This window comes from Pseudooceanicola marinus (genome assembly GCF_002786295.1).
GTDB classification, from domain to species: domain Bacteria; phylum Pseudomonadota; class Alphaproteobacteria; order Rhodobacterales; family Rhodobacteraceae; genus Pseudooceanicola; species Pseudooceanicola marinus.
Genome location: NZ_PGTC01000017.1, coordinates 341644 through 454860, shown reverse-complemented (window position 1 = coordinate 454860; position 113217 = coordinate 341644). Strand labels below are relative to the sequence as shown.

Below are 113217 nucleotides of genomic sequence, written 5' to 3'. Positions count from 1 at the left end.
GGATCGAGCAGGATCAGGATCACGAGACGAAGCGGGACCGGGTGCGCCGGCTGTTGCTGGGACCGCTGGAGGGGATCGGCTTCCGCTTCCCGAAGACGATGGACCCGGAGGAGGGCCGCAAGCGGCTGGACCGTCTGGCGGATGAACTGTCCTACATGAGCGACGCCAACCTGCGGCGGCTCTTCGAGGCGATGCGCTCGAAGGGCGAGGGGAGGGCGCGGGACTTCTGGCCCAGCCACGCGGCCTTCGTGGCCCTGGCGCAGGTGGCGCAGCCCCGTCCGCTGGAGGAGATGCCGGGCCTCGCCTCCTGGTTCGGCAGTGCAGCTGGCAGAGCGGCCCTGGCCGAGGGGCGCCTGGTCGAGGAATACCGCTGGTGGCTGGCGAAGCACCGCCCGCCGCTGAACCCGCAGGAACGCCGGATCATCGCGGACCGGGCAGGAGCGGCACAGTCGAAGGTCGCCCGCCTGCGTGAGCGTATCGGCCTGCGCCTGCCGGTGGATGCCACGGACCGGGAGTGGCTCCACGCTTATGAGACGCACCAGGAGGCCGCGCGTGAACTGGTGCGCAGAGGGCAGGCACAGGGAGAGGCAGCATGACCATGGCGCTCCGACACAGGCCCCGGGGCCTGAGCAGCGCGTCCCCGCGTGAAGTCAGCATCCTGCAGCTCCTCGACTGGGCGTTTCAGAAGGAGAAGATCCGCATCGACTTCGACCAGGGCGCCAACGAACGACCGCAAGGCGCGCTGAAGGGCTATGGCATGGAACACATCCTGATGCGGCAGGCGGAGCTCGGCTGTCGCGTGCAGGGCGGTGGCACCTCGGAGCCGCATCCCGACGCGGATGCGGTGGCCGATGCCTTGGCGCAGCTGCCCGAAGGCGTTGGTGGCCGGCGCATGGCGCTGGTCATCGCGGATCTCTGCCGCGCGGGCGAAACCCTGGGCTGGGGCTCGGATCTCGCGCCGCAGGTCCAGCCGGTGGACTGGAAGCAAACGAAGCACGGGCGGTTCGCCGTCACCGAGGCCTGCGGCAAGGCGCGCTACACGAGTCGGGGCAAGGTCCGCGAGGTGGACCTGCGCTGCTGCCCGATCACGATCGAGAACCACCCCCGCGACCAGGCGCGGGCGCGGCGGGACTACCTGCTGTGGTGGGCGGCGCTCATGACCCTGCGCAATCATTTCCGCATCTATGGAGGGCTGACGGCGCACCAGGTCACCGAGGCGCTGCCGCCGATGAAGCCATGGGAGGGGGAGAGAGCTGCGAAATTGCCCTAACGACGCCATAGACAAGAGTGTGCTGTAGATGCGATGGTGGCTAAGTGCCTGTCAAAAAAATAAAAAATGACGGCGCTTGTCTTCACTGAGTTAGGTAGCTCTTAGATGTCGCAGAATGCAAAGCTTCTCTCCCTTACAATACGCATGCTCGCTATCTCTGCAGCTTTCGTAATGTTTAGTCCAACGGGCAAGGCACAGACTGTCGATACTCTCGTTGTTCCGTGGACCGAGTGGCCGGGTTCCTATGAGCTCGATGAGCGTGGTCGCCTCACAGGATTTTATGCAGAACTGGCTCGTTCTATTGCGAAGGAGGCCGGATACAGTATTCGTTTTGTAGAGTATGCAACTGCGCAATCAGCACTGGTCGCACAGAGGACTGGCGTTAGCGACATTTTAGCAGGCGTTATGCGCAGTCCATCGTTAGCAGGAAATGATTTTTCAGAACCGGTCGGACGCACTTCAGTCTACCTGTTTGTACGAGAAGAGGATGGTAGCCCGTCTTCTGTCGGACAGATGGTGGGGGCAACAATAGGAGTTATCTCAGAGACTTCGGGTAGTCGATATGGAAGATTAAACGGGCACGCTGCAGAAGTCATAGAGTTCCCAGATGCCCGTTTGGCTTTTGGGGCTCTCATTCTTGGCCGGGTGGATGGTGTGGTTACAACGTATAATTTGGCTGCCGATTTGCTTGAAGATACTAAGCTAGACTATCGTGTACGACGTGTAAGCCCTCCCTTAGCGAAAGCCGACATGCATGTCGCTATTTCGCCTTTGTCAAAAATCAGTTTGGACGACGTCAATGGCGCTATTGAAAGGTTGCAGCAAGCAGGGAAGATAGATGAACTGATCTCGTCCTGGAATATTGAGCCTCCGGCGCCTGCGCCTTCAGTTTTAACAGTTGGTGTAGCTGATTTTCCACCATATCAATTCGTTGAAGCGGGCGGGGAGTTCACTGGCTTCGGCGTAGAGGCTCTTCGAGAATTAGCGCGTAGAGCGAATCTAAGTATCGACTTTAAGAAGATAACCCTCGAGGAATGGGCGCTCGGACCCAACTCAGGGATTTATGACATCTTGCCTCCCTTGAGCGTGACGGATGCGCGAAGCTCGCACATGCAGTTCGGCCTCTCCTTGCAAGAGTCTTCTTACTCCATCTTCGTTCTGAGCGAGAAACAAGGGGTCAACGATTTAGATGACCTGGTTGCCGCACGCGTCGGTCTCGTTGGGACGAATTGGGCCTACCAGTCGGTGGATGAAGAGAAGCTCGGAGAAAGGATAGTTTTTGATGACCCACGTTCGATGGCAGGTGCATTGGTAAGGGGCGAAGTGGAAGCTGTGCTATATGAGACGTCTGCTTTCTCTGAGATTTTGAGCGAGTTGGGTTTAGAGCGAGATGTGCAAAAGGTTGAGCCGCCTTTCGGAACTTCTCGACGTGCAATCGCATTCAGAGACGGTCTCGCGACTGTTCGAGAAAAAATAAACTCTGTGACTCCGGGATATCTATCTTCGGATGAGTATCAAAAGCTTAAATCAGATTGGCTGGGAGCCCCTCATTTTTGGACGCCTGATCGTGTTAGGTTTTTTGTGTTTGTTTCGGCTTTGCTTGTCGTTCTCGTCTTGGTGTCTCTTTTGTTTGTTCTCGGTGTTGGGCGCAGGAACGCGAGGCGGGCGAGTAAGCGATCAGATGATCTGAATTCGAGATTGACTGCAATTTTGGAAACTGCAAGTTGCGGCGTCCTAGCTATCAATCGGGATGGAGCTATTGCGGAGGCAAACTCTAGCGCGATGAAGATTCTCGGGATAAATGCGGATGAGGTCGAATGGCCTTTGGCTTGGCCTAGTTCAGTTAAGTTTTTGGACCCCAAAGAGGGGGGAGCACTAGATTTCTCTGCAAGCCCAATAAATCGCGCTAGAGCTGGGGTCTTGCTTCGCGCTGAAAGAGTTGTTCTGCAGTCTTCAGGGGCCGAAGATCTAGTCCACGTTAACGTTTCCAGTACTCCAGTTCACTCAAGGTTGAGGACAGAACTCTCGGCGGTTGTTGTCCTTGACGATGTGACTGAGCAAGAGTTGGCTAGAATTAATGAACAGCGAGCTACTAGGCTTGACGCACTTGGGCAGCTTACGGGGGGTATTGCGCATGATTTCAATAATATTCTCGGAACTGTTGATTACTCTATTGCCTTAATTGAGCGGGGCGCGACGGACGAGCAAAAGAGATTTATTCATGTATGTTCTCTTGCCGTCCGTAGAGGGTCTGAACTTACCCGGCGACTTTTAACCTTTGCGAGAGAGTCTGTCGGGGTCGTCAAAACTGTCCAGGTTTCTTCCGCATTCGAAGACCTGAAGGCTTTGGTTAGGCCTGCGGTCGAATCTTCGATCGACGTATTGTTCTCGGCTGGGATCAAAAATACTGCTTTGCGCTGTGATCCGTCACAGTTTGAAAATGTTATTCTTAACCTTTGCTTGAACTCTCGAAACGCTATTATCGAGTCGGGAGTCGGTACCACAATCTCTGTAACTGCTGATTTCAAGGATGGTCAAGTAGCCATTGTGGTGGCTGACGATGGGCCTGGTATGAGCAAGTCTGTGCTGTCCAAGGCTGTGAACCCCTTTTTCTCCACTAGAAAAAATGTTGGGGGTACGGGGCTTGGTTTGGCCATGGCGCAAGGGTTCACTGAACAGATCGGCGGCCGCATGGAGATCGATAGTAGTGTGGGCGTTGGCACGAGCGTTCAGCTGTTTCTTCCTGCGTTTATCTCTGACGCCGATCCGGAAGGGGAAACTGGCCCTGAAATTACTTTTGGGTCCGGTCAGAGTGTGTTGTTGGTTGAGGATCAAGATAGTTTGCGAGAGGTTGCCGCCGGTGTGTTGAAGGGGTTGGGCTACAATGTCTTTCAGGCTCACAATGGTGAAAGTGCTTTGAGTGAGATTCGTTCAGGTTTAAAGGTTGATCTTCTTTTGACGGATATAGTTATGCCGGGCGAAATAGGTGGTTATGAGCTTGCAGACATTGTGCGCAAGATGGTTCCAAGTATTGGAGTTTTGTATATGTCTGGGTACACAGGTGATGAAGCGACGCACTACCCTCTCTACGGTGAGAGAATTGGCAAGCCATGCTCGCCTGGGGAGTTGTCGCAGGCCGTGGCGAGAGCGCTCTCTGCTAGTTAGATGCTCGATGAGGTGCCGTTCTTCTTTCCATGTGACCTGTGGCGAGAAGTTGATCAGTGAGACCTTTAGGTGCCCATACCCGGGGGTACTCTGAAAATCTGGGTCAAATGCTCCTGACCGGTGAGGGGACCGCCGTTTTCGTGCGCGGCTAATTGGAGAAAAAAGCCCACTCGGTAGAGTTCGGATCGGGGCCATGAGGTCTTAAAGCGGGGTCTGATCTGCGTGTCTGACAGAAGGCCGCAATGAAGTTTCGGTGCCGCTGCCTTGCGTCGGCAGGCTCTACTCTGCCTGGTCAACATCATACCGCTTGAGATGCTCGCGCAGGACCTCGACCACACGCTCGGTGGCTTGCGAAGGCGGGCGCGAGGCGGGCAGCAGGATCCAGACATTCATCGTCGTCAGCGGGACCACCGGGCGGCGCACCAGCTTGTCCTCCTCATAGCCCAGACCGACGAAGGGAGGGAGGATCGACACGCCGGCGCCCCCGGCGACAAAGTCGCAGGCGGTTTCCGACATCGGCACCTCGACGATTGACCGCTTCTGTACCCCGCGCAACTGGAAAGCGCGGTCGATGGTCATGATCGAACAGTCATCCCGCGCCAGGCCGATGAAGGGCTCATCCTTCAGGTCTTCCACTCGGATCAGTCGTTTCTCTGCCAGCGGGTGCCCCGCCGGCAGGGCGCAGACCATGGCGAAGCGCATCGCCAGCTCCGACGTAACGTTCGGATGCTCGAAAGGCTGCACCGACAGGCCAATGTCGATCTGCTGCCCCTCGACCAGTTCCGCGACCCTGGGACTGGAATGGCTGGCGATCGAGATGTGCATTTTCGACTGGTTCGCCATCAGCGGGCCCAAGGCATGCGCCAGAAAACGGGCAGAGAGAGCGGGGGGCGCTGCAATTGTCACCTCCCCCCACTCTCGATCGCGCACCGCGCGAGCAAGCTTCTGGATGCGGTCCGTCCCGGAGAAAAGCCGTGACACCTCGGAGGCCAAAAGCTGCGCATCAGACGTCGGCAACATCCGACCACCACTGCGCGTGAACAACCGAAAGCCGCAGCTTTCCGAGAATGATTTCAATAGCTTGCTGACGGCGGGCTGGGAAATGCCCAAACGTTCGCCAGCCAGGGTTACGGAGCCCGTCTCCATGACCGCGTGGAAGGCTTCGAGCTGTCTGATGTTCACGGAAGGGGCCTCCGGCAATGAGAGCGATATGAGATTTAGTTATGATGTGACGACAAATAGGGATTTGACAATCATGTTATGCGTCGGCTCGCATGGCGTCATCCGGAAATCTCCCCACAGCAAGCCAAGGCTGCCCGAAAAAGCGATACAGGAAGGTACTGAAATGAATAAATTCGCATATCTCTGCGGGGCGGCGGCGCTGGCGCTGTCGGCGCCCGCCGTCCAGGCTCAGGTCCTGACCGTCTGTCTGGAAGGCGCCCCCGAGACCTTCAATCCAGAGCTGACCAGCAACGGCACCACCGCCTATGTGCTTGGCCAGATCTACGACGGCCTGGTGTCGGTCGAAAGGGGCGGTTCGGAGATCGAGCCTGCCCTGGCCGAAAGCTGGGAGGTCTCTGAAGACGGGCTGACCTACACCTTTGCCCTGCGGCAGGATGTAGCCTGGCAGTCGAACGATTCCTTCACGCCCTCGCGCCCCTTTAATGCCGATGATGTCGTTTTCACCTTCCACAGGATGATGGACAGCGAAGACCCGTTCTATGAGGTCTCGGGCGGCAACTATCCGACGTTCAACGCGAAACTGGCGGACAACTTGGCCTCGGTCGAGAAGGTGGATGACTACACCGTCGCCTTCACCCTGAACAAGCCGATGGCCGCCTTCATCGGCACGGTGGCGCATGGATCGCTCGGCATGACCTCTGCGGAATATGCCAAGGCGATGATGGACGCGGGCACGCCCGAACAGCTGGACCTGGCGCCCATCGGGACCGGTCCGTTCCAGCTTCAGGCCTATCAAACCGACGCCATGGTGCGCCTGTTGCCCTTCGCAGGCACCTGGGGCGCGGAGATGGGCGACGACCTGCGGACGCCGATGGTCGATGCGGTGGTCATGGCGATTTCGGGCGACGCGACCGTGCGCCTGCAGCGTGCCTTGGCGGGCGAATGCCTGATCGGCCTCTACCCAAACCTGGCCGACAAGGAGACGATCGAGGCCTCCGACACGGTCGAGGCCGTGCAGACGCCGGTGCCCTCGACCGGGATGCTGCACTTCAACTTCGCCGAGGAGCCGTTCCAAGATCAACGGGTGCGCCAGGCCCTGGCCCAGGCCATCGACATGGAGAACTTCGTCGAGGTGATCTATTCCGGCATGGGCCATCTAACCGGCGCCGTAGTGCCGCCCGCGCTGTGGGGCACCGCCTCGGACATCGGCCCGTGGGAGTATGATCCCGAAGAGGCCAAGCGCCTGCTGGCCGAGGCTGGCTACGAGGATGGGTTCGAGACCGAGGTCTGGGCAATTCCAGTGTCGCGTCCCTACATGCCCAACGGACGCCGCGCGGCAGAGATCGTTCAGGCCGACTGGGCCGAGGTGGGCGTGGACGTGTCCATCGTGACCTACGAATGGGCAGAATACATCCAGCGCGCCCGCGCTGGCGAGGCCAAGGTGGGCATGTTCGGCGGCATCTACGACTTCCCTGATCCCAGCCAGATTCCCAACAACTACCTGACCTGCGAGCCCGACGGTTCCACCGCCCCGTCCAACATCGGGGACTGGTGCGACGACCGCTTCAATGAGGTGATGACCGAAGCCGGATCGATCACCGACCAGGAGGAGCGGATCGCGCTTTACCATGAGGCGCAGCAGATCGTGCATGACGAGGTGCCGGTCATCGTGCTGGGCGGGGCCGATACCATCACCGCAGTCAATACCTCGGTGCAGGGTTATGTGCCCGCCGTCTTCGGCTCGTCCCGTCTGTCGGGGGTGACCGTCGAATGAAAGTGACAGTGATTGGTGCCGGGATCCTCGGCGCCAGCACGGCCTATCACCTGGCCCTTTCGGGCCACGAAGTGACCGTGATCGACCAAGAGCACCAGGGCAAGGCGACCCTGGCGGGGGCTGGCATTGTCTGCCCCTGGGCCACCAAGGCGGATGAACCGGAGTGGTACAAGATGTATGCCGCAGGTGCGGCCTACTATGATGCGCTGGTCAGCGACCTGGCGGCGCGCGGCGAAAGCGATGTGGGCTACCGCAAGGTGGGCGCGCTGGTGACCGCCGAGGATCCGGCGGAGTACGACGCTGCCGGGGAACGGCTGGCGCTGCGCACCGCCGACGCCCCCGAAAGCGGTGGCTTTGAGGAAATCAGCGCGGCCGAGGCCCAGCAGAAGTTCCCGCCGATCAACCCCGCCTACAAGGCTTTCTGGGTGCCCGGTGGCGCACGGGTGAATGCCCGCCAGCTGGCCCCGGCCATGGTCCGCGCGGCGGTGGCCCTGGGCGCCACCTTCCGCAGCGACTACGCCACGCTGGAGCTGGAGGGCGCCAGGGCCCGGGTTCTGGACGGGCAGGGGAAAGAGATCCCGTCGGACCAGATCGTGGTCACTGCGGGGGCCTGGGCGAGCCAGATCCTGGCGCCTCTCGGGCTGGACCATCCGGTAAAGCCGCAGCGCGGTCAGATCCTGCACTTCGGCATGAAGGGCGCGGATACCTCGCGTTGGTCTGTGCTGCTGCCCATGGCCAGCCACTACCTGTTGGCCTTCGACGACAGCCGCGTCGTGGTCGGCGCCACCCGCGAGGACGGCAAGGGTTTCGACTACCGCGTGACCTGCGAGGGGCAGCACGAGGTCCTGACCGCCGCTCTGCGCTACGCGCCGGGCCTGGCAGATTCGACCCTGCTGGAAACCCGCATCGGCTTCCGGCCCGCCCCGCCCGAGTTCCGCCCCATCCTCGGCCCCGTCCCGGGGATCGAGGGGCTGATCCTGGGCAATGGCCTGGGCGCTGCCGGCCTGACCATCGGCCCCTTTGCCGGCCGTCAGCTGGCGCGCATCGCCACCGGCGAGGCCCCCGAAGTGACTCTAGATCCCTACGCCCCCGCCGCTTGAGCGGGGGAGCAAGACCAACGCAAGACCAACAAACGGACAGACCAAATGATCCAACGCCACAACCCCCGCCCGCATCTGCACGGCGCCTCGGTCCACAACGGGGTGATCTATTGCTCGGGGCACGCCGCCACCAACCTTGACCTCGACATGAAGGGCCAGACCGAAGAGATCTGCGCCAAGCTCGACACCCTGCTGGCCGAGCTGGGCTCGGACAAGTCGAAGATCCTTCAGGCCCGCGTCTATCTGTCGGACATGACCGCCAAGGCCCAGATGAACGAGGCTTGGATGGAATGGATCGACGCCGCCGACATGCCCTCGCGCGCCGCCATCGGTGGCTGCGACCTGGGCGATCCGAAGCGCCTGGTCGAGATCGTGGTCACCGCCGCTGTCGGCTGATCGCGCCCCGGTAAAGATCCCGCGCGGCCCATCTCCCCACGCAGCCGCGCTGACTTCCGGGCCGCTTCGCCCTTCGTGGCGGCCCGGATCTGTCCCCCCCTACGCCTTGCCCGAAAGGACGCCCCTTGTTCCGTTACCTCCTCGGAAAGCTCGCGGTTCTGATCCCGACCTTCTTCGGGATCACCATCGTCGCTTTCGGGTTCGTCCGTGTCCTGCCCGGCGATCCGATCATGCTGATGGCCGGCGAACGCGGCCTGACGCCGGAGCGCCATGCGCAACTGATGGCGCAATACGGCTTCGACCGCCCGCTGTGGCAGCAGTACCTGTCCTACCTCGGCGATCTCTTCCAGGGCGACCTTGGCACCTCGCTGGTGACGCACCGCCCCGTCGCCGAGGATTTCCTGACCTTCTTTCCTGCCACGATGGAGCTGGGCCTTTGCGCCATGATCCTTGCGGTCTGCATCGGCCTGCCCCTGGGGGTGCTTGCGGCGGTGAAACGCGGCAGCTGGTTCGAGCAGATCTCGATGTCGGCGGCCTTGGTGGGCTATTCGATGCCGATCTTCTGGTGGGGCCTGCTGATGATCATCCTCTTCTCCGGCACCCTGGGGTGGACGCCGGTCTCGGGGCGGATCTCGCTGATGTACTACTTCCCGCAGGTCACCGGTTTCATGCTGATCGACAGCCTGCTGTCGGGGCAGGCAGGCGCCTTCCGCTCGGCCGTGCTGCACCTGATCCTGCCCTCGGTGGTGCTGGCCACCATTCCGGCGGCCGTCATCGCGCGCCAGTCGCGCTCGGCCATGCTGGAGGTGCTGTCGGAGGATTTCGTGCGCACCGCCAAGGCCAAGGGCCTGGGGCCCGCGTTGGTCGTCGGGCGTCACGCGCTGCGCAATGCGCTGATCCCCGTGGTCACCGTGATCGGCCTTCAGGTCGGATCGCTTATGGCCGGGGCCATCCTGACCGAGACGATCTTTTCCTGGCCGGGCATCGGCAAGTGGATCGTCGATTCCATTTCCAAGCGTGACTACCCGGTGGTGCAGGGCGGCCTTCTGGTTATCGCCGCCGTGGTGATGATCGTGAACCTGATCGTGGACCTGCTTTATGCCGTCATCAACCCGAGGATCCGACATGGCTGATCCCGCGACCCTGGCCCCCGCGGCTGAGCCCGAGCGGGGCACCACCCGCGATGCCCTGCGCGCCTTCTGGGCTGACTTCCGGCGCAACCGTGGCGCCGTGATCGGCCTGGCGGTGATTGCCCTGCTGGTGCTGGTGGCCCTGCTGGCCCCGCTTCTGGCCCCCCATGATCCGACGCAGCAATTCCGCGACGCCCTGCTGATGCCGCCCGCCTGGAAGCCCGAGGGGCAGGGGGCCTATCTGCTGGGCACCGACGCCCTGGGCCGCGACATCCTTTCGCGGCTGATCTTCGGGGCGCGCTATTCGCTGCTGATCGGGTTGATGGTGGTGACCATCGCCCTGACCGGCGGGATCACCATCGGCGTGATTTCGGGCTATTTCGGCGGCTGGGTGGATACGGTGATCATGCGGATCATGGACGTGATCCTGGCCTTCCCCTCGCTGCTGCTGGCGCTGGTGCTGGTGGCAATCCTGGGTCCGGGGCTGACCAATGCGATGGTGGCCATCGCGCTGGTGCTCCAGCCGCATTTCGCCCGTCTGGCACGGGCCAGCGTGATGAACGAGAAAACCCGCGAATACGTGGTGGCCGCCCGCATCGCCGGGGCCTCGAACCTGCGGCTGATGCTGCGCACCATCCTGCCCAACTGCCTGGCGCCGCTGATCGTGCAGGGCACGCTGTCCTTCTCGACCGCGATCCTGGATGCCGCCGCCCTTGGCTTCCTTGGCCTTGGCGCACAGCCGCCAACGCCCGAGTGGGGCACCATGCTGGCCGATGCGCGCGAGTTCATCCTGCGTGCGCCCTGGGTGGTGACCTTCCCGGGGCTGGCGATCCTGACCACCGTGCTGGCGATCAACCTGTGTGGCGACGGCCTCCGGGATGCGCTCGACCCGCGACTGAAAAGGGGCTGAGAGAGATGACGACGTTACTCGAAATTCGCAATCTCACCGTCACTTTCGAGACTTCCAACGGACCGCTGACTGCGGTCTCGGGGATCGATCTGCACGTGGATGCGGGCGAGGTGCTGGCCATCGTCGGCGAAAGCGGTTCTGGCAAATCTGTGGCCATGCTTGCGGTGATGGGCCTGCTGCCCGACACTGCCACGGTCGCCGCCGACATGATCCGCTTCGACGGCACCGATCTGCTGGCCCTGTCGCCGAAGGAGCGGCGCCGCATCATCGGGCGCGATATCGCCATGATATTTCAGGAGCCCATTGCCTCGCTCAACCCGGCCTTCACCGTGGGCCTGCAAATCGGCGAGGTCCTGAAAAAGCATCAGGGCATGAACCGCGCAGCGCGCCGGGCCCGCACCCTGACCCTGCTGGAGGCCGTTGGCCTGCCCGACCCGGTGGGCAAGCTGCGCGCCTATCCGCACCAGATGTCGGGCGGCCAGTGCCAGCGGGTCATGATCGCCATGGCCATCGCCTGTGCGCCGAAATTGCTGATCGCGGATGAGCCAACGACCGCGCTCGACGTGACGATCCAGAAACAGATCCTCGATCTACTGGTCGAGTTGCAGGAGGCCTCCGGCATGGGGCTGATCATGATCACCCACGACATGGGCGTGGTGGCCGAAACCGCCGATCGGGTTATCGTCCAGTACCAGGGGGTGAAGCGGGAAGAGGCCGACGTGCTGTCGCTATTTGAGACGCCGCGGGACAGCTACACCCGCGCGCTGCTGTCGGCGCTGCCCGACCGGGCGGCGGGCGGCCCGTTGTCGGGGGTGGTGGTCTCATGAGCCGTTTCGTGCTGGAGGCCAAGGGCCTCATCCGTGACTATCCAGGGCGCGGCGGGCTGCTGCGCAAGGCGGACCCAGTGCGGGCGCTGAAGGGGGTCCACCTGGCGTTGGAGCAGGGCACCACCCTGTCGGTGGTGGGCGAGTCGGGCTGCGGCAAGTCCACCCTGGCGCGCATCTTGACCCTGATCGACCCGGCCACGGCGGGCGAGCTACTCATCGACGGCCAGGCGGTGGACATCGCCCGCCACCGCCCCTCGGCAGAGGTGCGGCGCAAGGTGCGCATCGTTTTCCAGAACCCCTATGGCTCGCTTAACCCGCGCCAGAAGGTGGGCGATGCCCTGGGAGAGGAGCTGCTGCTGAACACCGGTCTGTCGGCCGAAGAACGGCGCAACAAGGTGGGCGACATGTTGGAGCGGGTGGGCCTGCAGCGGGCTCATGCGGGGCGATACCCGCACATGTTCTCGGGCGGACAGCGCCAGCGGATCGCCATCGCGCGCGCCCTGATGGTCAACCCGCGGATCCTGATCCTAGACGAGCCGGTCTCGGCGCTGGACTTGTCGGTGCAGGCCAAGGTGCTGAACCTGCTTGCTGATCTGCAACGCGAGTTCGCGCTGTCCTACATCTTCATCAGCCACGACCTGTCGGTCGTGCAGCGGATCTCGGACCAGGTAATGGTGATGCAGGCGGGCGAGGTGGTGGAGCGCGGTTCCCGCGACGCGGTCTTCGACGCGCCCTCGCACCCCTATACGCGTCAACTGCTGGCCGCGACGCCCTCCACCGATACCGAGGCCATCCGTGCCCGGCTCGGACGCCGCGCCGCCCTGCGCGCAGAACAGACCCTCTGAAAAGGAGCCCCATATGCTGGACGACGACAAGGACGTGCGCCGCGATGACCGCTACGCCACGACACAGAAATATGCCTCCCTACGGGGGATCCGGGCGACGGCGCGGAAGAACCTGTCGGACATGGTGTGGAACTACATGCACTGCGGCACCGGCGACGAGGTGACGGCGCGGGCCAATGTGGCGGCCTTCGACGACTACCTTTTCGAGGCGCCGCTGTTTGCCGGTGTGGCGAACCCCGACACCTCGACACGGGTGCTGGGCCATGATCTGTCCTTTCCGGCCTTCACCGCGCCCTTCGGCGGCGGTGAGACGCTGTTCCACCCGGACGGCATGTGCGCCGTGGGCCGGGCCGCCCATGCGGCCGGCATCAAGCAGTTCGTACCCGTGGCCGCTGGCCATTCGCTGGAAGAGGTGCGCGCGGCCTCTCCCGCGGCGCTGGTGTTCCAACTGACCTTCGTGGGCGAAGAGGCCCAGGTGATCGACATGATGCACCGCGCCAAGGACGCCGGGTACGAGTACATCTGCGTCACCTATTCCCCGATCCGCCAGTGGCGCGAACGGATGATGGAGGATCGCTTCTCCATGCCCGGCGCGGGCAAGCCCGCCAACTTCGGCCCCGACACCTCTGATCCGGCGATGTTGCAGGAACTGCTGGATTTCACCCGGCCGCGCTGGAGCTGGGACCAAGCGGCGCGGGTCATCGCGGCCTCGCCGCTGCCCTGCATCATCAAGGGCGTGACCTGCCGGGCCGATGCCACGGCGGCGCTGAAGGCCGGCGCGCAGGGCCTTTACGTGTCGAACTACGGTGGCCGTACGATCGACCGGGAACCGGCCTCGATTTCCACCCTGGCCGATGTCCGGGATGAGGCGGGTCCCGATGTGACTGTGGTCTTTGACAGCGGTATCCGGCGCGGGTCCGACATCGCCACGGCGCTGGCCCTTGGCGCCGATGCGGTGCTGCTGGGAAGAACCTGTGCCTTGGGGCTGGCCGCCGATGGCGAGGCGGGGGTGCAGCGCGTCCTCGACCTTCTGCGGGACGAGTTCTGGACTACCTTGGGCCATCTGGGATGTTCCTCGGTCTCTGATCTGTCGCCCGCCGTCTTCCGGTCGCGCCTATGAAGATCGCAGTTCTGGGCGCCGGTGCCATCGGTGCCAACATCGCCCATCGTCTGGCGGTGCGCGGCGCCGAGGTGGTGCTGATCGACGGGCAGGCCCCGGCGGCGGGCACCAGTGGTGCGTCCTTTTCCTGGCTGTCGTCCTTTCCTCAGCTCTCTTGGGCCGAGGATCCCGGACGCCGCGCATTGCGCCTTTCGGTCAACCGCCATTTCGACCGCCTGGCGGAGGAACTGGGCGGCGACTGGCTTGACTGGTGCGGCACGTTGACGGTCGAAAGCGCGGTGCCTGCCTTCGACGGGGCGGTGGCGCGCTCGACTGAGGCCGGGGCGCAGATCGAGGTCCTCGACTCCGGGGACTTGGCGCGGATCGAGCCGCATCTGCGGCTGGCCGAGGGGGAGAGGGTGGCCTTCGAGCTGCGCTCCGGCTGGGTGGATGCGCCCGCAATGATCGAGCAGCTGATCCGGGTCTTCCGCCTGTCGGGGGGCACCTTGCAGATAGGCCAGCCGGTGACCGCGCTGCGCCGCGCGGGCGCGCGCGTCATCGGGGTCACCCTGGGAGACGGCACGCAGATTGACGCGGACCTGGTGGTCAATGCCGCCGGCGCCTCCGCAACGCATATCGCGGCCATGGCTGAGCTGTCGATCCCGATGGAACTGGTGCCAGGCATGATGCTCTATGCTGGAGCCGGGGCAACCGCTCTGCCGCGCCACGTTATCAATGGCGACCGTTGGCTACTGCGCCCGGACCGGCGCGAGGGCGTGGCGATCCACTGGCGCGGCGAGCGGCTGACGGCAGTTCATGGCAACAACGGCGCTGATGGTCCCGCGATGCTAGCCGACGTTGCCCACTCGGTCCCAGCTCTTGTAGGGCAGCAATCAATGCGGGAACGGATCGGCATCCGAGCCATCCCCTTCGGCGGGCCAGTGATCGGTTCGCTGCCGTGGATCTCAGGGTACTACAGCGCGGTCTCTCACGGGGGGATTGGCTGGGGACCGATTTGGGCGGATCTGGCCGCACTGGAGATCCTGGACGGGACACTCGCGCCGGAGTTGTCAGGCTTGAGGCCAACGCGTTTCTACATGGATGTGCCCGAGCGGTAAGAGTCCGCCATGAGCCTATATCTTCGGGTTGCGAGCTGTCATTCGCTGCGGCCTGAACGAGCGGTAGTGAGGCGCGGGTAGCGAACGCCGCATCGGGGTTAGGCAGGGCCGCAGGACCGGTCGCCATCGGCCTGGAGCCGACCTTGGCGCAAAGTGCAGCGAATGGCTGATGCCAGCCCATCCGTGACATTCGTGCAAGACGCAGCATGTTGTCAGGCGCCGACATGAAGGGCGGAGAGCGGTCGTTCGCTGCGCATGTCACGAACGGCAGCAGTGCGTAGGGGAGCGGCCACCCGCACGCTTTCTCCGGCCGCGCGCCCAAGCACGTCCAGCCCAAGTCGACATCTTGGGTACCGTCTTGGTTCTACAGTCGCAGCCACGTTGCGGTCATCCTCCGCAAGCGAAGTAGTTGGATCTTGGAGAGTTGCCATGACAGCGGTGCTGCTACTGCTACGGATTGGATCAAGGCTTGAGGTCCAGCGTGACCGAAACGTGTCCCGAAGGCACTTGATGGTGCGGACAGTGGAGGCATAGTGTTGATAAAATGAAATTCTGAGGGACGATCATTGCTCGCCAACCTGCTCGACTTCTATAATCAATACCCCGACATTTTACTCTATTTGAAGGGTGTCGAACGGACTTCTTTATCCCCGGATCTTCTGAAGTCCCTTGAGTTTCACGGTCAGAGGCAACGTGAAATCCTAGATGCCGCACAGGTCTTTCAGATTGATGAGCGCGCGGAGCTGATGCTGCGAAAGCTCTCTGCCCAAATGCAACGGGACGGACTGGATAGCATGTTCAGTAGCGTTCGCCTGCCGTTCCCGGCGATGTTGTTGACGATCCCGGAACCAAAGATTGGTGAGTGGCCAATTGCATTGATCACCCAGGATGACGATACGCTCTATACCCAGATCTATCTTGCGAACAACCGTGGCTTGTTCCCGAACCTACTAGTCTTTGCGTCGAGGGGCGCATCGGTAGATGTGTTGCACTCACCGACCTTCAATCTGTCTCGGGCCATTGGAGATGGGGTCACAGAGGATGCCGCCCTCAAGCAGGAGAAATCTCTTTGTTTTGACTTCTTGGCAATCGCGGTCGGCATGTCGATTTTGTTCGAACACAAGGCGATGCTCGAAAGAGATGAGGTCTCCATCTACCCCCGAGCCGAAAGACGAAGAGCTCAGAAGTCTGGGCGAACACTCCCCAATAGGTCCATAATCAAAGTCAAACTGGGTGACCTAGGTAAACGTCAGCTTGAAGCAACTAACGACGAGAGCAAGGTAAATGAAGGAGGCAGCTCCAAACGTAGAGCCCACTGGGTGCAGGGTCATTTTATGCGCAACCGAGCTGGTGGCATCAGTTGGAGGAATCCGCACATCAGAGGTGCTGGTGCCCTTATTGAGCAAGAGCGGCACATCTCTACCTACGAGGAATAATGTGACATATTCAGCCGAAGGTGATGCGGGGTCGAATGCTGCGGTCCCAAGCTGCCGTTCGCGCAAAGCCACAGCGGATGACCAGTCCCAGCCCTTCCATGACATTCTCGCCAGGCCCGACACGAAGGGCAGAGAGCTGTCGTTCGCTGCGCATGCGAGCCCTTGGCCGTCCAGGGCGGAGAGCGGCCGTTCGCCGCACTTGTCGTGAACGGCTAAGTTGCGTGGGCAGTGGATAGTCCCTGCTCAGCTTTGAGAATGCACTTCTGCGCAGAATGCGAGCCGCAACGCATGATAGCTCGCACGCACCCGAACAGCCAATACGCGCAAAAAGCTGGTGTGTTGAACGTCATTTCGTTAGGACGCTGTGGCAGTGCAAGCGTGAGGGAAGCGTCCGATGACGAGATTCGAGATTGACTTGAATACAAAAATAATTTCCTCGGACACGGACGTTTATATGGCGCGCGCGGGAAAACAGGGCCATCTATTTGCTCAGGTTCTGGCCGAGAAGGCAATTGGCCCCGACCTTCCCAATCTTGACCTCGACCTGAGCAAAGGTCTCGATGAGGAAAAGTACATCACTGCTAAAATCAATCGTTCGCGGCAACTGAGCCGTTGGATTCAGTCCTCTGCCACCAGCCGCGGAGAGGAGCCCTCGAAGGACTTAGGCGACTACGAAAACGATAAGAAGCGCTCAGGTCATGCACAGATCGAAGGTATCGTGCGCACCTACTTCAAGGCTATGAAGGCTGGAGATGTCCTCGTCATTCCCGACCCCCAGTTGTTCGGGCGGGCGATTTTGGCCGAAGTTTTGCCCCTTGAAAAGACAGCCAAGGCAATCCCGGGCGCGAAGCGCTACGACGGCTACACGTTCCAAGGGCGGAAGTTCGGCCACTTTAAGCGGGTTCGAATGATGGACCTCCCGCGTTCTGTCATCGAACTTGCTCGTGCTCCTACGGGGTTGGCAAAAATTGCCGATCCTCGCGTGAAGAACCGCATCTTTGAGATGTGCTTCACCGATTTTGCCCTCGACGATGTCTTTTTCTCGCAGATCATTACCACGAAGCCTGACTTCCACCCGTTCGATGCAAACGTGCTCAACGCGTTTGTCCGCATGATCGCGCAAAACGTCGAGCTACTTCAAAACGAGGGTGAGGATGCCCAGTTAAAGAGTCTCGTCGAGGCAGCGTTCGTCACTGGCGGGAACGGACCGTCGGTCAAGATCAACATCAATTCGCCGGGCCACCTCGCCATCATCGACCGGTCGGTCATACCGCTGGTAGCTGGTGTGGTGCTAGGCATTCTCGTCGCGGTGGGGTTCGACCATCAGGCGATTGCACAGGAGACGGTAGAGGTGGTTGTTACAAACAGCCGCGTCGTAGACGCACTCGACCTGTGCAGTCAAGAAGTCGGGCGACTCACACAAAGTATGCTAAGGTTCCTGCCAGAGGATGACTTTCAACAGGCATGTGACCTTCTGCGCCGGACCCACGAAACGACAGGCGCAGAAAGCAAAGTGACTGTAAAGACGGAAGAATGATGAAGGTTCCGAATAACTGGGACGAGGCCGTAGGCCTCGGTGGCAAGCTGTTGTGGGTGCTCACACGCATCCACGTGATTAGCCTTGCCATAGGCGCTGTCGGCATGATCGGCGTTCAGTTGCTCACCGGGTTCTGGACGTTCAGAAGTGAGCATCAGGCGATCATTCGCGCCCACTACGAGGAAACTCTGGAGGCGCACAAGGCGTTTCAGCGCCAGATCGAGCGGTACAACTCCGTGTTTGAGGGGAACACCGTGCAGCCGGTTGATGCTGCTGAGGCCTTTGACGAGGCCGCGCCGTCCGCAGTGCGTGAGATACAGGGAGCGCGGTCATTCGACGACGCGGCGCAGGCTTACATCCGCGAGATCAACGAAGTCAGCCGCCTGTTGCCAGGGACCGATAACGAAGTTGCTGACTATATCGACGCGATTACCGCGCTGAGAAAATTCTATGTGGTCAATGATCCACCCGAAGTCGGTAGCCTTGAATGGATTAGTTTCTATGGCCAGTTCCGCCTCGACCTCGACCAGTACATCCAAAGCCGCGATGCCTACCTTGAGGAACTGGCAAGCGAAGTAGGCAGTTACTGGCGGGCCGTTCGTAATTCTTGAAGCTAACCACTTGCCGGAACCGGTCTTTCGCGTAGGTCGGTGTGAACGTGCCTTGTTGCGCTAATTGGACGCCAGGATGATCCGCCCCTTTCCCCGTAGGTTTCAGGCGATGGCTTCGATCTCGGCCCTTCCCGGGGCCGAGCAGCGGTTCATGATGGCGATGCGGATCTGGATTTCTGCGGTCTGACGATCAGGGTCACGTGACATGATCCTGTCGCCGAAAAGCTTGAGGCGATTCATATGTGCTTCGAAACGACTTCGAGCGTGATAGCCCGCCCATTTCTTCCAAATCGACCGCCCCAGGCACCGCGTCGCCCGGAGTATCTCGTTTCGCGATATCGCGGCGGGGCAGTCGGGTTTCCAGGTGCGTCCATTGCGACGGATCGGGATGATTGGTTCTGCTCCATTCTCAAGGATCGCCGCATGGCAGTGGCGCGTGTCATAGGCACCGTCGGCGGTGACGGTTTCGATCTCTTCGACCGTCGGGATCTGCCCAGCAGCTCGGGCAGGATGGGGCTGTCGCCCTGCCAGCTGGACGTAAATTCGACAGCACGGATATCGCCTGTGGCCGTGTCCATCGCCAGATTCACCTTGCGCCATTCGCGTCTGCGCGTCGCACCATGCTTGCGCGAGAGCCACTCTCCATCACCGCGAAAACGGATGCCGGTGCTGTCGATCAGGAGATTCAGCGGCTTGCCAGCGCGCCGATACGGGATCTGCACCGCGATCCGAGCCTGACGTCGGCACAGCGTGGAATAGTCCGGCACAAGCCAGTCGAGCCCGGCCATCTCGATCAGGCTCGCCAAGAGACCGACGGTCTGGCAAAGCGGCAGGCTGAACAACACTTTCAGCGTGAGACAGCTCTAAACCGCGCTGTCGGAGAAGGTCTTGGGGTGACCACGCTTGCCGCTTCGGCCTGCCCTCCAGGGCATCGCCGGGTCGAACCAGATGGACAACGATCCTCGCCACTTCAGGGAGGCGTTATAGTCGGACCAGTTCGTCGTGCGGTAGCGGGTGTTGGCAGGCTTGGGCATCCCATCGATCTAACCATCGGGATTCCCGATCGGAATCCCTCTCACCGATATGTGCAACTAGCCCGAGTAAATCGTGAACGTAGCAGGAACCTGCGAAACAAATTGCGAAACCGCCAGCGGTCGATATTCCGCGGGTGGAAGCGCTCTTGGAAAAGTTGCATGAAATCAAAGTGGTGCGGGTGAAGGGACTCGAACCCCCACGCCAAAGGCGCCAGAACCTAAATCTGGTGCGTCTACCAATTCCGCCACACCCGCAACCCGCCACGGCCCTCAGGCCATCGCGTGAGGAGGTCTGTAGCAAAGCGCCCAGCCGGATTGAAGCGGAAATCGCATCGCGGACCTCAGGCGACGCTCCGTTTCGGGAGGCAGGGGCCCGCCATACGCCGCTGCCTGCGCTCGGCGCTTTGCCTGGGCGCGGGCATGCGCTATCTGGCGGGAATGGCAATCAAGCTCACATCCCTCAGCGATCTTTTCGATCACGGTTTCGACGACATCATCGACGTGCGGGCGCCGGCGGAATATGCCGACGACCACGTGCCCGGTGCCCTCAGCATGCCGGTTCTGGACGACGAGGAACGCGCCCGGGTCGGCACGATCTACAAGCAGATCTCGCCCTTCGATGCGCGCAAGATCGGCGGTGCTCTGGTGGCGCGCAATGCCGCGCGGCATATCGAGGAGAAGCTGCAGGATCGGGACGGCGGCTGGCAGCCGCTGGTCTACTGCTGGCGGGGTGGGCAGCGCTCCGGCTCCTTCGCCACCATCCTGCGCCAGATCGGCTGGCGGGTGGAGACGATCGAGGGCGGCTACAAGGCCTTCCGCGGGCTGGTGGTGCAGGCGCTCTACGATGATCCCTTCCCGGCGCCGGTGGTCTTGCTGGACGGCAATACCGGATCGGCCAAGACCGAACTTCTGAACATGCTGCCTGATCATGGTCTGCAGGTGCTGGACCTGGAGGGGCTGGCGAACCATCGCGGGTCGCTTTTCGGCGCCATGGGCCCGCAGCCGCAACAGCGCGGTTTCGAGACGGCGCTGGCCATGCAGGTGGCCCGGCTGGATCCGACGCGCCCCGTTGTGGTGGAGGCCGAAAGCTCCAAGGTCGGCGAGTGCCGCCTGCCGCCGTCGCTCTGGACCGCGATGAAGGCCGCGCCGCGCATCGTGCTGGAGGCGCCGCTGGACGAACGTGCCGGCTATCTGGCGCGCGCCTATGCCGATGTCACCGAGGACAAGGCCCGGCTGCACCAGATCCTCGACACGCTTCGCCCCTACGTGGCCGCCGAGCAGATCGAGGCCTGGCACGCCGAGGCCCGCGCGGGCGCCTTCGCCGCGCTGGCCCGCAGCCTGATGGAGCTGCGCTACGATTCCAGCTATGCCCGTCACCGTGCGCGGATGGACCCGACGACGGTGACCCCACTGACCGCCCCGCGCCTGGATCCGCAGGCCTTGCCCGAGCTGGCCGCCCGGATCGCGGCGCAGGTCGCCGACCTGGCCGTTACGCCCGCTAGAGGAGACACCGAATGACCGATCCCGTGAAGCCCCCCCGCCTGACCTCCCTCAGCCATGGCGGCGGCTGCGGCTGCAAGATCGCGCCCGGCGTGCTGTCGGACCTGCTGAAGGGCACCAAGGCCCTTCCGGTCCCCCCGGAGCTGCTGGTGGGCATCGGCAGCGCGGACGACGCGGCGGTCTACAAGATCTCCGACACCCAGGCGATCGTCGCCACCACCGATTTCTTCATGCCCATCGTCGACGACCCGGAGGATTTCGGCCGCATCGCCGCGACCAATGCCATTTCCGATGTCTACGCCATGGGCGGGCGGCCCCTGTTCGCCCTGGCCGTGGTCGGCATGCCGGTCAACGCCCTGCCGGGCGAGACCATCGGCAAGATCCTGGAAGGCGGCGCCAAGGCGGCGGCCGAGGCCGGCATTCCCGTCGCCGGTGGCCATACCATCGACTCGGTCGAGCCGATCTACGGTCTCGTCGCCATCGGCCTCGTCGATCTGGCGCAGATGAAACAGAACGACCAGGCGCAGGAGGGCGACGTGCTTATCCTTGGCAAGCCCCTGGGCGTCGGAATTTATTCGGCAGCGTTCAAGAAGGAGCTGCTGTCGGAGGCCCAGTACGCCGAGATGATCGCCACCATGACCCGGCTGAACACGCCGGGCCCCGACCTGGCCGAGCTGCCTGGCGTCCATGCGATGACTGACGTGACCGGTTTCGGCCTTGCGGGTCACGGGCTGGAGATGGCGCGTGGCTCCGGCCTGCAGGCGCAGATCGACTGGGCGCGGGTGCCGCTCCTGTCCTCGGCGCGCGAACTGGCGGATGCGGGCAATATCACCGGTGCCTCGGGGCGCAACTGGGCGAGCTACGGCGCGCAAGTCACCCTCGACGGGCTGTCGGACCTCGACTGCGCGCTGGTCTGCGATCCGCAGACCTCGGGCGGGCTGCTGGTGTCCTGCGCGCCCGAGGCGGTCGACGAGGTGCTGGCCACCTTCCGCCAGCATGGTTTCGACGCGGCCGCCCCCGTGGGCCGCATGGCTGCGGGCAGCGGCATCCGATTTGCCTGAGCCCGCGGGCCGGGCCTGACAGAATACGCCCCGGCAAGGGGCCTTCCACGTTCGCGGGGCATGGCGCCCCAAATGCAACCCAAGTGATGAGTTTTCCCGATGAAACGTCTTGCCTTCCTGCTGATGACCGCCGCCGCGACGCCGGCGGCTGCCGACACGCTCTATTTCTCCGCCATCCCCGATGACGATGAAAGCCGCCTGGTCGAACGCTTCGGCGCCGTGGCCGATTACCTCTCGGACGAGCTGGGGGTCGAGGTGCAATACGTGCCGGTGAAATCCTATGCCGCCGCCGTCACCGCCTTCCGTAACGACCAGATCCAGCTGGGCTGGTTCGGCGGCCTGTCGGGCGTGCAGGCTCGCGCCCTGGTGCCGGGCTCCACCGCCATCGCGCAGGGCGCCGAGGATGCGGAGTTCGTCACCTATTTCATCGCCAACGATGCCACCGGCCTTGAGCCGACGGAGGACTTCCCCGACATCGCGGGCCGCAGCTTCACCTTCGGTGCGCAGGGATCGACCTCCGGCCGCCTGATGCCCGAATACTATATCCGCGAGGAGACCGGCGAGGCGCCGGAGGATGTCTTCTCCGACGTGGGCTTCTCCGGCGATCATGGCCAGACCCTGCGTCTGGTGGCCTCGGGCGCCTATGAGGTCGGCGCGCTGAATTACTCGGTCTACGAACTGGCCGAGAGCGAGGGCGCGCCGGAGGTCGACCAGACTACCGTGATCTGGCAGACCCCGCCGTACCCCGATTACAACTGGACCATTCGCGGCGATGTCGATGGTCGCTTCGGCGAGGGCTTCACCGCCAAGGTGCAGGAGGCGCTGTTGTCGCTGACCGACGAGGACCTGCTGGCGACCTTCCCGCGGTCCGCGTTCATCGAGGCCGACAACGGTCTTTACCAGCCGATCGAGGACACGGCGCGCGCGCTCGACATCATCGACTGATGGCGGCGCTCGTCTCCCTCTCGGGGGAGCGTCTGGGATGGGGGGAGATCCCCGTCCTCGGCGATGTGACCCTGACGATAGAGCCCGGAGAGCGGATCGCGCTTCTGGGGCGCAGTGGGGTGGGGAAATCCACCCTGCTGGCGGCGCTGGCGCAGCGGTTGGCGGCGCGGCGCGTGGCGCTGGTGCCGCAGGATCACGGGCTGGTCGGGCCGCTGTCGGTCTTTCACAACGTCTGGATGGGACGACTGGACGACGCGGGGACGGCCCGAAACCTGCGCATCCTGCTGCGCCCTTCGGCCCAGGAGCGGGCGCAGGTGGAGACTGTTCTGACCCGGGTGGGCCTGACCGGCATGGGCCGGCGCCGGGTTGCGCAGCTCTCGGGCGGGCAGCGGCAGCGCGTGGCGCTGGCGCGGGCGCTGTTGCGCGGCGGCGAGGTGGTGCTGGGAGATGAACCCGTCTCCGCCCTTGACCCGTCGCAGGCCGCCGCCCTGCTGGGGGACCTGGCGGCAAGTTTCCCCACTTCAGTGCTCGCGCTGCATGACGTGACCCTGGCGCGGCAGACCGCCACGCGCATCCTCGGCCTGAAAGGGGGGCGGATCGTGCTGGATGCGCCCGTGGCCGACTGTCCGCGCGATCGGCTGATGGACCTCTACGCGTGAGCGTGGCGCGGCGCATCACGCTGGGGGTCCTGGTGGCCACGGTGCTGGCACTGGTGCTGGCGGACCTGTCGGCGCCGCGCCCCGATCCCTGGATGACGCTGGCGGCGATCGGGCAGGGGATCCTGCATCCGGACCTGTCGGACCCGCTGTCGCTGTTCAATGGGGCCGTTCTGACCCTGGCTTTCGCGCTGTGCGGTGTGGGGCTGGGCGCAGTGGCTGGGTTGGTGCTGGCGCCGCTTTACCACCTGGCGCCGGTGCGGTTCCTCTGCGTCGCCATCCGCGCCCTGCATGAGCTGTTCTGGGCGCTTTTGCTGATGAACATCACCGGCCTATCGCCGCTGACCGGCGTGCTGGCCATCGGGTTGCCCTACGCGGGCATCTTCGCCAAGGTCTTTTCCGAATACCTCGACGAGGCCGGACGGGGCGGCGAACAGGCGCTGCCCCCGGGGCTGGGGGCGGTCACCCGGCTGGTCTGGGTGCGCTACCCGGCCGTGCTGCCGCAGATGGCGGCCTATACGCTCTACCGGCTGGAATGCGGCATGCGCAGCTCCGCCGTGCTGGGCTTCATCGGCTTGCCGACGCTGGGGTTCCAGCTGGAAACCTGGTTCCGCCAGGCCGAATACGACCGCGCCGTTGTGGTGCTGGCGGTCTTCTTCCTGTTGATCCTGCCGATCCGCCACTGGGCGCGCTGGCGGCTGATGCCGGTTTACCTGCTGGCCTCGGTCTGGGCGCTTCTGCGGGTCGAGGTGCCGCCGATGGGATCGGGGGCGCTGGCGCGGTTCCTGTCGGACATCGTGCCGGCCCCGCTGCGCACCGGGGCGGACTGGGGCGGCTGGCTGGATAAGGTTTTCGTACAACAGGCCTGGCCGGGGGTGGTGGACACGCTGGTGCTGGGACAGCTGGCACTGGTGCTGGCGGGCTGGCTGGCGGCGCTGGCCTTCCCGATGATCGTGCCGCGCGTGGCGGGTCGCCTGGGCGCGATGCTGGGACACGGGGTGCTGGTCCTGCTGCGTTCGACGCCTGAGTACATGCTGGCCTTTGTCCTGCTGCAGATCCTCGGCCCGTCGATGCTGCCCGCCGTTCTGGCCCTCGGCCTGCACAACGGCGCCATCATCGCCCACCTGATGGGCCGCCAGGCCGCCACCCTGCCGCTGCGCCCGGACGCCCCACGCGGCCTCACCCTCTGGGGGTGGGAGCTGTTCCCGCGCCTGATGGGCAACTTCCGCGCCCTCTGCCTCTACCGGTGGGAGATCATCCTGCGCGAAAGCGCCATCATGGGTGTGCTGGGTCTCGGCACCCTGGGCTTCTACGTGCAGACCAACGTGGCAGAGCTGCGGCTGGACCGCGTGATGGCCCTGCTGCTGGTCACCGTGGCGCTGACCCTGGCGGTGGATGCCCTGTCCCGGCGGTTGCGGCGGCGGTTGCAGCCCGACAGCCGCCTGCGGATCGAAGGCATGCGCGGTCAGGGCTGAGAGGAACGGAACCCGTTCGGGGGCGTTGGTTTGCCCCATGCAAACACGAACGGGAGACCCATGGACTGGCTGAAGGAATACAGCTCGGCGCTGAACGTGCTGACCAATGTCGGAATGCTGGGGGTCTGGCTGATCTACCTGCAGATCTTCGTCGGTAGCTACATCCGGGCCCGCAAGCCGCGCGTCATCATCAACCGGGGCGCCGGATCGGACCTGGACGCGCTGATCCTGATGTCGAACATGAGCCAGGAACCGATCTACGGGCAGGGGGTCTACTGTACCCTGCGGATGACCGATGGCAGCGAATACACCGCCACCGTCACCGACCGGGACATCCTGCAGAAATCCGGCGATGACGAGGAGCGCCCCGAGGGGATCACCAGCCAGGGCCCGCTGAACCGCGGCGATTTCATGGGGCTGGGCACCTTTCGCAACATTCTCGACATCACGGTGGAGCGGAACGAGGACCTGCCCGATGACCTGTCGGAGCTGCGCGACCGGATCCGCGATTTCGAGATCATGGTCACCTGCGCCTTCGGCGGGGACGATCTGGAGGTTGCGGCCCGCCGCCGCTTCCGGCTGAAGGTCGACCAGGAGGTCTGGGACGTGGTCCCTGTCTATCCGCAGACCGAGCAGGTGTCGGGCCGGCGCGAGCGCAAGCGCATTCGCGCGATGCTGGAGAAGGAGCTTCAGGAGAGCTGAGGGCGCCCGCCCGGGCCTTCCCGCTGGAGAGCTTCCGCGACCTGCTGGGCCAGGCGGACGAGGGCGAGGAGCACGCCGTCCGGGAGACCACGGTCTCGCGGCTGATCTGCCGCGGCGAGGGGCGGGGGCCGAGTTGATCGATCCGCCGGGGCAGAGTCTGCTCGGGACGCGGGTCAAGGTGCTGTCGCGCGCGCCGGGCTGGGCCTTCGTCGAGGTGCCGGCGGTGCTCTGGGCGTGACCGGCTGGGTCAGCACGCGTGACATGCTGCGCAGCGTCGGAGCCTCGGCGGCAGCAGCGCCGCGCGGGGTGTCAGTGGAAATCCCGGCTGGGAAACAGTCGCTTGGCCTGTTCGCGGGGGTGGTTCGCCGTCGGCTTGGCGCGGGCCGGGCGGGACACGTCGTGGCGGCGCGGCGCGTCATCGGCCTCCGGCCGGGTCACGCCCACCTGGTCGCTCAGCGGGTGGCCCAGCTCGCCCAGGCGCGGCGACAGGTCCTCGATCCGCTGGGCGATCACATGCACCACGATGCCCTCGCGCTGGATATTCCCGGTCACCCGCAGCAGACGCCCGCCCATCACGGCGCGGCGGTAGGCCTCGTACAGTTTCGGCCAGACCACCACGTTGGCCACCCCGCTCTCATCCTCCAGCGTCAGGAAGATGACGCCCGAGGCGGTGCCGGGCCGCTGCCGGGTGATGACCAGCCCGCAGATCGTCACGCGGCCGGGCGGCGTGGTGGCCAGCTCCCCATGGTGCAGCGTGTCGGGCAGGGAGGGGCGCAACAGCTCCATCGGGTGGGCGCGGAGCGAAAGGCGCATGGAGACGTAATCCTCCACCACTTCCTCGCCCAGGTGCATCGCGGGCAGCTCGACCTTCGGCTCCACCCCGCCTTCGCCGTCCAGCGCATCGTCAAAGAGCGGCAGGGGTTTCGGCGCGCGGATCGCCTTCACCTCCCACAGGGCATCGCGGCGGGTCAGGCCCTGGCCGGCGAAGGCATCGGCCTCGGCCAATTTCTCCAGCACCGAAGGGGCGAGGCCTGCGCGCAGCCAGAGGCTTTCGGGGTCGGGGTAGCCGTTGCCGCGCGCCGCCACGATCCAGCCCGCGTCCTCCTCGCGGAAGCCCTTGATCTGGCGGAACCCCAGGCGCAGCGCCAGCGCGCCATCGGTGCGTCGTTCCAGCTTGTTGTCCCAGTGAGAGGCGTTGACGCAGATCGGGCGCACCTCGATCCCATGCTCGCGGGCGTCGCGCACGATCTGGGCCGGGGCGTAGAACCCCATGGGCTGCGAATTCAGCAGGGCGCAGGCGAAGACCGCCGGGTGGTGGCGTTTCAGCCAGGAGGAGACATAGGTCAGCATGGCAAAGGCCGCCGCGTGGCTTTCCGGGAAGCCATAGTCGGCAAAGCCCTCGATCTGGCTGAAACAGAGGGCGGCGATCTCCGGGTCATAGCCGTTGGCCAGCATCCCGCCCACGAACTTGTCGCGGAAGACGCCGATGGTGCCCATGCGGCGGAAGGTGGACAGCGACCGGCGCAACCGGTCGGCCTCTTCGGGGGTGAAACCGGCGCCCACCACGGCGATCTGCATCGCCTGTTCCTGGAAGAGGGGCACGCCCAGGGTCTTGGCCGTCACCTCCGCCAGGGCCGGGCCGAAGGGTTCGGGCGCCTCCAGCCCCTGCCGCCGTCGGATATAGGGCTGCACCATGCCGCCCTGGATGGGGCCGGGGCGCACGATGGCTACCTCGATCACCAGGTCGTAGAAGGTGCGGGGCCGCATCCGGGGCAGAAAGTTCATCTGCGCCCGGCTTTCCACCTGGAAGACGCCGATCGCATCGGCGCGGCACAGCATGTCGTAGGTCTCGGGGTCCTGCTGCGGGACGGTGTCCAGGGTCAGCTGGCGCTTTTCATGTTCCGACAGCAGATCGAAGCTCTTGCGCAGGCAGGTCAGCATCCCGAGGCTCAGGACATCGACCTTCAGGATGCCAAGCGCGTCGATGTCGTCCTTGTCCCATTCGATGACGGTGCGGTTTTCCATCGCCGCGTTCTCGATCGGGCAGAGCGCATCCAGCCGGCCTCGGGTGATGATGAAACCGCCGACATGCTGCGACAGATGGCGGGGGAAGCCGATGATCTCGCCGATCAGGCGGATGGTCTGGGCCAGCCTGCGGTCGGAGGGATCAAGGCCCAGTTCGCGCATGCGGTCCGGGTCGGCGCCCTTGCCCGACATGCCCCAGATCTGGCCCGCCAGGGCCGCCGTCACGTCCTGGCTGAGCCCCATGACCTTGCCCACCTCGCGGATCGCCGCGCGACTGCGGAAGTGGATCACCGTGGCACAAAGTCCCGCGCGGTCGCGCCCGTAACGGTCGTAGATCCACTGGATCACCTCCTCGCGGCGTTCGTGTTCAAAATCCACGTCGATGTCCGGCGGCTCGCCCCGGTGGCGCGAGACGAAGCGCTCGAAGACCATGCCGATCATGTCCGGGCTGACATCGGTGATGCCAAGCGCCCAGCACAGGATCGAGTTGGCCGCCGAGCCGCGCCCCTGGCAGAGGATCCCGACGGAGCGGGCATAGGCGACGATGTCGTGCACGGTCAGGAAATAGGCGGCAAAGCCCAGCTCTTCGACCACCGACAGCTCCTTCTCCGCCAGGGCGTGATAGCGGTCGGGGATGCCATCGGGGCAGCGCCGGCGCAGGCCCGCGCGCACCAGCCGGTCGAGCCGGTCCTGGGGCGCCTCGCCGCCCTCCGACACCTCGTCGGGGTATTCGTAGCTGAGATCGGAGAGGTCGAAGGCGCAGCGTGCGGCGATCTCGGTGGTGCGGTGCAGGGCGGCGGGGTGGCGGCGGTAGAGGCGCGCCATGTCAGCGGGGGCCTTCAGCCGGCGTTCGGCATTGGGCTGGGCGCGGGTGCCGATGTGGTCGATGGTCAGCCCCTCGCGCAGGCAGGTCAGCACGTCGGCCAGCTGCCGCCGCGCGCCGTGGTGCATCAGCACGTCGCCCACGGCCACCAGCGGCGCCGAGGTCGCCAGGGCGGCCTGGGCGCAGGCGTCGAACCAGGCCTGGTCGGAGCCGTCGTAGCGCGGCGCGGCGCCGAGGAAGACATGGCCCGGGAAGCGCCGCTGCACCTGGGTCACGGGGCGGCGGGCGGCCGCCAGATCGCGGGGCGGCAGGGCGATCAGGATCATTCCCTGGCCGTGGGTCAGCAGGTCATCCAGCGACAGCAGGCACTGGCCCTTTTCGGCCCGCCGCTTGCCCAGGGTCAGCAGCTGCGACAGCCGTTCGTAGGCGGCGCGGTCCCGCGGCAGGGCGATCCAGTCGACGGGGCAGTCGCGCAGCACCAGCCGGCAGCCGGTGATCAGCCGCGGCAAGCGCGGGACCTGCGGGCGGGCAAGCGCCGGTTTGGCGGGCAGGGCGGTGCGCGAGGACGGGTCGACGCGGGTGTGCGAGCGTACCTGTGGCCCCGTCGCGGGGCTGTCGCAGGCGACCTCTGCCGCCTCCTCGGCGGCGCGTTTCAGCTCCTTCAGCGCCGACCAGGCGCGCACCACCCCGGCCAGCGAGTTGCGGTCGGTGATGGCGAGGGCCGACAGCCCCAGTTCGGCGGCGCGGGTCACCAGCTCTTCGGGGTGGGAGGCCCCGGTGAGGAAGGTGAAGTTGGAGGTGGTGCAAAGCTCCGCATAGGCCGGGGGCGCGTCGCCATGGCCGCCGGGGCCGGGATCGGGCGCAGGGAGGCCCTCGGCGCGCGGCGCGCTGCCGCCCGGCGCAGCGGGGGCCGGGGTGGCATCGGTGGCGGCGCGGGCGCTGTCGGGCCAGGGACTGCCCTCCGGGTCGCGGTCGGCGGGGGCCTCTGGTGCAGCTTCGGGCGCCTCCGGCGGCCTGGTTCGCTCCCGTTCAGGCTCCGGACAGGAACTGTGCGGGGTGCCGCGCGCGGTGCTCTCCGGTCGGGCGGCGGGGCCCGATTGGGCGGGCCGGCCGGCGCGGGCGCAGGGGGCGGTCGGCCCCTGTGAAACGGGCGGCTCGGCATGGGGCGTGGCGGTCATGCGAACTCCCCTTCGACGAACCAGGCGGGATCCTGCGGCGTGTGGAATAGCCACAGCCGGCGCCCCTCGCGGGTGTCCACCATCCAGTAATCGCGCAGGCCGCGGCGCCAGCCGGGCAGGTCGAACCACCATTCCGGCGCGATCCGTTCCGGTCCGGTGACCCGCACCGGGGTCAGGGACATGCGCCGCCAGCGCAGCGGGGCGGGCGGGCGCGGTCCGTGGCCCGCGATGGGTTCGGGCGGGAAAAGGCGTAGCGGACGTGGACGCGGGGCGGCCCAGGCCCCGGCACCGGCGCGGTTGGCGCTGTGGGCCGCCGCCTCCGCCCCAACCTCCATCCCCGCCTCCGGCCCGGCGAAGGCCGCCGGCACCACCTGGAAGGCGCGTTCGGGGATATGGCTGTCGGCGGGGCGGAACCGCTGCACGTTCTCCAGCCCGATACGGGTGCCGATACGGGTGATCAGATCCTCGACGCGCGCCCGGTCGCCCCCCGTGGCGCGGGGCGAGAGCTGGCGGGCGGGCAGCGGCTCCACCAGCGTGGCCTCCAGCCGCATCTGGTCGATGCCATAGCCCGCATCCACCCCCTCCAGCCCGCGACGGAACAGGGGCAGGATGCGCACCGGATCGCGCATTGGCGCGGCCAGCCGCAGTTCCACCTGGCGGCTGTCGCGGTCGACCCGGCGCAGGGTCAGGCAGAGCGTGCGCGCGCCGGTTTCCTGATGGTCGAGCTTCTCGCAGAGCCGTTCCAGCAGCCGCCGGGTGCCTTCCATCACGTCGGCCTCCAGCCCGATCGGTTCGGGCAGCGTCAGGCGGGTGGCATAATGCGGTGCCTCGCCGGCGGGGCTGACGGCCTCGCCCTGGCGGCCCATGGCCTGATCGAGGCGCACCAGCAGGCCGGGGCCGAAGCGGCGGGCGAGGGGTGCGCGGGCCGCAGCCTCCAGCGCGCCCACGGTGCGCAGGCCCAGTCGTTCGAGGCCCGCGACCTCCGCCGGATCCAGCCGCAGGGCGGTGACGGGCAGGGGCGCCAGGGCCTGGGCGGTCTCGCCCGGGGCGGCGCGGGCGGTGGCGCCGCGCGCGTGATGGGCCAGGGCCCAGGCGGCGCCGCGCGTGTCGGCCAGGCCCGCGCGCAGGGTCAGGCCTGCGCGGGCCGCCCGGGTCGCCATGTCGTCCAACATGGCCTCTTCGCCGCCCATCAGGTGGGCCGAGCCGGTCACGTCCAGCACCAGCCCGTCCGCGCCATCGGTGCCCACCCAGGGGCAATAGCGCATGGCCCAGCGTCGCAGCACCTCCAGGAAACGGGCCTCGCGGTCGGGTCGAGCGGGGTCGGTCATCAGCGCGGGGCAGAAGGCCCGGGCATCGGCCAGGCCCATGCCACGGGCCAGCCCGGCGGCCTCGGCGGCCGGGTTCAGGCAGTGGATCCGCTCGGTGTTGCCCTCGCGCAGGGTCAGCGCGAAGGGCCCCTCCAGCGGAGTGGCGCGCAGTACCCGGTCACTCGGCAACCGGGGAAACCACATCGAGGCGATACGTCGTCCGGTTCCAGCAGACATCCCAGGCTCCAAGCGTTCCTGATTTGTTCTTGATAAGCTGCCAGCGCAGCAGTGTCGAGTCCGAGCGGGTCGCGGCGCCGTGATCCTCGGGCGGGGCGGCCCAATGCGGCTGCACCCGCCAGCGGGTCTCGGCGGCGTTCGATCCCATGCCCTCGGGGATCAGGCAGAGCCCGGTGCCGCCCCCCGTCTTGGCCGCCAGTTGCAGCCGCCGCCCCTCGCGCAGGTCCAGGGGGCGGGTGACCTCCAGCAGGACGAGGGCAACGGCGCTGTCGCGCAGCGCCTCCTCGGCCACGGCCAGGGCGTCCACGGCATCGGTGGGGCGGGCCAGGATCAGCCGCGAGGGATCGAAGAAATCCACCAGGCCCAGCGGGTTCAGCTGATCGCGCATCCAGGTCTCGCGGATCCAGATCAGCGCGCCGGCCCGGGCGCGGGCACAGGTCAGTGCGGCAAAGGCGGTGGCGCCGGCGCCGCAGACCTCGTGGACCCGGGCGGGCCGCAGGGGAAAGGCGCTGGCGAAGACCGGGGCGGGGCCGCGGTGCGCGGCGGGCTTGGCAGGCAGGGACGGCGGCAGCGAGGACATGGGCGGGATGCGACGGGACAGGGTGAACGGGGCACGAAGACAGGCGAAATGGTAACGGACAGGCGGAACGGATCGGGTGCGGGGGCAGGGGGGCGCAGGCTCGGGGGATCCCCTTGGGCCGGCGACTCGCCACACTGATAGTTCCTCTTTTGTTCTAGATCATGTTTTCCCTTCGGCCAACCCCCTTCGCCGATCCTGTCTGGCCTCGGCGAAGGGGAAGAGAAGCCTAGAGGCGCGTGACCGCGCGGGCGCTGGCCGGGATCAGGAGCAGCACCAGGGCCAGCGCGCCGAAGGTGGTGGCCAGGCTGGTGGCCTCGGCAGCGAAGCCCAGCACGGCGGGTCCCATCAGGACCCCGGCATAGCCGGTGGTGCTGATCGAGGCGATGGCCAGGGCGGGCGGCATCACCCGTTGCCGTCCGGCGGCGCTGAAGAAGATGGGCACCATATTGGCCACGCCAAAACCGGTCAGCGCATAGCCCGCCAGCGCCAGGGGCGTCCAGGGCGCGGCGATCAGCAGGGCGATGCCCGCCACGGCCAGCAGGCTGCCGCCCAGCAGAACGGACATCTGGCCGGCCCTGGCAATCACCCGGTCGCCGATCAGCCGCGCGGTGACCATGGCGGCGGCGAAGACCATGTAGCCCAGCCCGGCGCCTTCGACCGGCAGCAGCTGCCGCTCGATCGCCAGCAACGCGCCCCAGTCCAGCATCGCGCCCTCCACCAGGAAGGAGATCCCCGACAGGGCCGCCAGCAGCAAGACGACGCCCCGCGGCCAGGCGAAGGCCGGGGTGTCCGTGCCGCCGCGCGTGCGCAAGAGGCCCCGCAGCGCCAGCAGCAGCGCCGCGGCGGCGGCAGCGGCACCCAGGGTCGCGGCCAGCGACGGGGCCAGCCCCGCCAGCAGCATCAGCGCCATGGCCCCCGCGCCGGAGAAGGAGCCGACACTGTAAAGCGCATGCAGCCCCGACATGATCGGGCGCGCGGCGCGGCGTTCGACCTCCACCGCGTGGATGTTCATCGCCACGTCGACGCTGTTGAGGAAGGCCCCGAAGAGGGCCAGGGCCAGGCCCAGCAGGAGCACGCCTGGCATGAGGGTCAGCAGCGGCAGCATGGGGACCATCGCCAGCCCGGCAGCGGCGATCACCGCCCGCGCGCCCAGCTTCGCCGCCAAGGCCCCCGCCAGCGGCATCGCCAGCAGCGCCCCGCCGCCCAGGCACAGCAACAGCAGGCCAAAGGTGCTTTCATCCGCGCCGACGCGGGTCTTCACGAAGGGGATCAGCGGCGCCCAGCAGGAGGTGATGAAACCGGTGGCGAAGAAGACCGCCCGTGTCGCCCAGGCAGCCCGGGTGATCTGTGGATCGGGGGCCGTGGTCTCGGCGGAAACCGGATCAGAGGAGCGAGAAGACGTCGGAGAGCGCTGCGCGGTGTCGTTCATGGCGTCGGACCTGGCTGTCGGGCCGCCGCGCCGGGCGGGCCGTGAAACGGAGGAGAGGGATGCCGCCAAGAGGCACCCGCCGCGTCAAGATCATGACGGTGCCGCCGGCGCAACCTGTCCCGCCGTCAAAATGCGGTCCCCGACGCCCCAAGGGCGGCGCGGGCGCGTCCCCGGCGCGGCAGTGACGCTTGGAAAGGCATCCGGGCGACATCGCCTCCGGCGCCGGCACCCCAGGTGGCCGATCGTCAGCTTTCCAGCCGCTGGTAGAGCGGGTTGTTCGGGTCGCGGGGATGGAAGCTGCTGTTGCGCTGCCGCCGCGCGGCGAGAGGCGAATAGCCTTCGGTCAGGGCCCGGCAGTCGTGACAGGGGTGGGTGCGCCCGCATTTCTCTTCCCAGCAGTTCACCTCCTCGCGGAAGGCCAGGGCGGCGCGTTCCAGATGCACGTTGGCCGAGGCCTTCAGCAGGATCAACTCGTCCGGGCGGGCCGTTTCCTTGAGGTAGCGCGTCAGCGACGTCACATCCGGGAAGCTGCGGAAGCGACCGGCGGCGATGTCCTCCTCGGAGGCGCGGGCATGTTTTGCGCGATCCCCGAGGATGATGACCTCGTCCGCGACCTCGCGGGCCGCGCTGTAGATCTGCGAGTATTGCTTGCGGTTGTTGCCGCCGAAATCCGAAACGCCGTAGAGGATGAAGCGTTTGAAGGGCGCGCGGGCGTCGCGCAGCATGTCGAGGGTCAGCGACAGGGTGCGGGCCGGGGCCTTGGCCGTATCGAGGATGAAATTCGGCCCGCCGTCTATATGCAGCGTGTCGCAGCGACTTTGCAGTGGTGTCACCCCGGCGATCCGTTCGGCCACGACCTCGGGCGGGACGCCCAGCTCCAGCGCGGCGGCGGCGGCAGCGGTGACGGGCAGCCAGAAATGGCTGCCGACGAACTGCGTCTTCAGGTCGAGCGTGCCGCCGGCCCATTCGAGCGACAGGCTTAGCCGGTCCGGCCAGGCGGCGTGGATCCGGGTGGCGCGATAGCCCACTTCGTCTCCCTGGCCGAAAGTCACCACGCGGGCCTGCCGCCCTTCGGCGGTTTCGGCCATGGTCATTGCCTGGGGATCATCCCCGTTCAGCAGGGCGATGCCGCCCGGGCGCAGGGCCTCGACCAGCTGGGCCTTTTCCCGGGTGATGTTGTCCTCCGTCTTGTAGATCGACCGATGTTCCATGCTGATCATCGTGACGATGGCCAGATCGGGACCGATCATCTGGGCGGCCGCGCCGAAACCCTCCGTGCCAGCGCCCAGCTCGTTGACGGAGAAGGCTTCGTCTCCCTTAAGCTGCAGCATGGATTCCAGCACCGGGAAATAGCTATTGTAGAAGACCTGCATCCGGGTCGGCCCCTGCGAGGCGAGGACATGGGACAGGAGGGTCACGGTGGTCGACTTGGCCGAACTGCCGGTGACACCGACGAACTTTGCCGGGCTGCGCCGCCGCCGACGCAGGGCTATGCGACGCTTCAGCGCGCGCTTTACTTTGCGGACCGCGACACGCAGTGCCGCGTCCCGGTTCTTGTCAGATCGCGCCACGGAATGGTCCTCCCCCATACGGTCGAAATGGACCGCCTGTCTTGATCTGGGTGCCTAGTGCCGGGAAAGACAGGAAAGGGTCAACTTGGAAGTGATCTCAATACCGGGCATGTCGCGGCGGCAGTGGCCGATGAGGTCGGGGCGTCGCGGGTCTGACTTTGCGCAAAGGGGACGCCCGCGGACGGGACGAACCGGCCCCCGGCGCGGAGACAGGCCGGAGTAGGGCCGCCGGGCAGGCCGCCCGTCCCGTCGCGTCAGACCACCCGGATCAGACCACCTGGGTCGGCGCGGTCTGGGTCAGCGGGCGGCCGGGGCGCGCGCCGGTTTTCTGGCCGAAGGCAAAGACCTCCGTGCCATTGACGAAGACCCGGTCGATCCCCGTTGCCGGCCGGATCGGGTTGTCGAAGGTGGCGCCCTCGCGGATCGTGGCCGCGTCGAAGATGACCAGGTCGGCGAAGGCGCCTACGGCGATGCGCCCGCGCCCGCCCAGGCCGAAACGGTCGGCGGGCATCGAGGTCATGCGCTTCACCGCCGTCTCCAGGCTGAACAGACCCACGTCACGGGCGTAGTGGCCCAGAACACGGGGGAAGGTGCCCCAGACCCGGGGATGGGGGTGCTTGCCCGTGGGGATGCCGTCGGAACAGATGATCGTGCGGTCATAGCTGAGGATGCGCTGCACGTCCTCCTCGGCCATGATGAAGAAGATGCCGGTGGCGGGCAGCAGCCGTTCCATGGCGCCGTCCAGGTCGGTGTTCCACTGCCGGGCGATGTCGTCCAGATCACGGCCGGCCATTTCGGGGTAGGGTTCGCTTTCGGCGACGATGACGCGGGTCGCCTGCTTGTGCCGGCCCGAGTTGAGAATGGTCGAGGAGGCCACCCAGGGGGTGGTGTCCAGACCGCCGTCGTGATCCGCGATGAAGTCGTCGATCATCTTCAGCGTCGTCTCGGACATGCCGTGATTGGCCAGCCCGGCGCATTTGTGATGCGAGACATGCACGCCGCAGCAGCTTTGCCGCCCCACCTCGAAGGTTTCCTCCAGCGCCTCGACCACCCGGTCGCCTTCGTCGCGCATGTGGGTGACGTAAAGCTTGCCATGGCGCTGGGCGACGCGGCCCAGCTCGATCAGCTCCTCGGTGGTGGAGGCGCGCGACGGCGGATAGAAGGGCCCCGTTGAGACGCCGATCGCGCCTTCGCCCAGGGCCTCGTCCAGAAGGGCGGCCATGACATGCAGCTCGGCCCGGGTGGCAGGCTTGCTGAGGTCGTCCAGCGCATTGGCGCGCAGGGTGGACTGGCCGATCAGGCAGGCGGCGTTGACCGCAGGCGGCTCGGCGGCGATGCGGGCGTGGTATTCGCCGTAGGTGCCGAAGACCAGATCGGGACGTTCGGCGATCATCCTCAGCTGTTCGGGCAGGTTCTCGGGCCGTTTCACCGGCGCGATGGAAAAGCCGCAGTTGCCGTTGATGACGGTGGTCACCCCCTGGTTGGTCATGAACTCCATGTCGGGCTGGGTGAACAGCGCGGCATCGTGGTGCACGTGGGGGTCGATGAAGCCCGGCGCGACGATACGGCCATGGGCCTCGATCTCGCGGCCTGCGGTCCAGTGGTCCAGGGGGCCCGTGGCGACGATCCGGTCGTCGGTGATCGCGACATCGCCGCGGCGGCGCGGGGCGCCGGTGCCGTCGATGATCTCTGCCCCGCGGATGATCTGATCTGCGTGCATGGAGAAACTCCTTGAAAGGATTGGGGAATTACGTCGCGTCGTTGTCCGGCTGCGGCGGTCCCTCCTCGCCGCACCAGCGCGCGACGAGATGGAACAGGGTGAAGAGGATCATCAGCGGCACGGCCACGGCGACCCAGACGGTGGAGAAGGGAAGGGCATCGGCCATCGACCGGCTGTGGCGCAGCAGGAAGCCGCGCGCAGGGTTCATGCCGGGGCCGTAGAAGACGTGCCACAGGATGGGCAGCAGGTAGATCAGCACCACCGCCGATTTCATGATCTCGGCAGCGACGGCCAACAGGCCACGGGTCGAGGTGGTGCCGTTGAACAGGGCCGGGTCGAAGCGCCGCTTGAAGCTCATAGTGGCGCCCAGCAGGCCCGCCCAGATCATCGCGTAGCGCGCCAGTTCCTCGGTCCATGCGGGGGGCTGCTGGAAGATGTAGCGCGCCACCACCTGCAACATGACGGCCCCCACGAGCACGACGATGGCGATCCCCGACAGGACCGTGGCGACACGGTCCAGCCCGTTGGAGATCCCGATCATGACACGCGCCGTTTTCTGCATGGGAGCCGTCCTCTTTTGCTGTCGCTTACTCGGTGACCGTGGCCTTGGCGTCTTTCCAGGCCGCCAGGTCCTCAGCCGTCATGGTGCTTTCCCAGACGGTTTCCGACAGGTCTGCCATCTTCTCGCGCTCGCCCTCGGCCAACTCGGTGTAGGTCACGCCCAGGCCTTCGTGCTTTTCGCGCACCGACACGGACCAGTCGGCGACCCAGGCGCGGTTGGCCTCGATGCCCGCGTCGATGGCGGCGTCGATCTCGGCCTTCTCCTCGTCCGACAGGTTGGCGTACCAGTCTTCGGAGATCAGCGCGACGCGGGTCGAGGGAGAGATCCCGGCGGGGGTGAAATGGGTCAGGAAGTCGGTGTGGCCCGTACGGATGGCGCTGTTGGGCGCGTTGAAATAGCCGTCGGCGACGCCGGTCTGAATGGCATTGGCCACCTCCGACCAGGCGACGATGGTGCCGGTGGCGCCCAGGGCTTCCTGGAAGGCCAGCTGTTCCTTGTTCAGTGCGCGGAAGCGCAGGTCGCTCATGTCCTCGACCGTGGCGATGGGCTTCTTCGCGTTATGGATCCCAATGGAGGAGCCGATGTAGTTGAAGGCGACGATGCGCACGCCGTTCTCGACCAGGGGCGCGTTCATCTCCTCCAGGATGGCGGTGTCGTTGATGATCGCGTCGAATTCCTCGTTGTCGGCGAAGAAGAAGGGCAGGGCGACGCCCTTGACCAGTGGTGACATGCCGTAGGTGGTCGACACCGTGGCCAGGTTCACCTCCACCAGGCCCTGAGCTACCTGGTCGAAGCGTTCATCTTCGGAACCCAGAGTGCCCGAGGGGAAGATCGAGACGTCGAACTCACTGCCCTCCAGCGCATCGGCGAAGCCGTGGGCGAAGGCCGCCTCGGCATTGGTTTCGGGATCGTCGACGCCGTTCATGGCGATCTTCACTTCGCTGGCCTGGGCGGTGGCGGCGATCAGGGCCAGGACGCTGGCGCCGAGAGTGGCTTTGAGAAAGGTCATTGGGGGCTCCTCTGTTGGTCTGTCTGTTGTTGGTTTGGCGGCAGACGGGATCTTCGGGTTATTGGGCCAGCCCCAGGGCGCGGGGCAGGGCCAGGGTCAGATCGGGCATGTAGGTCAGCACGATCAGCAACACGACCTCGGCCAGGAAGAAGGGAAAGGTGGCGCGCATCAGGCGCCAGTAGTCCATCTTTACCGTGGTCGCGAGGATCAGCAGGACACCACCAAGGGGCGGCGACAGCAGCCCGATGGTGATATTGAAACAGATGACGATGCCGAGGTGGACGGGGTCCACGCCCATGGCCAGGGCCACGGGAACGAAGATCGGCGCGAAGAGGGCGACGGCGGCCTTCACGTCCATCACCATGCCGGCGCAGAGGAAGATCACGTTGATCAGCATCAGGTACTGGATCGGGCCAAGGCCCCAGCCCTCGATCACCGCCTGGATCGCCTGCGGCCATTGCAGCAGGGCGGCCAGGTAGCTGAAGGTCGAGATGGCACAAAGGATGATGAAGAGTCCGCCCAGCATCACCCCGGTCCGTTCCAGGCTGGCACCGATGTCGCGCCAGCCCAGCTTGCCGTAGCCCACGCCGATGACAAGCGCCGCGATGACCGCCACCGCTGCGGCCTCCGCGGGCGTCATGAAGCCGAAGAGCGTACCGCCCAGGATGATGATCGGCAGCAGCATCGCCGGCAGCGCACGGATCAGCGAGGGGAAGAAGCGCGGCACCTCGGCGCCCTTGCCGCCGGGATGGTCGTCGCGCCAGGCGTAGAAGGCATTCATCGCCATCAGCATCGCGGCCAGCAAGAGGCCCGGCACGATACCGGCGGCAAACAGCGTGGTGACATTGGTTTCCATCAGCGCGCCGTAGAAGATCAGGATCGAGCTGGGCGGGATGATCGGCCCGATGATCGAGGAGGCCCCGGTGATCGCCGCGGCATAATCCAGCGAATAGCCCCGGCGCCGCATCTCCGGCACCAGCGAATTGCCAAGGGCGGCGGCGTCGCTGACGGCGGAGCCCGAGACGCCGGCGAAGAAGACCGAGGTGGCGACGTTCACATGGCCCAGGCCCCCCTTCAGGCGCCCGAGAAAGCTCATGCAGAAGTCGATCAGCGCCGAGGCCAGGCCGCCCCGGTTCATCAGGTCACCGGCGAAGATGAACAGCGGCATGGCCAGGAAGGCGAAGCTGTCCAGCTGGCTGAACAGGCGCTGGGGCAGCACGGCCATGAAGCTTTCGCGCCCGGCGGCGATGAAGGTCAGGATCGCCGAGGCGCCTATGACATAGGCGATGGCCGATCCCGCAAGCAGCGCAAGCGTGGTGAAGGCGAGTATGATGGCGGCTGGCACGTCGCGTCCCTGTCGTTCCCTGGCCCCGGTGGTCGCGGGGCGCGTTGCGGGCGCTCTGTCGGCGCCCTCTGTCTGGGAGGTAAGCTTGCCCAGGACCCGCCGTCGGAAAATAGAAAAGATTTGGTCTACCCATAGTATTCTTCTATAGGATTTTGGAAAAACATCTTTAGGAGGCGTCCGGGGATGCGACCTATCACCTTGCAAAGGTTGCAGGTTTTCTGCGCGGTCTATGAAAACGACTCCATCTCGGCGGCCGCCCGGTCATTGCGTTTGTCGCAGCCCACGGTGTCGCGCCACCTGCGCGATTTCGAGGCGGCGCTGGGTCTGTCGCTGTTCGTCCTGGACAAGGGGCGGGTGATGCCCACGGCGGAGGCCGACGCAATCTACGGCGAAAGCCGCTTTCTCTTCGATGGCGTCACCCGGCTGGAGAATCGCATCGAGGCCCTGCGCCAGGGCGAGGGGCAGACCCTGTCGCTGATGACGGTGAATATGCTGACCCCACATTTCGTGCCCCGCTCCGTGGCCCATGCGCTGGAGGCCCTGCCGGGGCTTGCGATGACGCTGGACGTGGGCACCCTGGCGCAACAGCTGGCGGCGCTGCGCGCGGGTCAGGTGGACCTGTGCATCGTCGCGGGCCGCGTGCAAGCCGAGGACGTGCGGCTGGAACGGCTGGGGCAGGGACGGCTGCGCCTGCTGGTGCCGCCGGGCAGCCCGCTGGCAGGGCCAGGGCCGGTCCCGGTGGAGGACCTGTCGGGCGTTTCCCTGCTGGGGTCGACCCTGCGCGGACCGGTCGGCAAGGTGTTGGCCCAGGCGCTGGCCGGGCATGACTTGGATTTCTCCGCCCAGGTGACGGTCAATTCCCTCAGCCTGGTGCCGCCGCTGTGCCAGGCGCTGGAAACTGCCTCCCTGGCGGACGAGTTCACCATCCACTTCCAGAACACCTCCGGCTTCGAGGTGCTGGACCTGGCACCCGAGGTGATCTTCGACATCTACGCCATGACACTCGGGCCGGTACAGGCGGGCTCCGCCGCGCGGATCTTCCTGCGGGAGCTGCGCCGCCTGCTGGCCGACTGGGAGGCCGGGGAGCGACCTGCGCCGGGGGGCTGATCCGGGGCAGGACGCTGAACTGCGCGGTTTGGAAATCTGCCCCTGCGACCCCCTGCGCGGTTGAATGCTGCAATGCAGAGGCGCTAGGCTGAGCGCACGTCGCGCTGCAAAGGATCTCCCCATGGCGAAGTCTTCCTCGAAATTCCTGATCCCGGGTCTCGCCGTCGTCGCGGCGGTCGTGGCCTATGTCCTTTGGACAGATCTGAACGGCACCGATGCCACGCCCGGCATTGCCCAGGGCAATGGCCGGCTGGAGGCGGTGGAGATCGACGTAGCCGCCAAGGCCCCGGGACGTATCGCGGAAATCCTGGTGAACGAAGGTGAACTGGTCAGCGAGGGGCAGCTGCTGGCGCGTCTCGACAGCCGCCAGCTGGAGGCCTCCCTGAAACAGGCCGAGGCGCAGTTGACCCGCGCCGAACTGAGCGTCGACAGCGCCCGCATCCGGGTGCGTCAGGCCGAGGCCGAGAAGCGCGCGGCGGATGCCCAGATCGAGGAGGCGCAGGCCTCTTATGACGCGGCGCAGAAACAATACGAACGCACCGAGGTTCTGGCACAGAACGCCACCGTCTCGGATGCGACGCTGGACAGTGCCCGCGCCGCGGCACTGAGCGCCAAGGCCGCCATTGCTGCCTCCGAGGCCCAGTCCGCCGCCGCCGAGGCGGGAATCAACTCCGCCCAGGCCGCCGTCGTCGATGCCCAGGCCGCCGTTGAGGCCGCACAGGCGCAGATCGACCTGATCCAGGTGCAGATCGAGGATAACGATCTGGTCGCCCCGCGCGACGGGCGCGTGCAGTATCTTGTGGCGCGCGAGGGCGAGATCGTGGCCGCCGGGGGGCGCGTCATCAACATGGTGGATTTGAGCGACGTCTACATGTCCTTCTTCCTGCCCACGGCGCAGGCGGGCCGGATCGGCCTGGAGACGGAGGCACGGATCCTGCTGGACGCGGTGCCGAACTACTCCGTACCTGCCACCATTTCCTTCGTCGCGGACGTGGCGCAATTCACCCCGAAGACGGTCGAGACCGAGATCGAGCGCGAGAAGCTGATGTTCCGTGTGCGCGCCAAGGTCGATGTGGATCTGCTGAACGAATACAGCGAGTTCGTGAAGACCGGCCTGCCGGGCGTGACCTATGTGCGTGTCGATCCGCAGGCCGACTGGCCGGCCGATCTGCCGCCCCTGGTGCCCGACCACCGCGCTGATGACGCCACCGGCCTGGCCGGCGGGGACGGGCAATGACCCAGCCCCCTGTGGCGGGCGCGGGGACGTCGCCCCCGGTGGTGCAATTGCAGGGCGTCAGCCTGGCCTACGGGCGGACGCAGGCGCTGCGCGACATCACCCTGGATATTCCTGCCGGTGTCATGGCCGGGCTGATCGGGCCCGATGGCGTGGGCAAATCCAGCCTGCTGTCGCTGGTCGCCGGCGCCCGCCGCATGCAGGACGGTCATCTGCGGGTGCTGGAGGGCGACATGCGCAAGCGGTCCCATCGCAGCCGCTCTTGCCCGCGAATTGCCTATATGCCCCAGGGGCTTGGACGAAACCTCTACGCCACGCTGTCGGTTTTCGAGAACGTGGATTTCTTCGGCCGTCTCTTCGGCCTTGACCGCGCAGAACGTGAGGCGCGCATCGACGAGCTGTTGCGCGCCACCGGCCTTGCGCCCTTCCGCGATCGTCCGGCGGGCAAGCTATCGGGTGGGATGAAGCAGAAGCTGGGCCTGTGCTGCGCCCTGATCCACGACCCGGATCTGCTGATCCTGGATGAGCCGACCACGGGCGTCGATCCGCTGTCCCGCCGCCAGTTCTGGGATCTGATCGACGTGATCCGCGCCCGCCGCCCGGGGATGAGCGTCATCGTCGCCACCGCCTACATGGAAGAGGCCGCGCGTTTTGACTGGCTATGTGCCATGCACGACGGCCGGGTGCTGGCCACCGGCACGCCCCAGGCCCTGCTGGAGCGGACCGGCGAGGCGGATCTGGACGGCGCCTTCATCGCCTTGCTGCCGGAGGCCCTGCGCGGGGCGCATCACACGGTGACGATCCCGCCGCGCGCGGGCGACGACGCGGGCTATGCCATCGAGGCCGAACACCTGACCATGCGCTTTGGCGATTTCACCGCCGTCGAGGATGTCAGCTTCCGCATTCCCAAGGGCGAGATCTTCGGTTTCCTGGGCTCCAACGGCTGCGGCAAGACCACGACGATGAAAATGCTGACCGGCCTGCTGGCCCCCAGCGAGGGCAAGGCGGAGCTGTTTGGCGAGCCGCTGGAGGCGGGGGATCTGACCACGCGGCGGCGCATCGGCTACATGAGCCAGGCCTTTTCGCTCTACCGCGAACTGACGGTGCGGCAGAACCTGGAACTGCATGGCAAGCTCTACGCCCTGCCACCCGAGGACATCCCCGAGCGGGTCGAGGAAATGCTGCAGCGGTTCGACCTGCAAAGCGTGGGCGACAGCTATCCTGACGGTCTGCCCCTCGGGATCCGGCAGCGCATGTCGCTGGCCACCGCGATGATCCACGCCCCCGACATCCTGATCCTGGATGAGCCGACCTCGGGCGTCGATCCGGTGGCACGGGATCATTTCTGGCAGATCCTGTCGGACCTGTCGCGCGGCGACGGGGTGACGATCTTCATCTCGACGCACTTCATGAACGAGGCGGAGCGCTGTGATCGGATCTCGCTGATGCACGCAGGGCGCGTGCTGGTCAGCGACACGCCGGAGGGCATCCGCCAAGGGGCGGGCGCCAAGACCCTGGAGGAGGCCTTCATCGGCCATCTGACCACCGCCAGTGGCGCCGATCCCGCGCCGCAGGACGCCTCTGAGGCTTTGCCGCTGCATGCCGCGCGCGGCGGGGTGCAGCGCCATTTCAGCCTGGGTCGGATGTTTTCCTATGCGCGGCGCGAGGCGCTGGAACTGGCGCGCGACCGCATCCGCGCCGCCATGGCCGTACTCGGCTCCGTCCTGCTGATGTTCGTGGTGGGCTACGGCATCAACATGGATGTGGAGGATCTGACCTTCGCCGTGCTGGATCGGGACAATACCGTCACCAGCCGCGACTACGTGCAGCAGATCGCCGGCTCGCGCTATTTCCTCCAGCGGCCCGACCTGACCAGCTACGCGGACATGGACCAGCGGATGCGCTCGGGTGAGATCAGCCTGGCGATCGAGGTGCCCCCCGGGTTCGCCGCCGATCTGGAACGCGGCCGCGACGTGGCCGTGGCGGCCTGGATCGATGGCGCCATGCCGATGCGCGCCGAGACGGTCAGCGGCTACGTTCAGGGCATCCACGCCTGGTATCTTCAGGAAAAGGCGCGGGAGGTCTACGGCGATGCCGCCGTGGCCAGCGCCTTCGACCTGGAAATGCGCTATCGCTACAATCCCGACATGCGCAGTCTTTCGGCCATGGTGCCGGCGGTCATCCCGCTGTTGCTGATGCTGATCCCGGCGATGCTGGCCGCGCTCAGCGTGGTGCGCGAGAAGGAGATGGGCTCCATCGTCAATCTCTACGTTACCCCGGTCACCCGGCTGGAGTTCATCCTGGGCAAGCAGTTGCCCTACGTGGTGGTGGCCATGCTGAACTACCTGGTGCTGGTGGTGGCGGCGATCACCGTCTTCGGCGTGCCGATCTCCGGCTCCTTCGCGACGCTGACGCTGGCGGCGCTGCTGTTCACCCTGGCCTCGACCGGTTTCGGCCTGGTGATGTCCAGTTTCATGCGCAGTCAGATCGCGGCAATCTTCGCCACGGCGCTGCTGACCATGATCCCCTCGGTGCAGTATTCCGGCATGATCGACCCGGTGTCGTCGCTGGAAGGGGGCGGGGCGGTGATCGCCCAGATCTTCCCGGCGTCGTATTTCGTCACCATCGCGCGCGGCGTCTTCGCCAAGGCGCTGGACCTGACGTCTCTGGGGCCGGATGTTCTGGCGCTGGCGGTGATCGGCCCGACCATGGTCCTGCTCAGCACTCTGCTGCTGCGCAAACAGGAGAAATAGGCGATGCGGCTGGCCAATGTCTGGAACCTCGGCATCAAGGAATTGCGCGGGCTGCTGCGTGATCCGATCCTGCTGATCCTGATCGTCTATTCCTTCTCCCTGTCGATCTACACCTCGGCAAAGGCGATGCCCGAGACGCTGAACAAGGCGGCCATCGCCATTGTCGACGAGGACGGGTCACAGCTGTCGGCGCGGATCGCCGGGGCCTTCTATCCGCCCTATTTCACCGCCCCCAACATGATCTCCACCGCCGAGATGGACGCCCGCATGGACGCCGGGCTGGAAACCTTCGCCCTGACCATCCCGGCGGATTTCCAGCGCGACCTGCTGGCCGGGCGGCAGCCGGTGATCCAGTTGAACGTCGATGCCACGCGGATGACCCAGGCCTTCACCGGCACCGGCTATGTGCAAAGCATCGTCACCTACGAGGTGAACGAATTCCTCAGCCGCCACCGCGACGCGCCGCAGATGCCCGCCGACCTGGTGCTGCGCGCGCGCTTCAACCCGAACCTCAGCCAAAGCTGGTTCGGCGCGATTTCCGACGTCATCACCTCGATCACCATGCTGGGCATCGTGCTGACGGGCGCGGCGCTAATCCGCGAACGGGAATACGGTACGGTGGAACACCTGCTGGTCATGCCGGTGACGGCGACCGAGATCATGGTGGCGAAGATCTGGTCGATGGGCGCGGTGGTGCTGCTGGCCTCGGCCCTGGCGATCTGGGTGGTGGTGGAGGGGCTGCTGGCGGTCCCGATCCCGGGGTCGCTGCCGCTGTTCATCTTCGGCACCGCGCTTCAGCTCTACGCGATCACGGCGCTTGGCATCTTTCTGGCGACGGTGGCAGGTTCCATGCCACAGTTCGGGCTGCTGCTGGTGCTGGTCTTCCTGCCGATGCAGGTCCTGTCAGGCACCATGACCCCGCGCGAGTCGATGCCGGAGGTGATCCAGACGATCATGCTGGCCGCGCCCAATACCCATTTCGCCATCCTCGCCCAGGCGATCCTGTTCCGCGGCGCGGGGCTGTCGGTTGTCTGGCCACAGCTTCTGGCACTGGCGGGCATCGGCACCGGGCTTTTCGCCTTCGCCCTGTTCCGCTTCCGCGCCTTCCTGCGCTAGCGGCCGGCGCGGCTTAACGAAATCTCCACCCGGCTGGGGTTCTCTGCCGGCATCCTGCCGCAGCCGAGGGAATGAGGATGCCAACCCTGCCGTTCCGGCGCCTCTGCGCCGTCCTGTCCGTTCTCTGCCTGGCCCTGGGGGGCGTGGTGCTGCCGCCCGCGCCGCCAGCGCAGGCGGAGACGCTGATCGGGGCGGAGGCCGCTAAGCGCAAGATCAACCTCGCCGGGCGCCAGCGCATGCTGTCGCAGCGCATGGCCATGCTGGCCTGCATGGCCGATTCCGATGTGCAGACCGAGAACGCCCTGGCCCGGGCCGAGGCCGCCCATGATCTTTTCGACCGTACCTTGCGGGGCCTCCGGTTCGGGGATGAGGAGCTCGGCCTGCCGGTGGAGACGCGACCCGAGGTGCTGGAGAGCCTCGCCCTGGTGGATGAGCTCTGGGGCGGCTACGGGCAGGCGGTGTCGCTCTACGTCGAACGCGGTCGCAGTGCCACGTTGCGGGCCATTCATGCGCGCAACCCGGCCGTCCTGGCGAAGATGAACGCCTCGGTTGGTGTGATGGAGCGCCTGTATGGCGAGGGGCTGATCGCACCGGAGCTGGCGACGGCGTTGAACATCGCGGGTCGTCAGCGAATGCTGATCATGAAGGCCTTGAAGGAGGCCTGCATGGTCGGGCGGGGCATCGCGCCCGAGGAGGACCGCAAGGCGCTGCTGTCCACCGTGGCCCTCTTCAGCTCCAGCCTCTACAAGCTGCGTGCGGGCAATGCCTGGGAGGGGATCATCCCTCCGCCCACCTTCGAGGTCGACATGCAGCTGGAATTGGTTCAGGCGATCTGGGACTGGATGGACCCGATCCTGCGCGAGATTGCCGAGGGCGGACCGGTGGAGACGGAGCAGCTGTCGCGGTTGCTCTACCACGGAGAGGTCGCCCTGCGGGAGATGAACCAGGCGGTCACGCTTTACGAAAGCGGCTGATCCGTCTTGCGCCTCCGGTCCCGGACCGGACCCGAGGTCGGCCCGGGGAGCCGCCCCCGGCATTTGACCCGGCTCATCTGCCTTGGCGACCGCTGTCCCGATCGACCGGGCCGCTGCGGCAGTGGGGCCGGGCGGCTACCAGGGCCGCGCGCCGGGCCCCGTGCCGCCGTACCCAGACTCAAAAGGCCCGACCCAGCGCAGAAAGGCGCCGGGAGAGGCGGATTCCGCTGCCTTATACCTTGCAACGGCGCAGGCCTGCTCATAGAAGGGCGTCTGATTTCGATGGCCGTGCGAGAGACGCGGCCCCCGGTATGGAAGGACAAGCGACGATGCAGGTCACCGAGACCCTGAATGAGGGGCTGAAACGCGGCTACACGATCACCCTCACGGCCGATGAGCTGGATGCCAAGGTCAACGAGAAGCTGGCTGAAGCACAGCCGGAAGTCGAAATGAAGGGCTTCCGCAAGGGCAAGGTGCCCATGGCTCTGCTGAAGAAGCAGTTCGGCCAGCGGGTTCTGGGCGAAGCGATGCAGGAAAGCGTCGACGGCGCCATGAACGCCCACTTCGAAGAGACCGGCGACAAGCCCGCCATGCAGCCCGCGGTCAACATGGTTGACGGCGAGACCTGGAAAGAGGGCGACGATGTCGTCGTCGAGATGTCCTACGAGAAGCTGCCGGAGATCCCCGAGGTGGACCTGAAGTCCATCAAGCTGGAAAAGATGGTTGCCAAGGCCGGTGACGATGCCGTGGAAGAGGCCCTGGCCAACCTGGCCGAGACCGCGCAGGACTTCGAAGCCAAGGACGGCGCAGCCGAAGATGGCGACCAGGTCGTCATCGACTTCCTGGGCAAGATCGACGGCGAAGCCTTCGACGGCGGTGCCGCCGAGGACTATCCGCTGGTCCTGGGCTCCAACAGCTTCATCCCCGGTTTCGAGGAACAGCTGGTCGGCGTGAAGGCCGGCGACGAGAAGAACGTCGAAGTGTCCTTCCCCGAGGAATACGGCGCCGAGAACCTGGCCGGCAAGGCCGCGGTCTTCGAGTGCAAGATCAAGGAAGTGAAGGCCCCGAAGGCCGCCGAGATCGACGACGAGCTGGCCAAGAAGTTCGGCGCAGAGGACCTCGCCGCGCTGAAGGCCCAGATCGCCGAGCGCCTGGAAGCCGAATATGCCGGTGCCGCCCGCGCCGTCATGAAGCGCAAGCTGCTGGACGCTCTGGACGAAACCGTGTCCTTCGAGCTGCCGCCGAGCCTGGTGGAGGCCGAAGCCGGCCAGATCGCGCACCAGCTGTGGCACGAGGAACACCCGGATCACCAGGGCCACGACCACGACAAGATCGAGCCGACGGATGAGCACAACAAGCTCGCCGAGCGCCGCGTGAAGCTGGGCCTGCTGCTGGCCGAGCTGGGTCAGAAGGCCGAGGTCGAAGTGACCGACCAGGAAATGACCCAGGCGGTCATGAACCAGGCGCGTCAGTACCCGGGCCAGGAACGCCAGTTCTTCGAGTTCGTTCAGCAGAACCCGCAGATGCAACAGCAGCTGCGCGCGCCGATCTTCGAGGACAAGGTCGTCGACTATGTCTTCGAGCTGGCCGAGGTGTCCGAGGTGGAAACCACCAAGGAAGACCTGCAGAAAGCCGTCGAAGAACTCGAAGACGAGTGATCGGCCCCACCAGTTAAGTTCTTGCGAAAGCCGCCCCTCGGGGCGGCTTTTTACGTTTCGGGCCAGGCTTGGATTTGCTTCCCCCGCTGCAGGCGGTTTTCGTGCCGGCCAGGTCAAACCGCCGCCGCGCCAGGCGATGGACCCTGGCGTACATACGTCTACGTTCAGGTCACCTTGATGGGGTCGGGCAAATGGTGCTTAATAACGTCAGTCTGTCCGGCGCCTGGTCAGATACCTTGGGGACAGGATGAGGCGCCGCCGGGCGCGCCGTGGGACAAATCAGATCTGGGACGGATCCGATGCTGCGATTTGTGCAGATGCGTTATTCTTATTTCGGGACATCGGCCTGGCGGTCCAAGGCCAGCCGGGACAAGGCGATCCTGTTTGACCCCGACCGTCTTGCCGAGCGGTTCCGGATGTTCCAGCAGATCGCTTTGGCGTCCCTGCGGGACCAGGAGGACAAGGATTTCGTCCTGGGCATTCTGACCAGCGAGGATCTGCCCAAGGAGCACCTGAAGCTTTTGCGCGAAGCGGCCGGTGATGTGCTGGGCGATCGGGCGCGGGTCTACCCCAGGCCCCCGGCCACGGCCGGCGAGGTATTTCGCGAGATCCAGCAGGAACTGGTGGCGGGCCATGGCCACGATCATGTCGCTCAGATCGTTCTGGATGATGACGATGCGCTCTCGGTCGATTTCATGACCGAACTGCGCCGCGAGGCCGAACTGGCCATTCCGCGCGTGCCGCCGCATCGGCCCTATTGCTTCCTGTCCTTCTCTCGCGGGGTCTCTCTGGTCAGCGAGAAGGGGGGCGGCTATGGCTACTACACCCGGGATGTGCCCTATACCAACCTCGGGCTGACCCTGCTGGCCCGGCCCGACAGCCCGCGCAATGTCTATCTGGTGTCGCATAGCAAACTGGCCATCCATCACCCCAGCCGGGTGGTGAACGACATGCGCTTCTACTACCTGCGCTCGATCCACGGCAGCAACGACAGCCGGGGGATCTTCAAGCCCGAGAAGCCGCTCAAATCCTTCCAGATGCGCCTGCTGCGAGAGCGGTTCCCCCTGCTGGCCGATCTGGATCCTCTGCGGCAAGAGGCGGCGCTGGCGGCCGAGTAGGGCTCAGTCCTCGACCTCGGTCAGGCAGAAGGCGGGCAGGGTGTTCTCGTTCTTGAAGGACCGCAGCAGGAAGTTCGTCCGATAGGAGGCGACCGAAGGCCATTCGCCGAACACCTCCTGGGCGAAGTCGTGGTATGCGTCGATCGAGCGTTCCTGAACGATCAGCAGGAAGTCGAATTCCCCCGTGACCGCATGCACCTGGGTGACCTGTTCGCAGGCGGTGATGCGACGGGCGAAGTCCTGGCTGACCGAGGCCTTGGGCGCGGTCAACGTGACCAGCACTGCCGCCGAAACGGGCTTGCGGAACCGGCGGCGGTCGATCAGCGCCACCGCCCGGGCCAGGTAGCCCTCCGCCCAGAGCCGCGCCACGCGCTTGGCGCAGGCCGAGAGCGACAGCCCCACCTCCTCGGCGAGATCGGCATTGGTGCGGCGCGCATCACGTTGCAGGGCCAGCAGCAGACGCTTGTCTCTGGGGTCGAGCATTTCTCTCTCCAATCTCGTCAGGTCGGCACATTTTTATCTCAGCCTTGGCTAGGGAGATATATTTTCCTGCCATTTACGTCGTTTTCAGGACCTGCGCGCCGGTCGGGTGGCTAGTCTTTCGCCAGGCGCCCCGCGCCGGTTTCAACCTGAGGAGAGGCCCATGTCCCGCCCCAACTTCCTGGCCCGCGCCGATACCAGCCTGCTGCGCTATGGTGCGCATTTCTTTGAAAGCGAGATCGTTTCGGCCCATGATGCCTATGTGGTCACCGCCGAGGGGCGGGAGATCCTCGATTTCACCTCCGGCCAGATGTCGGCGGTGCTGGGCCATTCCCACCCGGAGATCCGCGCGGTGATGCATGAGTGGGTCGACAAGGTGTGCCACCTGCATTCCGGCATGCTGTCGGCGCCGGTGCTGGACCTGGCCGAGGGGCTGATCGGCGTCACACCCGAGGGGCTGGATCGTGCGCTGTTGCTGACCACCGGCGGAGAGGCCAACGATGCCGCGATCCGCATGGCCAAGCTGGTGACCGGCGGACATGAAATCGTCAGCTTTGCGCAGAGCTGGCACGGCGTGACAGGCAGCGCCTCGGCGGCGACCTATTCCGCAGGGCGCAAGGGCTATGGCCCGGTCACGCCAGGGAATTTCGCCATCCCGGTGCCGAACAGCTACCGCCCGCGCTTTGCCGGGGTGACGCTGGACTGGCAGGCGGAGCTGGATGATGCCTTTGCCCAGGTCGATGCCATGTCCACCGGCAACCTGGCGGCCTTCATTGCCGAACCGATCCTGTCGACGGGGGGCATCATCGACCTGCCCCAGGGCTATCTCGCGGCGCTGGAGCGCAAGTGCGAGGAACGCGGCATGCTGTTGATCCTCGATGAGGCGCAGACGGGCGTGGGGCGGACCGGCACGATGTTTGCCTTCGAACGCGACGGGGTGGTGCCCGACGTGCTGACCCTGTCGAAGACCCTGGGGGCGGGGCTGCCCTTGTCGGCGGTGATGACCTCGGCGGAGATCGAGGCCCGCGCCCATGAGCGGGGCTTCCTCTTCTACACCACCCATGTGGCGGACCCGCTGCCCGCTGCCGTCGGTTGCAAGGTGCTGGAGATCGTCACGCGCGATGACCTGCCTGCACGGGCGGTACACCTGGGCGCGCATTTCCGCGCCGGGCTGGAGCGGCTGCGCGACCGGTACGAAAAGGTGGGCGACGTGCGCGGGCGGGGGCTGCTTCTGGGCGTGGACGTGGTGGAAGACAAGGCGGGCAAGCGGCCGGATGACGCCTATGGTCTGCGGGTGATGGAGATCTGCGCGCGCGAGGGCCTATCTATGAACATCGCGGGCCTGCCGGGGCTGGCCTCTGTCTTCCGCATCGCGCCGCCGCTGACGGTCACCGAGGCCCAAATCGACCAGGCGCTGGAGATCTTCGGCGCCGCGCTGGCCGAGGCGGAGTAGGGGGGGCTGCCTGGTCACGGGCGAGGGGGCAAGCCCCTTGGCCCGGGGCGGTCGCCGCCACGAAAAAGCCGCGCCCCAGGGGGGCGCGGCTCATGATTTCACGCGAAGACGCGAGGATCAGTCCTCGTCCTCCGAGGTCGCTGCGGCGGGGGCGTCGCCCTCGTCGTCGTCGGAGGCGGCAGAGCCGAGGTCGTCGAAGAGTTCGGAGATCTCGAACTCTGCGGCGGCTTCTTCCTCGGCAGCCAGTTCCTGGATGGACTTGCCCTGTGCCTGGATCTCGGCTTCCTCGGGGGAACGCGCGACATTCAGGATCACTTCGACTTCCACTTCCGGGTGCAGGTGCACGACGGCGGTGTGCAGGCCCAGTTCCTTGATGGGATCGGGGATGATGACCTGCTTGCGCTCGACGGTGTAGCCGTTCTCGGTGGCGACGTTTGCCACGTCACGCGGAGACACGGAGCCGTAGAGGTTGCCGCCGTCGGAGGCTGCGCGAATCACGACGAACTTCTGACCGTCGAGTTTCTCGCCCAGGGCTTCGGCTTCTTTCTTGGTCTCCAGGTTGTTCGCTTCGAGCTGCGCTTTCTGCGCTTCGAAGTGAGCAATGTTTTCCTTGGAGGCGGTCAGCGCCTTGCCCTGCAGCAGCAGGTAGTTGCGGGCGTAGCCGGGCTTGACGGAGACGACGTCGCCCATCTGGCCGAGCTTGGCGACGCGTTCGAGAAGGATGACTTCCATTGGTATCGCTCCTTACTTCACGGCGTAGGGCAGCAGGGCGAGGAAGCGGGCACGCTTGATGGCACGGGCCAGTTCACGCTGCTTCTTTGCCGAGACGGCGGTGATGCGGGAGGGCACGATCTTGCCACGCTCGGAGATGTAGCGCTGCAGCAGACGGGTGTCCTTGTAGTCGATCTTGGGCGCGTTCTCACCGGAGAACGGGCAGACCTTCCGGCGACGGAAAAACGGTTTTGCGGCCATGGTTTATGTCCTTTCTGTCAGGCTGATCAGCGGCGACCGCGGCGCTCTTCGCGCTCGTCGCGTTTCTGCATCTGGACCGAGGGGCCCTCGGCGTGCTCGTCGACCTTGATGGTCAGGACGCGCATCACGTCGTCATGCAGACGCATCAGGCGTTCCATTTCCTGGATGGCGGCGGACGGGGCGTCCGACTTCAGGAAGGCGTAGTGGCCCTTGCGGTTCTTGTTGATCTTGTAGGCCATCGTCTTGACGCCCCAGTATTCGTGATCAACCAGCTTGCCGCCGTTGTCGGAAAGGACGGCGCCGAAATGTTCGATGAGACCTTCGGCCTGCGCGTTGGAAAGGTCCTGGCGCGCGATGAAGACATGCTCGTAAAGCGGCATGTGCACTCCTGTTTCTGTCGAGGCGCATTTCAAAGGGCGGGTCCCAAGTCCTTCCGCGACCCGTCCACGAGAGACTGCGCGGTTCATATATCCTGCGGAAGGAGGCCTCCCCTTACAGCCCTTCCCCCAAAAGGGCAAGCGCCGTGACCCGCCGCAGCCGGATCGCCGGGAGCGGGACCCCTCTTCTCGTTGTTGGAAGTATCCCGGAGTGCGGGGGCTGACCCCCGCCCGGTTTGACCGGAGCTCGTTCTAAAGGGGGAGGCGGCGCACGGATAGGCGGCATTCCGCGTCGCGATGTTCGCAATTCCACAGACCCTGTGGGCTTCTGTGGAATTGCGATCACGCGGCATCGCAGCAACTTTGGCTCCATCGAAAAACGCATCCCCCGAAGGAGGATAGGACCCCATGAAGAAACTGCTGCTCGGCTCCGCCCTGACGCTTGCCGCCGCGACCGCTGCCGTTGCGGAGCCGGTGGAATACACGCTGGACAACACCCACACCCAGATCGTGTTCCACTACAACCACCTGGGCTTCTCCACCGGTTTCGGCATGTTCTCGGGCTTTGACGGCACGATCATGTTCGACGCCGAAGACCCCGCCGCCTCCTCCGTCGAAGTGGCCTTCCCGGCCTCCTCGCTGCTGACCGGCATCGACGTCCGTACAAAGCACTTCCTGACCGGTGACTTCTTCGGCGCCGACGAAAACGACAACGTGTCGTTCACCTCGACCTCGATCGAAGTGACCGGCGAGGACACCGGCCTGATCACCGGCGACCTGACCATCAACGGCGTGACCAACGAGGTCGTGCTGGACGCCAAGCTGAACCAGCTGGGCGAGCATCCGATGGAAGGCAAGCAGTGGGCCGGCTTCGACGCCACCACCACCGTGCTGCGTTCCGACTACGACATGGGCATGTTCGCCCCCTACGTCGGCGACGAGGTGGAAATCGAGATCTCCATCGAGGCCATGCAGGCCGAGTGATCCCCTGACATCAGGGTCCTGCGGTCGGGAGTGCATCCCTACTGCTGGCCGCCGGAGAGGGCCGTCCCGAAAGGGGCGGCCCTTTTGGGTTGGCGTAAGGGCGCCGGGGGGCATCTCCGAGAGCGGACCGTCGCCAGATCGGGGGGCTAGGCTGGTTCGGTTGGTGAGGTGGGCGCTGGCGTTACCCACAGGTCCCGCAGCTGCCCGGTACGCCGCGGCGGTGGTTGGACAGGCCGCGGAGGTTTCTGTGACTGCATGTCGGTGCCAGGATCAGGGGGACGGCGCTTTAGCCCTCCCGTGCCGAGCTGTCGCCATGGCTTTCGTGCGCGACGCTTGCGTACCGCAAGCCATGGGGCGACGCAGGAACGATCCTTTCACGTCCCTGTCCGACAGGAAAAGGGCGCCCCGAAGGCCGCCCTTTTCACCGCTGGCTAAGAAGGGAGAGGAAGGCCCGGTCAGTCGCGGACCGCGGTCAGCTCGAACCCGCCGGAGACGGCAAAGGCGACGGAGCTTTCGTCGGTCATCCCCGCGCCCACGCCGAAGTCGCGGCGGTCGAGGGTAAAGTCGGCCGAGGCGGTGGCGCTGTCGCCGTCGATCGCCAGCTCGAAGGGGAAGGCGAGGGGCGCGGTTTCGCCGCGCAGGGTCAGGGTGCCCTCGGCGCGCTGGCCGCCGTTCTCCAGCTTCAGCAGGTCGGCGTCGAAGATGGCCGTGGGATGCTCCTCGGCCGCCAGGAAGTCGCCGCCAAGCGCCTGGGAGGTGACGGAGCCAAGCGTCAGAGAGGGGATCGAGACTGTCACCGTGACATGGCCCGCGACGCCGGGTGCCGCGTCCTCGTCCCATTCGATCTCGGCGGTCCAGTCGGCGAACTGGCCTTCGACAACATTGCCGAACTGGGTGACCGCCAGCGACAGGGCGCCTTCGGTCACCTGCCAGTCGCCCCCTTGGGCGGCCTGAAGCGCGGGCGCCGGGGCGCTGCCGGCGGCCTCGGGGGCGGAGGGGCGCAGGGCGATGCCGGCGCCGGCCACGGCCAGCAGCAGCACCAGGGCGGCCCCGGCGGGCAGGGCGTGGCCGGGCTGGGTCGCGCTGCCTTCCACGGCAGCGCCGCGCAGCATCCGGCGCAGGGTGGCGTCCCGGTCGATCACATGGTGTTTCAGCGCGCCGGCGATATGCAGCACCAGCACCACCGCCAAGGCCCAGGCCAGTGCCCAGTGCAGAGTGGTGAAGAGGGCCGCGACGGTTTCGCTTTGCGGCACGAAGGGCAGGGACTGCCCGAAGGGCCACAGGATCGGGGCGAAGCCCGCGGTGGCGGCATGGTGGATCCAGCCCGTCACCGGCACGGCGATCAGCAGCGCGTAGAGAAGGTAGTGCACGGTTTCCGCCGCCAGGGCTTCGGTCTTGTGGTCCCCTTTGACCAGCCCGGGGCGCGGCTGCACCCAGGCCCAGAGCAGGCGCAGGACCGACACCAGCACCACGGCCACGCCCATGGTCTTGTGCACGGAAAACAGCGTGGCGGTCAGCGTCACCCGCGCGGCCTGCTCGGCCCCGGTCAGATGGGGGATCTCCTCGGCCAGGGCGTGGGCGTAGAGGCCCAGGGGCCAGGCCAGCAGGATCAGCAGCGCGGTCAGCCAGTGGATGGCACGGGTGACCGCGCCGTAGTGAGCGGGGGAATCTGAAAGGGGCATCGGCTGTCCTCGGTCTCGATCTCGATCCGGCGGCGGCAGGCGCGGCACGGATGGCAATGATGGTTCGGCCCGAATTTATCTGCGCTGCAGCATGGCACAATTCCCATGGCCCGCGCAGTTGATGTGCATCCATGCCGGTTCGCCTGCCGCCAAAGTGATTGGCCGACGTGACTGGCCAAGGTGACTGGCCAACGTGATTGGGACGTGAGCAGGGCGTGACCCCCGGAAGGGCCCGTGCGCGGCAGCCCCTACGTCAACGGATGCCCCGGCGCAGGCCCGCTTTCGCCGCTCTGCGGCGCCGCTTTCGATTGCCATGCAGGGCCGCAGCGGCTATCTGGCGGCGCAACCGAAAGCGAGAGAACACCGTAAACACGGAAGAAGGAGGCGGTCATGAGCCGTGCATTTGTCTTCCCCGGGCAGGGGGCACAGACCATCGGGATGGGCCAGGCCCTGGCGGAGAGCTATCCGCAGGCGCAGGCCGTCTTCGACGAGGTGAACGAGGCCCTGGGCCAGGACCTGTCGGCGCTGATCTGGTCCGGTGAGGCCGAGGAGCTGACCCTGACCGAGAACGCCCAGCCGGCGCTTATGGCAACCTCTCTGGCCGCCTTCCGCGCGCTGGAAGCCGAGGGGCTGACGCTGGACAGCGCGGCCTTCGTCGCGGGGCATTCGCTGGGCGAATATTCCGCCCTGGCGGCTGCCGGCAGCGTCTCCATCGCCGATGCCGCGCGTCTGCTGCGCATCCGGGGCCGCGCCATGCAGGCCGCCGTGCCCGTGGGCGAAGGCGCCATGGCCGCGCTTCTGGGCCTCGATTTCGACACCGCCGCTGCGGTTGCGTCCGAAGCGGCCCAGGGCGAGGTCTGCCAGGCCGCGAACGACAACGACCCCAGCCAGGTCGTGATCTCCGGCAACAAGGCCGCCGTGGAGCGCGCGGTGGAGATCGCCAAGGGCCGCGGCGCCAAGCGCGCCGTGCTGTTGCCCGTCTCCGCCCCCTTCCACTGCGCCCTGATGCAGCCCGCCGCCGAGGCGATGCAGGAGGCCCTGGCAGAGGTGGAATTCAAAGCCCCCGCCGTGCCCCTGGTCGCCAACGTGCGTGCCGAGGCCGTCACCGACCCCGCCGAGATCAAGGCGCTGCTGGTCGAGCAGGTCACCGGATCGGTCCGCTGGCGCGAAAGCGTGGCCTGGATGGCCGGGCAGGGCGTCACCGAGATCTGGGAGATCGGCGCGGGCAAGGCGCTTTCGGGTATGATCCGCCGCATCGAGAAATCCATCGCCTGCAAACAGGTCGGTACCCCCGACGAGGTGCGCGCGGTGATGACCCCCGCCGAGTGAGTTGACCGGCCCGGGGGCATCAGTCGTCGGGCCGCAGAGTATATTTCAGCCAGCAATGGGCAGGGTGGCACGCCCCGTGCCGGCGCCCTGCGGTAAAGGAGTTTGAAGAATGTTTGATCTGACGGGCAAGGTGGCGCTGGTGACCGGCGCCAGCGGTGGGATCGGCGGCGCGATCGCCAAGGCGCTGCACGGTGCAGGCGCAACGGTCGGCCTGAGCGGCACGCGCGAGGCCCCCCTGCAGGAACTGGCCGCGGAACTGGGCGAACGCGCCCATGTGCTGCCCTGCAACCTCTCTGACGCCGAAGCCGTGGACAACCTGCCCAAGGCGGCCATCGCCGCCATGGGTGGCCTCGACATTCTGGTCAACAACGCCGGGATCACCCGCGACCAGATCTTCATGCGGATGAGCGACGAGGATTGGCAGTCGGTGATCGACATCAACCTGACCGCCACCATGCGCCTGTGCCGCGGCGTGATGCGCCCGATGATGAAGTCCCGCTGGGGCCGCATCGTCAACATCAGCTCGATCGTCGGCGCCACCGGCAACCCGGGCCAGGTGAACTATGCCGCCGCCAAGGCCGGCATGGTCGGCATGACCAAGTCCATCGCCTACGAGGTCGCCAGCCGCGGCATCACCGCCAACTGCGTGGCACCCGGTTTCATCGCCACCGCGATGACCGAAAAGCTGAACGATGACCAGAAGGCCAAGATCGACGCGCAGATTCCCGCCGGCCGCATGGGCACGCCCGAGGAGATCGCGACCGCCGTTCTCTACCTGGCCAGCCCCGAGGCGGGCTATGTCACCGGCACCACGCTCCACGTCAATGGCGGCATGGCCATGCTGTGATCCGGCCCCGCGCCGCGTGACCGCACCCCGGGCCTCGTGCCCGGGGTTTTCTTTTGCGTGGTGAGGAGTTGTGTGGGAGTGTGCTGTGAACTTGGCGCTGAAATTCCGGGCGCATGGGAGGCGAAGCGACGCAATTGCCGGGACCTCACGTCTTGCGGAGCCGGGCGTGAGGCCCCAGCTTGGGAATACGCCCCGAAAGCGTTTGCGTTACCGAAACCATGTGCTATAGGCGGCGCAGATTTTGCGGGTAAGGGTCCTTCGGGGCCATGGCCCCGCGCCTCGCGATGCGGGGCGGAAGAGCCCGCAAGGGCATTGGAAGCTGCCCCGCCGGGGCGAGGCAAGAAACGGGCCGTTGGCCCATGTGACGTGAGGGGAAGACCTATGAGCGATGTCGCAGAGCGCGTGAAGAAAATCGTTGTCGAGCATCTCGGCGTGGAAGAAGAAAAAGTGACCGAGAACGCCTCGTTCATCGACGACCTGGGCGCAGACAGCCTGGACACCGTCGAGCTGGTCATGGCCTTCGAAGAAGAGTTCGGCATCGAGATCCCCGATGACGCCGCCGAGAACATCCAGACCTTCGGCGACGCAGTGAAATTCATCTCCGACGCGGCCTGAGGCCAATGACGGAGGCGACGAGCAATGCGCCGTCGCAGCAAGATCGAAAGGGGCTCCTGCTGATGGCGGGGGCCCCTTTTGCATGAGCAGGACCAACAGGTCTGCCAACAGGTTTGAAGGAGGGCGGGATCATGCGGCTTGAGCTGTCTGACCCGATCTGGACCCGGCTTTACGGCCCCTACGGGGTGCGTGACGTCCCGGGGCAACTGGGGCGTTTGGCGGCCCGATGGGACGCGGAAGAGGCGCAGCATCTCTTCTGGGAGGAGCTGCACCACCAGGAGGAGCTCTATCCCGTCAGCTATGCGGCGCTGCCCTGGCTGGTGGAGATCGCCCCGCAGAGCGAGCCGGTGCTGGAGTTCTACGCCCAGGCGCTGTTCTGTGCGCAACGCCGAAGCGACGCTGGCGCACGGTTCCGCGGGCTGTCGCTGGAAGCGGCGGATCACGCCCATCCCTGGTTGCCGGCGGATCGGCGGCTGCGGGAGGAGGACATGGCGGTGCTGGCGGTCCTCGACGCCTGGCTGGACGGCGCGGGCGACGGGCTGGCGCGGCTCTGCCTGGACCGTGTGCCGGCCGAGCGGCCCTTCGTGGCGGTGCAACTGGCCGGCGGCCATGCGGGCTGGCACGGGGCCCGGGATCTGCCGCATGCGATGCAGATGTGGGCCGACGGCGAAAGCCTGACCGCGATCCGGGCGGAGGGCGCCCCCGACGCGACCGACCGCCGCCTGGCCGGGGAGATCGCCCTGGCCATCGGCGACCGTCAGCCCGCCCTGGCCGCCTTCCTGCGCGACTACGTGGCCGAGGCGCCGCCGGCCTGATCCTCTCTTTGCCCCAAGTATCCCGGCCCTGGCCGGGACGGGGGCAGCCCCCGCCATGCGGGATCCAGGGCGCAATCCCCTGCTTTTGCCTGCCCAAAACCGTCAGGGTAAACGCGGAAGTCTTGCCCCGGGGGCGCGCCCTCGGGTAAGAGCGGGCGGAGAGCAAATCAAAGGGGCAGAATACATGCGTCGTGTCGTTGTTACCGGTCTGGGCCTGGTGACCCCGCTGGCCTGCGGAGTCGAGGAAAGCTGGAGCCGGATCCTGGAAGGCAAATCGGGCGCCGGTCCGATCACCCAGTTTGATACCGAAGGCCTGGCCACCACCTATGCCTGCGAGGTCCCGCGCGGGGATGGCACCGACGGCACCTTCAACGCCGACCAGTGGCTGGCCCCGAAGGAACAGCGCAAGATCGACACCTTCATCCTGTTCGGCCTGGCGGCCGCGCAGATGGCCGTCGAGGACGCCGGCTGGACCCCCGAGGACACCGAGGCCCTGGAACGCACCGGCGTCCTGATCGGCTCGGGCATCGGTGGTCTGAACTCCATCGCCAATACCGCCGTGATGATGGAAGAAAAGGGCCCGCGCCGCGTGTCGCCCTTCTTCGTCCCCGGCGCGCTGATCAACCTGATCTCCGGTCAGGTGTCGATCAAATACGGCTTCAGGGGCCCGAACCATTCGGTCGTGACCGCCTGTTCGACGGGCGCCCATGCCATCGGTGACGCCGCCCGGCTGATCCAGTGGGGCGACGCGGACGTGATGGTCGCCGGTGGCGCCGAGGCCGCGATCTGCAAGATCGGCATCGCGGGCTTCAACGCCTGCAAGGCCCTGTCGACCAAGCGCCCCGACGAGCCCGAGAAAGCCAGCCGCCCCTATGACGCCGACCGCGACGGTTTCGTCATGGGCGAAGGCGCCGGCATCGTCGTGCTGGAAGAATACGAACACGCCGTGGCGCGTGGCGCGAAGATTTACGGCGAGTACCTGGGCTATGGTCTGTCGGGCGACGCCTACCACATCACCGCGCCCTCCGAAGACGGCGACGGCGCGCGGCGCTGCATGGAAATGGCGCTGAAGCGCGCAGGCCTGACCGCCGCCGACGTGGATTACGTCAACGCGCACGGCACCTCGACCATGGCCGACACGATCGAGTTGGGCGCGGTGGAGCGTCTGATGGGCGATCACGCCTCCGAGGTCACCATGTCCTCGACGAAATCCGCGACCGGCCACCTTCTGGGGGCGGCTGGCGCGATCGAGGCAATCTTCTCGATTCTGGCGATCCGTGACCAGGTGGCGCCGCCGACCATCAACCTCGAAAACCTCGCGGTCGAGACCAAGATGGACCTGGCGCCCAATGCGAAGGTGGAACGCAAGATCGACGTGGCCCTGTCCAACAGCTTTGGCTTCGGCGGGACCAACGCCTCGCTGGTCTTCGGCAAGGTGCGCTGATCATGTGGAAATCCGTGGCCTCCAACGGCTTCACCCTGCTGATCGTGGGCGTCTTCCTGCTGGCGGGCGCCCTGATCTGGGGGCAGCGGCAATACGTGGAGCCGGGTCCGCTGGCCGAGGCGATCTGCCTTCAGGTGGATCGTGGCTCCAACATGCGCGTGGTCAGTGCCAATCTGGAAGAGCAGGGCGCGGTGACCCATGCCCCGATCTTCCGCATCGGCGCCGACTATGCCGAGAAGGCCGATGACCTGAAGGCGGGGGCCTTCCTGGTGCCCGCCGGTGCCTCCATGGAAGAGATCGTTGACATCGTGACCCGGGGCGGTGCCTCCACCTGTGGGACCGAGATCGTCTATCGCGTCGGCGTCCGCCAGTCGGACGTCCTGGTGCGCGAGCTGGATCCGGCCACCACCCGTTTCGTCGAGCGCGCCCGTTTCGTGCCCGGCGAGGTGGAAGAGGTGCCCGCGGCCTTCACCGAGGTTCAGGCCTCTGCCGACACGCGGTTCCGGCTGCAGATGGCCGAGGGCGTGACCTCCTGGCAGGTGGTGCAACTGCTGAACGCCATCGAGGAACTGCAGGGCACCATCGAGGAGATCCCGGCCGAGGGCAGCCTGGCCCCCGACAGCTACGAGTTCTCGCGTGGCGAGCCGGTGGCCGAGGTTGTCGAGGAAATGCAGGCGCGTCAGAGCACGATCCTGGCCGAAGCCTGGTCGAACCGGGTGGAGGACCTGCCTCTGGCGACGCCGCAGGAGGTGCTGATCATGGCCTCGATCATCGAGAAGGAGACCGCCGTGCCGGACGAGCGCCGGGCCGTCGCCTCCGTCTTCGAGAACCGGCTGAAGCGCGGCATGCGCCTGCAGACGGACCCGACGGTGATCTATGGCGTGACCAATGGCCAGGGCGTCCTGGACCGGGGCCTGCGCCAGAGTGAGCTGCGCGGCGAGACGCCCTACAACACCTATGTCATCGACGGTCTGCCGCCGACGCCGATCGCCAACCCGGGGCGCGCCTCGATCGAGGCGGCGGTGAACCCCGAGGCCACCGACTACGTCTACTTCGTGGCTGATGGCACCGGTGGTCACGCCTTCGCGGAGACCCTGGATGAGCATAACCGCAACGTCGCGCGCTGGCGCGAGATCGAGGCGGAGCGGGCCAACCAGTAGGTTCGGATCGCTGCGGCGTTGAATGAAGATCTATGCGCAACCCGTTGCAATTGCAGCGGGTTGTCGCGTTTCCGGGGCCGCGTCTTAACGGAATCTTGCAGCGGCCGTCCGGTGCCCCGGTTTGACACAACGCACGGTCTCGCCTATAGGTTGTGACATGCTGGAACAAGTGAGCGAACGGCCCGGGGGCATCCCCAGGGCCGTTTTTTCGTGCGGCTCGTGTCGGGGGGACAACGATAATGCGCGAGGCAAAGAACAGACGATGGACAATATCGCAGAACAAGAAGCTCGGCTGCGGGACGCGGTCGAGACGGTCGAACGGCAAATGCGCGACATCTCGGCAGATCTGGAACGTGTGCAGGACAGGGTGCGCGCGGGAGAGGTCGACGGCGTCAAGGACGCCACCCGGATGTGTACGGAAATCCGGAGCTGGGTCCGGTTTGTATTGGAGATGGAGGCTAAACTCGATGGAGTACGACAGCGGAACGGGACAGGGAGCGGGGGAGACGAAATCGACCTCGATGCCGCAAGGGCTTCGATCGGGTGCCGCCTGGATCGCCTCCGCAGATGCGGATGTACAGAAACGGTTCCTGGATGACCTTGATGAGGGAGAGCTTCGTGCTCTCCCTTTTTTATTCGAGTTCTGGGCGATGCCGCATCAGCTGCCGCCCGAGGGCACCTGGCGGTCCTGGGTGATCCTGGGGGGGCGCGGGGCCGGCAAGTCGCGCGCCGGGTCGGAATGGGTGCGCGCCCAGGTCGAGGGGGCGCGTCCCTGCGATCCGGGGCGCTGCAGCCGGTTGGCCCTTGTGGGGGAGACCTACGACCAGGTGCGCGACGTGATGATTTTCGGCGAAAGTGGCATCTTGGCCTGCTCGCCACCCGACCGCCGGCCCGAGTGGCAAGCCAGCCGGCGCCGGTTGGTCTGGCCCAACGGGGCGGAGGCCATGGCCTTCTCCGCCGGCGATCCCGAGGCCCTGCGCGGGCCGCAGTTCGATGGTGCCTGGGTCGATGAGCTGGCCAAGTGGAAGCGGGCGGAGGCGACCTGGGACATGCTGCAGTTCGCCCTGCGCCTGGGAGAGGATCCCCGCGTGTGCGTCACCACCACGCCGCGCAACGTGGGCGTGCTGAAGCGGCTGCTGGACAGCCCGTCGACGGTCACGACCCATGCACCGACGGAGGCCAACCGGGCCAATCTGGCCGAGAGTTTCCTGGAGGAGGTGCGCGCGCGCTACGCCGGGACCCGCATGGGGCGGCAGGAGCTGGATGGGTTGATGATGGGCGAGGCGGAGGGCGCGCTCTGGACCGGGGCGATGCTGGCCGCGGCGCAGGTTGACGCTGTGCCCGAGTTGGACCGGGTGGTGGTGGCGGTCGATCCACCGGTGACGGGGCACGCCGGGTCGGACGAATGCGGGATCGTGGTGGCCGGCCTGCGCGCACGGGGGCCGGTGCAGGACTGGCGGGCCTATGTGCTGGAAGATGCCAGCCTGCGCGCCGCCAGTCCGGTGCAATGGGCCGAGGCGGCTATTGCCGCGATGGAACGCCATGGCGCGGATCGCATCGTGGCCGAGGTGAACCAGGGCGGCGATCTGGTGGAGGCCGTGGTGCGCCAGGTCGATCCTCTGGTGCCGCTGAAACAGGTCCGTGCCGTGCGGGGCAAAGCCGCCCGGGCGGAGCCTGTGGCGGCGCTTTACGAGCAGGGGCGCGTGTTGCACGTCCGGGGCCTGGGTGCGCTGGAGGACCAGCTGGCGCAGATGACGCGGCAGGGTTGGGAAGGGCTGGGCAGCCCGGATCGGTTGGATGCCCTGGTCTGGGCGCTGCATGAGCTGATGCTGAGTGCCGCCCCGCGCAAGAAGCCGCAGTTGCGGGTGCTTTAGGGTGATTTGCAAAGCCTCCGTGGCTTTGCAGCAAAGTGCGAAAGGGGCGTCGATCCGGGAGGGTCGGCGCCCTTTTTCGTTTTCGGAACAGCGTGTTGAGAGGTGAGGGCCGGGGCAGCGCACGGTGACCGAGGCGCTTCTTAAGAAATTGATCAGAGATTTCTTCGCAACGGAGCGCCGACATGCGGTGCCCGGCAGGCAACGACCGCAAGGCAATGAAGGAGAGACGCATGGGGGTCATCGACTATTTCCGTCGCGACAGCGCAGGCCCGGTCACCGCACCGGAGCGCAAGGCCTCGGCCACGGGACGGGTGATCGCCTATCACTCCGCCGGGCGTGTCACCTGGAGCCCCCGGGATGCGGCCTCTCTGACACGAACCGGGTTCGCCGGCAATCCGGTGGGGTTCCGTGCGGTTAAGATGATCGCCGAGGCCGCCGCCGCCCTGCCGCTGGTGCTGCAGGACGCAGAGCGCCGCTATGCGGAGCATCCGGTACTGCGCCTCTTGCGGGCGCCGAACCCGGCGCAGGGGCGGGCCGAGCTGCTGGAAAGCCTTTACGGGCAGATCCTGCTGACGGGCAACGGCTACCTGGAGGCGGTCGCGGCCGATGAGGGCACCCCGGTGGAGCTGCATGTGCTGCGCTCGGACCGGATGAGCCTGGTGCCCGGCGCCGATGGCTGGCCGGTGGCCTTTGAATACCAGGTGGGCGGGCGCAAGCACCGGTTCGACGTGACCGGACCGCGGGCGCCGATCTGCCACCTGAAGAGCTTTCATCCGCAGGACGATCACTACGGCCTATCGCCGATGCAGGCGGCGGCCCAGGCGGTCGACGTGCACAACAGCGCCTCGCGCTGGTCCAAGGCGCTGCTGGACAATGCCGCACGTCCTTCGGGGGCGATCGTCTACAGCGGCGTCGACGGCGAGGGCGTCATGAGTGCAGACCAGTACGACCGCCTGGTCAGCGAGATGGAGATGCACCACCAGGGCGCCGCCAATGCCGGGCGGCCGATGCTGCTGGAAGGCGGGCTGGACTGGAAGCCCATGGGATTCAGCCCCTCCGACATGGAGTTCCAGAAGACCAAGGAGGCCGCCGCGCGGGAGATCGCCCTGGCCTTCGGTGTGCCGCCCATGCTGATCGGGATCCCCGGCGAGGCGACCTATGCCAACTACCAGGAGGCGCATCGGGCCTTCTACCGGCTGACGGTGCTGCCCCTGGCGACCCGCGTCACCGCCGCGATCGGCGAGTGGCTGGAGCGGTTCAGCGGGGAGGATCTGCGGCTGGGTCCCGACCTGGATCACGTGCCCGCCCTGGCGGCCGAGCGGGATGCGCAATGGAACCGGGTGGCCAATGCCGACTTCCTGTCGCGGGCCGAGAAACGCGCCCTGTTGGGGCTGCCGGTCGAGGACACCGGTGATGAGTGAGGTCCGCGACCCGCGGCGTACGGGCGGCTACGAGGCCTTCGAGTGCGGCCCCTCGCTGCGGCTGGAGGCGCATGAGCGCCTGTCGCGAATGCAGATCGAGGGGCTGCACGGCCGGATCGAACGGCTGGAGCAGTTGGTGGAACGCCTGGAAAAACGCCTGTGGCTGACCGTCTTCGGCATCGTCGGCGTGATCCTGGCGCAGGCCTTCCAGTCAATCATCGAACAGCTGCCGTGATGCGGCGTGGGATGGAGAGAGTGATGGATACTCAGGGGTTTACCGGTCTGGAGTGCAAGTTCCACCGCTTCGACGCCGAGCTGGTGGTGGATGCGGACGGGTTGCAGATCGAGGGCTACGCCTCGCGGTTCGGCACCTGTGACCAGGGCGGCGACGTGGTGGCCAAGGGCGCCTATGCGGGCTCGCTGTCGCGGATCGCGGCCGAGGGGCGGCGGGTGAAGATGCTGTGGCAGCACGACCCGGCCCAGCCGATCGGCGTCTGGGAAGAGATCCGCGAGGACGAAACCGGCCTGTGGGTGAAGGGACGCCTGCTGGACAGCGTCGCGAAGGGCCGGGAGGCCGCCGCCCTGGTGCGCGCCGGCGCCATCGACGGGCTGTCCATCGGTTATCGCACCAAGCGGGCTGCGAAGGACGAGGGGGGCCGCAGGCTCCTGACGGAACTGGAGCTTTGGGAGGTGTCCCTGGTGACCTTCCCGATGCTGCCCAGTGCGCGGGTCGCGGCCAAGGGGGACACCCTGACCGACGACGCCCTGCGCGAAGTGGCAGCGGCCTTTCGGGCCGCAGGCGCCGAATTGGGCGAGTGCTGAGGCGCTCTCTCACGATCCATCGGAGGAGATGATGATGGGGAATACCGAGACCAGTCCTCGGACCGGGGAGTGCCTCTCCCCGGTGGCCGAGGTGAAATCCGCAATTTCGGATTTCATGCGGGAGTTCAAGGGTTTCCGCTCCGATATTGATGCACGACTTCAACAACAGGAAAGCCGACTGACCATGCTTGATCGCAAATCCCTGACCGCGGCGCGTCCGGCGCTTGCCTCTGCCGCCGAAACCGAGGCCCCGCATCAGAAGGCCATCGGCGCCTACCTGCGGACCGGCGACGACGACGGCCTGCGCGGCCTGGAACTTGAAGGCAAGGCCCTGGCCATCTCCGGTGACGGCGGCTATCTGCTGGACCCGCAGACCTCGGACAAAATCAGTTCCTCCCTGCTGGGGGCGGCCTCGATCCGGCAGATCGCCAACGTGGTGCATGTGAACGCCACCTCCTACGATGTGCTGGTCGACACCACGGACATGGGCGCCGGCTGGAACGACGAGACCAGCGTGACCGAGACTACGACACCGGGCGTCGATCGCATCTCGATCGAGCTGTTCGAGCTGTCCGCCCTGCCAAAGGCAAGCCAGCGCCTGCTGGACGACAGCGCCTTCGACGTCGAGGGCTGGCTGGCTGAGCGCATCAGCGACAAGTTCGCCCGCGCCGAGGCCGACGCTTTCATCAACGGCGATGGCACCGACAAGCCGACCGGTTTCCTCACCCAGACCAAGGTGGCCGAGGACAGCTGGTCCTGGGGCAACCTGGGCTATGTGGTGACCGGCACCTCGGGCGATTTCGACGCGACGAACCCGGCCGACGCGATCGTCGACCTGGTCTATTCGCTGGGTGCGCGCTACCGCGCCAACGGGACCTTCGTGATGAATTCGAAGACCGCAGGCGCCGTGCGCAAGCTGAAGGACCTCGACGGCCGTTTCCTGTGGTCGGACGGGCTGTCGGCCGGGGAACCCGCGCGCCTGATGGGCTATCCGGTGCTGATCGCCGAGGACATGCCCGACATCGCTGGCGGCAGCTATTCCATCGCCTTCGGGGACTTCCGCGCCGGCTACACCGTGGCGGAGCGCCCCGACCTGCGCGTGCTGCGCGACCCGTTCAGCGCCAAGCCCCACGTGCTGTTCTATGCCACCAAGCGTGTCGGCGGGGATGTCAGCGATTTTGCCGCGATCAAGCTGCTGAAGTTCGCCATCTCCTGAGGCGTGACGGATCGGCAGGGCCGGGTGACCGGCCCTGTCGGGCGCGTGTCTCTTTCGGCGCTGTCCAGCAGCTCCCTCCGTCCGAGCAGCGTTCGGAGGCACGCGTCGAGGGTATCAGCCCCGCCGTGAACGGCTGGGCTCGCAGGTTCCGGGTATCGGAGTATGACCATGATCTTGATTGAAGTCAGCCAGGTGGATGCGGATCTGCTTCCGATCACGCCGCTGAAGCAGCATCTGCACCTGGGCAGCGGGTTTGCCGAGGACAGCGCGCAGGACAGCATCCTGGAGGGATACCTGCGGGCCGCGCTGTCGGCGATCGAAGGCCGGACGGGGCAGGTGATCTACCAGCGCCAGCTCCGCTGGATCGTGAACGGCTGGAGCCGTCCCGAGGGCCAGCCCTTTCCCGTCGCGCCGGTCGTGTCCTTCGACGGCTTGACGCTGATCGACGCGGCAGGAGCCGAGACGGAGGAGCCGCAGGAGAATTATGATCTGCAGCTGGATCCTTTTGAGCCACGTCTGCGGGCGGTTTCAGGGGCCCTGCCGAAGCTGCCGGCGGGTGGTCGGGCCGAGGTCCTCATCACGGCTGGGGCCGCAACCAACTGGGGCACGGTGCCGCCGGATCTGGCGCAGGCGGTGCTGCTGATGGCGGCGCATTACTATGAGTACCGGCATGATGTGGCGCTTGGCAAAGGCTGTACGCCCTTCGGGGTCACCGCGCTGCTGGAGCGGTATCGTCCGATCCGCATCGGCCTGGGAGGTGGCGCATGAGCCCGCGTCTGACCCGCCCGCTGGTGCTGGAACAGGAGGTGCGCCAGCCCGATGGCAGCGGCGGCTACACCGGCAGCTGGGAAGCCCTGGGCACGCTCTGGGCCGAAGTGCGGCCGGGGTCGGGCGCCGCCCGGGATCGCGCCGGACTGGCCAGCCTTCAGCAGCGCCTGAAGATCACCGTGCGGGGCGCGTCCCAGGGGGCCGAAAGCCGACCGCAGCCGGGCCAGCGGTTTCGCGACGATGCCCGGATCTACCTGATCGATGCGGTGCAGGAAAGCGATGCCTCGGGCCGCTACCTGCTGTGCCGCGCCCGAGAGGAGGTTCTGGCATGAGCTATGCAATGGCCGCCGCGCTGCAGGAAGCGATCTACAGCCGGCTGACGGCGGACCCCGGTCTCTCGTCCCTGGTGGGCAGTGCAATCTTCGATGCGCCGCCCGCCGGCCCGGCCCCCGAAACCTATGTGGCCCTTGGCCCCGAACAGGCGCGTGACTGGTCCACCATGTGTGGCGGCGGTGCGCAGCATGACCTGGTGATCTCGGTCGTGACCTCGGAGGCGGGGTTCCAGACGGCCAAGGCGGTGGCGGCGGCGGTCAGCGATGCGCTGGATCAGCCTTTGCCGGCGCTGTCGCGCGGCGTCCTGGCGGGCCTGCATTTCCTGAAGGCCCGCGCACGACGCGACGAAGCGGGGCAGTTGCGCCGCATCGACCTGCGCTATCGCGCGCGGGTCCACGATACCTGACCCTTTCGACGGAGTGACGATGATGGTGGCGCAGAATGGCAAGGACCTTCTGATCAAGGTGGACATGACCGACGCCGGTCTGTTCGAGACGCTGGCGGGGCTGCGCGCCTCGCGGCTGAGCTTCAACGCGGAAACGGTCGATGTGACCAGCCTGGAAAGCCAGGGCGGCTGGCGCGAGTTGCTGGCCGGGGCTGGCGTGCGGTCTGCGAGCCTGAGCGGATCGGGTGTCTTCCGGGACGCGGGCAGCGACGAACGCGCCCGGCAGATCTTCTTCGATGGCGAGACACCGAACTTCCAGGTGGTGATCCCTGATTTCGGCATCATCGAGGGGCCGTTCCAGGTGACCTCGATCGAATACGCGGGCGCCCACAACGGTGAGGCGACTTACGAGCTGTCGATGGCCTCGGCCGGCGCGCTGAACTTCACGGCGCTCTGACATGGCCAACCCTCATGCCGGAGAAGTGGCGCTGATCCTGGACGGGCAGCGCCACGTGATGAAGCTGACCCTGGGCGCGCTGGCCGAGCTGGAAACGCTGCTGGAGGCCGGCGGTCTGGTCGAGCTGGCGGAGCGGTTCGAGGCCGGGGCCTTTTCCACCCGCGACGTGCTGGCGCTGATCGTGGCCGGCCTGCGCGGTGGCGGCTGGCAGGGGCGGGCCGAGGATCTGATGCAAGCCGAGATCGAGGGCGGGCCGATGCAGGCCGCGCGCAAGGCGGCCGAGCTGATGGCCCGTGCCTTTGCCCTGCCGGAGGATGCGGGGTGAGCGGGTTGGACTGGCCCGCCCTGATGCAGGCCGGTCTGCGCGGCCTGGGCCTGCGCCCGGCAGAGTTCTGGGCGCTGACGCCGGCCGAGCTGCGCCTGATGTTGGGGGAACGGCAAGGGGCGGCCGCGGCCCTGGGCCGGTCGCGACTGGACGAATTGCTGGCGGCCTATCCGGACGGCATGGCTGCCATGGGCAAGGGAGAGCGAGATGAGTGATCAGCTGAATGGTGTGGAGGCGCTGCAGGCGCAGGTGGACATCCTGGACGACAGCCTGGGCGGTGCGGCCGACATGGCCGCCGGGTTCGACAGTGAGCTGCGCCGGATCCGCGCCGCCTTGGCCGAGACGGGCAAGGATGTGCAGACCCTGGAGCGGGGCCTCAGCCGGGGGCTGCGCCGGGCGCTGGATGGGGTGCTGTTCGACGGGATGAAGCTGTCGGACGCCATGCGGACCGTCGCCATGTCGATGTCGAATGCCGCCTATTCGGCGGCAGTGAAACCGATCACTGACCACTTCGGGGGAATGATCGCCCAGGGGGTCGGCAGCCTGGTGCAGGGCGTGCTGCCCTTCGCGAAGGGCGGGGTCGTGTCCTCACCCACCTATTTCCCAATGCGCGGGGCTACGGGCCTTATGGGCGAGGCGGGGCCGGAGGCGATCATGCCGCTGTCGCGCGGCGCCGATGGGTCGCTCGGCGTGCGGATGGAAGGCGGGGAGCGCCCGGTCAGCGTGGTCATCAACGTGACCACCCCGGATGTCGATGGCTTCCGCCGGTCCCAGAGTCAGATCGCCGCACAGATGGGCCGGGCGCTGTCGCGCGGTCAGCGCAACCGCTGAGGAGGTCGCCATGTCCTTTCACGAGGTCCGCTTTCCCGCCAACCTGTCCTTCGGATCCACCGGGGGGCCTGAGCGGCGCACCGAAGTGGTGACGCTGGCCAACGGATTCGAGGAACGCAACACCCCCTGGGCTCATTCCCGGCGGCGCTATGACGCCGGGGTTTCCATGCGTTCGCTTGACGACGTGGAGGTGCTCATCGCCTTTTTCGAGGCCCGCCAGGGCCAGCTGCACGGGTTTCGCTGGAAGGATTGGTCCGACTTCCGGTCCTGCCTGCCAAGCGCGGAGGTGGATTTCCGCGACCAGGTGATTGCCCTGGGCGACGGCGAGACCCGGGCCTTTGCGTTGATGAAGGTCTATCGATCGGGCGCGCAGAGTTACGCCCGTCCGATCTCCAAGCCGGTGGCCGGGACAGTGCGTGCGGGCGTCGAGGATGACGAGCTGCAGGAGGGGATTCATTACGAGGTCGATACGACGACCGGGATCGTGACCTTTGCCGAGCCGCCCAAGCTGGGCATGGAGGTCACCGCCGGGTTCGAGTTCGACGTGCCGGTGCGGTTCGACACCGACCGCATCCAGACCTCGGTCGCGTCGTTCCGGGCGGGCGATGTGCCGAATGTGCCGGTGGTGGAGGTGCGGGTCTGATGTCCTTCGATGCTGCGCTTTCCGCCCATCTGCAAAGTGGTGCCACGACCACCTGTCATGCCTGGGCGATCACCCGGCGCGACGGCCTTGTGATGGGGTTCACCGACCATGATCGCGATCTGAGTTTTGGCGGGGTCACCTTCCGTGCCGACACCGGGTTGTCGGCCTCTGCCCTGCAACAGGGCACGGGCCTGTCGGTCGACAACAGCGAGGCCATCGGCGCGCTGAACGATACGGCGCTCAGCGAGGAGGACATTGAGGCGGGCCGGTTCGATGGGGCGGAGATCGTCGCCTGGCTGGTGAATTGGGCTGCCCCGGAAGAGCGCCAGCAGGTGTTTCGCGGCACGATCGGAGAGATGACCCGCGCCGCCGGTGCATTCCGTGCCGAGCTTCGCGGGTTGTCGGAGGTGCTGAATCAGCCGATAGGCCGGGTCTATCGCAAACCCTGCGGAGCGGTGCTGGGTGGTGCGGGCTGCGCGGTGGATCTGGATCAACCCGGCTATCGCCTGGAGGTCGAGGCGACGGAGGTCACCGACCTGTCGACCCTGCGCTTTCCACCGCTGGCGGGGTATGCCGAGGGGTGGTTCACCCATGGCCGGCTGGAGGTTCGCAGCGGTCCGGCCGCCGGGCTGATGGTGCCGATCAAGGCCGACCGTGACACCGGTGAGGGGCGAGAGATCGAGCTTTGGACCCCGCTGGCCGCATCCCCGGGCGACGGCGCGCGATACCTGCTGGAGGCGGGCTGCGACAAGCGGTTCGACACCTGCGGCGCCAAGTTCGACAACATCCTGAACTACCAGGGGTTCCCGGACATCCCGGGCGAGGACTGGCTGACCGTTCACCCCGCCCGTAGCGGCGGCTCCGGCGGCGGGTCGCGGCGATGAGCCGGGGGCATGTCTTCGTGGCCGCCGCGCGCGGCTGGATCGGGACGCCCTACCGGCATCAGGGATCCGTTCGGGGGGCGGGGACCGACTGCCTCGGCCTCCTGCGCGGGGTCTGGCGGGAGGTGCTGGGGGCGGAGCCGGAAGAGGTGCCGGCCTATACGCCCGACTGGTCCGAGCCGCAGCGCGACGAGCGGCTGTGGCGCGCGGCCCTGCGGCACCTGCACCCGTGCCCGGGCGCGCCCGAGCCTGGCGACGTGCTTCTGTTCCGCATGCGGGCGGATGCGGTCGCCAAACACCTCGGCATCCTGTCGCAGGACGGCACGGCGCCCCGGTTCATCCACGCCTATTCCGGCCACGCGGTGGTCGAAAGCCCGCTGAGCGGTCCCTGGCGCCGTCGCATCGTGGCGGCCTTCCGCTTTCCCGACCCGATTTCCTGACGAGGTATTTTCATGGCAACGGTTCTTCTTTCCGCCGCCGGCGCGGCCATCGGCGGCTCTATCGGCGGCTCTGTCCTGGGGCTTTCGGCGGTGGCAGCCGGGCGGTTCGTCGGCGCGACCCTGGGGCGTCTCATCGACCAGCGGCTCATGGGGCAGGGCGCCGAGGCGGTGGAAACGGGCCGGATGGAGCGGTTCCGCCTGATCGGCGTGGGCGAGGGCGATCCGATCGCGCGGCTCTACGGGCGGATGCGGGTGGCCGGTCAGGTCATCTGGGCGTCGGAGTTCCGCGAGACCGCCGAGACCTCCGGCGGCGGCGGCGGCAAGGGCGGGCGCCCGGCCAGCCCGAAGGTGACGCGCTATTCCTATTCCGTCAGCCTGGCTGTCGCGCTTTGTGAGGGCGAGATCTCGGGCGTCGGGCGGATCTGGGCCGATGGCGCCGAGGTCGCCCCGGCGGACCTGGGCATGCAGGTCTACACGGGCAGCGCCGACCAGGTGCCGGACCCGAAGATGGAGGCGGTCGAGGGTGCGGGCAAGGTGCCGGCCTATCGCGGCACGGCCTATGTCGTCTTCGAGGACCTGGAGCTGGAGCAATTCGGCAACCGGGTGCCGCAGTTCACCTTTGAGGTGATCCGGCCCGCCCCGCTTTCACTGCCCGAGGCGAAGGAGGAGGTGGCCCATGCCGTGCGGGCCGTGGCCCTGATGCCGGGCAGCGGCGAGTATGCGCTGGCGACCAGCCATGTGACCTACGACTACGGCGCCGGGAATGTCGGCCAGGCCAACCTGAACTCCGCCTCCGGTCAGAGTGATCTGGCCACCGCGCTGGATCAGCTGGACGACAGCCTGACCGGCTGCGAGGCCGTGTCGCTGATTGTCAGTTGGTTCGGTGATGACCTGCGTTGTGGAGACTGCACGATCCGGCCCAAGGTCGAACAGCGCAAGTTCGACGGCAAACAGATGCCCTGGCGCGTGGCCGGGCTGACCCGGGAGACGGCGGAACTGGTCGTGCGGGACGAGGCGGACGAACTGCTTTATGGCGGCACGCCGGCGGATGCCTCGGTGATCGAGGCGATCCAGGAGCTGCGGGCCCGGGGCAAGGCGGTGATGTTCTATCCCTTCCTCCTTATGGACCAGGTGGCGGGCAACACCTTGCCCGACCCCTACAGCGACGAGGAGGGGCAGGCGCATCTGCCCTGGCGGGGACGGATCACCGGATCTGAGGCGCCCGGGCGGCCCGGCTCGCCAGATGGCACGGCCCTGGCCGCGCAGGAGGTTGCGGATTTCTTCGGCACGGCATCGGCCTCGGATTTTGGCACCGCGGGCGGGCATGTCAGCTACAGCGGTCCGAACGAATGGGGCTTCCGTCGGTTCATCCTGCATGGCGCGGCCCTTTGCGCGGCAGCCGGCGGTGTCGACAGTTTCTGCATCGGGTCCGAGATGGTCGGGCTGACCCAGCTGCGTGGGGCGGGCAACAGTTTCCCGGCCGTGGCCGAGCTGAAGGCGCTGGCGGCGGAGGTGCGGGCGATCCTCGGGCCGGAGGTGAAGATCGGCTATGCCGCCGACTGGAGCGAATATTTCGGCTACCAGCCGCAGGATGGCACTGGCGACAGATTCTTCCACCTTGATTCGCTGTGGTCCGATCCGCAGATCGACTTCATCGGGATCGACAACTACTTGCCCCTGTCCGACTGGCGCGAGGGGGACGCGCATCTGGATGCCGCCGACCATGCCACGATCTACGATCCGGGCTACCTTGCGGGCAATATCGAGGGCGGGGAGCTTTACGACTGGTACTACCATTCGGAGGAGGCGCGGGCGGGGCAGATCCGCACGCCGATCACGGATGGCGCCCATGGGGAGCCCTGGGTCTGGCGGGTGAAGGACCTTCGGAATTGGTGGCTGAACGATCACCACGAAAGGATCGGCGGGGTGCGGCAGGAGGTGCCGACCGACTGGGTGCCGCAGTCGAAACCGATCTGGTTCACCGAACTGGGGTGCGCCGCCGTCGACAAGGGCACAAACCAGCCGAACAAGTTCCTCGATCCCAAGAGCTCGGAAAGTGCCGTGCCGTACTATTCGACCGGCGCAAGGGACGAGGTGATCCAACAGCAGTACCTGCGGGTCATGCACGACTACTGGACGGACCCGTCGCACAACCCGCTCTCGGTGGAATACGGCGGGCCGATGCTGGACATGTCGCGCGCCTTCGTCTGGGCCTGGGACGCGCGGCCCTATCCCGTGTTCCCCAACAACCGCGAGCTGTGGAGCGACGGTGGCAACCATGCGGCGGGGCATTGGATCACCGGGCGGGCGTCGTCGCGATCCCTGGCCTCCGTGGTCAGCGAAATATGCGTCGCGGCCGGTCTGCAGCACTACGACGTCAGTGGTCTCTATGGTGTTGTCAGCGGCTATCTAGACGATGAATTGCGCACGCCGCGCGCCGCGCTTCAGCCGCTGATGTTGCGCTACGGGTTCGATGCGGTGGAACGCGACGGGGTGATCCGGTTCATCATGCGCGACGGGCGCGTGGATGCGCGGGTCGAGCGAGAGGGGCTGGCGGTTTCGCCTGAACTGGAGGGTACGCTGGAACGCCAGCGCGCGCCCGAAGCGGAGATGGCGGGCCGCGTGCGTCTGCGCTTCGTCGAGGCGGGGGCCGAGTTCGAGGCGATCACCGAGGAGGCGATCCTGCCCGATGACGACAGCCGCAGCGTCGCCGGCAGCGAGATCCCCCTGGCGATGAGCCGGGGCGAGGGCCGGCAGGTGGTCGAACGCTGGCTGGCGGAGGCGCGGGTGGCGCGGGACACGCTGCGCTTTGCCCTGCCGCCGTCGCGCCGGGACATCGGGGCCGGGGATGTGGTCGAAGTGGCCGAGGAGACCGGTGATGTGCTCTACCGGATCGACCGAGCCGAGCATGGGGTGTTGAGCCAGGTGGAGGCGGTGCGCATTGCCGCCGAGATCTATGAGCCTGGCGCGCCGGTGGAGACGGTGCCACGGGTCACGCCCTTTAGCCCGCCGCTGCCGGTCCTGCCCCTGTGGCTGGACCTGCCGCTGATGCGCGGCGACGAGGTGCCCCATGCCCCGCATGTGGCGGTGACGTCGGCGCCCTGGCCAGGGGCGGCTGCAGTTTATGCCTCCGCCTCGGACGCGGGGTATCAGCTGGACCGGGTGCTGGAGGCACGGGCGACCATCGGGGTGACCACGACCGACCTGGCGCGCGGCCCGGCAGGCCGGGTGGACCGGGGCGCCCCCCTGGGGGTGACGTTGACCTCGGGCGCGCTCAGTTCGGTCGAGCACGAGGCGCTTTTGTCGGGGGCCAACCTGATGGCCATCGGCGACGGCCAGCCCGGCAACTGGGAGCTGTTCCAGTTCCGCGATGCGGTGCTGACCGGCGAACGCAGCTATCTTCTGAGCCACCGCCTGCGCGGGCAGTTGGGGTCGGGGGCGCTGATGCCCGAGGTCTGGCCGGAAGGCTCCTGGGTGGTGCTGCTGAACGGGGTGCCGGAACAGATCACCCTGGCGCCCAGCCAGCGGCGGCTGGCGCGGCATTATCGCACCGGCCCGGCGCAGCGCGGCCCCGATGACCCGAGTTACCTGCATGAGGTGCTGGCCTTCGACGGGATCGGGTTGAAACCCTATGCGCCCTGTCATCTGCGCGCCAAAGCTGAGGCGGGCGGCGACATCGCCTTCAGCTGGGTCCGCCGCACGCGGGTCGAGGGCGACAGCTGGGATCTGGCCGAGGTCCCCCTGGGTGAGGAAAGCCTGTCCTTCCTGCTGCGGATCCGCCAGGGCGGTGCCGTGATCCGCGAGGAAACGGTCGAGGCGACGGGCTGGACCTACAGTGCCGGCGCCCAGGCCGCCGATGGCGTCGGCGGGCTCGCCGAGCTGGAGGTGGCGCAGGTCTCGGCCAGTTTCGGCCCTGGCGCAGGCTCGCGGCTGGTCTTCCAGGCGTAGGATCTGTCACCAGCGGATCGAAAGATCCCCAGCCGTGGCATTCCCGTTCGTGATCGGGAGTGTCACGGCTTTGCATTTTCCCCGACGTGCCTATCTGCTATGGTCAGAGCATATCCAGGGCCGCCCCCGGGCCCGCAACGGGAAAAGACCATGGCACATAGCAACCCCAAGCTGGCGGAGCTCGACCCCGTCTGGGACCGCATCCTGCGCGAGGCCGACGAGGCCGTGGCGGCGGAACCGCTTCTGGGCGGGTTGGTCCACTCCACCATCCTGCACCACCCCTCCATCGAACGCGCGCTGGCCTTCCGCGTGGCGATGAAACTGGCCTCGGACGAAATGCCCGGCCAGCTTCTGCGCGAGATCTGCGACGAGGCGATCTCCTCCGATCCGGGTATCGCCCATGCGGCGCGGGCCGATATCGTGGCGATCCATGACCGCGACGCCGCCTGCCATCGCTTCATCCAGCCGCTGCTCTATTTCAAGGGCTTCCAGGCGGTGCAGGCACATCGTATCGGGCACTGGCTGTGGAAGGAGGGGCGCAAGGACCTGGCCTATTTCTTCCAGATGCGCAATTCCGAGGTCTTCGGCATCGACATCCACCCCGCCGCCCGCATCGGCAAGGGGATCATGATCGACCACGCCCATTCCATCGTGGTGGGTGAAACCGCCGTGGTGGGCGACAACGTCTCCATGCTGCATTCGGTGACCCTGGGCGGCACCGGCAAGGAAGAGGAAGACCGCCATCCGAAGATCGAGGATGGCGTGCTGATCGGTGCCGGCGCCAAGGTGCTGGGCAACATCCGGGTCGGTCACTGCTCGCGCATCGCGGCCGGGTCGGTGGTGCTGCACGAGGTGCCGCCCTGCACGACCGTGGCCGGCGTGCCGGCCAAGATCGTGGGCAAGGCGGGCTGCGACCAGCCGGCGCTGAGCATGGACCAACTGCTGGGCAACAGCTGACCCCGCCGGATCACGACAGCGAAGAGCAAAGGGCGCCCGCCGGGCGCCCTTTTTCATGCGCGACGGCCCGGGGTATCAGTAGCCTGGCCGAAAGGTCAGGATGCGGCCCTCGGGCTTGCCCTCTGCGGCGGTATAGCTGACGCCATCGGCCTTCAGCCCGGCCGGATCCAGCAGGGTGATCGTGCCACCGCGGTTCGACAGGCTGACGCCTTCCATGGGCACGGTCAGCACCGCGCCGGGGGCCAGCCAGGCATCGCCCGACAGCACCCGGGCCTCGCCCATGGTGTTGACGATCGACCAGCCCGCCAGCGACAGCCCCTCGTCCGAGCGGTTCACGAGGTAGACGCTTTCGGGCTGATCCAGCTCATCGGGGAAGATGTCGGACCCGCGCGGATTGACCAGCGCCCCCATGATTGCCACGCGGCGGTCGGGCAGGGCGGGCGGCGCCTCGGGCAGCCAGCCCGCGGTGCCGGCCTCCGGCGCGTTGGCCTGAAAGCCCAGCAGATCGGCGAAGCTTTCGGCGCCGGGCAGGGGGTGGCCGGTACGGTTGTGGGTGTGCACGGCCTGGCTGACGAAGGCAAAGAAAAGCCCGGCATAGCGGTCTTCATGCGGGTAGTGCAGCAGCACGGCGCCGTCCTGCCACGGCCCGTTGTCCTTGCGGAAGCGCCCGTGGCTGCCCTGGTTCATGTGCAGGTCGTGCAGCCCCTGAAGATCGTCGTAGGGTTCCCCCAGCAGATGCACCCGGGCGCCCAGGGCGATGGCCGCGCGCAGCTCCGGCAGAACGAAGTCGATCAGGTCGTTGGGCTGCCGCCCCGGCAGGTCATGGGGCAACACGCGCCCGGCACTGAAATCGAGGATATTCGAGCGGATGTAGTCGAGCGCCACGCCCCCGGGCTTGCTGGTCAGCCGGCGAAAGCCCTGCGGCAGTTCGGCCAGGGCCTGGGTGATCGGGTGGCGCAGGTCGGGCAGGTGCCAGTAGACCAGTTCCGACACGGCGGTCAGCGATTTCACGTTGATCGCCGCCTGCTTGGCCCCGTCGAACCGCCCCGGCGTTCCATCCTCGAAGTAGAGGTGGATATGCGGACTTTCGGCGTCCTGGTCGGCCCGTTCCGCATCCACCCGGACCGGGGTGCCGGTCCAGACGCCGTAGTGGGTGATGGGCATGCGGCCTCCGGGTCTTTGCGTGCCGGGCGACCCTAGGCCGCCCGGGCGGGAACCGGAAGGGGGCACGGGCGAAAGCCTGCGGGGCAGCAGGGCCGCGCCGCGGGGCCCGGATCAATCCGACAGCTCGTCCCAGGCGTCGATGGCATGACCCGCGTACATATAGGCGGGGCCGCCCCCCATCAGGACGGCGACGCCCAGGGTATCGACCAGTTCCTCGCGGGTGGCGCCGGCCTTGATCGCCGAGACGATGTGCGACCCGATGCAATCGTTGCAGCGCATGGCGACCGCGATGGCAACCGCCTGCAGCTCCTTGTGCTTCACCGAGAGCACGCCGTCGTCCAGAACGGCATTGTGCAGCGCGCCGAACCCCTTCTGGATCTCCGGTTTCACCTTCTTGATCTCGCGCAGACCCTTGGTCGTGTCGCCGAGCATTTCTTTCCAGTCCATCGTCTGTGTCCTTCGGTTGATGGGGCGTCGCCCTGGCGGGGCGGCAAAAGTCGGGAGGCGGGGCGTTCAGCCCAGGTCAGCCCAGATCATCCCAGGCGTCGATCGCCTTGGCGCCGTACATATAGGCGGGGCCGCCGCCCATCATCACGGCGACGCCGATGGTGTCGATCAGTTCTTCGCGCGTGGCGCCGGCGCGCTGCGCGGCGCGGACGTGGAAGCCGATGCAATCGGTGCAGCGCTGCGAGATGCCGATGGCCAGCGCCTGCAACTCCTTCTCCTTCGTCGACAGGGCGCCGGGCGCCATGGTGGCCTTGTGCAGGGCGGTGAACCCTTCGCCGATCTGGGGTTTGACCTTGCGGATACGGTTCAAAGCGTCCGACGTGTCGTCGAGGTAGTCTTTCCAGTCCATGACGGGTCCTTCGATGCGGTTCTCCTCCCGCCGGACCGGTCTAGACCGGGGCGGGCGCCAGGGTCTGTGACTAGGTCACCAAACCGGCGTCCGGACATGAAAAAACGCCCGCAAGGATCTCTCCTCGCGGGCGTTTCCGGATCTTTCGCGACGGGCGCCTGGCCTCAGGCCAGCATCACCATCGGGTTCTCCAGGTTCTCGACGATGGCCTTCAGCAGCTCGGCGCCCAGGGCCCCGTCGATGACGCGGTGATCGACCGACAGGGTGACGGACATCACCGTTGCCACCTCGATCTCACCTTCGTCGTTGACGACCGGCTTCTTCACGCCCGAGCCGACGGCCAGGATGGCGCCATGCGGCGGGTTGATGACCGCGTCGAAGTTGTCGATGCCGAACATGCCGAGGTTGGAGACCGCGAAGGCCCCGCCCTGGTATTCATGCGGCGCCAGCTTGCGGTCGCGTGCACGGCCCGCCAGGTCCTTCATCTCCGCCGACAGGGACGACAGCGACTTCATGTCCGCGTCCTTCAGCACCGGGGTGAACAGGCCCCCTTCGATCGCCACGGCCACGGCCACGTCCGACGGCTTCAGCTTCAGCACCCGGTCGCCGGCCCAGACGGCATTGGCATCCGGCACGGACTGCAGCGCCAGGGCGCAGGCCTTGATGATGAAGTCGTTGACCGACAGCTTCACGCCCCGGCCTTCCAGCTGCTTGTTCAGCTGGCTGCGGAACTTCATCAGCGCGTCCAGCTTGATGTCGCGGCGCAGGTAGAAGTGCGGGATGGTCTGCTTGGCTTCGGTCAGGCGGGCGGCGATGGTCTTGCGCATGCCGTCCAGCTTCACTTCCTCGAACTCGCGATCCTCGTACATCTTGAGGACGGCTTCGGTCGAGGGGCCGGTGCCGACAGCGGCCGGGGCCGCGGCTTCGGACTTCGGCGCGGCAGCCTCGGACTTGGCGGTGGCGGGCTTGGCCTCGGCAGCCTCGACATCGGCCTTCACGATCCGCCCATGCGGGCCGGAGCCCTTCAGGCTGGCCAGGTCCAGACCCTTTTGCGCGGCGATGCGGCGCGCCAGGGGCGAAGCGAAGATGCGCTTGCCGTCGGCATCCTTGGGGGCTGCGGGGGCAGGGGTGTCCGGCGTCTTGCCGGTGCCTGCGGCCGCGCCGCCCTGGGTACCGGCGCCGGGAACCTCGTCCGTTGCCTTGGCACCGTCGTCGGCCTTGGCCTCGGACTTCGCCTCCGACTTGGGCGCCTCGGCGCTGTCGATGTCGTCAGCGCTTTCGCCCTCTTCCAGCAGCACGGCGATCGGGGTGTTCACCTTCACGCCTTCGCTGCCTTCGGAGACCAGGATCTTGCCGATGACGCCTTCGTCGACGGCCTCGAATTCCATGGTCGCCTTGTCGGTCTCGATCTCGGCCAGCAGGTCGCCGGAGCTGACCGTATCGCCTTCCTTCACCAGCCACTTGGCCAGCGTGCCTTCTTCCATCGTGGGAGAGAGGGCGGGCATCAGGATTTCCGTGGGCATTGCTCTCTCTCCTTAGCGGTAGGTGACTTTCTTCACCGCCGCGATGACCTCATCCGTGGTCACCAGCGCCAGCTTCTCGAGGTTGGCGGCATAGGGCATGGGCACGTCCTTGCCGGTGCAGTTCAGCACGGGCGCGTCGAGGTAATCGAAGGCGCGTTCCATGATCGTGGCCGACAGGTGGTTGCCGATGGAGCCGACGGGGAAGCCTTCCTCGACAGTGACACAGCGGTTGGTCTTCATCACCGAGGCGATGACCGTGTCGTAGTCGATGGGACGCAGGGTGCGCAGGTCGATGACCTCGGCGCTGATGCCGTCCTCGGCCAGCTTGTCGGCGGCCTGCAGGGCGTATTGCATGCCGATGCCGAAGGAGACGATGGTCACATCGCTGCCCTCGCGCCAGATGCGCGCCTTGCCGAAGGGAATGGTGAAATCATCCAGCACCGGCACCTCGAAGGAGCGGCCGTAGAGGATCTCGTTTTCCAGGAAGATCACCGGGTTCGGATCGCGGATCGCCTGTTTCAGCAGGCCCTTCGCATCCGAGGCGGAGTAGGGCATGACGACCTTCAGGCCCGGGATATGCGCGTACCAGGATGCATAGTCCTGGCTGTGCTGGGCAGCCACGCGGGCGGCAGCGCCGTTCGGGCCGCGGAAGACCATGGGCGCGCCCATCTGGCCACCAGACATGTACAGCGTCTTGGCGGCGGAGTTGATGATCTGGTCCATCGCCTGCATGGCGAAGTTGAAGGTCATGAACTCGACGATGGGTTTCAGGCCACCGAAGGCCGCACCGACGGCGAGACCGGCAAAGCCGTGCTCGGTGATCGGCGTGTCGACGACGCGGTTCGAGCCGAACTCGTCCAGCAGGCCTTGGGTGACCTTGTAGGCGCCTTCGTACTCGGCCACCTCTTCGCCCATGACATAGACCAGCTCATCGGCGCGCATCTCTTCGGCCATGGCGTCGCGCAGGGCCTCGCGGACGGTCTGTTCCTTCATTTCCGTGCCTTCGGGCCAGTCGGGCGAGGCGTTGGATTTGACTTCGGCCGGGACGCTGGCGGCGGCGTGCGCCTTGGCGGGGGCCGGGGCCTCCTCCTCGTCGCTGTCGTCGGAGCTGTCGGCGGCGGGTGCGGCGGAGACCTCGCCGATGTCGTCGGCGCTTTCGCCCTCTTCCAGCAGCACGGCGATCGGGGTGTTGACCTTCACGCCCTCGGTGCCTTCCTCGATGAGGATCTTGCCGATGGTGCCTTCGTCGACGGCTTCAAATTCCATCGTCGCCTTGTCGGTCTCGATCTCGGCCAGGATGTCGCCGGACGACACGGTGTCGCCTTCCTTGACCATCCACTTGGCCAGGGTGCCTTCCTCCATCGTCGGAGAGAGGGCGGGCATCAGAACTTCAGTAGGCATTTGCGATCCTCCCTCAGGCGTCGTGCTGCGGAATTTCATCCGCGTAGATGTCGGTCCACAGTTCCTCGAGCGCGGGCTCGGGGCTTTCCTTGGCGAAATCGGCAGAGTTGTTGACGATGTCCTTGATCGTCTTGTCGATCGACTTCAGGTCGTCCTCGGAGGCGTGCTTGCCGTCGATCAGCATCTGGCGGATGTGCTCGATCGGGTCATGCTTCTCGCGCATGTTCTGCACTTCCTCGCGGGTCCGGTACTTCGCCGGGTCCGACATGGAGTGGCCGCGATAGCGGTAGGTCTTGATTTCCAGGATGTAGGGGCCTTCGCCCGAGCGGCAGTGCGCCACGGCCTTCTCGCCCGCTTCCTTGACCGCCAGCACGTCCATGCCGTCGACCAGCTGGCCGGGGATGCCGAAGGGCTCGCCGCGCTTGTAGATCTCGGCCGAGGAGGTCGAGCGTTTCTGCGCGGTGCCCATGGCGTACTGGTTGTTCTCGATCACGAAGATCACCGGCAGCTTCCAGACGGCCGCCATGTTGAAGCTCTCGTAGACCTGGCCCTGGTTGGCCGCGCCGTCGCCGAAGTAGGCGAAGGAGACGCGGTCGTTGCCCAGGTACTTGTCGGCGAAGGCCAGGCCGGTGCCGATCGGCACCTGGGCGCCGACGATGCCGTGGCCGCCGTAGAAGTCCTTCTCCTTGGAGAACATGTGCATGGAGCCGCCCTTGCCCTTGGAATACCCGCCTTCGCGGCCCGTGAGCTCGGCCATCACGCCGTTGGGATCCATGCCGCAGGCCAGCATGTGGCCGTGGTCACGGTAGGAGGTGACGCGCTTGTCGCCTTCCTCCGCCGCGGCTTCCAGACCGACGACAACGGCTTCCTGGCCGATGTAGAGGTGACAGAAGCCACCGATCAGCCCCATGCCGTAAAGCTGGCCCGCCTTCTCTTCGAAGCGCCGGATCAGCAGCATGTCGTGGTAATATTTCTTCAGCTCATCCGCCGAAACATTCGGCTTGGCTGCGGATTTGCGGGTCGCCATGCGGTGTCCTCCCCGTGAGTCGAAATGCAAATCTTGGATAGTTTAACGCTAAACTATCTCCTACAGCATAACCGCCCGTGATGCGAGGGTCAAAATCACCGCAGTTGGCCGGGTTGCCGTCAGTGCAAGACTAGAGGGGTTTTCGCCCTTGTCCATGGGCCTTTCGCCTCGGGCGCCGATCCGGCCGTCCGGCGCCGCGCCGCTGCGCGCCTGGTGCACCGCGCCTCTGGGTGCGTCATCTGGGGGACAGAGGACTGCGCCCTAAATCTTCACTTTGCCGAAAAACCGGGGGACAGGGCCGCGTCCTGGAAATCGTCCAGGGGCGATTTCAGCGGCGAAGGGGCAGAGTCCTACTGCTGTCCAGGCTGGACAGCGCAACGGTCATCTCGATGGAAGGGAGGGCGCCTCAGCGCAGGACGAACTCATCCACGCGCACCAGGCCCAGAACGTCGCGGGCCTGCTGGTCGAGAAGATCGAGATCCAGGAAGTCATCGGAGAGACGGGCGGTCTTGTTCGCCATCTCCTCGATGCGGCTGTCGAGCCGCGCCAGCTCCGCGCTGAGATCTTCATTCGCGGCCACCACCTCTGCCCGTCGGAACAGGCCGTATTCCCCCTGCACGGCGGCAAAGGTGAAATACATCCCCAACATCAGGATGGCGCCGAAATAAAGAAACAGCCCGAATGCCGGGCGCGACTCGTTGCTCATGCTTGCCTCAATGACCCGCCTCTGTCGGGCGGTGTAGGCGAATCATGCCACAGGTGATTCGCGATGTGAATCCCCAATCGTGACGATCACGCAAAAAGATTCGTGAGAGGGCCAGACGAAAGGGGCGCCCGGTGGACGCCCCTGAAATCCTTCTGGAAACCCGGGGTTAGCCGGCGACGGAGGCGTCGTAGATCGAGATGATCGAGGTGGCCAGTGTCTGGTCGAATTCCTCGTCCGACTGATCCGCCGACAGGCCTTCGGTCAGGGCGCGGCTGAAGGAGGCGATCATGCCGGTTTGGCGCGACAGCCGTTCGTTCGCCTCGTCGCGGGCATAGCCGCCCGACAGCGCGACGACACGCATCACCGCGGGGTGGTCGACCAAGGGCTTGTACTGGTTGTCCTTCTCGGGAAGCGTCAGCTTCAGCATCACCTGGGTGCCCTGGGGCAGGGCGTCCAGCTGGGCCAGGATGGCATCGCGCAGCAGGTCCTCGGCCTCGGCCTTGTCGGGGATGCTGATCGTCACCTCCGGCTCGATGATCGGGATCAGCCCGTGCGACAGGATCTGCTGGCCCACCTCGAACTGCTGGGCGACCACGGCCTTGATCCCCTCGGGCGTGGCGGCACTGACCACCGAGCGCATCTTGGTGCCGAAGATCCCCTTGGCCACGGCGCGCTCGCACAGCGCGTCCAGCTCGGGCATCGGCTTCATCAGCTGCACGCCGCCCTCCTCGGCGGCCAGGCCCTTGTCGACCTTCAGCAGCGGCACCACGCGGCATTCCTTCCACAGGTATTCGGCAACGGGCGTGCCGTCGATCTCGCCGTCCATGGTGCGCTCGAACAGGATCGCCGCGATCACCTTGTTGCCGTTGAAGGCCGGCGACTTGATGATCCGGGCGCGCATCTCGTGGACCAGGGCGAACATCTCGGCGTCGTTGGAATAGGCATCTTCGCCCACGCCATAGAGCTTCAGCGCCTTCGGGGTCGAACCGCCGCTCTGGTCGAGCGCGGCGATGAACCCGTCGCCGGAGCGCATCTGTTCCGCCATGGCGGGATCGGATTTGACCATCTCGGCCTGCATCGTGTCGGACATGTGTTTCGCCTGAAATTCTTGGGTTACACCAATCGGGTCCGCGCGGTGCGGTCCCCCTCTGCTCCCTTCCTAGGCGAGCTGTGTAACGCTGGCAATTCAGGTTGCGCTAACGTGCCCGCGGCCCCGGCCCGGCGGGCGGATCACCGCGGAAAAGGGCGGCGAAACGCGAAACGCCGCCCCCGGAGGGACGGCGTTCCTGCCTCTTTCCATCAGTCCGGCGGGCGCGGATCAGGCTTCCAGCGCGGCCACGCCGGGCAGGGTCTTGCCCTCCATCCATTCCAGGAAGGCGCCGCCGGCGGTGGAGATATAGGTGAAATCCTTCGCCGCGCCCGAGGCGTTCAGCGCGGCCACGGTATCCCCGCCGCCGGCGACCGATTTCAGCTTGCCGGCCTTGGTCAGCTCGGCCGCCTTCAGGGCGGCGGCATCGGTGGCGGCGTTGAAGGGTTCGATCTCGAAGGCGCCAAGGGGGCCGTTCCAGATCAGCGTATGAGCGGTCTCGAAGGCGGCGCCGATCCGGGCCACGGCGTCGGGGCCGGAGTCCAGGATCATCGCGTCGGCGGGGCAGTCGGTGACCGAGACGGTCTCGTTCTCGGCGCCCGCCTTGAATTCGCGCGCCACGACGACGTCGGAGGGCAGGATCACCTCGCAGCCCACGTCGAGGCCCTTCAGCATGATTTTCTTCGCGGTGGTGATCAGGTCGTGTTCGCACAGCGACTTGCCCACGTCGATGCCCTGGGCGGCGAGGAAAGTGTTGGCCATGCCGCCGCCGATCACCAGGCGGTCGACCTTCTCGACCAGGTTGCCCAGCAGATCCAGCTTGGTGGAGACCTTGGCGCCGCCGACCACGGCGACCACCGGGCGCTGCGGCTTGCCGAGCGCGCTTTCCAGCGTCTCCAGCTCGGTCTGCATCAGGCGACCGGCGCAGCAGGGCAGCTCATGTGCCAGGGCCTCGGTCGAGGCATGGGCCCGGTGCGCGGCGCTGAAGGCATCGTTGCAGTAGACATCACCCAGCGAGGCCAGTTCCTTGGCCAGGGCGGGGTCGTTCTTCTCCTCGCCCGGGTGGAAGCGGATGTTCTCCAGCAGCAGCACCTCGGCCTTGTCCTGTTCGTTGGTGTGGGCCTTGGCGGCCTCCAGCGTCTCGATGAAGACGACCTTGCGGCCCAGGGCCTCTTCCAGGGCGGGCAGGGTGACGCGCAGCGACATCTCGGGCACGACCTTGCCCTTGGGGCGGCCGAAATGGGCGATCAGCACGGGCTGTCCGCCCTTTTCCAGGATCGCCTCGACCGTGGGAACGATTCGTTCGATCCGGGTCGCGTCGGTCACTTTTCCGTTTTCCACGGGCACGTTGATGTCGACCCGGGTCAGCACCCGTTTGCCGTCAAGGTCCATGTCATCAAGCGTTTTCCAGCCCATAGAGGTTCTCCCGGATGCGTTTGGCGTCTTGGTCGGACCAGTGATGGCCGCTTCCCGGCCCATGGTCAACCAGCCCGCCTTGGCAATCGGGTTACATCTGCATAATGCTGGCGCAAACACCGGAAGGAGACTGGCAAATGGCCGAGATCAAGGACCCCGAGAACACCATCGTGATGGAGCTGAAGAGCGGCACCGTCACCATCGAGCTGCTGCCCGACGTGGCGCCCCAGCATTCCGAACGCATGAAGGAACTGGCCCGCGCCGGTGCCTATGACGGCGTCGTCTTCCACCGCGTGATCGACGGCTTCATGGCCCAGACCGGCGACGTGAAGAACGGCAACAAGAACGAGGGCTTCGACCTGCGCATGGCGGGCACCGGCGGCTCCGACCTGCCCAACCTGCCGGCCGAGTTCTCCAAGCTGCCCCACGACCGGGGCACCCTGGGCGCGGCGCGCAGCCAGAACCCGAACTCCGCCAACTCGCAGTTCTTCATCAACTTCAAGGACAACCACTTCCTCAACGGCCAGTACACCGTTTACGGTCGCGTGATCGAGGGAATGGAACACGTCGACGCGATCACCAAGGGCGAGCCGCCGGCGGATCCCGACATGATGATCTCCGTGAAGGTGGCCGCCGATGCGTAAGCTGGCCCTCTCCGCGGCCCTGGTGGCGCTGGCGGGACCGGCGCTGGCCACCGGGCTGGACATCGAGATCGCGGGCCAGGCCAATGGCACCGTCCATGTGGAGTTGTTCGATGATGTTGCCCCGCAGCACGTGGAACGGATCACCACCCTGGCCGAGGAAGGCGCCTATGACGGCGTCTACTTCCACCGGGTGATCGAGAACTTCATGGCCCAGACCGGCGACGTGCAATATGCGCGCAACCCCTCCGAGGGGGGCGACATGCGTCGCGCCGGCACCGGCGGCTCCGACTATGCGGATCTGCCGGCCGAGTTCTCCGACATCCCCTTCACTCGGGGTGTCGTCGGCATGGCGCGGTCTTCGGACCCCGACAGCGCCAACTCGCAGTTCTTCATCATGTTCACCGAGTACCCCTCGCTGAACGGCCAGTACACGGTCGTCGGCGAAGTGACCTCGGGCATGGAGGTTGTCGACCAGATCAAGCGCGGCCAGGGCCGCAGCGGGGCGGTCGCGGGCGAGCCCGACATGATGCGGACGGTCACCGTCACCGACTGAGGCGCCTGCGGGCGTGACATAGCGGCCCCGGTGGAAACGCCGGGGCCGTTCTGCATTCCGGCGCCGGAATGCGGTTCGCTCTGGCTGCGGCGCCAGTCGGGCAGGGGCCAGTCGTGCAGGGCGGCGCGTGGTCTGGCCTGGGGCGCGCAGTTATGCTCTATCTCGCGCGGATTTACTGCGGAGTGCCCCCATGATCGACCTGCTGGTTTTCATCCCCGCCTGTTTCGCCCTGAACCTGGCGTTCGGGCCGAACAACCTGCTGTCTCTGACCCACGGCGCGGAACGCGGCGTGCCGTTTGCCCTGGCCGCCGCGATGGCCCGGCTGGCGGCCTTCGTGCCGATGATCGCCGCCAGTGCCCTGGGGCTGGGCGTGCTGATGTCGACATCGGCCCTTCTGTTCGGCGTGGTGAAGGTGGCCGGCGCGCTCTACCTGCTGTGGTTGGGCGTGAAACTGCTGCGGACCCGTCCGACGGTCGATGCGCGGGGGCAGGGGCACGTGCCCGCCAGCCTGCGTCAGGCGGCGCGGCGCGAGGGGCTTGCGGCGGTCAGCAACCCGAAAGCGATCCTGATCTTCGCCGCCTTCTTCCCGCAGTTCGTGGATACGCAGGCCTACTGGACAAGCTATGCGACCCTCGGGGCGCTGTTTCTGGGACTGGAGGCCTGCGCGATCACCATCTACGCCCTGGCGGGCCGCTTCGCCGCGCGCTTTGCCGCCCGTCGCATGCACTGGTTCCAGCGCGCCTCGGGCGGCGGCATGGTGCTGTTCGGCCTGCTGCTGCTGGCCAGCCGTCAGCCGGGCCAGGCCTGAGGGCGCGTCTCAGTCGGGCCGCGCGCCTTTCAGCAGCAGTGCGTCGACCACGTCGCCCGCCACGGATTTCTTCAGCTTGGAGAAGCTGCGGTCCTCGTAAATCTCCTGCATGGCGTCGATGATGACGCGATGCGTCGCCCGCGCCAGGGCGGAGCCGAGGGAGATGCGCGCCACGCCGATACGGGCGAAATCCTCGGCCGAGTAGCTGGCCAGGTGGCCGGCGGCCAGGGCGTTGACGGGCAGGTCGGTGCTTTCGACCAGGGCCTGCAGATCCTCGAAGCTGGGCGGGCTGGGCACGTAGAGGACATCGGCGCCGGCGGCCTCGTAGCCCGCGCAGCGGGCCCGCGCCTCGGCCATGTCGTAGGTGCCGTTCATCACCCCGTCGGCCCGCGCGGCCAGCACGAAGTCACCGGGCAGGGCGCGCGCCGCCGCCGCGCCCGCGCGGATCCTTTCCACCGCCAGGTCGTGATCGTAGGAGGTGGCGCCGCCCGGCGGATTGTCCTCGATCGAGATGCCGGCCAGCCCCGCCTCGGCCGCCAGGCGCACGGTTTCGGCCACCGTGTCGGGGTCGTCGCCATAGCCGTTCTCGAAATCGCCCGAGACGGGCAGGGGCGTGGCGGCCACCAGCGCCTCGGCATGGGCCAGGGCCTCGTCCCGTGTGACGTTGCCGTCGGGCCGGCCCAGGGTGAAGCCGAAGGCGGCCGAGGAGGTGCCGATCGCCTGGGCGCCGAGCGCGGCCAGCATTCGGGCCGATCCGGCGTCCCAGGCGTTGGCCAGGACGAAGGGGTGTCCCTTGCGGTGCAGGGCGCGGAAGGCGGGGGCGGGGTCGTGCATCGGGCTCTCCTGTCGGCTCTTGGCCGGAGCGTCGGGCAGAGCGGGCTGCGGCGCAAGGGTTTTTGCGCTTGTCTCGGGCCGGGCCGGCGGGTCAGGCTGCTGACATGACCGGCCCGCTTCTTCCCCTGGAACCCCGCCCCGCGCTGCCCGACCGCTTCGCGGTGCTGGCCGATGTGCATGGCAACAGCGATGCCCTGCGCGCGGTGCTGGCGGATCTGCGGCAGGTGCTGCCGGCCTCGGCCGCGCTGCTGGTGCTGGGCGATCATTTCTCCGGCCCGCTGGATGCGGCCGGCACGGCCGAGCTGCTGCTGCCGCTGGACTGTCACGCCCTGCGTGGCAATCATGATCGTTACCTTCTGGAAGGTCCGCCCGCCGCCCTGGGGCCGTCGGACCGGATCGCCCATGCGGCGCTGGACGCCGCCGCCTTCCGCTGGCTGGCCGGGCTGCCCGAGGGGCTGGATTTCGGCGATGTGCAGGCCTGGCACGCCACGCCCCGCGCTGATGACCGCTACTGGACCCATGTGGCGGGCGAAGACGGTCAGGTGCAGCTGCGCGCGCCGCAGGAGATGGCCGAGGAGGCCCGCGGCACCACCGCGCCCCTGCTGATCTGCGCCCATACCCATCTGCCCGGTCTTTGGGCATTGCCCACGGGCCAGCTGCTGCTGAACCCCGGTTCGGTCGGCTGCCCGGCCTACAGCGACACGGCGCTCGTGCCCCATGTGGTGGCCGCCGGGCACCCGCTGGCCAGCTATGCCCTGGTCGCACGCCGGGCCGAGGGGTGGCAGGTCTGCCACCGCCACGTGCCCTACGACAGCACCGCCATGGCCGCCCGCGCCCGCGCCGCCGGGCGCGAGGACTGGGCCCGCGCGGTCACCCTGGGTCATCTCTAGCCGCGCGGGGCGCATCATCCCCCTTGGCAGATCCGGCCCGACAGGCTAAGGATCGGCGCATGAAGCACATGATCGCCATCATTACCGGCTGCATCATTCCCTGCTGAGAATTCTCTCGCGGGCCGCTTCCTCGTTTCCTGATCCGGAACATCCTGATAAGCCGCCCGCGGGCAAACCCCATCACGGGACCGTCGAGGAGCGAGACATGGTCGAGATCAGGCTGCACAATTCGAAGACGCGCAAGAAGGAAGTCTTCGAGCCGATCACCCCCGAAGACGTCCGGATGTATGTCTGTGGCCCCACGGTCTACGACCGCGCCCACCTGGGCAACGCCCGCCCCGTGGTGGTCTTCGACACGCTCTATCGCCTGCTGCGCCATGTCTACGGACCCGAGCATGTGACCTATGTGCGCAACTTCACCGACGTCGACGACAAGATCAACGCCAAGGCCGAGGCCACGGGCCGCAAGATCCGCGACATCACCGATGAGACCATCGCCTGGTATCACGAGGACATGGAGGCGCTTGGCACCCTGCGCCCTACCCATGAGCCGCGCGCGACCGAATACATCGACCAGATGATCGCCATGATAGAGATGCTGATCGCCCAGGGTCACGCCTATGCCGCCGAGGGCCACGTGCTCTTCTCCGTCGACAGCTACAAGGCCTACGGCGCGCTGTCGGGCCGCACGGTCGAGGACATGATCGCCGGTGCCCGGGTCGAGGTCGCGCCCTACAAGCGCGATCCGATGGATTTCGTGCTGTGGAAACCCTCGGACGAGGGCACGCCGGGCTGGGCCAGCCCCTGGGGCCGGGGGCGTCCGGGCTGGCACATCGAATGCTCCGCCATGAGCTATGAGCTTCTGGGGGAAAGTTTCGACATCCATGGCGGCGGTATCGACCTGCAGTTCCCGCACCACGAGAACGAGATCGCCCAGAGCTGCTGCGCCCACCCGAAGGGCAAGTTCGCCAACTACTGGCTGCACAACGAGATGCTGCAGGTCGAGGGCAAGAAGATGTCCAAGTCGCTGGGCAACTTCTTCACCGTGCGGGATCTGCTGGATCAGGGCGTGCCGGGGGAGGTGATCCGCATGGTGTTCCTCGGGACGCACTACGGCAAGCCGATGGACTGGACGGAGAAGAAGCGCGCCGAGGCGGAGGCCACCTTGCGCAAGTGGCGCGGTCTGGTTGCAGGCGTCGAGGCCGGAGAGGTGTCGGAGGCTGTCGTGAATGCGCTGTCCGATGACCTGAACACCGCCGGCGCCGTGGCCGAGCTGCACAAACTGGCGAGCGCAGGCGATGCGGCGGGGCTGAAGGCCTCGGCGCAGTTCCTCGGGCTGCTGACGGAGGAGCTGGGGGCCTGGGCCGAGGCGCCGGACCTGAGTTCGATCGAGACGGAGATGGCAAAGTTCCTTGAAGCTAGGGCTGCGCTGCAGAGCGCGGCACGCCAACTTATCAAGGGGACAGACGATGAAAAGGTAAGGGCTAAGGCCCTGTTTGAGAAATGCGATCTCGCTCGGAATGACCTGAAGGCAATGGGTATAAATATTCAAGATACGAAAGATGGCGCATCTTGGGATGCTGACCCAGCAACGCTGATGCAATTTTCCGATGTGCCGCCTGCGGGCGTGGTCGTTTCTCATACTGAAGCTGAAATGCTCGTAGGTAATCCCTCGAACAGTGGCTTTGTTCGGGTGGCAGAGAAGGTTCAGTCTTGGCGTCGAACGCTGGAGGCGGAGAATTGACTGTTTCTCTCTTTTCAGAGGTCAGTTCCCGGCCGCGGGGGGGGGCGAAAGCCCCCGCCCGGGGGGGCGGCCGGGGGCTGACCGGGCCGCTGCGCGACCCGGTCGGTTCTTCTAAACCTGACCGCAGATCCCAAAAATACCCGAGCCTCGCTCGCCAACGGGCCGGAGGAGGGCTCTGATGGAACGTCTCTATCTCTACGACACGACGCTGCGCGACGGGCAGCAAACGCAAGGGGTGCAGTTCTCCACCCCCGAGAAGATCCGCATCGCCGAGATGCTGGACGAGCTCGGCGTCGACTACATTGAGGGTGGCTGGCCCGGGGCCAACCCGACCGACAGCGCCTTCTTCGAGGCCGCCCCCGAAACCCGCGTCACCATGACCGCCTTCGGCATGACCAAGCGCGCGGGCGTCTCGGCGGAAAACGACGACGTGCTGGCCGCCGTGATGAACGCCCGGACGCCTGCCGTCTGCCTGGTGGGCAAGACCCACGATTTCCACGTCTCCACCGCGCTCGGTATCACGCTGGAGGAGAACCTCGACAACATCTCCCGCTCCGTTGCGCATATGGTGGCCGAGGGCCGTGAGGCGCTGTTCGACGCCGAGCATTTCTTCGACGGCTGGAAGGCCAACCGGGAATATGCGCTGGAATGTGTCCATGCGGCGCTGAACGCGGGCGCCCGCTGGGTGGTGTTGTGCGACACCAACGGCGGGACGCTGCCGGTCGAGATCGGGGATATCGTGCGCGATGTCATCGCCTCCGGCGCGCCGGGCGACCGGCTGGGCATCCACACCCACAACGACACGGCCAATGCGGTGGCGGGTAGCCTGGCAGCGGTGGATGCGGGGGTGCGCCAGATCCAGGGCACGCTGAACGGGCTGGGCGAACGCTGCGGCAATGCCAACCTGGTGACGCTGATCCCGACGCTGCTGCTGAAAGAACCCTATGCCTCGACCTACGAAACGGGCGTGAACCCCGAGGCGCTGGTGAACCTCACCCCGATCTCGCGCCAGCTGGATGACATTCTGAACCGCGTGCCGGTGAAACAGGCGCCCTTCGTCGGCGCCTCGGCCTTCGCCCACAAGGCCGGCCTGCACGCCAGCGCGATCCTGAAAGATCCCTCGACCTACGAACACGTGGATCCTGCGGTGGTCGGCAACGAGCGCATCATCCCCATGTCCAACCAGGCCGGGCAGTCGAACCTGCGCCGCCGGTTGGAGGAGACGGGGATCACCGTGGAAAAGGGCAACCCGGCCCTGGGCGAGATGCTGTCCGAGGTGAAGGCGCGGGAGGATCGCGGCTATACCTACGACAGCGCTCAGGCGAGTTTCGAACTTCTGGCGCGCAAGGTGCTGGGGCAGTTGCCCGCCTTCTTCGAGGTTGATCGCTACCGGGTCAGCATAGAACGGCGCCGCAACGCCCGCGGCGAGGTGGTGACCGTGTCGGAGGCGGTGGTGGCCACCATCGTGGACGGGCAGAAGATCCTGTCGGTGTCGGAAAGCCTGGACGAGGCCGGCAACGACCAGGGTCCGGTCAACGCGCTGTGGACGGCGCTGGCCAAGGACCTGGGCAAGTACCAGTGCCAGATCGACGACATGCGGCTGGTCGACTTCAAGGTGCGCATCACCCAAGGCGGCACCGAGGCCGTCACCCGCGTCATCATCGACAGCGAGGATGGCGAGGGGCGCCGCTGGTCCACCGTGGGCGTTTCGGCCAACATAGTCGACGCCAGTTTCGAGGCGCTGGTCGATGCCGTCACCTGGCGGCTGATGCAGGTGCCGCCGGCGCAGGCACTGGCCGGGGAATAACCCGTCCGGGCGGACAGGGGGGCAGGGGGCTGGGCAGCCGCCTGCCGCTCTGATACCTCCCGCCGCAACGCGGCGCGCGCGCCCCGACTCCCCTGCGCCGCCGCCCGCCTGACCGGAGACCGCCCGTGACCTCTTCCTCCCCCGACGCCCCCTGGTCCGACGACCTGACCGCCTGTGCCGAACTGGTGGAACGCGGTGACGTGCCCCGCTTCCGCGCCACCATGGCCGCGCCGGTGTCCGCCCGCCCGGCGCTTTTCGCGCTCTACGCCTTCAACATCGAGGTCAGCCGCGCCCCCTGGGTCACGCAGGAGCCGATGATCGCCGAGATGCGCCTGCAGTGGTGGCGCGACGCGCTGGAGGAGATCGGCAAGGGCGAGGGCATCCGGCGGCATGAGGTGGTCACGCCCCTGTCGCACTACCTCACGCCGGCGGGAGCCGGGATTCTGGACGGGCTGATCGAGGCGCGTCGCTGGGACATCTGGAAGGAACCCTTCGAGGATGACGCCCATTTCCGCCGCTACCTGGATGCGACCTCTGCCGGTCTTCTGCGGGCGGGCGCTGGCATGCTGGGCGGTGATCTGCCCGAGGCCGTGGCCGCCGACGCGGGCTTTGCCCTGGGCCTGGCCGCCTGGTTCCGCGCCATCCCGGCGCTGGAAAACGCGCAGCGGATGCCGTTGCCCGACGGGCGCGAAAGCACGGTGCGCGATCTGGCGGACGAAGCCCTGACGCGGCTGGCTGCCGCGCGGGCGCAGCGGGGGGCGGTCGGCAAGGCGGCGGCGCCGCTGCTGTTCCTCGCCCCCGAGGCGGCGATGGTGCTGAAACTGGCGCGCAAGGAACCGGCTCGGGTGAAACAAGCGGCGCTCGATCCGGCGCCGCTGGCGACCCGGCTGGGCCTGCTGCGGGCCAGCCTCGGCCGCTGGTGATCCCGGGCGGCACGGCGGCCTGTCAGGCCTCGCGCGTCTCCGCGATGACCCAGGCCTCATAGCCCGCGTTGGCCTGCACCTCATGGCGCAGCACCGCGGGCAGCTCGTAGGGATGCAATTCAAGGATCGCCGCCTCGACCGCTTCGGCCAGCTCGATCCGGGTCTTCACGCGCAGGGAATATTCCTCCTCCGCACGGACCTCGCCTTCCCAGCGATAGAGGCTGACCACGGTGCGCGAGCGGTTGGCGCAGGCGATCAGCCGCGACTCCAGCAGATGCGCGGCGATCCGGTCGGCCACGCCGCGGGCGGGACAGAGTGTTTCAACCTCAAGGATCATCCGGTCCTCCTCGCAGGGCTCGGGCTGGGGCGGGGCGCTCAGGCATCCGCGTCATCCTTTGGTCGTAGCACCAGCCAGATCAGCGCGCCACCGGCAAGCGCCAGAAGCGGGGCCATGGCCAGGTTGACCGCGCTCCACCCGGCCTGGGCCGAGGCACCGGAGCAGTTCATCAGCCCGCCCGAGGCGAAGGAGGCCGCGGTGACCCCGCCGAAGACGATCAGGTCGTTGAGGCCCTGCATCCGGCCGCGCTCTTCCTTCGTGTGGCTTTGCGCCAGCATCGTCGTCGCCCCGATGAAACCGAAGTTCCAGCCGACGCCCAGCAGGATCAGCGCGCCGAAGAAGTTCTCCAGCTGTACGCCCTGAAGGGCGACGGCCCCTGCGGCGGCCAGGATCACCAGCCCGGCGCCCACGACCTTTTCCACGCCGAAGCGGGCGATCACGTGGCCGGTGAAGAAACTGGGCACATACATCGCCAGCACGTGGGCGCTGACCACGTCGGCGGCATTGGTCGTCTCAAATCCGCAGCCGACCACGGCCAGCGGGGTGGAGGTCATCACCAGGTTCATCAGCGCGTAGGAGACCATGGCACAGATCACCGCCACCAGTATGCGCGGCGTGGTGATCAGCTCCCACCGGCTGCGGCCCGGGGCAGGGGCGGCGGTGCCGGGGGGATGCGCCTCGGGGCGCGGAATGTCGAGGAAGCTGAAAAGGACCGGCCCCAGCAGGTTCAGGCCCATGACCAGTAGGTAGGTGCCCATGAAGGGCACGATCAGCGCGTCATTGGTCAGCTTGCCCAGTTGTGGCCCGATCAGCGCCGCCAGCAGCCCGCCCGCCATGACGTAGGAGATCGCCTTGGGCTGAAACTCCGGGCTGGCGGTGTCGGAGGCGGCGAAGCGGAAGAAGCCCTGCGTCGACATGTAGGTGCCGGTCAGCAGCGAGCCCAGCAGGAAGATGACGAAGCTCTGTTGGAACAACCCGAAGGCCGCGACCAACGCGCCCAGGGCGCCAAAGACCGTGCCAACCGAGAAGCCGAAACGGCGCCCGCGTTTCTGCATCAGCGCCGACATCGGCGTGGCCGACAGCATGGACCCCAGCACGATCATCGAGATCGGCATGGTCGCCAGGCACGGGTTGGGCGCCAGGCTCTGCCCGGCCAGCCCCCCGATGGTGAAGATCATCGGCATCTGCGCACCCAGGATCGCCTGGGCCGCCACCAGCACCACCACGTTGCGGCGGGCGCGGGCATCGGTATCGGGGGAGTATGTCGTTTCGGTCATGAACGAAGCCGTAGCCCGGCTTTGCGCGTGCGGCAAGTGCCAGCATGACGCGGGCCATGCGGGATCGTGTGGATGATTGTGTGCGGCGCGCGGCCGCTATAGTGCTGCGTCGCCCGTGCCCGCCCCTTGATGCGCCCAAGGGAACCGCCAAAGCGGGTCCGGATCAGGCGCCTTGGGCCTTGACTCCCAGCGGGTCCAGCGAGCGCGGCGCGGCGCCTTCGGCCAGGGCCTGCCAGTCCAGCGCTTCGCGCATCTTCACGTTGTGGCCGATGCACAGGATCGCCGGCGGCTGCAGGTCCGAAGCCTCGATGTCGTCGGCCAGATGCGCCAGCGTGGTTTCCAGCACCTGCTGGTCCGGTGTGGTTGCGTTGCAGACCACGGCGGCCGGCGTATCACCCGGGCGGCCCGCTGCCATCAACTCGTTGGCGATATGGCGGGCGTGCTTCATGCCCATGTAGATCACCAGAACCTGCGCGCCTTCCGCCAGCGCCCGCCAGTTCAGCGAGCCGGGCGCCTGGCCGGTGTGGTCATGTCCGGTGACGAAGGTCACCGACTGGTTCACGTCGCGGTGCGTGACGGGAATGCCCGCATAGGCCAGCCCGCCGATGCCCGCGCTGATGCCCGGCACGATGCGGAAGTTGACCCCATGGGCCAGCAGCGTCTGCGCCTCTTCCCCGCCGCGCCCGAAGACGAAGGGATCGCCCCCCTTCAGTCGCAGCACCCTCTTGCCGGCCTTGGCCAGTTCGACCAGCTTCAGCGAGATGTCCTGCTGCTTGGCCGAGGGCTTGCCACCGCGCTTGCCGGCGTAGACCAGCTCGGCGTTCATCGCCCAGTCGAGGATCTCGGGGCTGACCAGCGCGTCGTAGACCACCACGTCGGCCTGGCGCAGCGCGTTCAGCGCATGCAGGGTCAGCAGCCCGGGATCACCGGGGCCGGCGCCGCAGAGCCAGACCCATCCGGGTTCCATGTCAGGCCAGTTCGAGGGAGGGAGCGCGATGTCTTTCATGCGCCCAATATACGCGCGCGCCCGGGCACCGGCCTAGGGGGGCGCCGCAATAAGAACCCCGTCGCGCGCGCCCATTGGCGCCCCGAACCGGCGTTCCATGCCGCGCCCGCGGACCCAAACATCGTTCCGCACCCATCCCCCGCCGCAGGCCGCCATCGCGCGGCGCCAGGCAGCGCCCCGGGCGCACTGCCGAGGGCATCGCGCCGTGTTCAGGTCTTCTCTTTGCGGGAAATACTCCGGGGGAGTCGCCCTCCGGCGGCGGGGGCAGAGCCCCCCTTTTCCTCCTCCGGCAGACGCCTATGCTGCGCTGCGAACGGAGAGGTGACATGGCCGAGATCCTGGAAAGCGAAGAGGTGCTGGCGCGCGGCGTGGCCTGGCTGGCGGCGCGCGACGAGGGGCTGGCGCTGGTCGCCGCCAGCGGCCCGCTGCCACCCCTGCGACGCCGGCCACCGGGCTTTGCCACGCTCTTGCTGGCCATCGTCGGGCAACAGGTCTCGACCGCCTCGGCCGCCGCGATCTGGGCACGGCTGGAGACGGCCGGGCTGACCGACCCGACCCCGATCCTGGCCGCGGGGGAGGAGGGGCTGCGCGCCTGCGGGCTGTCGCGGCCCAAGATCCGCTATGCCGTGGCCCTGGCGGGGGCCGGCATCGACTTCGACGGGCTGGACGCGCTGGACGACCCGGCGCTGATCGACCGGCTGGTGGCCCTGCCGGGCATCGGGCGCTGGACGGCGGAGATCTATGGCACCACGGCGCTTGGCCGTGCCGATCTGATCCCGGCGGGCGATCTGGCCTTGCAGGAGGCCACGCGCCTCCTCTACGGATTGTCCGAGCGGCCGACGGAGGCCGCGTTGCGCGCGCGGGCCGCCCCCTGGGCACCCTGGCGCGGAGTTGCCGCCAGGCTCCTGTGGAGCCACTACGCGCGAGAGAAGAAACGGGAAGGGGTCACATGACACGGGTTCTGAATGCCGAGCGGCGCGCGCCGCTCTCGGGGGATACACGCTCTGCGGTGGTGTTCCTGCACGGCTATGGCGCCAACGGCGCCGATGTGCTGGGGCTGGCCGATCCGCTGTCGGAACATCTGCCCGATACGTTGTTCGTGGCGCCCGATGCCCCCGAGGAGATGGCGGTGAACCCCGGCGGTTTCCAGTGGTTCCCGATCCCCTGGATGGACGGCTCGTCTGACGAGGAAGCGGAACGCTCGATGATGGCCTCGGTCGATGACCTGAACGCCTTCCTCGATGCGCTGATGGTGGATGAGGACCTGATGCCGGAACAGGTCTGCCTCTTCGGCTTCTCCCAGGGCACGATGATGGCCCTGCATGTGGCGCCCCGGCGCGAAGATCCGGTGGCGGGCGTCGTCGGTTTCTCCGGCCGGATCCTGAACCCCGAGCTGCTGGCGGATGAGACCGTGTCGCGGATGCCGGTGCTGCTGGTGCATGGCGATCAGGACGACGTGGTGCCGCCGCAATCCCTGCCGCTGGCCGCCGAGGCCCTGCAGGAGGCGAAGTTCCGCGAGGTCTTTGCCCATATCATGGAAGGCACCGCACATGGCATCGCCCCCGACGGGCTGTCCGTAGCCCTGGCCTTCATGCGCGACAAGTGCGGGTTCTGATCCTTCGGTCCTGACAGGTGTCCTGACCGGGGCGCGGGGCGGGGGATCCGCCCCGGCGCCATCTCAGACCTCGTCGAACCACAGGCGCGGCTCGGCAAACTCCAGCGAATTGCCCGCCGGATCGCGGAAATAGATCGACCGGGCGCCGTTCGGCCAGTGGAAATCGGCCTCCACCGGCACACCCGCGGCTTCCAGCCGCTCCTGCCAGGCGTGGATCTCGGCGGCGGAGGCGGAAAAGCACAGGTGCCCCTCACCGCGGCAGCCATGGGGCGGCACCGGCAGTTCGGGGTTGCTGCCCCCGGCGGCGGTGGCCAGCGGCTGGAACAGCAGCAGCACCATGTTTCCCACGCGGAAGAAGACATGCCGGTCCTCGACCCGGGCAATCTCGGGCAGGCCCAGCACATCGGCGTAGAAGCGGGCGGTGGTTTCGAGGTCCTCTGCGTAAAGCGCAGTTTCCAGCAGGGCCTCGGGCGGGGCGGGGGGAAGGGGCATGTCGTCTTGCATGTCCCAAAGATAGCCCTCGCCGCGCCGCCGGCTAGTGCCCAAAGGCCCACCCTGTGGATAACCGCCCATGGTTGTCATTTCAGCGTTACGCAGTCCCGGTAGAGCAGAGGCAGGTCAATTGCAGATCGTGGGGCTTGCCAGGTTCTGGACGCGATATATAGTTGACTCAAGACTGGGGCGGGTAACCCCGCTCTGGTGCTGAAGACGGCAGGCAGGGCGGGAGCACTTGTGAAGATGGACGGAGACTTCAGACGCGAATTCGTACGGGAACCGGCGTTCCTGAAACAGCACCCGGCACTGGTGCTGAATGCGGACTACAGACCCCTTTCCTATTACCCGCTGTCGCTGTGGCCCTGGCAGGAGGCCGTTAAGGCGGCCTGGCTGAACCGGGTCGACATCGTCGCCGAATACGACACCTGGGTGCATAGCCCCAGTACCGAGATACGGATCCCCTCGGTCGTCGTCCTCAAAGATTACGTGAAACCTCAGAAGCGCGTGGCCTTCACGCGCTTCAATCTTTTTCTGCGGGATGAATTCTGCTGCCAGTACTGCGGGGCGAAGGGGGATCTGACCTTCGATCACGTGGTGCCGCGCGCCTCGGGGGGGATCACCAGCTGGGAAAACGTGGTGGCCGCCTGTGCGCCCTGCAACCTGCGCAAGGGATCGAAATCGTTGCGTCGCGCGGGGATGAGCCTGCGCAAGCCGCCGCGCCCGCCCTCGGCGGAGGAGCTGCGCAACATGGGCCGCCGGTTCCCGCCCAACCACCTGCACGACAGCTGGCTGGACTTCCTCTACTGGGACGCGGAACTGGACGCCTGAGCCCCTCGGCAATGACATACGGGCATCTGGTGATCCTGATGACCTTATCTGGCCAGGCAGCTTTCGAAGGTTTCCAGCAGCACCTCCAGGTCGGCGCCCAGCACCATGCCGCGTGGGGAGGTGAAGCCGTGCCCCTATTGCACGATGGCTGTCTGCTTTGACTACCTGGTCACCGTCGACGGGCAGCCGAACCGTCAGGCCTGTATGACCGGACCCGGGACGGCATGGTGGTTCAACGCCAGAAGGGCGCCGCGTCTCAGGTCAGGACCTTGGCATCGTCGGGGCCGGTCCCGTCGGCATGGCCGCCGCTCAGGCGGGGCTGCGGGTGACGTCGTTGGAAAAGGACAGTGTGGCGCGACATGCCTCGGGCGTGAATGCCGGCGGCGTGCGCCGCCTGGGGCGTGACCTGGCGGAGGTACCTCTGTCGGAGCGACCGATGCGCATGGCCGCGGTGAGGGCCATGAGAGGGAGATGGGTCTTTTTGATTGCTTTCATCCTGTTGGAGCTTCGGTTTCTTGTTGAGAACGATGGGCTGTGAAGCTGGTAAACTCGGGGGCTGCTGCCCATTAAGGCTCCATTGGGCCACGGGGCATTGTGGGCGGTCCCGGGCTGATGCCCGGGATCCGACGCGCCGTTGAAGGCTAGAGGTGATTGAAATCTGGGCGGGACGAGATCGCTGTTGGTCAGTCACCCAGCGAGATCACCCGGTCGGGGCGAAGCGCATCGAGGAAGGCCCTGTCGTGGCTGATCGCGACCACCGCGCCGTCGTAGCTCTCCAGCGCTGCCTCCAGCGCTTCCAGCCCCGGCAGGTCCAGATGGTTCGTCGGTTCGTCCAGCAGCAGCAGCTGTGGCGGCGGACAGCCGCCCAGGGTGCAGCCCAGACCCGCGCGCAGACGCTCCCCGCCGCTGAGGGCCTCCGCTGATCGCCGCGCGTCTTCGGCGCGAAAGCCGAAGCGGGCAAGCGCGGCCTGGGCCGTCTGGACCGTCGCGCCGGGGTTCAGGGAGCGGAAGCTGTCGCGCAGGGACTGATCCCCGTCGAGGAAGCTCACATTCTGATCCAGCAGTGCCCAGGCGGACACGCCCAGCGTGACCCGGCCGGCCGTCGGGAACAGGGCGCCGGTCATCAGGCGCAGCAGCGTGGTCTTGCCGCTGCCGTTCGGGCCGGTGACCGCGATCCGCTCGGGCCCGGTCAGGGTCAGGGACAGGTCGTGGATCACCGGGGCGGCGGGATCCGGTCCGCCACTGACGCCCTCCAGATGCAGCACGGTCTTGCCCGCCGGCAGACCCGTGGGCGCGATTTGCATGCGCAGTGGCGTCAGAACCTCGATCTGCGCGCGCGCGTCGGCAAGCGCTGCCTCTGCCGCGTCTCGGCGGGCGTCGCGCAGGCGGTGGCCCACGCCGCCAGAGGCCTCGGCACGTTCCTTCGCGGCGTCCAGCAGGATCTTCGGCTGGCCCCCTTGCGCGCGCGACCGGCGGCCAGCGGCGTCTTTCCGCGCCTTGCGCTCCGCCGCCTGGCGAGCCCGGCGCGCGGTCTCCTCCCGGGTCTTCTCGGCATGGGCCAATGCGTGCTCCGCGGCTGCCAGCTCCTGTGCCTTCTGGGCGCGATAGGTGCTGTAGCTCCCGCTATAGCGCGTGGCGCCAAGCGAGGTCAGCTCGACGATGGTGTCCATCTCCTCCAGCAGTTCCCGATCATGGCTGACGACGATGGCGCCGCCGGTCCAGTCCCGCAGCAGCGCGATCACCGCACGGCGCCCGTCGCGGTCCAGGTTGTTCGTGGGTTCGTCCATCAACAACATGTCCGGATCGGCGAGGAGCAGGGCGGCCAGCGCCGCCCGTGTGCGCTGCCCGCCCGAGAGACGGGCCAGCGGCGTGGTCGGGGCCACCGACAGGCCGCAGCGGTCCAGTGCGGCGTCCAGGCGCGCGGGCAGGGTCCAGTCCGCCTCGGCCAGTTCGGCCGCGCTGGCCCGCCCGGCCTCGGCGCGGTCGATCAACGCCAGGGCAGGGGCGGCGCCCATCAGGTCGGCCACCGTTTCATCGGGCCGCGCGATACTGTCCTGGCGCATGTAGGCCAGGGTGCCGGTTTGGGTGATCTGCCCGGCCGAGGGAGAGAGCTGGCCCGCGATGAGGCGCAGCAGCGTGCTCTTGCCCGTGCCGTTGCGCCCGACGATGCCGGTGCGCTCGGGGCCGAAGGTCAGATCGAGATCGGTGAAAAGCGGGGTGCCGTCAGGCGTGGCGGCCGACAGGCGGGACAGGGTGATGGAGGCAGGCATGGTGCAGGACTTCTCGCAGCGAAACCGAAGGGGTGAAGGCGGCGAAAGTCTTGTTCATGGCGCACGGGTCTCCTGTCCTGGATGGCTCAGAGGTAAGGGCTGTGATCCGCCTGCGCAAGGTCTGCGCGGTGCGGTTGGTGCGGCGCACCCACGCTGTCGGACAACAAAAAGCCCCGGTCGCGGCGCGCCGGGGCTTTCGGGATCTGGGGGCCGTCCGGGCCTTGCGGGGTCAGCCCTCGGAGGCCGGGGCGGCGGGCTTGCGGGCCGGGGCCTGCTGCTGCTTGGTGCCGGAGGACAGCGGATCGTCCTGACGCTGCACGGAGCCTTCGAAATGGGCGCCGCTTTCGATCGCGATGGTCTTGTGGATGATGTCGCCTTCGACACGGGCGGTCGAGGTCAGGCGCACCTTCAGGCCACGCACGCGACCGATGATGCGGCCGTTGATGACCACGTCGTCGGCGGTCACCTCACCGCGGATCGTGGCGCTTTCGCCGACGGTCAGCAGATGCGCGCGAATGTCGCCTTCGACGGTGCCTTCGACCTGGATGTCGCCAGTGGTCTTCAGGTTGCCGGTGATGTGCAGGTCCGAGGACAGCACCGACGCCGGCGGCTTCGCCTTGGGGGCGGAGGGCTTGAAATCGGGCGCGGGCTTGGACTTCGGAGCCGCATCGGCCGCCGCTGCCGGAGCGTTGTTCTCTGCGGTCTTGGGACCCGGTTCGTTGATTTTGCTCTTAGAAAACATCTCTTGCCGCCTTGATATAATTCATGGGGTTCACGGGTTTGCCACCCACACGGATTTCATAGTGAAGGTGGGGGCCGGTCACGCGTCCCGAAGCTCCCATATCACCGATACGTTCCCCGCGCGAGACTCTTTCTCCCACGCTCACACCGAGGCGCGACATATGGGCGTAGCGGGTCTCGATGCCAAAGTCATGCTTGATCTTCACCAGGCGGCCATAGCCCGAGGACCAGCCGGCATGGGTCACGACGCCATCGGCGGCGGCGTAAAGGGGCGTGCCCACCGGGGCGGCCATGTCGGTGCCGTAGTGCTGGCGGATGCCGCCGGTCTTCGGGTCGCGGCGGGTGCCGAACTGCGAGGAGTAGCGGAAGCGGCCATGCACCGGCATCGCGAAGGGCGCTTTCTCGGCGGCGATGCGGTAGAGGTCCAGCTCTTCCAGCCGTTCGAGGATGGCGTTGGCGCGCTCGGTGTCGGGCGAGGAGACCTCGCCCATGGTCGAGAAGGAGATCGGCGTCAGCGGCCCGCCGCGCCCGGTATAGCCACGGCGGACCTGGTCGATCAGGGTGTCGGTGTTCATGCCGGCGGCACGGAACATCTTGTCCAGCGGCTCCACCGAAACGGTCATGGCTTCTTCCAGCTGGCGGAAGATCGCGTCGTTCTGGTCTTCCATCAGCGCGATGCGCTCTGCCATCTCGTCGGCCTGGGCCAGGGCGTCCTGGGCGCCGCGTTCGGTGGCGTCGCGTTCCTCTGCGGTTTCCGACAGGGCGGCGGTCAGCACGTTCAGCGTGTCTTCGGCATAAGCCGGCAGCGCTTCGCGCTCACCGTTTTCCGACGGCGCTTGCAGGGCTGCCAGTTCCGCGCGGACCTCGTCGCGTTCATCCAGCGTCTTGCGCAGGGTGGACTGGATCACGTCGATGCCGGTCTCCAGCTCGCCACGGCGCGCCTCCGATTGCAGCAGTTCGGTCTGCATGACCGAGATCCGTTCCAGCGCGGTGTTGAACCGGTCCTGTGCCGCCAGCGCCTCCTGCTCGCGCAGGTCGCGTTCGGCGGCCATGGCGTTCAGGCTTTCGCGGAAGGTCTGCTGGTCGCGCATCGCCTGTTCGCGGTAGTTGCCCGATCCGATGCTGTCCATCAGCAGGATCGCGGTGGCGATGATCGTCCAGGAGACGATCATGGTCCCGCCCGCCGCGGCGATGATCTGGGTCATCGGCCGCAGCCGGATGAACCGTGTGTCCGCGTCGGAGCGGAGAAAAACCCTGCGTTCCGGAAAATGCTTTTCCAGAAACGCTCTCATGCGGATCTCTAGCTTGGTTCTCACGAGGTCCCGTATCCCTCTTTGTCCCGTCCTTTTGCGCCCGTCGCGAGGTCCCCACCTCAGGCGCCTGAACCCAGTTACCCGCGCGTCTGCGCTCGGGCAAGGTGTTTGGTCCCACCCCCCTCGGAAGCAGGGAAAATCCGCCGATCTTGGCGGTAGTTTGCCGAAAAATACTCTTTTGAAAGGGTCTGGGAGGCGATCAGGGCTGTCCGGGGCGCCGGGTGCGCACCTGTTTCGGGGGTGTGCCGGATCAGAGCTGATCAGCCAGTGGCCAGTAGAAATCCGGCGGCAGCCCGGCTTCGGCGCGCTTTTCCTCGTTGAAGGGCGGCTTCAATGCGCCGTGGAAATAGTGGCGGACGAGCTCGTGGAATTTCGGTTTCGGGTCCAGCCCGTCGCGACCGCAGAGGAAGTTGAACCATTTCGACCCATAGGCGACATGGCCCACTTCCTCCGCATAGATCACCTCCAGCGCGTCGATGACGTTCTGCAGCTGCGCCTTGCGGAAGACCTCGATCATGTTGGGCGTGACATCCAGGCCGCGCGCCTCCAGCACCATGGGCACGACGGCCAGGCGGCCGTAGATGTCGTCGACGGTATCCTCGGCGGCGCGCCACATGCCGGCATGGGCGGGCAGGGCGCCGTAGTGGCTGCCGAGGCTCTCCAGGCAGTCGCAGATCAGGTTGAAGTGCTTCGACTCCTCATCCGCCGACTTCACCCAGTCGTCGTAGAACCCGATGGGGAAGGGGACGTGGGTGAAGCGCGCGACCATGTCCCAGTGCAGGTCCACGGCGTTCAGCTCGATATGGGCCACGGCATGCAGGATGGCGATGCGTCCCTGCGGGCTGCCTGGGCGGCGGCGGGGCACCTCGCGCGGGTCCAACAGCGCGGGCTTTTCGGGCCGGGCGGGGCGCAGCGGCGGCGCGGCCTGGCCGATCGGGATCTCCTCCCCGGCGGCGCGCGCGGCAAACCAGGTGGCGGCGTGCCGGTGCGACAACGCGGTCTTTTCCCGGCCATCGGCGGTGGTCAGCACCTCGACCGCCATCTCTGCAAGAGTTTTCATCGTCCTGTCCCATCCTGCGCCCCGGCCCGCAGCCGCGCCTGGCGCCCCTGTCATCTGTTGGCCGGAAATATCCCGGGGCGCGGGGGCTGGCCCCCCCCGCTGAAAGCCCTGCGCGGAGGCTGGCCGCGCTGGATCGCTTATGCGGGGGCTGCTGGCCCCCGCGTCAGCTCGTCTCCCGGCTCACAGCGCCTTGGCCGCCGCCAGCACCTCTTCGGCGTGGCCGGCGACCTTCACCTTGGGCCAGACGCGCACCACGGTGCCTTCGCCGTCGATCAGCACGGTGGTCCGCTCGATCCCCATGAAGGTCTTGCCGTACATCTTCTTTTCCTTCCAGACGCCGTAGTCCTCGCAGACCGTGCCCTCGGCATCCGACAGCAGTTCGGTCGCCAGTTCATGCTTGGCCTGGAACTTCTCGTGCTTGGCGACCGGGTCCTTGCTGACGCCCAAGACCTTCACGCCTGCCGCCTCGAACTGATCCGCCAGGGTGGTGAAATCCTTGTTTTCGGTGGTGCAGCCCGGGGTGTCGTCCTTGGGGTAGAAGAACAGCACCACCGGCGCGGGACGCAGTGCCGAAAGGGTCACCTCGCCGCCACCGGCGCGGGGAAGGGTGAAATCCGGCGCTTTATTGCCGTCGAGTTCTTGAGACATGGCCTGGCCTTTCTTGTCGTGTCGGGCTGCCTTCCCTATTACCGGCAGGCAGAGCAGAATGAAACGTGCCGGGTGCGAAAACCCGGCCCCGATCCGCCCGTCACCCGAACCCGGCCGATCCACCAAGAGGCGCAGGACCCCGATGCACAAGCTGAAGCCGCAGCCGCAGGCTCTGGCAGCCAGGCCGAGGCACCATCGCGTGCTGGGCCGCCTGGCCAGGGTGCTGCTGTTGCTGGTGCTGCTGGCGGGGCTGGGCGCGGGGCTCGGCGGGTTGCGTTTCCTGCTGCGGGGCGAGCCGCTGGTGGCGCCGCCCTGGCTGCGCGAGCGGATCGAGACCCGGCTGGAGGCACAGGTGCCGGGGCTGGAGATCGCCTTCAGCAAATTGTCTGTGGTCTTCGAGGAGGCCTGGCATCCGCGCCTGCGGGTGCGCGACCTGAACATGATCCTGCCCGAGAGCGGCTCGCGCGTGGTGCTGAACCAGGCGACGACGCGGCTGGCGCCCGGCCCTCTGCTGCGGGGGCGGTTGCAGCCGCAGGAAATCACGGTGGAGGGCGCGCAGCTGCGGGTGCGGCGCAATGCCGACGGTCGCTTCGACCTGATGTCGCCCGACCAGGGGGCAGAGGCGCGTGAGCGCGACATCGCCCTGGTGCTGGCCGAACTGAAGGCCTCGCTGGCGACCCGGGATCTGGCCGCGCTGGACCGGATCGAGGGGCTGGGCCTGACCCTGGTCTACGAGGATCTGCGCGCGGACCGGTCCTGGTCGGTCGACGGCGGGCGCATCGTGCTGGACCGGGACGGCGCGGCGCTGGTGATCCGGGGCGACTTCTCCCTGCTGGGCGGGCGCAGCTATGCCACCCTGATCGAGACCAGCTATACGACGCGGCTCGACAGCAATTCGGGCGAGTTCCAGCTGTCGGTGGAGGACATGCCGGCCGAGGACCTGGCGACCCAAAGCCCGGCGCTGGCCTGGCTGGGGGTGCTGCGCGCGCCGCTGTCGGGCGCGCTGCGCCTGTCGCTGGAGGAGGACGGCGCGGTCGGCCCGCTCTATGCCACGCTGCAGATCGGGCGCGGGGTGGTGCGCCCCTCGGAAGGCACGCGACCGATCCCCTTCGACAGTGCGCGCAGCTACTTCTCCTTCGATCCGGCGACCCAGATGCTGCGGTTCAGCGAGCTGTCGGTGGCCAGCCCGGTCGTGTCGCTGCTGGCCGAGGGCGCCTTCCGCCTGGGCACGGCGCCCGACGGCGGGGTGCAGATGACGGGACAGCTGGCGGCCAGAGAGATCGTCGCGGATCCCGCCGACATCTTCGCCGCGCCCCTGCGGCTGGAACGGGCGGAAGCGGACCTGCGTCTGCGCTTCGATCCCTTCGAGCTGACCCTGGGAGAGCTGATCCTGACCGAAGGCGCGCATGTGATGCGCGCCGACGGGCAGCTGGTGGCGGACGAGACGGGCTGGAGCCTGGGGCTGGAAGGGGCGCTGACCGCTGCGGGTCAGGACCCGGAGGGGGGCGGGGGACCCGGCGCCACGCTGTCGCCCGACGACGTGCTGGGATTCTGGCCGCCGGCGGTGGCGGACAAGAGCCGCGACTGGGTGGCGCGCAACCTGCTGGAGGCGCGGCTGACGAACCTGCAATTCGGCCTGCGCGCGGCACAGGACGCCCCGCCGCAGATCCAGCTTGGGTTCGATTTCGACGACACCACGCTGATCTTCATGAAAACCATGCCGCCGTTGCAGCAGGCCCGGGGTCGTGCGGTCCTGTCGAACCGCCGCTTCGCCGTGCAGGCCGATGCCGGCCATGCCGAGGTGCCTGGGGGCGGACGCATCGACGCGGCGGGCAGCACGTTTGTCGTGCCGAACGTGCGCCAGAAGCCCGCCGATGGCGAGTTGGGTCTGCGGCTGACCGGGGCCCTGGGCGACATGCTGACCCTGCTCGATCGCGATCCGCTGAACCTGCTGAGCAAGTCCGGGCGCAGCCCCGACCTGGCGCAGGGGCAGGCCCGGCTTGCCGCGTCTCTGTCTTTGCCGTTGTTGAAGAAGGTGCCGCTGGAGGCGATCTCCCTGCAATACGCGGGCGAGGTGCGCGACGTGGAAAGCGACACCCTGGCGCCGGGCCATATGCTGCGCGCGCCGCTGTTGCAGGTGACGGGTGACAACGATCACCTGCGGGTGGCGGGGCAGGGCACGCTGGACGGCGTGGGTTTCGACGGGGCGTGGCAGACGGATATCGGCCCCGGGTCGGGGCCGTCGACGGTCGCGGCGCGGCTGCGGCTGGATGCTGAGGGCGCCGAAGGGCTGGGCCTTGCCCTGCCGCCCGGGACCCTGCGCGGCGCGGCCCAGGCGGACCTGTCGCTGGAGCTGCCACGCGACGCGCCGATGCGGTTCGAGATCGAAAGCGATCTGGCGGGGCTGGGCCTGTCGGTGCCCTCGCTGGGCTGGTCGCTGCCGCAGGCCGCGAAGGGCACGGTCCGCGCCGAGGGGGAAATGGGCCCGGATGGCGTCCGGGTGGAGGCGATGCGGCTGGAGGCCCCGGGGCTGACCCTGTCGGGAGCGCTGACCGCCACCCAGGGTGGCAGGCTGGGGGCGGTCCGCCTGGACCGTCTGGCGGTCGGTCGCTGGCTGGACGTGGCCGCACAGGTGACGCCGCGCGGCGCCGGTCAGGCGCCGGGTCTGGCAATCACCGGGGGGCGGGTCGACCTGACGCAGAGGCCCGACCTGCCGCAGGGCGGCGGATCGGGCGCAATGGACGTGGCACTGGACCGGCTGCAGTTCACCGATACGCTGGCGGTCACCGGATTGCGCGGGGCGCTGTCGGCGGGCGGCGCGGCGCGCGGGCAGGGCCGTTTCCGCGGGCGCATCAACGGTGGCGCCGAGGTCGTCGCGCAGTTGAATGGCGGGCGTATCCGCATCGAGGCGGCGGATGCCAGCGCCGCACTGGCCGATGCGGGGTACCTCAAACGCGGCAACGGTGGCTCTCTTGTGCTGGATCTCGTGCCCACGGGCGCGCCGGGCACCTACGACGGCAGTCTGCGCATCACCGACATCCGCATCCAGGAGGCCGGGGCGGTGGCCGAGCTGCTGAACGCGCTGAGCATCGTCGGGCTGCTGGAACAGCTGTCGGGCCCCGGCATCCTCTTCGGAACGGTCGAGGCCGAGTTCCGCCTGTCCCCCGACCGGCTGACCGTGACCCGTGCCAGCGCGGTCGGGGCCTCCATGGGGGTGTCGCTCGACGGGATCTACGACATGGCGGCGGACCAGCTGCAAATGCAGGGGGTGGTCTCCCCCCTCTACATGCTGAACGGTATCGGCGCGCTGCTGACCCGCAAGGGCGAGGGGCTGATCGGGTTCAACTTCGACATCGACGGCCCGGCGTCGGCGCCGCGCGTGCGCGTGAACCCGCTGTCGATCTTCACCCCGGCGATGTTCCGGGAAATCTTCCGCCGTCCGCCGCCCGACCCGGGCGCGCAGTGACGCGGGGCGGCGGCGCCATTGCGCCCGGCGGGCCGAGGGTGTAGCGGACGCCGCGACAGCCTTCTGCGCGAGGCCCAGAACCCGAACCGAGACCACCACAGGAGCGCCAGGTGCAGCTTTCCGATTTCGACTTCGACCTGCCCGAAGAGCTGATCGCGACGCGTCCCGCGCGTCCGCGCTCCTCCGCGCGGCTGCTGGTGGCCGAGGGGGACCGGATCACCGACGCCATCGTGCGGGATCTGGGCGACTACCTGCGCCCCGGCGACCGACTGGTGCTGAACGACACCAAGGTGATACCGGCGCGTCTGTCGGGCACCCGCAGGCGCAGTTCAGATCAGGGCGAGACCGAGGCGCGGATCGAGGTGACCCTGCTGGAGCCGCGCGCCGAAGGCACCTGGGCCGCGCTGCTGAAGCCGCTGAAGAAGATCCGCGAAGGCGAGATCATCCGCTTCACCCCGCGCCTGTCGGCCCGGCTGGAGGCGAAGGAGGAGGGGCAGGGCATCCTGTCCTTCGAGGCAGACGGCGATTTCGATGCGGCCCTGGCCGAGGCCGGCCAGATGCCCCTGCCGCCCTATATCGCCGCCCTGCGTGCCCCCGACGCCCAGGACAAGCAGGATTATCAGACCGTCTGGGCCCGCAACACCGGCGCCGTGGCCGCGCCGACCGCCTCGCTGCATTTCGACGACGAGTTGCTGGCGCGGCTGAAGGAGAAGGGCGTGGAGCTGACCTATGTCACCCTGCATGTCGGCGCGGGCACCTTCCTGCCGGTGAAGGTCGAGGACGTGGAAAAGCACCGCATGCATGCCGAATGGGGGCACGTCAGCGAGGCGGCGGCAGCAGAGATCGCCGCGACCAAGGCCGCCGGCGGACGGGTGATCCCGGTGGGCACCACCGCCCTGCGCCTGATCGAGAGCGCGGCACGGGACAGCGGCGCCATCGCCCCCTGGCGCGGCGAGACGGACATCTTCATTTACCCAGGTTTCACCTTCGCGGTGGCAGATGCTCTCATGACCAACTTCCACCTGCCGAAATCCACCCTGATGATGCTGGTCTCGGCCCTGATGGGCACGGACCGGGTGCGGGCGATCTACGACCACGCGATTGCGCGGAACTACCGGTTTTTCTCCTACGGCGATGCCTCGCTGTTGATCCCCGCGTCCTGACGTGAAATCCATGGGCCACGGGACCTGATCCCTGTGCCCGCCGCCGCCGCGAAGCGTCCAGAGGAGACACGCGAATGATTCAGGTTCTGGGAACCTCCTGGGCTCTACTCCTGGGCCTCATGCTGCTGATGCTGGGCAACGGCCTGCAGGGGACACTGCTGGGTGTGCGTGGCGAGATCGAGGGTTTCTCGACCTTCCAGATGTCGCTGGTCATGTCGGCCTACTTCGCCGGCTTCCTGGGCGGCTCGCGCATGGCCCCCGAAATGATCCGCCGCGTCGGCCACGTGCGGGTCTTCGCCGCGCTGGCCTCGTTCATTTCCGCCGTGCTGATCCTCTACCCGGCCTTCCCCAACCCATGGGCCTGGTCGGTCGAGCGGGTTATCATCGGGTTCTGCTTCTCGGGCGTCTACGTCGTCGCCGAAAGCTGGCTGAACAACGCCGCCACGAACGAGACGCGGGGCCAGTCTCTGGCGCTTTACATGTTCGTGCAGGTGCTGGGGATCATGGCGGCGCAGGGTGTGCTACTGCTCGGCGATCCGGCGGGCTTCGTGCTGTTCATCGTGCCCTCGGTGCTGGTCTCGATCTCCTTCGCGCCGATCCTTCTGTCGATCTCGCCGACGCCGGCCTTCGATTCCACGCGACCGATGTCGCTGAAGGAGCTGTTCCATACCTCGCCGCTCAGTTTCGTCGGCGTCTTCCTGGTGGGCGGCGCCTTCTCGGCGCAGTTCGGCATGGCGGCGGTCTTTGGCACCCAGGCGGAGTTGTCGCTGCCGCAGATCTCGTTGTTCATCACCATGTTCTACGTCGGCGCTGTGGTCACCCTCTATCCGCTGGGCTGGCTGTCGGACCGGCTGGACCGGCGTCTTCTGATCGCGATCGAGGCGATCGTCGGCGGGGTCGGGGCCTTTATCGGTTTCGTCTTCGGGGACGCCTATGTTGCGTTGCTGGTCGCGGCCTTCTTCATCGGGGGCATGACGAACCCGCTCTATTCGCTGCTTCTGGCCTACCTCAATGACCTGCTGGAGCATGACCAGATGGCGGCGGGCAGCGCGGGCATGATGTTCGTCAACGGCCTGGGCGCCATCGGTGGTCCGCTGCTGACCGGTTACGCCATGACCCTGGCCGGGCCCGGGGGGTTCTTCCTGTTCATCGCGGTGCTGCTGCTGGCGACCGCCGGCTATGCCTTCTACCGCATGACGCAACGCCCCTCGGTGGGCGTGGACGAGGCGGGCGCCTACGCGCCGGTGCTGATGTCGGCCACCTCCGTGGCCGTCGAGGCGGCGCAGGAATGGGCATATGAGGCCGCAGAAGAGGCGGCCGAAGAGGCCGCGCGTGACGAAAATGGCGCGTGAGCGCTCACATCCCGTAAGGTCCGAAATCTTCCGTTCCAATATTGTGAAAACTTTGTAACGCTGGACGAAATGGCGCAATCGCGAAAGAGGAGATAGCCATGATTGCCCCCGAAGACGTGTTGTCCTTCTGGCTGGATGAAGTCGGCCCCAAGGGCTGGTATCAGTCCAGCGACGAGCTGGATGCCGAGATCCGCAGCCGGTTCGGAGCGGCCTGGGCCCATGCCTGCGAAGGAGCCTATGGTCTGTGGCTGACCTATCCCAGCGGGGCCCTGGCCTATGTCATCCTCATGGACCAGTTCCCGCGCAACATGTTCCGGGGCCAGGGCCGGGCCTTCGCCAGCGACAAGGTGGCGCTGGCGGCGGCCAAGGTGGCGATCGACCATGGCTTCGACATGCGGATCGACGAACCGGCGCGGCAGTTCTTCTACCTGCCGATGATGCATTCGGAGAACCTCTGCGACCAGGAACGCTGCGTGCGCCTGATGCTGGACCGGATGCCGGACACCGGCGAGGCGAACCTGAAGCACGCCAAGGCGCACCGCGAGGTGATCCGCACCTTCGGCCGCTTCCCCTATCGCAACGAGGCGCTGCAACGGCACAGCACCGCGTCGGAAACCGCCTATCTGTCGAAAGGCGGCTACGGCGAGACCGTGCGCAGCGTCGAGGCCGCGGCAGGCTGACGCCCCCTTAGGGGGATGAAAAGGCGCCGCTCCGGTCCACCGGGGCGGCGTTTTCGCGTTCCGGGGGCGAGAGGCGGGGCAGGCCGTCCTCCGCGCGCGCCGGGGCGCGACCTTCGCGCGGTTTGACAGGGCGCCGCGACCCGCTAGGTTCGGCGTGAGGGCGATCCGGGTTTCGCCGGACGCATAGCGGCCTTTCGGCGCAAATCTTGCCGCGGGTCCTGCGCGTGCTTGTCGCCTGCTGGCAGATAGTTTAACGTCAAACTATCTGGAAACCGAAGGTGCAGCGGAGGGGCATATGGCAGCCAAGTCTTTCGATTTCGTGGTGATCGGGGCCGGCCCGGGGGGCTATGTGGCCGCCATTCGGGCCGCGCAACTGGGCCTCAGCGTGGCCGTGGTCGAGCGCGAACACCTGGGCGGTATCTGCCTGAACTGGGGCTGTATCCCCACCAAGGCGCTGCTGCGCAGCTCCGAGGTCTTCCACCTGATGGAGCGGGCCAAGGATTACGGCCTGACCGCCGACAAGATCGGCTATGACCTCGACGCGGTGGTCGACCGTTCGCGCGGGGTGGCCAAGCAGATGGAAGGCGGCGTGCGCGGCCTGCTGA

General features: G+C 66.9%; 105 protein-coding genes, 1 tRNA gene and 1 pseudogene (1 of these 107 only partly in view). 71 read left to right on the top strand and 36 right to left on the bottom strand.

All coding sequences use genetic code 11. The features are described from left to right. The 3 genes from CVM50_RS14040 to CVM50_RS14030 form a co-directional block, all read left to right on the top strand. Window positions 1-596 (top strand): hypothetical protein (locus CVM50_RS14040; protein ID WP_100148504.1); only part of this gene is annotated, 596 nt, incomplete at its 5' end. Continuing rightward, window positions 593-1270, top strand: a complete 678-nt coding sequence (locus CVM50_RS14035) for a hypothetical protein (protein ID WP_085887034.1) — start codon at window positions 593-595, stop codon at window positions 1268-1270. The genes CVM50_RS14040 and CVM50_RS14035, both read left to right, overlap by 4 nt. 105 nt (window positions 1271-1375) lie before the next feature. After that, window positions 1376-4435 carry a transporter substrate-binding domain-containing protein gene (locus CVM50_RS14030; protein ID WP_085887033.1) on the top strand — a complete coding sequence of 1020 codons (3060 nt, stop codon included), beginning with the start codon at window positions 1376-1378 and terminating at the stop codon, window positions 4433-4435. A 279-nt stretch (window positions 4436-4714) separates the two neighbouring features. Here CVM50_RS14030 and CVM50_RS21975 read toward each other — a convergent pair whose 3' ends face one another. Beyond that, a complete protein-coding gene (locus tag CVM50_RS21975; protein WP_085887032.1) occupies window positions 4715-5617 on the bottom strand; it encodes a LysR substrate-binding domain-containing protein in 903 nt (300 codons plus the stop codon). A 163-nt stretch (window positions 5618-5780) separates the two neighbouring features. Between CVM50_RS21975 and CVM50_RS14020 the strand changes: the two genes are divergently transcribed. The 12 genes from CVM50_RS14020 (at window position 5781) to CVM50_RS13965 (ending at window position 18400) form a co-directional block, all read left to right on the top strand. Beyond that, the gene (locus CVM50_RS14020) at window positions 5781-7391 is read left to right on the top strand and encodes an ABC transporter substrate-binding protein (RefSeq protein ID WP_085887031.1); all 1611 of its coding nucleotides are present in this window, start codon (window positions 5781-5783) and stop codon (window positions 7389-7391) included. Further along, window positions 7388-8491 (top strand): NAD(P)/FAD-dependent oxidoreductase, encoded by a 1104-nt coding sequence (locus CVM50_RS14015; protein WP_085887030.1) that lies wholly within the window; start codon window positions 7388-7390, stop codon window positions 8489-8491. The genes CVM50_RS14020 and CVM50_RS14015 overlap by 4 nt, the downstream gene beginning before the upstream one ends. Window positions 8492-8536: 45 nt before the next feature. Further along, window positions 8537-8887, top strand: coding sequence for a RidA family protein (locus CVM50_RS14010; RefSeq protein ID WP_085887029.1), 351 nt, complete (start codon window positions 8537-8539; stop codon window positions 8885-8887). Window positions 8888-9012: 125 nt separating this feature from the next. Beyond that, complete coding sequence (locus tag CVM50_RS14005) at window positions 9013-10020, top strand: ABC transporter permease subunit (RefSeq protein ID WP_085887028.1); 1008 nt, start codon at window positions 9013-9015, stop codon at window positions 10018-10020. After that, the gene (locus CVM50_RS14000; RefSeq protein ID WP_085887027.1) at window positions 10013-10927 is read left to right on the top strand and encodes an ABC transporter permease subunit; all 915 of its coding nucleotides are present in this window, start codon (window positions 10013-10015) and stop codon (window positions 10925-10927) included. Before CVM50_RS14005 ends, CVM50_RS14000 begins: the two co-directional genes overlap by 8 nt. A 5-nt stretch (window positions 10928-10932) precedes the next feature. After that, window positions 10933-11754 carry an ABC transporter ATP-binding protein gene (locus CVM50_RS13995; RefSeq protein ID WP_085887026.1) on the top strand — a complete coding sequence of 274 codons (822 nt, stop codon included), beginning with the start codon at window positions 10933-10935 and terminating at the stop codon, window positions 11752-11754. After that, window positions 11751-12599: an ATP-binding cassette domain-containing protein gene (locus tag CVM50_RS13990; protein ID WP_085887025.1), complete on the top strand. Its 849-nt coding sequence runs from the start codon at window positions 11751-11753 to the stop codon at window positions 12597-12599. The genes CVM50_RS13995 and CVM50_RS13990 overlap by 4 nt, the downstream gene beginning before the upstream one ends. 13 nt (window positions 12600-12612) lie before the next feature. Then, window positions 12613-13719, top strand: a complete 1107-nt coding sequence (locus tag CVM50_RS13985) for an alpha-hydroxy acid oxidase (protein WP_085887024.1) — start codon at window positions 12613-12615, stop codon at window positions 13717-13719. After that, complete coding sequence (locus CVM50_RS13980) at window positions 13716-14816, top strand: NAD(P)/FAD-dependent oxidoreductase (protein ID WP_085887023.1); 1101 nt, start codon at window positions 13716-13718, stop codon at window positions 14814-14816. Before CVM50_RS13985 ends, CVM50_RS13980 begins: the two co-directional genes overlap by 4 nt. Window positions 14817-15382: 566 nt before the next feature. Beyond that, on the top strand, window positions 15383-16252 hold the full coding sequence (locus CVM50_RS13975) for a hypothetical protein (RefSeq protein WP_085887022.1): 870 nt from the start codon (window positions 15383-15385) through the stop codon (window positions 16250-16252). A 394-nt stretch (window positions 16253-16646) separates the two neighbouring features. Then, a complete protein-coding gene (locus CVM50_RS13970) occupies window positions 16647-17789 on the top strand; it encodes a hypothetical protein (protein ID WP_085887021.1) in 1143 nt (380 codons plus the stop codon). Continuing rightward, entirely contained in the window at window positions 17786-18400 is a 615-nt protein-coding gene (locus tag CVM50_RS13965) for a hypothetical protein (protein ID WP_085887020.1), read from the top strand. Before CVM50_RS13970 ends, CVM50_RS13965 begins: the two co-directional genes overlap by 4 nt. Before the next feature lie 102 nt (window positions 18401-18502). Here the strand turns inward: CVM50_RS13965 and CVM50_RS13960 are convergent. Continuing rightward, window positions 18503-19434, bottom strand: a pseudogene (locus CVM50_RS13960) (IS5 family transposase). A gap of 171 nt (window positions 19435-19605) precedes the next feature. Further along, window positions 19606-19689, bottom strand: a tRNA-Leu gene (locus tag CVM50_RS13955). Window positions 19690-19872: 183 nt separating this feature from the next. On the opposite strand from CVM50_RS13955, the gene mnmH reads away from it, so the two are divergent. The 6 genes from mnmH (at window position 19873) to CVM50_RS13925 (ending at window position 25773) form a co-directional block, all read left to right on the top strand. Then, the gene (gene mnmH / locus CVM50_RS13950) at window positions 19873-20952 is read left to right on the top strand and encodes a tRNA 2-selenouridine(34) synthase MnmH (RefSeq protein ID WP_085887019.1); all 1080 of its coding nucleotides are present in this window, start codon (window positions 19873-19875) and stop codon (window positions 20950-20952) included. Next, entirely contained in the window at window positions 20949-21995 is a 1047-nt protein-coding gene (gene selD / locus CVM50_RS13945; RefSeq protein ID WP_085887018.1) for a selenide, water dikinase SelD, read from the top strand. Before mnmH ends, selD begins: the two co-directional genes overlap by 4 nt. 99 nt (window positions 21996-22094) lie before the next feature. Further along, window positions 22095-22940, top strand: a complete 846-nt coding sequence (locus CVM50_RS13940) for a putative selenate ABC transporter substrate-binding protein (RefSeq protein WP_085887017.1) — start codon at window positions 22095-22097, stop codon at window positions 22938-22940. Continuing rightward, the gene (locus tag CVM50_RS13935; protein WP_085887016.1) at window positions 22940-23599 is read left to right on the top strand and encodes an ATP-binding cassette domain-containing protein; all 660 of its coding nucleotides are present in this window, start codon (window positions 22940-22942) and stop codon (window positions 23597-23599) included. Before CVM50_RS13940 ends, CVM50_RS13935 begins: the two co-directional genes overlap by 1 nt. After that, window positions 23596-25071 (top strand): PhnE/PtxC family ABC transporter permease, encoded by a 1476-nt coding sequence (locus tag CVM50_RS13930; protein WP_085887015.1) that lies wholly within the window; start codon window positions 23596-23598, stop codon window positions 25069-25071. Before CVM50_RS13935 ends, CVM50_RS13930 begins: the two co-directional genes overlap by 4 nt. A 60-nt stretch (window positions 25072-25131) precedes the next feature. Next, window positions 25132-25773: a hypothetical protein gene (locus tag CVM50_RS13925; RefSeq protein WP_085887014.1), complete on the top strand. Its 642-nt coding sequence runs from the start codon at window positions 25132-25134 to the stop codon at window positions 25771-25773. Between the two features lie 309 nt (window positions 25774-26082). On the opposite strand, the gene CVM50_RS13920 is transcribed toward CVM50_RS13925, so the two are convergent. The 9 genes from CVM50_RS13920 to CVM50_RS13880 form a co-directional block, all read right to left on the bottom strand. Further along, on the bottom strand, window positions 26083-29799 hold the full coding sequence (locus CVM50_RS13920; RefSeq protein WP_232618245.1) for an error-prone DNA polymerase: 3717 nt from the start codon (window positions 29797-29799) through the stop codon (window positions 26083-26085). Continuing rightward, window positions 29796-31343 carry a Y-family DNA polymerase gene (locus CVM50_RS13915; RefSeq protein WP_085887013.1) on the bottom strand — a complete coding sequence of 516 codons (1548 nt, stop codon included), beginning with the start codon at window positions 31341-31343 and terminating at the stop codon, window positions 29796-29798. Before CVM50_RS13915 ends, CVM50_RS13920 begins: the two co-directional genes overlap by 4 nt. Next, window positions 31285-31923 carry an ImuA family protein gene (locus CVM50_RS13910; protein ID WP_100148502.1) on the bottom strand — a complete coding sequence of 213 codons (639 nt, stop codon included), beginning with the start codon at window positions 31921-31923 and terminating at the stop codon, window positions 31285-31287. Before CVM50_RS13910 ends, CVM50_RS13915 begins: the two co-directional genes overlap by 59 nt. Before the next feature lie 226 nt (window positions 31924-32149). Beyond that, window positions 32150-33352 (bottom strand): MFS transporter, encoded by a 1203-nt coding sequence (locus CVM50_RS13905; RefSeq protein ID WP_085887012.1) that lies wholly within the window; start codon window positions 33350-33352, stop codon window positions 32150-32152. A 245-nt stretch (window positions 33353-33597) separates the two neighbouring features. Continuing rightward, window positions 33598-34923 carry a Mur ligase family protein gene (locus CVM50_RS13900; RefSeq protein WP_157792188.1) on the bottom strand — a complete coding sequence of 442 codons (1326 nt, stop codon included), beginning with the start codon at window positions 34921-34923 and terminating at the stop codon, window positions 33598-33600. A gap of 268 nt (window positions 34924-35191) precedes the next feature. Continuing rightward, window positions 35192-36643 (bottom strand): N-acyl-D-amino-acid deacylase family protein, encoded by a 1452-nt coding sequence (locus tag CVM50_RS13895; RefSeq protein WP_085887010.1) that lies wholly within the window; start codon window positions 36641-36643, stop codon window positions 35192-35194. A gap of 28 nt (window positions 36644-36671) precedes the next feature. Further along, window positions 36672-37205 (bottom strand): TRAP transporter small permease, encoded by a 534-nt coding sequence (locus tag CVM50_RS13890; protein ID WP_085887009.1) that lies wholly within the window; start codon window positions 37203-37205, stop codon window positions 36672-36674. Window positions 37206-37230: 25 nt separating this feature from the next. Beyond that, window positions 37231-38214, bottom strand: coding sequence for a TRAP transporter substrate-binding protein (locus CVM50_RS13885; RefSeq protein ID WP_085887008.1), 984 nt, complete (start codon window positions 38212-38214; stop codon window positions 37231-37233). Window positions 38215-38272: 58 nt separating this feature from the next. Then, window positions 38273-39559, bottom strand: coding sequence for a TRAP transporter large permease (locus CVM50_RS13880; RefSeq protein WP_085887007.1), 1287 nt, complete (start codon window positions 39557-39559; stop codon window positions 38273-38275). Window positions 39560-39742: 183 nt separating this feature from the next. Here CVM50_RS13880 and CVM50_RS13875 point away from each other — a divergent pair, with 183 nt between their 5' ends. The 7 genes from CVM50_RS13875 to CVM50_RS13845 all read left to right on the top strand — a co-directional run bounded on the left by CVM50_RS13875 (window position 39743) and on the right by CVM50_RS13845 (window position 49519). Then, window positions 39743-40666: a LysR family transcriptional regulator gene (locus tag CVM50_RS13875; protein WP_085887006.1), complete on the top strand. Its 924-nt coding sequence runs from the start codon at window positions 39743-39745 to the stop codon at window positions 40664-40666. 121 nt (window positions 40667-40787) lie between these two features. Further along, entirely contained in the window at window positions 40788-41903 is a 1116-nt protein-coding gene (locus CVM50_RS13870; protein WP_085887005.1) for an HlyD family secretion protein, read from the top strand. Next, window positions 41900-44653 carry a ribosome-associated ATPase/putative transporter RbbA gene (rbbA, locus tag CVM50_RS13865; protein WP_085887004.1) on the top strand — a complete coding sequence of 918 codons (2754 nt, stop codon included), beginning with the start codon at window positions 41900-41902 and terminating at the stop codon, window positions 44651-44653. The genes CVM50_RS13870 and rbbA overlap by 4 nt, the downstream gene beginning before the upstream one ends. Before the next feature lie 3 nt (window positions 44654-44656). Further along, window positions 44657-45769: an ABC transporter permease gene (locus CVM50_RS13860; protein ID WP_085887003.1), complete on the top strand. Its 1113-nt coding sequence runs from the start codon at window positions 44657-44659 to the stop codon at window positions 45767-45769. Between the two features lie 77 nt (window positions 45770-45846). Continuing rightward, a complete protein-coding gene (locus CVM50_RS13855) occupies window positions 45847-46743 on the top strand; it encodes a type IV pili methyl-accepting chemotaxis transducer N-terminal domain-containing protein (RefSeq protein ID WP_159457048.1) in 897 nt (298 codons plus the stop codon). Window positions 46744-47072: 329 nt separating this feature from the next. Further along, window positions 47073-48401 carry a trigger factor gene (gene tig, locus CVM50_RS13850; RefSeq protein ID WP_085887001.1) on the top strand — a complete coding sequence of 443 codons (1329 nt, stop codon included), beginning with the start codon at window positions 47073-47075 and terminating at the stop codon, window positions 48399-48401. A 317-nt stretch (window positions 48402-48718) separates the two neighbouring features. After that, window positions 48719-49519, top strand: a complete 801-nt coding sequence (locus CVM50_RS13845) for a glycosyltransferase (RefSeq protein ID WP_157792187.1) — start codon at window positions 48719-48721, stop codon at window positions 49517-49519. Between the two features lie 3 nt (window positions 49520-49522). Here CVM50_RS13845 and CVM50_RS13840 read toward each other — a convergent pair whose 3' ends face one another. After that, window positions 49523-50002, bottom strand: a complete 480-nt coding sequence (locus CVM50_RS13840) for an Lrp/AsnC family transcriptional regulator (RefSeq protein WP_085886999.1) — start codon at window positions 50000-50002, stop codon at window positions 49523-49525. Window positions 50003-50162: 160 nt separating this feature from the next. Between CVM50_RS13840 and CVM50_RS13835 the strand changes: the two genes are divergently transcribed. Continuing rightward, window positions 50163-51452, top strand: coding sequence for an aspartate aminotransferase family protein (locus tag CVM50_RS13835; RefSeq protein ID WP_085886998.1), 1290 nt, complete (start codon window positions 50163-50165; stop codon window positions 51450-51452). Between the two features lie 117 nt (window positions 51453-51569). Here the strand turns inward: CVM50_RS13835 and rplI are convergent, their stop codons facing one another. From rplI to rpsF, 3 genes are read right to left on the bottom strand one after another with little or no spacing between them, the layout of a single operon-like run. Continuing rightward, entirely contained in the window at window positions 51570-52184 is a 615-nt protein-coding gene (gene rplI, locus CVM50_RS13830; protein WP_085886997.1) for a 50S ribosomal protein L9, read from the bottom strand. Window positions 52185-52196: 12 nt separating this feature from the next. After that, a complete protein-coding gene (gene rpsR / locus CVM50_RS13825; RefSeq protein WP_005608650.1) occupies window positions 52197-52424 on the bottom strand; it encodes a 30S ribosomal protein S18 in 228 nt (75 codons plus the stop codon). Window positions 52425-52450: 26 nt separating this feature from the next. Then, window positions 52451-52804, bottom strand: a complete 354-nt coding sequence (gene rpsF, locus CVM50_RS13820) for a 30S ribosomal protein S6 (RefSeq protein ID WP_085886996.1) — start codon at window positions 52802-52804, stop codon at window positions 52451-52453. 405 nt (window positions 52805-53209) lie between these two features. Between rpsF and CVM50_RS13815 the strand changes: the two genes are divergently transcribed. Beyond that, window positions 53210-53785 (top strand): YceI family protein, encoded by a 576-nt coding sequence (locus CVM50_RS13815; protein WP_085886995.1) that lies wholly within the window; start codon window positions 53210-53212, stop codon window positions 53783-53785. A gap of 455 nt (window positions 53786-54240) precedes the next feature. On the opposite strand, the gene CVM50_RS13810 is transcribed toward CVM50_RS13815, so the two are convergent. Next, window positions 54241-55467: a cytochrome b/b6 domain-containing protein gene (locus CVM50_RS13810; protein WP_085886994.1), complete on the bottom strand. Its 1227-nt coding sequence runs from the start codon at window positions 55465-55467 to the stop codon at window positions 54241-54243. A 390-nt stretch (window positions 55468-55857) separates the two neighbouring features. On the opposite strand from CVM50_RS13810, the gene fabD reads away from it, so the two are divergent. From fabD to cysE, 24 genes are all read left to right on the top strand, one after another. After that, window positions 55858-56796: an ACP S-malonyltransferase gene (gene fabD / locus CVM50_RS13805; protein WP_085886993.1), complete on the top strand. Its 939-nt coding sequence runs from the start codon at window positions 55858-55860 to the stop codon at window positions 56794-56796. A gap of 109 nt (window positions 56797-56905) precedes the next feature. Then, window positions 56906-57643: a 3-oxoacyl-ACP reductase FabG gene (gene fabG, locus CVM50_RS13800; protein WP_085886992.1), complete on the top strand. Its 738-nt coding sequence runs from the start codon at window positions 56906-56908 to the stop codon at window positions 57641-57643. Between the two features lie 381 nt (window positions 57644-58024). Beyond that, complete coding sequence (locus CVM50_RS13795) at window positions 58025-58258, top strand: acyl carrier protein (RefSeq protein ID WP_085886991.1); 234 nt, start codon at window positions 58025-58027, stop codon at window positions 58256-58258. Between the two features lie 131 nt (window positions 58259-58389). Then, window positions 58390-59073 carry a hypothetical protein gene (locus CVM50_RS13790; RefSeq protein ID WP_085886990.1) on the top strand — a complete coding sequence of 228 codons (684 nt, stop codon included), beginning with the start codon at window positions 58390-58392 and terminating at the stop codon, window positions 59071-59073. A gap of 184 nt (window positions 59074-59257) precedes the next feature. After that, window positions 59258-60517, top strand: coding sequence for a beta-ketoacyl-ACP synthase II (fabF, locus tag CVM50_RS13785; protein ID WP_085886989.1), 1260 nt, complete (start codon window positions 59258-59260; stop codon window positions 60515-60517). Window positions 60518-60519: 2 nt separating this feature from the next. Next, on the top strand, window positions 60520-61677 hold the full coding sequence (mltG, locus tag CVM50_RS13780; protein WP_085886988.1) for an endolytic transglycosylase MltG: 1158 nt from the start codon (window positions 60520-60522) through the stop codon (window positions 61675-61677). A 262-nt stretch (window positions 61678-61939) separates the two neighbouring features. Further along, entirely contained in the window at window positions 61940-62275 is a 336-nt protein-coding gene (locus CVM50_RS21735; RefSeq protein ID WP_198431903.1) for a hypothetical protein, read from the top strand. Continuing rightward, the gene (locus tag CVM50_RS13775) at window positions 62199-63551 is read left to right on the top strand and encodes a DNA-packaging protein (protein WP_085886987.1); all 1353 of its coding nucleotides are present in this window, start codon (window positions 62199-62201) and stop codon (window positions 63549-63551) included. Before CVM50_RS21735 ends, CVM50_RS13775 begins: the two co-directional genes overlap by 77 nt. A 230-nt stretch (window positions 63552-63781) precedes the next feature. Beyond that, window positions 63782-64972, top strand: a complete 1191-nt coding sequence (locus CVM50_RS13770; RefSeq protein WP_085886986.1) for a phage portal protein — start codon at window positions 63782-63784, stop codon at window positions 64970-64972. After that, on the top strand, window positions 64965-65207 hold the full coding sequence (locus tag CVM50_RS13765; protein WP_085886985.1) for a GTA head formation protein, RCAP_rcc01685 family: 243 nt from the start codon (window positions 64965-64967) through the stop codon (window positions 65205-65207). Before CVM50_RS13770 ends, CVM50_RS13765 begins: the two co-directional genes overlap by 8 nt. A gap of 23 nt (window positions 65208-65230) precedes the next feature. After that, complete coding sequence (locus CVM50_RS13760) at window positions 65231-65794, top strand: HK97 family phage prohead protease (protein WP_085886984.1); 564 nt, start codon at window positions 65231-65233, stop codon at window positions 65792-65794. A gap of 34 nt (window positions 65795-65828) precedes the next feature. Beyond that, window positions 65829-67010, top strand: coding sequence for a phage major capsid protein (locus CVM50_RS13755; RefSeq protein WP_085887277.1), 1182 nt, complete (start codon window positions 65829-65831; stop codon window positions 67008-67010). Window positions 67011-67178: 168 nt separating this feature from the next. Further along, window positions 67179-67778: a head-tail connector protein gene (locus CVM50_RS13750; RefSeq protein ID WP_085887276.1), complete on the top strand. Its 600-nt coding sequence runs from the start codon at window positions 67179-67181 to the stop codon at window positions 67776-67778. Beyond that, complete coding sequence (locus CVM50_RS13745; RefSeq protein WP_085886983.1) at window positions 67775-68110, top strand: phage head closure protein; 336 nt, start codon at window positions 67775-67777, stop codon at window positions 68108-68110. The genes CVM50_RS13750 and CVM50_RS13745 overlap by 4 nt, the downstream gene beginning before the upstream one ends. Beyond that, window positions 68107-68517 (top strand): DUF3168 domain-containing protein, encoded by a 411-nt coding sequence (locus CVM50_RS13740; RefSeq protein WP_085886982.1) that lies wholly within the window; start codon window positions 68107-68109, stop codon window positions 68515-68517. The genes CVM50_RS13745 and CVM50_RS13740 overlap by 4 nt, the downstream gene beginning before the upstream one ends. A 22-nt stretch (window positions 68518-68539) precedes the next feature. Further along, on the top strand, window positions 68540-68953 hold the full coding sequence (locus CVM50_RS13735) for a phage major tail protein, TP901-1 family (RefSeq protein ID WP_085887275.1): 414 nt from the start codon (window positions 68540-68542) through the stop codon (window positions 68951-68953). 1 nt (window position 68954) lies between these two features. Continuing rightward, complete coding sequence (locus CVM50_RS13730) at window positions 68955-69278, top strand: gene transfer agent family protein (protein ID WP_085886981.1); 324 nt, start codon at window positions 68955-68957, stop codon at window positions 69276-69278. Continuing rightward, entirely contained in the window at window positions 69275-69493 is a 219-nt protein-coding gene (locus CVM50_RS13725; protein WP_085886980.1) for a rcc01693 family protein, read from the top strand. The genes CVM50_RS13730 and CVM50_RS13725 overlap by 4 nt, the downstream gene beginning before the upstream one ends. Then, window positions 69486-70109, top strand: a complete 624-nt coding sequence (locus CVM50_RS13720; RefSeq protein ID WP_085886979.1) for a phage tail tape measure protein — start codon at window positions 69486-69488, stop codon at window positions 70107-70109. Before CVM50_RS13725 ends, CVM50_RS13720 begins: the two co-directional genes overlap by 8 nt. A 10-nt stretch (window positions 70110-70119) precedes the next feature. After that, entirely contained in the window at window positions 70120-70752 is a 633-nt protein-coding gene (locus CVM50_RS13715; protein WP_085886978.1) for a DUF2460 domain-containing protein, read from the top strand. Further along, window positions 70752-71636, top strand: coding sequence for a DUF2163 domain-containing protein (locus CVM50_RS13710; RefSeq protein WP_085886977.1), 885 nt, complete (start codon window positions 70752-70754; stop codon window positions 71634-71636). Before CVM50_RS13715 ends, CVM50_RS13710 begins: the two co-directional genes overlap by 1 nt. Continuing rightward, entirely contained in the window at window positions 71633-72073 is a 441-nt protein-coding gene (locus tag CVM50_RS13705) for an NlpC/P60 family protein (RefSeq protein ID WP_085886976.1), read from the top strand. Before CVM50_RS13710 ends, CVM50_RS13705 begins: the two co-directional genes overlap by 4 nt. A 12-nt stretch (window positions 72074-72085) precedes the next feature. After that, complete coding sequence (locus CVM50_RS13700; protein WP_085886975.1) at window positions 72086-76021, top strand: baseplate multidomain protein megatron; 3936 nt, start codon at window positions 72086-72088, stop codon at window positions 76019-76021. A 150-nt stretch (window positions 76022-76171) separates the two neighbouring features. Further along, on the top strand, window positions 76172-76978 hold the full coding sequence (gene cysE / locus CVM50_RS13695; protein WP_085886974.1) for a serine O-acetyltransferase: 807 nt from the start codon (window positions 76172-76174) through the stop codon (window positions 76976-76978). A gap of 75 nt (window positions 76979-77053) precedes the next feature. Here cysE and CVM50_RS13690 read toward each other — a convergent pair whose 3' ends face one another. The 9 genes from CVM50_RS13690 to CVM50_RS13650 all read right to left on the bottom strand — a co-directional run bounded on the left by CVM50_RS13690 (window position 77054) and on the right by CVM50_RS13650 (window position 86158). Next, on the bottom strand, window positions 77054-78142 hold the full coding sequence (locus CVM50_RS13690) for a DUF2278 family protein (protein ID WP_085886973.1): 1089 nt from the start codon (window positions 78140-78142) through the stop codon (window positions 77054-77056). Window positions 78143-78253: 111 nt separating this feature from the next. Further along, window positions 78254-78589: a carboxymuconolactone decarboxylase family protein gene (locus CVM50_RS13685; RefSeq protein WP_085886972.1), complete on the bottom strand. Its 336-nt coding sequence runs from the start codon at window positions 78587-78589 to the stop codon at window positions 78254-78256. A gap of 76 nt (window positions 78590-78665) precedes the next feature. Continuing rightward, window positions 78666-78998 (bottom strand): carboxymuconolactone decarboxylase family protein, encoded by a 333-nt coding sequence (locus CVM50_RS13680; RefSeq protein WP_085886971.1) that lies wholly within the window; start codon window positions 78996-78998, stop codon window positions 78666-78668. 164 nt (window positions 78999-79162) lie between these two features. Further along, window positions 79163-80521: a pyruvate dehydrogenase complex dihydrolipoamide acetyltransferase gene (locus CVM50_RS13675; protein ID WP_085886970.1), complete on the bottom strand. Its 1359-nt coding sequence runs from the start codon at window positions 80519-80521 to the stop codon at window positions 79163-79165. A 12-nt stretch (window positions 80522-80533) separates the two neighbouring features. Next, complete coding sequence (locus CVM50_RS13670) at window positions 80534-81922, bottom strand: pyruvate dehydrogenase complex E1 component subunit beta (RefSeq protein WP_085886969.1); 1389 nt, start codon at window positions 81920-81922, stop codon at window positions 80534-80536. 13 nt (window positions 81923-81935) lie between these two features. Then, the gene (gene pdhA / locus CVM50_RS13665) at window positions 81936-82949 is read right to left on the bottom strand and encodes a pyruvate dehydrogenase (acetyl-transferring) E1 component subunit alpha (RefSeq protein WP_085886968.1); all 1014 of its coding nucleotides are present in this window, start codon (window positions 82947-82949) and stop codon (window positions 81936-81938) included. Window positions 82950-83355: 406 nt separating this feature from the next. Continuing rightward, window positions 83356-83655: an FtsB family cell division protein gene (locus CVM50_RS13660; protein ID WP_085886967.1), complete on the bottom strand. Its 300-nt coding sequence runs from the start codon at window positions 83653-83655 to the stop codon at window positions 83356-83358. A 166-nt stretch (window positions 83656-83821) separates the two neighbouring features. After that, window positions 83822-84745, bottom strand: a complete 924-nt coding sequence (locus CVM50_RS13655; protein ID WP_232618244.1) for a fructose bisphosphate aldolase — start codon at window positions 84743-84745, stop codon at window positions 83822-83824. Between the two features lie 228 nt (window positions 84746-84973). Further along, window positions 84974-86158, bottom strand: a complete 1185-nt coding sequence (locus CVM50_RS13650) for a phosphoglycerate kinase (protein WP_085886966.1) — start codon at window positions 86156-86158, stop codon at window positions 84974-84976. A 137-nt stretch (window positions 86159-86295) separates the two neighbouring features. Between CVM50_RS13650 and CVM50_RS13645 the strand changes: the two genes are divergently transcribed. The 3 genes from CVM50_RS13645 to CVM50_RS13635 all read left to right on the top strand — a co-directional run bounded on the left by CVM50_RS13645 (window position 86296) and on the right by CVM50_RS13635 (window position 88163). Beyond that, window positions 86296-86802, top strand: a complete 507-nt coding sequence (locus tag CVM50_RS13645) for a peptidylprolyl isomerase (protein ID WP_085886965.1) — start codon at window positions 86296-86298, stop codon at window positions 86800-86802. Further along, a complete protein-coding gene (locus CVM50_RS13640; RefSeq protein ID WP_085886964.1) occupies window positions 86795-87355 on the top strand; it encodes a peptidylprolyl isomerase in 561 nt (186 codons plus the stop codon). Before CVM50_RS13645 ends, CVM50_RS13640 begins: the two co-directional genes overlap by 8 nt. A 190-nt stretch (window positions 87356-87545) precedes the next feature. Continuing rightward, on the top strand, window positions 87546-88163 hold the full coding sequence (locus CVM50_RS13635; protein WP_085886963.1) for a LysE family translocator: 618 nt from the start codon (window positions 87546-87548) through the stop codon (window positions 88161-88163). A gap of 9 nt (window positions 88164-88172) precedes the next feature. On the opposite strand, the gene CVM50_RS13630 is transcribed toward CVM50_RS13635, so the two are convergent. Next, window positions 88173-88997: an isocitrate lyase/PEP mutase family protein gene (locus CVM50_RS13630; protein WP_085886962.1), complete on the bottom strand. Its 825-nt coding sequence runs from the start codon at window positions 88995-88997 to the stop codon at window positions 88173-88175. Between the two features lie 104 nt (window positions 88998-89101). Between CVM50_RS13630 and CVM50_RS13625 the strand changes: the two genes are divergently transcribed. The 4 genes from CVM50_RS13625 (at window position 89102) to CVM50_RS13610 (ending at window position 94361) form a co-directional block, all read left to right on the top strand. Continuing rightward, a complete protein-coding gene (locus CVM50_RS13625) occupies window positions 89102-89887 on the top strand; it encodes a metallophosphoesterase family protein (protein ID WP_085886961.1) in 786 nt (261 codons plus the stop codon). Between the two features lie 205 nt (window positions 89888-90092). After that, window positions 90093-91631, top strand: coding sequence for a cysteine--tRNA ligase (gene cysS / locus CVM50_RS13620; RefSeq protein ID WP_085886960.1), 1539 nt, complete (start codon window positions 90093-90095; stop codon window positions 91629-91631). Window positions 91632-91809: 178 nt separating this feature from the next. After that, a complete protein-coding gene (gene cimA / locus CVM50_RS13615) occupies window positions 91810-93438 on the top strand; it encodes a citramalate synthase (protein ID WP_085886959.1) in 1629 nt (542 codons plus the stop codon). A gap of 125 nt (window positions 93439-93563) precedes the next feature. Then, a complete protein-coding gene (locus tag CVM50_RS13610; RefSeq protein ID WP_232618243.1) occupies window positions 93564-94361 on the top strand; it encodes a squalene/phytoene synthase family protein in 798 nt (265 codons plus the stop codon). 22 nt (window positions 94362-94383) lie between these two features. On the opposite strand, the gene cutA is transcribed toward CVM50_RS13610, so the two are convergent. The 3 genes from cutA to cobA all read right to left on the bottom strand — a co-directional run bounded on the left by cutA (window position 94384) and on the right by cobA (window position 96981). Further along, complete coding sequence (gene cutA / locus CVM50_RS13605; RefSeq protein ID WP_085886958.1) at window positions 94384-94698, bottom strand: divalent-cation tolerance protein CutA; 315 nt, start codon at window positions 94696-94698, stop codon at window positions 94384-94386. Window positions 94699-94736: 38 nt separating this feature from the next. After that, window positions 94737-95975, bottom strand: a complete 1239-nt coding sequence (locus CVM50_RS13600) for an MFS transporter (protein WP_085886957.1) — start codon at window positions 95973-95975, stop codon at window positions 94737-94739. A 163-nt stretch (window positions 95976-96138) separates the two neighbouring features. Further along, window positions 96139-96981, bottom strand: a complete 843-nt coding sequence (gene cobA / locus CVM50_RS13595) for a uroporphyrinogen-III C-methyltransferase (RefSeq protein WP_085886956.1) — start codon at window positions 96979-96981, stop codon at window positions 96139-96141. A gap of 326 nt (window positions 96982-97307) precedes the next feature. On the opposite strand from cobA, the gene CVM50_RS13590 reads away from it, so the two are divergent. Then, entirely contained in the window at window positions 97308-97934 is a 627-nt protein-coding gene (locus CVM50_RS13590) for a DNA-3-methyladenine glycosylase family protein (RefSeq protein WP_085886955.1), read from the top strand. Then, the gene (locus CVM50_RS13585; protein WP_085886954.1) at window positions 97931-98596 is read left to right on the top strand and encodes an alpha/beta hydrolase; all 666 of its coding nucleotides are present in this window, start codon (window positions 97931-97933) and stop codon (window positions 98594-98596) included. Before CVM50_RS13590 ends, CVM50_RS13585 begins: the two co-directional genes overlap by 4 nt. 63 nt (window positions 98597-98659) lie before the next feature. Here CVM50_RS13585 and CVM50_RS13580 read toward each other — a convergent pair whose 3' ends face one another. Continuing rightward, the gene (locus tag CVM50_RS13580; RefSeq protein WP_232618242.1) at window positions 98660-99088 is read right to left on the bottom strand and encodes a VOC family protein; all 429 of its coding nucleotides are present in this window, start codon (window positions 99086-99088) and stop codon (window positions 98660-98662) included. Between the two features lie 246 nt (window positions 99089-99334). On the opposite strand from CVM50_RS13580, the gene CVM50_RS13575 reads away from it, so the two are divergent. From CVM50_RS13575 to CVM50_RS21970, 3 genes are all read left to right on the top strand, one after another. Beyond that, window positions 99335-99919: an HNH endonuclease gene (locus tag CVM50_RS13575; RefSeq protein ID WP_085887271.1), complete on the top strand. Its 585-nt coding sequence runs from the start codon at window positions 99335-99337 to the stop codon at window positions 99917-99919. Window positions 99920-100024: 105 nt separating this feature from the next. Continuing rightward, on the top strand, window positions 100025-100324 hold the full coding sequence (locus tag CVM50_RS22260; protein ID WP_408634063.1) for a 2Fe-2S iron-sulfur cluster-binding protein: 300 nt from the start codon (window positions 100025-100027) through the stop codon (window positions 100322-100324). Then, window positions 100218-100457, top strand: coding sequence for a hypothetical protein (locus CVM50_RS21970; protein ID WP_085886953.1), 240 nt, complete (start codon window positions 100218-100220; stop codon window positions 100455-100457). Before CVM50_RS22260 ends, CVM50_RS21970 begins: the two co-directional genes overlap by 107 nt. 145 nt (window positions 100458-100602) lie before the next feature. On the opposite strand, the gene CVM50_RS13560 is transcribed toward CVM50_RS21970, so the two are convergent. The 5 genes from CVM50_RS13560 to CVM50_RS13540 form a co-directional block, all read right to left on the bottom strand. Continuing rightward, window positions 100603-102189 (bottom strand): ABC-F family ATP-binding cassette domain-containing protein, encoded by a 1587-nt coding sequence (locus CVM50_RS13560; RefSeq protein ID WP_085886952.1) that lies wholly within the window; start codon window positions 102187-102189, stop codon window positions 100603-100605. A gap of 229 nt (window positions 102190-102418) precedes the next feature. Continuing rightward, window positions 102419-102931: a bactofilin family protein gene (locus tag CVM50_RS13555; RefSeq protein WP_085886951.1), complete on the bottom strand. Its 513-nt coding sequence runs from the start codon at window positions 102929-102931 to the stop codon at window positions 102419-102421. Beyond that, window positions 102921-104246: a M23 family metallopeptidase gene (locus CVM50_RS13550; RefSeq protein ID WP_085886950.1), complete on the bottom strand. Its 1326-nt coding sequence runs from the start codon at window positions 104244-104246 to the stop codon at window positions 102921-102923. Before CVM50_RS13550 ends, CVM50_RS13555 begins: the two co-directional genes overlap by 11 nt. 247 nt (window positions 104247-104493) lie before the next feature. Then, window positions 104494-105303: a ferritin-like domain-containing protein gene (locus tag CVM50_RS13545; protein ID WP_085886949.1), complete on the bottom strand. Its 810-nt coding sequence runs from the start codon at window positions 105301-105303 to the stop codon at window positions 104494-104496. A gap of 180 nt (window positions 105304-105483) precedes the next feature. Next, complete coding sequence (locus tag CVM50_RS13540) at window positions 105484-105951, bottom strand: peroxiredoxin (protein ID WP_085886948.1); 468 nt, start codon at window positions 105949-105951, stop codon at window positions 105484-105486. 142 nt (window positions 105952-106093) lie between these two features. On the opposite strand from CVM50_RS13540, the gene CVM50_RS22165 reads away from it, so the two are divergent. From CVM50_RS22165 to lpdA, 5 genes are all read left to right on the top strand, one after another. After that, the gene (locus CVM50_RS22165; RefSeq protein WP_085886947.1) at window positions 106094-109417 is read left to right on the top strand and encodes a YhdP family protein; all 3324 of its coding nucleotides are present in this window, start codon (window positions 106094-106096) and stop codon (window positions 109415-109417) included. A 110-nt stretch (window positions 109418-109527) separates the two neighbouring features. Further along, window positions 109528-110580, top strand: a complete 1053-nt coding sequence (queA, locus tag CVM50_RS13530; RefSeq protein ID WP_085886946.1) for a tRNA preQ1(34) S-adenosylmethionine ribosyltransferase-isomerase QueA — start codon at window positions 109528-109530, stop codon at window positions 110578-110580. A 74-nt stretch (window positions 110581-110654) separates the two neighbouring features. After that, window positions 110655-111932: an MFS transporter gene (locus CVM50_RS13525; RefSeq protein ID WP_085886945.1), complete on the top strand. Its 1278-nt coding sequence runs from the start codon at window positions 110655-110657 to the stop codon at window positions 111930-111932. A 98-nt stretch (window positions 111933-112030) separates the two neighbouring features. Then, on the top strand, window positions 112031-112612 hold the full coding sequence (locus tag CVM50_RS13520) for a DUF924 family protein (protein ID WP_085886944.1): 582 nt from the start codon (window positions 112031-112033) through the stop codon (window positions 112610-112612). A gap of 295 nt (window positions 112613-112907) precedes the next feature. Next, on the top strand, window positions 112908-113217 hold the beginning of the coding sequence (gene lpdA, locus CVM50_RS13515) for a dihydrolipoyl dehydrogenase (protein WP_085886943.1). Its footprint extends 1085 nt past the window's final position; the window shows 310 of its 1395 coding nt (coding positions 1-310); it begins with the start codon at window positions 112908-112910; its stop codon lies off the right edge, out of view.

Coding starts and splice junctions, on each gene's coding strand:
- CVM50_RS14035 (WP_085887034.1), top strand. CDS start 593: ATGACCATGGCGCTCCGACACAGGCCCCGGGGCCTGAGCAGCGCGTCC.
- CVM50_RS14030 (WP_085887033.1), top strand. CDS start 1,376: ATGTCGCAGAATGCAAAGCTTCTCTCCCTTACAATACGCATGCTCGCT.
- CVM50_RS14020 (WP_085887031.1), top strand. CDS start 5,781: ATGAATAAATTCGCATATCTCTGCGGGGCGGCGGCGCTGGCGCTGTCG.
- CVM50_RS14015 (WP_085887030.1), top strand. CDS start 7,388: ATGAAAGTGACAGTGATTGGTGCCGGGATCCTCGGCGCCAGCACGGCC.
- CVM50_RS14010 (WP_085887029.1), top strand. CDS start 8,537: ATGATCCAACGCCACAACCCCCGCCCGCATCTGCACGGCGCCTCGGTC.
- CVM50_RS14000 (WP_085887027.1), top strand. CDS start 10,013: ATGGCTGATCCCGCGACCCTGGCCCCCGCGGCTGAGCCCGAGCGGGGC.
- CVM50_RS13995 (WP_085887026.1), top strand. CDS start 10,933: ATGACGACGTTACTCGAAATTCGCAATCTCACCGTCACTTTCGAGACT.
- CVM50_RS13990 (WP_085887025.1), top strand. CDS start 11,751: ATGAGCCGTTTCGTGCTGGAGGCCAAGGGCCTCATCCGTGACTATCCA.
- CVM50_RS13985 (WP_085887024.1), top strand. CDS start 12,613: ATGCTGGACGACGACAAGGACGTGCGCCGCGATGACCGCTACGCCACG.
- CVM50_RS13980 (WP_085887023.1), top strand. CDS start 13,716: ATGAAGATCGCAGTTCTGGGCGCCGGTGCCATCGGTGCCAACATCGCC.
- CVM50_RS13970 (WP_085887021.1), top strand. CDS start 16,647: ATGACGAGATTCGAGATTGACTTGAATACAAAAATAATTTCCTCGGAC.
- CVM50_RS13965 (WP_085887020.1), top strand. CDS start 17,786: ATGATGAAGGTTCCGAATAACTGGGACGAGGCCGTAGGCCTCGGTGGC.
- mnmH (WP_085887019.1), top strand. CDS start 19,873: ATGGCAATCAAGCTCACATCCCTCAGCGATCTTTTCGATCACGGTTTC.
- selD (WP_085887018.1), top strand. CDS start 20,949: ATGACCGATCCCGTGAAGCCCCCCCGCCTGACCTCCCTCAGCCATGGC.
- CVM50_RS13940 (WP_085887017.1), top strand. CDS start 22,095: ATGAAACGTCTTGCCTTCCTGCTGATGACCGCCGCCGCGACGCCGGCG.
- CVM50_RS13935 (WP_085887016.1), top strand. CDS start 22,940: ATGGCGGCGCTCGTCTCCCTCTCGGGGGAGCGTCTGGGATGGGGGGAG.
- CVM50_RS13925 (WP_085887014.1), top strand. CDS start 25,132: ATGGACTGGCTGAAGGAATACAGCTCGGCGCTGAACGTGCTGACCAAT.
- CVM50_RS13920 (WP_232618245.1), bottom strand. CDS start 29,799: ATGACCGCCACGCCCCATGCCGAGCCGCCCGTTTCACAGGGGCCGACC.
- CVM50_RS13915 (WP_085887013.1), bottom strand. CDS start 31,343: ATGTCTGCTGGAACCGGACGACGTATCGCCTCGATGTGGTTTCCCCGG.
- CVM50_RS13910 (WP_100148502.1), bottom strand. CDS start 31,923: ATGTCCTCGCTGCCGCCGTCCCTGCCTGCCAAGCCCGCCGCGCACCGC.
- CVM50_RS13905 (WP_085887012.1), bottom strand. CDS start 33,352: ATGAACGACACCGCGCAGCGCTCTCCGACGTCTTCTCGCTCCTCTGAT.
- CVM50_RS13895 (WP_085887010.1), bottom strand. CDS start 36,643: ATGCACGCAGATCAGATCATCCGCGGGGCAGAGATCATCGACGGCACC.
- CVM50_RS13890 (WP_085887009.1), bottom strand. CDS start 37,205: ATGCAGAAAACGGCGCGTGTCATGATCGGGATCTCCAACGGGCTGGAC.
- CVM50_RS13885 (WP_085887008.1), bottom strand. CDS start 38,214: ATGACCTTTCTCAAAGCCACTCTCGGCGCCAGCGTCCTGGCCCTGATC.
- CVM50_RS13875 (WP_085887006.1), top strand. CDS start 39,743: ATGCGACCTATCACCTTGCAAAGGTTGCAGGTTTTCTGCGCGGTCTAT.
- CVM50_RS13870 (WP_085887005.1), top strand. CDS start 40,788: ATGGCGAAGTCTTCCTCGAAATTCCTGATCCCGGGTCTCGCCGTCGTC.
- rbbA (WP_085887004.1), top strand. CDS start 41,900: ATGACCCAGCCCCCTGTGGCGGGCGCGGGGACGTCGCCCCCGGTGGTG.
- CVM50_RS13860 (WP_085887003.1), top strand. CDS start 44,657: ATGCGGCTGGCCAATGTCTGGAACCTCGGCATCAAGGAATTGCGCGGG.
- CVM50_RS13855 (WP_159457048.1), top strand. CDS start 45,847: ATGCCAACCCTGCCGTTCCGGCGCCTCTGCGCCGTCCTGTCCGTTCTC.
- tig (WP_085887001.1), top strand. CDS start 47,073: ATGCAGGTCACCGAGACCCTGAATGAGGGGCTGAAACGCGGCTACACG.
- CVM50_RS13845 (WP_157792187.1), top strand. CDS start 48,719: ATGCGTTATTCTTATTTCGGGACATCGGCCTGGCGGTCCAAGGCCAGC.
- CVM50_RS13840 (WP_085886999.1), bottom strand. CDS start 50,002: ATGCTCGACCCCAGAGACAAGCGTCTGCTGCTGGCCCTGCAACGTGAT.
- CVM50_RS13835 (WP_085886998.1), top strand. CDS start 50,163: ATGTCCCGCCCCAACTTCCTGGCCCGCGCCGATACCAGCCTGCTGCGC.
- rplI (WP_085886997.1), bottom strand. CDS start 52,184: ATGGAAGTCATCCTTCTCGAACGCGTCGCCAAGCTCGGCCAGATGGGC.
- rpsR (WP_005608650.1), bottom strand. CDS start 52,424: ATGGCCGCAAAACCGTTTTTCCGTCGCCGGAAGGTCTGCCCGTTCTCC.
- rpsF (WP_085886996.1), bottom strand. CDS start 52,804: ATGCCGCTTTACGAGCATGTCTTCATCGCGCGCCAGGACCTTTCCAAC.
- CVM50_RS13815 (WP_085886995.1), top strand. CDS start 53,210: ATGAAGAAACTGCTGCTCGGCTCCGCCCTGACGCTTGCCGCCGCGACC.
- CVM50_RS13810 (WP_085886994.1), bottom strand. CDS start 55,467: ATGCCCCTTTCAGATTCCCCCGCTCACTACGGCGCGGTCACCCGTGCC.
- fabD (WP_085886993.1), top strand. CDS start 55,858: ATGAGCCGTGCATTTGTCTTCCCCGGGCAGGGGGCACAGACCATCGGG.
- fabG (WP_085886992.1), top strand. CDS start 56,906: ATGTTTGATCTGACGGGCAAGGTGGCGCTGGTGACCGGCGCCAGCGGT.
- CVM50_RS13795 (WP_085886991.1), top strand. CDS start 58,025: ATGAGCGATGTCGCAGAGCGCGTGAAGAAAATCGTTGTCGAGCATCTC.
- CVM50_RS13790 (WP_085886990.1), top strand. CDS start 58,390: ATGCGGCTTGAGCTGTCTGACCCGATCTGGACCCGGCTTTACGGCCCC.
- fabF (WP_085886989.1), top strand. CDS start 59,258: ATGCGTCGTGTCGTTGTTACCGGTCTGGGCCTGGTGACCCCGCTGGCC.
- mltG (WP_085886988.1), top strand. CDS start 60,520: ATGTGGAAATCCGTGGCCTCCAACGGCTTCACCCTGCTGATCGTGGGC.
- CVM50_RS21735 (WP_198431903.1), top strand. CDS start 61,940: ATGGACAATATCGCAGAACAAGAAGCTCGGCTGCGGGACGCGGTCGAG.
- CVM50_RS13775 (WP_085886987.1), top strand. CDS start 62,199: ATGCCGCAAGGGCTTCGATCGGGTGCCGCCTGGATCGCCTCCGCAGAT.
- CVM50_RS13770 (WP_085886986.1), top strand. CDS start 63,782: ATGGGGGTCATCGACTATTTCCGTCGCGACAGCGCAGGCCCGGTCACC.
- CVM50_RS13765 (WP_085886985.1), top strand. CDS start 64,965: ATGAGTGAGGTCCGCGACCCGCGGCGTACGGGCGGCTACGAGGCCTTC.
- CVM50_RS13760 (WP_085886984.1), top strand. CDS start 65,231: ATGGATACTCAGGGGTTTACCGGTCTGGAGTGCAAGTTCCACCGCTTC.
- CVM50_RS13755 (WP_085887277.1), top strand. CDS start 65,829: ATGGGGAATACCGAGACCAGTCCTCGGACCGGGGAGTGCCTCTCCCCG.
- CVM50_RS13750 (WP_085887276.1), top strand. CDS start 67,179: ATGATCTTGATTGAAGTCAGCCAGGTGGATGCGGATCTGCTTCCGATC.
- CVM50_RS13745 (WP_085886983.1), top strand. CDS start 67,775: ATGAGCCCGCGTCTGACCCGCCCGCTGGTGCTGGAACAGGAGGTGCGC.
- CVM50_RS13740 (WP_085886982.1), top strand. CDS start 68,107: ATGAGCTATGCAATGGCCGCCGCGCTGCAGGAAGCGATCTACAGCCGG.
- CVM50_RS13735 (WP_085887275.1), top strand. CDS start 68,540: ATGGTGGCGCAGAATGGCAAGGACCTTCTGATCAAGGTGGACATGACC.
- CVM50_RS13730 (WP_085886981.1), top strand. CDS start 68,955: ATGGCCAACCCTCATGCCGGAGAAGTGGCGCTGATCCTGGACGGGCAG.
- CVM50_RS13720 (WP_085886979.1), top strand. CDS start 69,486: ATGAGTGATCAGCTGAATGGTGTGGAGGCGCTGCAGGCGCAGGTGGAC.
- CVM50_RS13715 (WP_085886978.1), top strand. CDS start 70,120: ATGTCCTTTCACGAGGTCCGCTTTCCCGCCAACCTGTCCTTCGGATCC.
- CVM50_RS13710 (WP_085886977.1), top strand. CDS start 70,752: ATGTCCTTCGATGCTGCGCTTTCCGCCCATCTGCAAAGTGGTGCCACG.
- CVM50_RS13705 (WP_085886976.1), top strand. CDS start 71,633: ATGAGCCGGGGGCATGTCTTCGTGGCCGCCGCGCGCGGCTGGATCGGG.
- CVM50_RS13700 (WP_085886975.1), top strand. CDS start 72,086: ATGGCAACGGTTCTTCTTTCCGCCGCCGGCGCGGCCATCGGCGGCTCT.
- cysE (WP_085886974.1), top strand. CDS start 76,172: ATGGCACATAGCAACCCCAAGCTGGCGGAGCTCGACCCCGTCTGGGAC.
- CVM50_RS13690 (WP_085886973.1), bottom strand. CDS start 78,142: ATGCCCATCACCCACTACGGCGTCTGGACCGGCACCCCGGTCCGGGTG.
- CVM50_RS13685 (WP_085886972.1), bottom strand. CDS start 78,589: ATGGACTGGAAAGAAATGCTCGGCGACACGACCAAGGGTCTGCGCGAG.
- CVM50_RS13680 (WP_085886971.1), bottom strand. CDS start 78,998: ATGGACTGGAAAGACTACCTCGACGACACGTCGGACGCTTTGAACCGT.
- CVM50_RS13675 (WP_085886970.1), bottom strand. CDS start 80,521: ATGCCCACGGAAATCCTGATGCCCGCCCTCTCTCCCACGATGGAAGAA.
- CVM50_RS13670 (WP_085886969.1), bottom strand. CDS start 81,922: ATGCCTACTGAAGTTCTGATGCCCGCCCTCTCTCCGACGATGGAGGAA.
- pdhA (WP_085886968.1), bottom strand. CDS start 82,949: ATGGCGACCCGCAAATCCGCAGCCAAGCCGAATGTTTCGGCGGATGAG.
- CVM50_RS13660 (WP_085886967.1), bottom strand. CDS start 83,655: ATGAGCAACGAGTCGCGCCCGGCATTCGGGCTGTTTCTTTATTTCGGC.
- CVM50_RS13655 (WP_232618244.1), bottom strand. CDS start 84,745: ATGTCCGACACGATGCAGGCCGAGATGGTCAAATCCGATCCCGCCATG.
- CVM50_RS13650 (WP_085886966.1), bottom strand. CDS start 86,158: ATGGGCTGGAAAACGCTTGATGACATGGACCTTGACGGCAAACGGGTG.
- CVM50_RS13645 (WP_085886965.1), top strand. CDS start 86,296: ATGGCCGAGATCAAGGACCCCGAGAACACCATCGTGATGGAGCTGAAG.
- CVM50_RS13640 (WP_085886964.1), top strand. CDS start 86,795: ATGCGTAAGCTGGCCCTCTCCGCGGCCCTGGTGGCGCTGGCGGGACCG.
- CVM50_RS13635 (WP_085886963.1), top strand. CDS start 87,546: ATGATCGACCTGCTGGTTTTCATCCCCGCCTGTTTCGCCCTGAACCTG.
- CVM50_RS13630 (WP_085886962.1), bottom strand. CDS start 88,997: ATGCACGACCCCGCCCCCGCCTTCCGCGCCCTGCACCGCAAGGGACAC.
- CVM50_RS13625 (WP_085886961.1), top strand. CDS start 89,102: ATGACCGGCCCGCTTCTTCCCCTGGAACCCCGCCCCGCGCTGCCCGAC.
- cysS (WP_085886960.1), top strand. CDS start 90,093: ATGGTCGAGATCAGGCTGCACAATTCGAAGACGCGCAAGAAGGAAGTC.
- cimA (WP_085886959.1), top strand. CDS start 91,810: ATGGAACGTCTCTATCTCTACGACACGACGCTGCGCGACGGGCAGCAA.
- cutA (WP_085886958.1), bottom strand. CDS start 94,698: ATGATCCTTGAGGTTGAAACACTCTGTCCCGCCCGCGGCGTGGCCGAC.
- CVM50_RS13600 (WP_085886957.1), bottom strand. CDS start 95,975: ATGACCGAAACGACATACTCCCCCGATACCGATGCCCGCGCCCGCCGC.
- cobA (WP_085886956.1), bottom strand. CDS start 96,981: ATGAAAGACATCGCGCTCCCTCCCTCGAACTGGCCTGACATGGAACCC.
- CVM50_RS13590 (WP_085886955.1), top strand. CDS start 97,308: ATGGCCGAGATCCTGGAAAGCGAAGAGGTGCTGGCGCGCGGCGTGGCC.
- CVM50_RS13585 (WP_085886954.1), top strand. CDS start 97,931: ATGACACGGGTTCTGAATGCCGAGCGGCGCGCGCCGCTCTCGGGGGAT.
- CVM50_RS13580 (WP_232618242.1), bottom strand. CDS start 99,088: ATGCCCCTTCCCCCCGCCCCGCCCGAGGCCCTGCTGGAAACTGCGCTT.
- CVM50_RS13575 (WP_085887271.1), top strand. CDS start 99,335: ATGGACGGAGACTTCAGACGCGAATTCGTACGGGAACCGGCGTTCCTG.
- CVM50_RS22260 (WP_408634063.1), top strand. CDS start 100,025: ATGCCGCGTGGGGAGGTGAAGCCGTGCCCCTATTGCACGATGGCTGTC.
- CVM50_RS21970 (WP_085886953.1), top strand. CDS start 100,218: ATGGCCGCCGCTCAGGCGGGGCTGCGGGTGACGTCGTTGGAAAAGGAC.
- CVM50_RS13560 (WP_085886952.1), bottom strand. CDS start 102,189: ATGCCTGCCTCCATCACCCTGTCCCGCCTGTCGGCCGCCACGCCTGAC.
- CVM50_RS13555 (WP_085886951.1), bottom strand. CDS start 102,931: ATGTTTTCTAAGAGCAAAATCAACGAACCGGGTCCCAAGACCGCAGAG.
- CVM50_RS13545 (WP_085886949.1), bottom strand. CDS start 105,303: ATGAAAACTCTTGCAGAGATGGCGGTCGAGGTGCTGACCACCGCCGAT.
- CVM50_RS13540 (WP_085886948.1), bottom strand. CDS start 105,951: ATGTCTCAAGAACTCGACGGCAATAAAGCGCCGGATTTCACCCTTCCC.
- CVM50_RS22165 (WP_085886947.1), top strand. CDS start 106,094: ATGCACAAGCTGAAGCCGCAGCCGCAGGCTCTGGCAGCCAGGCCGAGG.
- CVM50_RS13525 (WP_085886945.1), top strand. CDS start 110,655: ATGATTCAGGTTCTGGGAACCTCCTGGGCTCTACTCCTGGGCCTCATG.
- CVM50_RS13520 (WP_085886944.1), top strand. CDS start 112,031: ATGATTGCCCCCGAAGACGTGTTGTCCTTCTGGCTGGATGAAGTCGGC.